Consider the following 86,347-nt stretch of genomic DNA (forward strand, 5'->3'; position numbering starts at 1 on the left):
GGCGGTTCAGGTACCCGCGGGCGAGACCCGGGCCGGCGAGGTAGAGCTCGCCGGGGACGCCGTCGGGCACCGGCGTGAGCCCGGCGTCGAGGATCCGGACCGCGAGGTTCGCGACGGCGCCGGCCCGGCGGTGGACCGTGTCGGCGGTGCGGATCGCGCTGCGGCCCCACGCGTCGACCGTGCACTCGGTCGGGCCGTACAGGTCGTGGACCGCGACCAACGGCCACGAGGTCAGCTCGCCCCACAGGTCCGGTGGCGTCGCCTCGCCCCCGACGACGAGGACCGCCGGCGGCACGCCGTCCGCGCCGAGGCCCGCGCGCATCAGCTCGCGCAGGAACGTCGGCGTCAGGTCGAGGTAGTCGATGCGCTCGGCGCCCAGGTACGCGACGACCGCGGCCGGGTCGAGCGCACTCTCGTCGTCGAGGACGTGCAGCTCGTGCCCGGCGACCAGCCAGAGCAGCGGGTCCCACGACGCGTCGAAGGAGAACGAGGTCACGCAGCTCGCGCGCAGGACCTCCCGGCCGAGCGCCTGGGCAGCCGGGTCCATCACGGTGGCCCGCTGGGCGGCGAGGAGGTTCGTCAGCCCGCGGTGAGTGCCGACCACACCCTTCGGCGTGCCCGTCGACCCGGACGTGAAGATGACGTAGGCCGCGGCGGCCGGCGGCGGTGGCACCGGGGCGAACGACCCCACCGGCGCGTCCGCCGGGAGCACGACCGTCCGCACGCCCGCGGGCAGCCGGTTCGCCAGCTCCGCGGTCGTCAGCACGACCACCGGGGCGGCGTCGGCAAACATCTGCTCCAGCCGCGCCGGCGGCTGGTTCGGATCCACCGGCACGTACGCCGCGCCCGCGGCGAGGACGCCGAAGATCGCCGGCACCGTCGCCGTGCGCGGCAGCGCGAGGCCGACGAGGTCACCCGGTCGCACGCCGTGCTCGGTCAGCAGGGCGGCGACACCGCCCGCGCGGCCGGTGAGCTCGGCGAAGGTGAGCCGCTCCGCGCCGGCCACCAGCGCGAGCCGGTCGGGCGTGCACTGCGCCTGGACGGCCAGAGCCTGAGCCACCGTCAGCTCGGGGACCGCGAGCTCCGGACCGACACCGGCCGCGAGCAGGGAGGCGGGTTCTCCGGGAGCGAGCAGGTCGAGCCGGCTCAGCGGCCGGGTCGGGTCCGCGGTTGCCGCGGCGAGCAGTCGCAACATCCGGTCGGCGAGCTCGGCGACGGTCGCGGGGTCGAAGAGATCACGGCTGTACTCGAACTTCAGCAGCAGCGCCTCGCCCGTGTCCGCGCCCGGGTCGACGACGTCGACCGCGAGGTCGAACTGGGCGGTGCCCAGTTCCGGGTCGAGCCACCGCGTCGGCAGGCCGAGCAGGTCGGCGTCGTCGCTGCTGCGGGCGTGGTAGCCGATCAGGACCTGGAAGAGCGGGTTACGGCCCGGCACCCGCGGCGGGTTGACGGCCTCGACCACGCGTTCGAACGGGACGTCCGCCGCGTCGAAGGCGGCGAGGCCGGTCTCGCGGACCCGGCCGAGCAGGTCGGCGAACGACGGATCCCCCGACGTGTCGGTGCGGAGCACCACGGTGTTGACGAAGAACCCGACGAGGTCGTCGAGCGCCCCGTCGGCGCGGCCCGCGACCGGCACGCCGATCGGGAGGTCCTCCCCCGCTCCGAGGCGGGTCAACAGCGCGGCGAACGCCGCGTGCAGGGTCATGAACATGCTGGCGCCACTCGCCGCGGCGAGGTGACGGAGGCCGGCGGCGGTCTCGGCCGGCACCTCGGCGCGGACCAGGCCGCCGGTGACGGAGGGCTCGGCCGGTCGGGGTCGGTCGGTGGGCAGCCGGAGCTCGACCGGCGACCCGGCGAGCGTCGCGGTCCAGTAGTCGAGCTGACGCGCCATCAGCGAATCGGGGTCCGGCGCGTCGCCGAGCAGGCGCTCCTGCCACAGCGTGTAGTCCGCGTACTGGACCGGCAGCGCAGCCAAGCGCGGGTCGAGCCCGGCGACACGGGCGCGGTAGGCCGTGTCGAGGTCGGCAAGGAACGGCCGGTCCGACCACTCGTCGGTGGTGACGTGGTGCAGGACGATCACGACGACCGCGTCGTCCGGTGCGACGGTCAGGACCGACGCCCGGACCGGGAGCTCCGCCCCGAGGCGGAACGGCGTCCGCACACGCTGGGCCACGACGTCCGTGATCGCCTCCTCGGCGACCGGGACGACCTCGAAGGCCGAGCGGGTGAACTCGTCCGCCGCGACCGCCGGGTCGAGCACGTCCTGGTACGGCTCGCCCCCGGCCTCGGCGAACAGCGTCCGCAGCGATTCGTGACGGGTCATCACGTCGATGACCGCGGCACGCAGCGCGTCGGTGTCGAGCGCGCCGGTCAGGCGGAACACCAGCGGAAAGTTGTAGGCCGCGGACGGGCCGGAGAGGCGGTCCACGAGCCAGAGGCGGCGTTGGGCGGCCGAGAGCGGGACCCGCTCCGGCCGCGGGCCGGGCACGAGCGCCGCCCGGGCCGGGCCGCGGGTGGCCTCGACCCGCCGGGCGAGCTCCTCCGCGGTCGGAGCCTCGAACAGGTCGCGGATCGCAAGGTCGGTGCCGAGTTCGCTGCGGGCTCGGCTGATCAGCCGCGTGGCGAGGAGCGAGTGGCCACCCGCCGCGAAGAAGTCGTCGGTGGCGCCGACGCGCTCGAGTCCGAGCACCTCCGCGAAGAGCGCGCACAGCGTCTCCTCCACCGGGGTCGCCGGCGCGCGGCCGGCCGTCGTCGCGACCGGCTCCGGCGCCGGCAGGGCGCGGCGGTCGAGCTTGCCGTTGACGGTCAGCGGCAGCGCCGGCAGCGGCACGAGGGCGGACGGCACCATGTAGTCGGGCAGCGACTCCTTCAGGAATCCCCGCAGGCGCACGAGCAGGTCCGCCGCCGCGCGGGCCGCGGCCGGCGCGTTGGCGAGCTCGCCGACTGGCCGGGCGCGGCAGGTCCCGGTCAGCCGAACGGGAGCGTCGGCCGGCAGCAGCACCGCCTCGTACCGGTCCGGCTCGCTGCCCGGGACGCAGACGGCGCGGTACCCCGCGCGGACGACGTCGTCGGGTTCGGTGCCCACCGGGGCGGTCCGCAGCGCGGCGCGCGCGGCCACCACCCCGGACACGGAACCGGACGCCAGCACCTCGAGGGCCGCGAGTTCTCCCGACAGACGTGGGTTCTCCAGGTCGGGAATCCGCACCGCCCCGGGCACCGTGTCGACGGCCACCGGTTCGGGTCCACCGGCCGCGTGCAGCAGGACGTCGTAACGGTGCCGGGTGAGTTCGTTGTGGGCTCGGCCCGCCTTCAGCCGGATGTCGGCCCCGGCCAGCGTCGGTGTGCGCTCCGCCAGGTCGGTGAACCACGCGGGGTGGAGCACCAGCTCCTTCTCCAGCGCGACCCGTCTGTCGATCTGCGCGGCCAACTGGGCGGGCCCGACACCGGGGTCCGCCTGCTCCAACGCGATCGCGGCGTGGAACGCACGCAGCGAGCGCAGGTCGCGGACGTCGCCGACGAACAGCGTGCCGCCGGGGGCGAGCAGCTCGGCCAGCCCGGTCAGCACGCCGGCGAGGTGCTCGGCGCTCGGGAAGTACTGCACGACCGAGTTGACGACGATCGTGTCGAAGTGACCCCGCGGCAGGCCGTCGGTGTGCTCGGCGGGCCGGCACTCCAGGCGCACCCGCGCGGCCAGCTCCGGGTCGGAAGCGACGTCCGCGGTCAGCTTCGCGATCACGGGCGCCGAGAAGTCGGTGGCCCAGTACTCGTCGACGTCGCGGGCGAGCCCGGACAGCAGGAGGCCGCTGCCGACACCGACCTCGAGAACGCGGCGGGCACCGAGGGAGCGGATCCGTGCGAGCGTCGCGTCGCGCCACTCGCTCATCTCGTCGAACGGGATCGGGGCGCCGGTGTAGCTGGAGTCCCAACCGGCGAAGTCGGTGGTGAAGACCGCCGTCGGGATCTCGGTGTACTCGGCGTCGTAGATCTGCTGCCACTGCTCGACGTGCGCGGACTCGGCGGCGTCGCGCGAGTCACCCGCCGCCGGCGCGGGCACGACGTACCCGACGAGCCGGGACGAGCCGGTGCCGTCTCCGGCCGGGACGGCGATCACCGCCGCGTCGACGACCTCGGGGTGCGCGGCGACCGCCGCGGCGACCTCGCCGGGTTCGACGCGGTAGCCGCGGATCTTCACCTGGTCGTCGGCGCGGCCGACGAAGTCGAGCAGACCGTCGGACCGCCACCGGACGAGGTCACCCGTGCGGTACATGCGCGCACCCGGCTCGCCGAACGGGTCGGCGACGAACCGCTCCGCCGTCAGGCCGGCGCGCTGAAGGTAGCCACGGGCCAGACCGACGCCGGTGATGTAGAGCTCCCCGGCGACACCGGGCGGCACGGGGCGCAACCGGGAGTCCAGGACGTAGGCGACCGTGTTGCGGATCGGGCGGCCGACCGTCGGCGTCGTGCTGTCGTCGGTCCCGCCGCCGAGGGTGTTGATCGTGTACTCGGTCGGGCCGTAGAGGTTGTAGCCGGTGACACCGGGCGTCGTGAGCAGCCGCGACCACACGTGCTCGGGCACCGCCTCGCCGCCGAGCAGGACGAGCGGCGGGACGTGCGGGCCGTCGAGCAGCCCGTGCTCGAACAGCTGCGCGGCGTAGGTCGGCGTCACGTTGACCACGTCGACGGCGTGCGCGGCGCAGTACGCCACCAGCGCCTCCGGGTCGCGGCGCAGATCCTCGTCGCAGACGTGGACCTCGTGCCCCTCGACGAGCCAGAGCAACTCCTCCCACGACATGTCGAAGGAGAACGAGACCGTGTGCGCGATCCGCAGTCGCCGCCCGCCCGCCTGCGCCACCACCGGGTCGAAGATGTGCTGACGGTGATTCAGCTGCATGTTCGTCAGACCGCGATAGGGCGTGACAACGCCCTTGGGCAGGCCGGTCGAGCCGGAGGTGTAGATGACGTAGGCCGGGTGCTCCAGCCGGTGCGGCACCCCGGGGGCGAAACCGGGCCGCTCGGCGTCGGCCAGCGGCTCCGCGGAGAGCGCCGTCAGCGCGGCGGCCGTCGCCGGGTCGTCGAGCCGGACCTGCTCCGGGCCGCCGACGGGCAGCTGCCCGTCGCGGGCAGCGGTGGTCAGGACGCAGACGGGCTCGGCGTCGGCGAGCACGAACGCGACGCGGTCGGCCGGGGTGTCGGCGTCGATCGGCAGGTAGGCCGCGCCGGTGCGCAGCACGGCGAACAGCGCGGCCACCATGTCGGCGGCACGCGGGAGCGCGAGCGCGACGACGCGTTCGGGCCCGGCGCCGCGGGCCAGCAGGGCCCGCGCGATGCGGTTGACCCGCGCCTCTAGCTCGGCGTAGGTCCAGGAACCGTCGGCGGTGACGAGCGCGACCGCGTCGGGGCAGAGCGCGGCGCGCTCGGCGAGCAGTTCGGAGATCGACTCGATGCCCGAGTCGGCGGCGGTGTCGTTCCACTCGACGAGCACCTGCTGCCGCTCGGCCGCGGTCAGGGTGTCGAGCTCGCCGACGCGGACGCCGGGATCCGCGACGAGAACCTCGAGCACCGCCGCGAACCGGTCGAGAACGGCCTGCGCCGCGGCATCGGTCACGACGTCGGGCCGGTGGTACAGCCCGAGCACCAGCTCTGTCGTCGGGGTGACGACGAGGGTGAGCGGGTAGTGCGTGGCGTCCGCGTAGCCGACGTCGGTGATCCGGTGCCGGCGCCGGAACGCCTCCTCCTCCTCGGCGTCGTCGCCGAGGAAGTTCTGCATCACCGAGAGCGTGTCGAACAGCTGCGGGTGCCCGGACTCGCGCTGGATGCGCGCGAGCCCCAGCCAGTCGTGGCCGAGCACGGCGGAACGCTCGCGGTGCAGGCGACCGAGGAGTTCGGTGACGGTCTCGGCCGGGTCGATCCGCACGCGCGCGGGCACGGTGTTGAGGAACAACCCGATGACCGTCTCGACGTCGGGCACCGCCGGTGGGCGGCCCGACACCGTCGTGCCGAACACGACGTCACCGGAGCCGGTCAGCCCCGAGAGCACCAGGCCCCAGGCCGCGCTGACGAGCGTGTTCAGCGTGACTCCGGCGGCGCGCGCGGCGGCGCGGATCGCGTCCGACGCAGCTTCGTCGAGCGTGATGCGGCGGATGCCCGGCGGCACCGGCTCCGCCTCACCGAGCCCGGGGTGGACAAGCGTCGGGGAGTCGAGCTCGGCGAGCGCGTCGCGCCACACCGCGGCCGAGACCTCGGCGTCCTGCTCCCCCAACCAGTTCAGGTAGTCGCGGTACGAGCCGCGGCGCGGCAGCCCGGTCGCGTCGCCGCCGGAGGCGTAAAGCTCGAAAAGGTCCGCGAACAGCAGCGCGGCCGACCAGCCGTCCCAGAGCAGCAGGTGGTGGCTGAGCACGATGCGGCTGCGGTTGCCGTCGCGCAGCACGACCGTCACCGCGAGCAGTGGCGGCGACGTGACGTCGAAGCGCCGGGCGCGGTCCGCGGCCATCACGGCAGCGAGGCGGTCGGCCTCGACGCCCGGCTCCAGGCCGCGAAGGTCCACGACGTCGAGCGGCGGCTCGACGGCGGACGCGAGGAACTGCACGGGCGCGGCCAGCCCGTCGTTGGTGAAGCCCGCGCGCAGGACCGGGGTGCGGGCGAGCAACGCCGCCAGTGCCGTGCGCAGGCGCTCGACGTCGACGGTCGTGTCGAGGTCGAAGTGGTCCTGGACGGTGTAGATGTCCCGGCGACCGGCGTCGAAGGACGCCAGGAAGAACAGGCCCTCCTGCAGCGGCGAGAGCGGCCAGATGTCCGTCACGGCCCCGCCGGGGGTCCGCGCACGATGAAAGGCGCAGACGCGGTCGATCTCCTCCTGACGGAGCGTCACGGCGGGTAGGTCGGCGGGCGTGAGCCCGGTGTTCCCGGCGGCGGCCCACGCACGCAGCTCCGCCACGGCAGCGGCGAAGTAGGTGCTCAGGGCGTCGACGTCCGCAGCGCTCAGGGCGTCGGGCACGAAGGTCCACGTCACCGCGAGCTCGGGCCCGTCCGGGCCGTCCTCGGTCAGCGCGTCGAGGGTCAGGACGTACGGGACCGGCTGCTCCGGGTCGGCCGCGGCGCCGAGCACGCCCGCCTCCGGTGCGGGCGTCCACGGGGTGGCCGTTCCGTCGGCCGCCGGCATCCGCCCGAGGTAGTTGAACAGCACCTGCGCGCGCTCGCCGGCCGCGAGCAGTGGCGCCGACTGCGGGTTGACGTACCGCAGCAGACCGTGGCCGAGCCCGGCGGCGGGCACGGCGCGGACGGTCTCCTTCACCCGGCGCACCGCGCCCTCGAGGGAGTCGCCCCCGGTGTCGAGGCGCAGCGGGTGCACGGTCGTCAGCCACCCGACGGTGCGCGAGAGGTCGAGCTCCGCCGCGCCCAGCGCGGAGGCGTCGCGGCCGTGGCCTTCGACGTCGACGAGCACCGGACCGGTGGCGCGACCGGCGTCGGCGCGCCAGCGGTCGACGGCCCGCCCGAAGGCGACGAGCAGGACGTCCTGCACCCCCGCCCGGGCGGCTGCGGGAACGGCACCGAGCACAGCGACCGTGTCCGCAACCGGCAACCGGGTGACGGTCCGTGCGGTGTCCGCCTGTGTCCAGGTCGCCGCCGCGGCCGGGACCTCCGCCGCGACGAGACGTGCGCCCGGTGCGGTGGTGGCCGTCCAGTGCTCGAGTTCGCCCAACCGCGCGGGGCTCGCCGCCTCGTCGGCCAGGCGCCGTGCCCACGTACGGAGGGTGGTGGGCACGGCGTCCAGCGGTTCCCCGGCCCACGCCGCGGCGAGGTCGGGGAGCAGGATCCGCCACGAGACGCCGTCGACGGCGAGGTGGTGGACCACGAGCAGGAGTCGGCCCGCCTCGGCCCCGCGGTCGAACCAGACCGCGGCGACCATCTCGCCGGCCTCCGGGTCGAGCCGGTCGGCGGCCGCGGAGGTCTCGGCGGCGATGGCGGCCCGGAGGGCGTCGGCGCCGAGAGCGCGGGCGTCGACGCGGCGGAGCACGTCGGCGGCGCGGACGCGGCCGGTCGGCTCCACCGCCAGCGACCACAGCTGCGGGACCGGCCGGGTCAGCCGCAGGCGGAGCGCGTCGTGCCGGTCGAGCAGGGCCTGCAGGGCCGTCTCGAGCCGGATCGCGTCGGCACCGGCCGGCGTGTGCACGAGCACCGACTGGCTGAAGCGGCCGATCGGCCCGCCCCGTTCGCGCAGCCAGTGGACGACCGGCACCAACGGCACGTTCCCGACGCCGTCGGGGTCGCCGGCCGGCAGCGCTCCGGGGGCGCCGTCGGCCGTACCGTCGGTCGCGGTCTCGGCCGGCACGGTCTCGGCCGGCACGGTCTCGGCCGGCGCGATCGCCGCCAGCGCGGCCGGGGTGCGGAGCTCGAAGATCTGGCGGGGCGTCAGGTCGATGCCGCGGCGGCGGGCCTGCGCGACCAGCGAGATCGAGATGATGCTGTCGCCGCCGAGGAAGAAGAAGTCGTCGTCGACCCCGACCTCGTCGAGGCGCAGCACGGCGGCGAACACCTCGCACAGGGTCTGCTCGGCCGCCGTTCGTGGTTCGCGCTGCTCACCCCGCGCACGTTCGGGCGCCGGCAGCGCGGCCCGGTCCAGCTTGCCGTTCCCGGTCACCGGCAGAGCGTCGAGGACGACGACCGCGCCGGGCACGAGCCCGGCGGGGAGCGTGGCCGTCAGCTCGGCGGTGACCGCGTCCGGGTCGAGCTCCGCCCCGGTCGCCGGGACGACGTAGGCGCACAGGTACGTCCCGCCCGGCCCGTCCGTGCGCGGCACGGCAACCGCGGCGGCGACGTCGGGGCGCGCGAGGAGCGCGGCCTCGAGCTCACCGGGCTCGACCCGCTGACCGCGGATCTTCACCTGGTGGTCGGTGCGGCCGAGGTAGGTCAACGCGCCGTCGTGCCGCCAGGCGACCAGGTCACCGGTGCGGTACAGCCGCTCCCCCGGCGCCCCGTACGGGTCGGCGACGAAGCGTTCGGACGTCAGGCCCGGCCGGCCCGCGTAGCCGCGCGCCAGCTGCACGCCCGCGAGGTAGAGCTCGCCCGGGACCCCGACCGGCGCCGGCCGCAGCCAGGCGTCGAGCACGCGGACCTGCGTGTTCCACACCGGCCGGCCGATCGGCACGCCGGGCACGGACGGGAGCTCGGCGCCCGGCCGGCACGCCCATGCGGTCACGTCGACCGCGGCCTCGGTCGGACCGTAGAGGTTGTGCAGCTCGACCCCGGTGCGGTCGAGCCAGCGCTGCGCGAGCTCGGTGGAGAGCGCCTCGCCGCTGCAGACACAGCGCCGGAGCGTCGCCGGCCAGTCCGGGCCCGCTGCCGCCGCACCGCCGTCGGAGGCCAGGAACGCCGCCAGCATCGACGGGACGAAGTGCAGGGTCGTGACGCCCTCGGCGGCGATCAGCTCTCGCAGGTACGCGGGGTCGGCGTGACCGCCGGGCCGCGCGAACACCACCGCGGCGCCCTCGCAGAGCGCCCAGAAGAACTCCCACACCGAGACGTCGAAGCCCGCCGGGGTCTTCTGCAGGACGCGGTCGTCGGCGGTCAGCGGCATCGCCGACTGCATCCAGTCCAGCCGGTTCACGATCGCGCGGTGCGAGACCGCGACGCCCTTCGGCCGGCCGGTCGATCCGGAGGTGTAGATCAGGTACGCCGCGCCGTCGGGGTGCGGCTCGCGCGGGGCGGCGACGGGACACCTCGCGAGCTCCGCGGCGGTCGTGGGGTCGTCGAGCACGATCCAGCCGAGATCGCCGAGGGCCGCAGGCTCGTCCAGACCCGCACGGACGGTGATGCCGACGACCGGCCGGGCGTCGGCCACGAGGTCCCGACGCCGGGCGGCGGGCAGGTCGACCTCGACGGGCAGGTACGCGGCGCCCGCGAGCTCCACCGCGAGCAGGGCGACCATCAGCTCCGCGGATCGCGGCACCGAGACGGCGACGACGGACTCCGGGCCGACGCCGCGTTCGGCCAGCAACCCCGCCAGGCGGCCGGCCTCGTCGTGCAGCTGACGGTAGGTCAGGTGGCGGTTTTCAGCGACGACGGCCAGCGCGTCCGGAGTCCGCGCGGCCTGGGCGGCGAGCCGGCCGGTCAGCGTGGCGTCCGGATCGGCCGGCGCGACAGCGGTGTCGTTCCAGTCGGTCAGCACCCGCGTGCGCTCGGCCGCGGCGAGCAGGTCGAGGCCGGCCGGCGTGCGGTCCGGTGCCGTGGCGAGCGACCGCAGGGCCGCGACCAGCCGGTCGGCGACGCGCTCGGCGGTCCCGGCGTCGACGAGGTCGAGCCGGTGGTGGACGCGCAGTTCGAGCTCGCGCTCGGGCCGGGCGACGAGGTAGAGCGGGTAGTGGGTGGCGTCGCGGCAGGTCATGCCGGTCAGGCGAACGCCACCGACCTCGGTTACCGGCGCGGTCTCCGGCCAGTTCTCGACGACGGTCATGGTGTCGAAGAGCTCACCGGTGCCGGCCGCCCGCGCGATCTCGGGCAGGCCGAGGTGCTGATGGTCGAGCAGCGCGGTCTGCGTCCGCTGCAGCGCCGTCAGGTTCTCGCCCAGCGATGCCGCCGGATCGAGTGAGACCCGCACCGGAACGGTGTTGATGCACAGGCCGAGGATCCGTTCGACGCCCTCGACCTCCGGCGAACGGCCGGCGACCGTGGTGCCGAACACGACGTCGGTGCGCCCGGTCAGCGTCGCGACCGTGAGCCCCCACGCCAGCTGGATCACCGTGCTGACGGTCGCCCCGTACTCACGGGCGACCGCGGTCAGGCGCGCGGTCGTCGCCGCGTCGAGGCGGCGGGTGACGGTGAGCGGCGACCGGTCGGCCGGCCGCCCCCGGCCCTCGGGGCGCACCAGCGTCGGCCCCGGGACGCCGGCCAGGACCGTCCGCCACTCCTCCACCGCAGCGGTGCGGTCCTGACCGGCGAGCCATTCGAGATGGGCGCGGAAGGGCACGGGCGCCGGGAGGGCGCCGGCGTCCCCACCGGCCGCGTAGAGGTCGCAGAGCTCCTGCACGAGGAGCGGCATCGACCAGCCGTCGAGCAGGATGTGATGGTGCGTCAGTACGAGCGTGTGACGATCGGCGTCGAGGCGCACGAGCGCGAAGCGCACCAGCGGCGGGACGCCCGGGTCGAACGGCGCGCCCTGCTCCTCGTCCGCGAAGCGCGCCAGTTCGTGCTCGCGCTTGTCGGGGTCGTCGCCCGAGAGGTCGAGTTCGCGCCAGGGCAGCTCGACGGAGCGCGGGATGAGGGCGACCGGGGCGCCGTCCTTGCGCTGGCGGAACGCGGCCCGCAGGTTCGGGTGCCGGTCGAGCAGGGCCTGGCCCGCAGCCCGTAGCCGCTCCGCCCGCAGCGGGCCTGCGAGATCGAGCGTCAGCTGGCTCGTGTACAGGTCGAGCCCGCCCGCGTCCGCGAGCCGGTGGAAGAACAGGCCCTCCTGCAGCGGGGTCAGCGGCAGGATGTCCGCGAGTCCGGAACCTTGGGTACCTGTCACAGCCCCTGTCACAGCCCCTGTCACAGCCCCTGTCACAGCCATTCCGCCTCGAACTCCTCGATCTCTTCCTGACTCAGCGACACCAGCGACAGGTCCGAGGGCGTGTGCCCGCCCGCGCCGGGTCCGTCGGCATGGCGCACCAGGCCCCGCAGGGCCGTGAACCAGCCCTCGGCGAGGACCCGCACGTCGGCCGGGTCGAACAACGCGGTGGGGAACGTCCAGCTGACGCCGAGTTCCGGTCCCGTCGCGGTGTCCGCCGTGAACGCGTTGACCTCGAGCGCGTAGGGCACGACGGGCATCGCCTCGTCGGCGCCGCCGGCGAGCATGCCCGCGCCCGCGACCGGGGCCCACGGCTCCCGGTCCCGCCCGACGGCGAACCGCCCGAGATAGTTGAAGCTGATCTGCGGTGCGGCGTAGCGCGCGAGCACCGTCTCCGTCTCGGGGTTGAGGTGACGCAGCAGCCCGTAGCCGATGCCGGCGTCCGGGATCGCGCGCAGCTGCTCCTTCACCCGCTTCACCGCCGCTCCCGCGGCCGGACCGCCGGCGAGCGCGTCCGCGCGGTCGACGTCGCCGGGGTCGAGCCGCACCGGGAACACGGTCGTGAACCACCCCGCGGTGCGGGAGAGGTCGACGGTCGTCCCGGTGCCCTCGGCGACCTGCTCCTCACGCCCGTGGCCCTCCAGCGCGATGAGCACGTCGGAGACGTCCGCCGTCCCGCGCCCGGCGCGCCAGTCGGCGACGGCGAGCGCGAACGCCGTGAGCAGGACGTCGTTGACGCCGCCGTGGAAGACCGCGGGCACCGACGACAGGAGCGGCTCGGTGACGTCCGCCGGCAGGGTCAGCGTCAGGCGAGTGACGGTGTCGAGGTCGCCCAGCCGGTCGAGCGCCCGGGCTCCGAGTTGCGGGTCGGCGGCGTCGAGGACGGCGGTCCACCGCTCGAGTTCGGCCACCCGCTCGGGCCGGAGGGCCTCGGCGTGGAGCACCTCCGCCCAGCGCCCGAAGGGCGTCGTCGGCTCCGGGGCCGGTTCACCCGCCGCGGCCGCGGCCAGTTCGGGCAGCAGGACGCGCCAGGTGACCCCGTCCGTGACCCAGTGCTGAACCGCGAGCAGGAGGCGGCCCGGCCCGTCGGCGCCGGCGTCGAACCAGGTCGCGGCGAGCATCACCCCGGCCGCGGGGTCGAGCCGGCGCGCGGCCGCCGCGCCCTCGGCCCCGGCGAGTTCGTCGAGCGCCACCGCTGAGAGCGCTCCGCACTGACGAACCGTCAGCAAGGAGGTGGCGTCCACCGAGCCGCGCGGCGGCACGACGAACGACCGCTCCCCGGCCGCTTCGGAACGAACGATCCGCGCCCGCAGGACGTCGTGCCGGTCGAGCAGCGCCTGCAGGGCGTCGGTGAGCCGTTCGCGACTGAGTCCGGCCGGGGTCGCGACGACCATCGTCTGGCTGAAGCCGTCGACGTCCGCGCCGAGCGCAGCGCACTCGTCCAGCCAGCGCATGATCGGCGTCAGGCCGAAGGTGCCGATCCCGGCGTCGGGGTCGATCGGACCAGCCGCGGCGACCGGGGTCGCGGCCCGCGCGAGCGCGGCGACCGTGCGGTGCTCGAAGACCGTGCGCGGGGTGAGCCGCAGCCCGGCCGCACGGGCGCGGATGACCAACTGGATCGCCACGATGCTGTCGCCACCGAGCGCGAAGAAGTCGTCGTCGGCGCCGACGCGCGGCAGACGGAGCACCTCGGCGACGACGCCGCAGAGGATCCGCTCCGCAGCCGTCGCCGGGGGACGATCGCCCGCCACCGCGGCGAAGTCCGGCAGGGGCAGCGCATGGCGGTCGAGCTTGCCGCTCGGGAGCAGCGGCAGGCGATCGAGGGCGACGAACGCCGACGGGACCATGTAGTCCGGCAGCCGCTCGGCGGCGTAGGTGCGCAGCGCGCCCATCAGGGCGTGCGGGTCGCGGTGACGCGCGGGCCGGTTCGCGTACGCGCCCGGCTCGGCGCCGGTCCGCCCCGGTCGGTAGTCCCCCACCGACTCGGTGTCCCGGGTGAGCAGGGCGTCCAGTTCCCCGGCGCGGCCGGTCGCCGACCAGGTGAGGGCGACGGCGTACCCGCGGGCGCGCGCGGCCGCCGCGATCTCGCCCGGCACGGCGTCGGGAGCTGCCGCCTCCCCGCCGTCCACGGTGGCCAGCGCAGCCAGGTCGAGGGCGAGCCGCCCGTTCGGGACGCCCGTGACACGCAGCCCACGCGGGGCCCGCTCCAGACGGTCCGTCAGATCCGCGAGCCCCGCCCAGGGCACCTCGGGCAGCCCGGGCGCCTGGTCGACCGCGCCGGTGCGCAGCACGACGTCGTAGCGGTACCGGCTCAGCTCGTTGGGGTGGTCGGCGTCCTTGACCCGCAGGTCGACGGCGGTGACGGCGGGCAGCGCCCGCGCCAGGGCCGGGAAGAAGTCCGGGTCGAGCAGCAGCTCGCCCTCCCACGCCACCGCGGCGTCGACCGCGCGGCGCAGATCCTCGACGCCGTCGACGGAGTCCCGGCGTGCCACCTCGATCCCGGCCCGCAGGGTCCGGAGCAGCCGAAGGTTCCGCACGTCCCCGACGAACACCGCCCCGCCGGGAGCCAGGAGATCCAGCGCGCCGCGCAGGACGTCGAGCAGGTAGTCCGCGCTCGGGAAGTACTGGACGACGGAGTTGAGCACGACGGTGTCGAAGAACCCGCCCGGCAGGCCGGTCAGGTCGTCGGCGGGCTGGGCGCGCAGCTGGACGCGCTCGGCCGACGCCGGATCGGCGGCGACCCGGCCGCGCAGGCTCTCGACCGCTTCGGGCGAGAGGTCGGTACCCCAGTACGCCTCGCACTCCGGGGCCAACTCGGTCAGCAGCAGCCCGCTGCCGACGCCGAGCTCCAGCACCCGTCGCGGCCGCAGCGCGCGGATGCGCGCGACGGTCTCGGCGCGCCAGGCGCGCATCTCGGGCAGCGGGATCGGGGTCCCGTCGTAGCTGGAGTTCCAGCCGGCGAAGCCCTCGTCGAGGGCCTCGGGGCCGGCGGCCGTGTAGAGCAGCCGGTGCACGTCCTGCCAGGCCTGCACCTGCGCGCTCTCGGCCTCGACGTCCCGGCCGGAGCTCCGTCCGCCGGTCGCGGGGACGACGTAGGCGACGAGCCGGCGCGCGCTCGCGCCGTCGGGTCCCGGCACGTCCCGGGCCAGCACGGCCGCGGTCTCGACGGCCTCGTGCGCGACGAGGACGGACTCGACCTCCCCGGGCTCGATGCGGTACCCGCGGATCTTCACCTGGTCGTCGGTGCGGCCGAGGAACTCCAGCGCGCCGTCCTCGTTGACCCGCACCAGGTCGCCGGTCCGGTAGAGCCGCTCACCGGGCGCACCGAACGGGTCGGCGACGAAGCGGCCCGCAGTCAGGCCGGGGCGGTTGAGGTAGCCCCGGGCGAGGCCCGGCCCGCCGAGGTAGAGCTCGCCGGGTTCCCCGTCGGCCACGGGCACGAGCCGGTCGTCGAGGACGCGCGCGGTCGTCTGCGGGTCCGGGATCCCGATCGGGACGATCGGGCCGGTGATGCGGTCCGGGTGCGACTCCCCCAGCGTCGAGTTCACGGTCGCCTCGGTGGGCCCGTAGGCGTTGAACATGCGCTGGTGCGGCCCGTAGCGCGCCACGAGTTCGGGCGAGACGCGTTCGGTGCCGGCGAGCAGGGTCGCGCCCGGCGGCAGCGAACAGTCCGGCGGGAGGACGGCGAGCAGCGCCGGGGGCAGGATCAGAAAGGTCGCGCCGTGCTTCGCGGCGTACTCGGTCAGTTCGGGGCCGGCCACGCGCCGCTCGGACGGGACGACGATCAGCCGCCCGCCGGAGAGGAGCCCGAGGCACAGGTCCCAGAACGCGACGTCGAAACTCGGCGACGCGAACTGCAGGATGCGATCGTCCGGGCCGATGCCGAACCGCTCAACCTGAGTGGCAATCAGTTTGTCGACGCCCCGGTGCGAGAGGACGACGCCCTTCGGTCGGCCCGTCGACCCCGACGTGTAGATCACGTACGCCGCGGAGTCGAGCAGCAGTGGTCCCCCGCGCTCGGCCGGCGTCGGTCGGTGCGGAGGCGCCGCCGCGAGAGCCGCCACGGTCGCCGGGTCGTCCAGCACCACGCGCGGCACTCCCGTGTCCGGGATCTCCGGCGCGAGGTCGGTCGTCGTCACCACGGCGACCGGGGCCGCGTCGGTGAGCATGTACTCCAGTCGCTCCGCGGGGTGATCGGCGTCGAGCGGCAGGTAGGCCGCCCCGGTGGCGAGCACCGCGACGTGCGCGACCACGAGATCGACCGTGCGCGGCAGTGCCAGCGCGACGATCCGCTCCGGACCCGCCCCCACCGCGAGCAGCCGGTGCGCGAGCCGGTTCGCGGCGGCGTCGAGCTCGGCGTAGGTGAGCGAGACGTCCTCGACGACGACGGCGACGGCGTCCGGGGCCTCCGTCACGCGGGTGGCGAAGATCGCGGGCCAGGTGCGGTCGGAATCCGGGGTGGACACGCGCAGGGTTCTCCCTCGGCGAGATCGGGTGGGGATCGGGCGGGGCACGGGCACGGTCGGCGGGGCGTCGCCGACCGGTGGCTCAGCCCACGAGCGAGCGGGTGCGCCGGGAGACCGAGTCGAGGATCTCGCCGGCGCGGATGGCGATGTTCGACAGCAGGGACGAGGTCAGCCCGTGCGAGTGCTCCGTGCCGCCCTGGAGGTAGATCCCGGCCTGCAGTTCCGGCGAGGTCTCCAGCCGGTAGTCCCGCTGCACGCGGTACCGGCCGTCGAGGTCACGCCGGCAGTGGCCGACGAGGTTCCCGAGGAGCGTCGCCGGGTCCACCGGGTCGTAGCCCGTGCAGAAGACGATCGCGTCCGCCGTCAGCTGAGTCTTCTGACCCGTCGTCATGGAGATGATGTCGACGCTCAGGCCGTCGGGCCCCTCGACCACGTCGGCGACCCGCGACACGTTGAAGCACCGCAGTCGTTGCCGTCCGAGCACCTTCTCCCGGTACTCCCGGTGGTACAGGTCCTGGATCAGCTCCAGGTCCACGACCGAGTAGTTCGTGTTGCCGTGGTAGTCGAGGATCATCCGCTTGACGTCCGCCGGCGCGGCGTAGAACTCCTCCACGGCCTCGGGGTCGAAGACCCGGTTGGCGTAGGGGCTGTCGTCGGCCGGGCTGTAGCCGAAGCGTGCGAAGACCGCGCACACCTCGGTGTCCGGGTAGCGGTCGTGCAGGTACGCCGTGACCTCGGCCGCGCTCTGCCCGGCACCCACGACGACGAAGCGCTCCGGCGCCACGGGGTCGAGGTCGGAGAGCCGGGTGAGCATGTGCGCGTTGTGCCAGATCCGGCCCGAGGTGCTGACGCCGTCCGGCAGCCGCGGGACCAGCCCGGTGCCGACGACGAGGTTGCGCGTGCGCGCCGAGACCGTGGTGCCGTCGCCGCGGCGGGCGAGGACCTCGAGCTCGGCGATTCGGCTGCCGTCCCGGCCCGACCGCACCGGCCGGACCGCGAGCACCTCGTGGTCGTAGCGGATCTGGTCGGCCACCCGGGCCGCGACCCAGGTGAGGTAGTCGTGAAACTCCTCGCGGAGCGGGAACAGCGTCTTGTGGTTGATGAAGTCCACGAGCCGGGCCCGGGCGTGCAGGTACGACAGGAAGCTGAAGTCGCTGGTCGGGTTCCGCAGCGTCACGAGGTCCTTGAGGAACGAGACCTGCATCGTCGTGTCGTCGAGCAGCATGTCGCGGTGCCACCCGAACCGCACCGAGCGCTCGAGGAACAGCGCGCGGCTCTCGGCCCGCTCCGCCACCGCGATCGCGAGCGCGAGGTTCGACGGACCGGCTCCCACCCCGATCAGGTCGAACGTTCCGTCCTCCAAAGCCGGAACGTTCGGGCGGGTGGTCCGGAGCGGGTCCCCGCGACCGGGTGACGGTGGTCCTAGGGTCGGAGCGCCGGGTCTGGGCGTCCCGGGTCTGGGGACGCCGGGTCTCGCGATGGGATCCGGCACGGGCATCGCGCCTCCTCGTTCGGCTTGGTGGGTTTCCGCGGCGGCCGCCCCGGTAAAGCCCGCTACGTTGACGCTGGTTTGGTAAGCCTTGCCTTACTTTCATGCGGCCCGCAAGCTCATGACCAAGGACGCGCCCGCGCAAACCAGCGATTTTTGATTTCTGCGCAGGAGTGACGTTCCTCACGATCCGTCGAAGGGCCGCAAGGGTGGAGAACCAGGACGACGCCGTCGGAAACGACAGCCGATCGGTGCTGCGGGGTGCGCTGGGTCGCCAGCGGCGCTGGGTGGGGGCGGCGGGCGCGCTGTTCATCTGCCACCAGGCGGGCGAGGCGCTGGTCCCCGTGCTGATCGGCGTGATCATCGACGAGGCCGTCGCCACCGGCGACGGGTCGCGGCTGCTCGCCTGGCTCGGGGCCTTGGCCGCGGTGTTCGCGTTCCTCTCGTTCGGCTACCGCCTCGGGGCGCGGTGCGCGGAGCGGGCATCCGAGCAGGCCGCGCACGACCTGCGGCTCCGCCTGGCGGAGCGGGTGCTCGACGACCGTGGCGGCGCCGAGGCGGGACGACTCCCCGGCGCCCTCGCCGGCCTCGCGACCTCGGACACCGCCAAGGTCGGGATCCTGGCCTTCGCCCTCCCCAGCGGTATCGCCGCGCTGGCCGGTCTGCTGGTCGGCGGGGCGGCCCTGCTGCGACTGTCGGTGCCGCTCGGACTGGTCGTCCTCCTCGGCGCTCCCCCGATGCTCTGGCTGGTCAACCTGCTGGGCAAGCCCCTCGAGGCCCGGAGCGCCGAGCAGCAGGAGCGCGCCGCGGCCTCGTTCGGCGTCGCCGCCGACCTCGTCGCCGGCCTGCGCGTCCTCAAGGGTGTCGGCGCCGAGCCGGCCGCGGTCGCGCGGTACCGGAGGGTCAGCCAGGACTCGCTGCAGGCGACGCTGCGCGCCGCCCGCGCCGACGCCGCCTACGAGGCCGCGATGATCGCCATGACCGGGCTCTTCCTCGCCGGCGTCGCCCTCCTCGGCGGCTACCTCGCGACGCAGGACCACATCACTGTCGGCGAGCTGGTCGCCGCCGTCGGCCTCGCGCAGTTCCTGATCGGCCCGATGCAGGCGATGGCGTGGGTCGGGTCCGAGCTCGCGGCGGCCCGGGCCTCCTCCCGCCGGATCGCCGAGGTGCTCAGCTCGCCGCCGGCGATCGCGGGCGGGACGGCCGTCCCCGTCCGGCCCGTGCGCGGCGACGTCGAGCTGCGAGGCGTCCGCAGCGGATCGCTCGCCGGGCTGGACCTGACGGTCAGCTCCGGCGAGTTCGTCGGCGTCGCGGCCGACCCCGCCGACGCCCGGGCCCTGCTGCGCTGCCTGGCGCGCGAGACCGACCCCGACGGCGGCGCCGTCCTGCTCGACGGCCGGCCACTGACCGAGCTCGACCCCGGTCCGCTGCGCCGGACCCTGCTGGTCGCCGCCCACGACGCTCACCTGTTCGAGGGCAGCCTGCTCGACAACGTCCTCGACGGGCGCGGGGACGACGCACCCCGGGAGCCGGCAGCCGTCCGGGCGGCGTTGACCGCCGGCGGCGCCGACGAGGTCGCCGCGGCGCTCCCGGAAGGTGTGGCGACGACGGTCGGCGAGCGCGGACGCGGCCTGTCGGGTGGACAGCGCCAACGCGTCGCCCTGGCCCGAGCGCTCGCGGCCGACTCCCCGGTGCTCGTCCTGCACGACCCGACGACCGCCGTCGACGCGGCCACCGAGGCCCGGCTCGCCGCCGGGATCCGCGACCTGCGGCAGGGCCGGACGACGGTCCTGCTCACGACGAGCCCGGCCCTGCTCGCGGTCACCGACCGCGTCGCGCTGGTGCGCGCGGGCCGGGTGGACGAGGTCGGCACCCACGCCGACCTCGTCGCCCGCTCCGCCGGCTACCGGGAGCTGGTGCTCCGATGACCGCGACGGATCGGCGACTCCCCGTCGCCCCCGGCCGGCGGACCTGGGCCGCGCTGCGCACCCTCGCGCGGCCGCATCGGACGCTGGCGACGGCCGCCCTGCTGACGGCGGTCGCCGCGACCGCCGTGTTCCTGCTGACGGCGCCCGTCCTCGGCAACATCGTCGACCGGGTGATCGACGACCGGCCGGCCTCGGCGCTGACCGGCCCGATCACGCTGCTCGTCGCCATTGCGGTGGTGTACGCGGTCCTCGCGATGGTGAGCATCGTCCTGATCGCCCGCCTCGGCGAGCAGATCCTCGCCGGCCTGCGTGAGCAGTTCGTCGAGCGCGCGCTCGCGCTGCCGCTGGAACAGGTCGAGGCCGCGGGCTCCGGCGACCTGACCTCCCGCGTCACCAACGACGTCTCGGTCATCAGCCAGGGCATCCGGCAGGCACTGCCCGAGTTCACGCGGGCGGCGCTCACGATCGCCCTCACCGTCGTCGGCCTGGCGGTGCTCGACTGGCGCTTCGCGCTCGCCGCCCTCTGCGCGGCGCCGATCCAGGTGATCACCGTCCGCTGGTACCTGCGCCACGCTCCGCCGCTGTACGCCGAGCAGCGGGCGGCGGTCGGTGACCTGCAGCAGGAGCTGCTCGACTCGATCTCCGGCGCCCCGACGGTCCGTGCGTTCGGGCTCCGGCACTCGCACCTGGCGAAGGTGACCACCCGCTCCCAGCACTCGGTCGACCTGACGCTCGCGGCCGTCCGGCTCCAGACGCGGTTCTTCGCGCGGCTGAACCTGGCCGAGCTCGTCGGGCTGTCCGCGGTGCTCGCGACCGGCTACGTGCTGGTCGAGAACGGTGACGTCACCGTCGGCGCCGCGAGCGCTGCCGCGCTCTACTTCGCGAACCTGTTCAACCCGATCAACGTCGCCCTCGCCTCCCTCGACGAGGCGCAGTCGGCCGCGGCGAGCCTGGCCCGGCTCGTCGGCGTCCTCGACCTCCCGCCCGAGCCCGAGCCGGCGAACCCGGCCGCGCCGCCGTCCGACCCGGCCCGCGTCGACGTTCAGGGCGTGGGGCACGCCTACGTCGCCGGGCACGACGTGCTCGACGGCATCGAGCTGACGGTGGCGGCGGGCGAGCGGGTCGCCGTGGTCGGCACGAGCGGCGCCGGCAAGACGACGCTGGCCAAGCTCGTCGCCGGCGTCCACACCCCGGCGCGGGGCCGGATCCGGCTCGACGGCGTCGACGCCGCCGACCTGGGTCCCGCCGGCGTGCGCCGGACGGTCGCCCTGGTGACCCAGGAGGTGCACGTGTTCGCCGGGCCGCTGGCCGACGACCTGCGCCTGGTCCGCCCGGACGCGTCCGACGAGGCCCTGCGCGGCGCCCTGACCGCCGTCGGTGCGGCCGCGTGGGTGGACCTGCTCCCCGAGGGTCTCGCGACCGAGGTCGGCGAGGGCGGGCACCAGCTCACCGTGGCGCAGGCGCAGCAGCTCGCGCTGGCGCGGTTGCTGCTGGTGGACCCACCGGTGGCGATCCTCGACGAGGCCACCGCCGAGGCCGGCAGCGCGGGTGCCCGGGCGCTGGAGGCCGCCGCGACCGAGGCCATCACCGGCCGTACGGCGCTGGTCGTGGCCCATCGGCTGACGCAGGCCGCCACGGCCGACCGCGTGGTCGTCCTGGACGCCGGCCGCGTGGTCGAGGTGGGCACCCACGACGACCTGGTCGCGGCCGGGGGCACCTACGCCCGGCTGTGGTCGGCGTGGTCCGCCGAACGACCGGATTCGCCGTGACCCCTGGCGCCCGGCCCATCGCAGGCTAGCCTTGCCTAACCTGGTCGGGTTCCGCACGCTCGATCCGGTTCGCCGAGGATGGGTTCCGACCGCATGACCGTGACGCACGACCGCCCGAACGCTTCGGCGTCGGCCCGGCCGTCGGCATCCGGCTCCTCGGCGCGGCCACGGCGGCGCCGCCCGCTGATCGTCCTCGGCCTGACCGGGGTGGTCCTGCTCTGCATCGTCCTGTCGATCGCGATCGGGGCCAAGCCGATCCCGATCGGCGACGTCTGGGCCGGGCTGGTGAGCCCGGAGAACAGCGAGAACGACGTCATCATCCGATCGCTGCGGGTGCCCCGGACGGTCCTCGGCCTGCTGGTCGGAGCAGCGCTCGGCATCGCCGGGGCCCTCATGCAGGGCCACACGCGGAACCCGCTCGCCGACCCGGGGCTGCTCGGCGTCGAGGCCGGCGCTGCGTTCGCCGTGGTCCTCGCGATCTACTCCTTCGGCGTCACCGACACCCTCGGCTTCGTCTGGTTCGCGTTCGCGGGGGCGCTGGTCGCCTCCTTGGTCGTGTTCGCGCTCGGGTCGCTCGGGCAGGGCGCCGCGACCCCGGTGACGCTCGCCCTCGCGGGGGCGGCCGTCTCCGCCCTGCTCGGGTCCTTCACGTCCGCGCTGATCCTGATGGATCGTCAGACCCTCGACGTGTTCCGGTTCTGGCAGGTCGGCGCGCTGACCGGCCGGCCGACCCGCGTGATCTGGGAGGTGCTGCCCTTCCTGATCGTCGGGCTGCTCCTCGCGCTCTACAACGCGCCCGCGCTGAACCTGCTCTCCCTCGGCGAGGACGTCGCGCGCAGCCTGGGCCAGTCGGTGTTCACCACCCGCGCGATCGGCATCGCGTCGATCACCCTGCTGACGGGCGCAGCCGTCGCCGCCGCCGGCCCGATCGGCTTCGTCGGGCTGGTGGTGCCGCACGTCGCGCGCATCTTCACCGGTCCCGACTACCGCTGGCTGCTGCCGTGCTCGGCCCTGCTCGGCGGCTCGCTGGTGCTGCTCACCGACACGATCGGCCGCGTCGTCGTGCGGCCCGGGGAGATGCAGGTCGGCATCATCATGGCCCTCGTCGGCGCACCGTTCTTCATCTGGCTCGTCCGCCGTCGCCGGTTGGCGGCGCTGTGAGCGACACCGTGAGCGACACCGTGAGCGCCACCGCGACGACGAGGGACCCCGCCGTCCCCGGCCGGCCGCCGTTCCGCCTCGGCCCGGCGATCTCGGGCGTCTGGCGGCCGCGGTTCCTGGTCGTGGCGCTGATCGGCGCCGTGCTGGCACTGCTCGCGCTCGCCGCCGACGTCGGCCGCGGCGACTACCCGATCTCGATCGTCGACGTCCTGCGCGTGCTCGCCGGCGGCGGGACCGACGCCCAGCGGTTCATCGTCATCGACCTCCGCCTGCCCCGCGCGCTCACCGGGGTTCTCGTGGGTGCGGCGCTCGGCCTGTCCGGGGCGATCACGGCCTCGATCGCGCGCAACGCCCTCGCGACGCCCGACATCCTCGGCATCACGCAGGGCGCCAGCGCGGCCGCCGTCGCCGTGATCCTGCTCGGCGGGTCCGGCGGCGTCATCGGCACGGTCGGCACCCAACTCGGCCTGCCGCTCGCGGCGCTGGCCGGGGGCGTCGCCACCGCGACCCTGATCTATCTGCTCGCCTATCGACGAGGCATCGACGGGTACCGCTTGGTGCTCGTCGGCATCGGCGTGAACGCGGTGCTCGCGTCGGTGGTCAGCTACCTGCTGGTCAAGGCCCGTGTCGAGGACGCCGCGCGCGCCCAGGTCTGGATGACCGGCAGCCTCAACGGCCGCGGCTGGGAGCACGTGCGCCCGGTGGCGGTCGCGCTGGCGATCCTCGTCCCGATCTCGCTGATCCTCGTCTTCGTCCTCGGTGCGCTGCAGTACAGCGACGACACCGTGCGGGGTCTGGGCATCCGCCTGAACGCCGCGCGGACCGGGCTGCTGCTCTGCGCCGTCGCCCTCGCCGCCGTCGCCACCGCGTGCGCCGGCCCGATCGGCTTCGTCGCGTTCGTCGCCCCGCAGGCGGCGATCCGCGTCACCGGCGGTTCGCGACCACCGTTGCTCGCGTCCGCCACGTTCGGGGCCGCGCTCGTGGTCGCGTCCGACGTCGTCGCCCGCACGATGCTCGGCGACCTTGAGCTCCCCGTCGGGATCGTGACCTCTGCCGTCGGGGCGCCGTTCCTGCTCTACCTGCTCGCCGTCAACACGCGGAAGGTGCGCCTGTGACCTCGACGCTCCCCGTGGGTCCGCTGCCCACCGCCCCGCCGCCCGGAGCTGCCTATCCGGCGCCCTCGACGCCGGCTGCCACCGCGTCGAACGGCACCGCCCCGAACGGCACCGCGCGGGCGATCGGGGGCCCGTCGCGTCTGCGCGCCGAGGGGATCCGCCTCGGCTACGGCGAGCAGGTGATCGTCGAGCACCTCGACCTCGACCTGATGGCCGGTGCGGTCACCGCGGTGATCGGCCCCAACGGGTGCGGCAAGTCCACCGTGCTCCGGGCGCTGGCGCGGCTGATGCCGACCCGGGCGGGCCACGTGGTCCTCGACGGCAAGCGGATCGACAAGGTGCCGACCAAGGAGGTCGCGCGCACCCTCGGCGTCCTCCCCCAGGCGCCGACGGCGCCCGAGGGCCTCACGGTCGCCGACCTCGTCGCGCGCGGCCGGCACCCCCACCAGGCCTGGTACCGGCAGTGGTCCTCCGACGACGAGGAGTCCGTCGCCGCCGCGCTGCAGTGGACCGGGATCGCCGACCTCGCCGAGCGCACCGTCGACACGCTCTCCGGCGGTCAGCGCCAGCGCGCGTGGATCTCGATGGCGCTCGCGCAGGGCACCGACCTGCTCCTGCTCGACGAGCCGACGACCTTCCTCGACCTGGCTCACCAGGTCGACGTCCTCGACCTCGTCGAGCGCCTGAACCGCGAGGCCGGCCGGACCGTGCTGATGGTCCTGCACGACCTCAACCTCGCGGCCCGCTACTCCGACCACCTGATCGCGATGAAGGCCGGCCGGATCGTCGCCGCCGGTCCCCCGCGCGAGGTGCTCACCGAGCAACTGCTCGCCGAGGTGTTCGGCCTCGAGGCCCGCGTCATCCCGGACCCGGTCTCCGGAAGCCCGCTCGTCGTCCCGATCGGCAGTCGGCACCGCTACGTCGCCGACGGCCCGGCCCTCGAGGACCTCGACGCCGAGGGCCTGCACGCCGGGAACCCGCCGGCCGAGCTCGACGACCCGTTCCCGCCGGACCCGGTCTACGGACCCTGACGCCCCGTCCCGTCAGCAACCTCGCCCTGTCAAAAAAGGGTGTCACCCTTGTCAGGCAGCATTAAGGGTCTTCAGCCAGTTGCGGAGCAGGGCGGCGCCGGCGTCCCCGGACTTCTCCGGGTGGAACTGGGTCGCGGACAGCGCCTCGTTCTCGACGGCGGCGACGAAGGGCTCGCCGTGCTCGGCCCACGTCACCTGCGGGGGCTTGAACGGGCCGGTGGCCTCGAGCGTCCAGGCCCGCGCCGCGTAGGAGTGGACGAAGTAGAACCGCTCGTTCTCGATCCCCGCGAACAGGCGCGAGCCCTCGGCCGCGGTGACGGTGTTCCAGCCCATGTGGGGCAGCACCGGCGCGTGCAGGCGCTCGACGGTGCCGGGCCACTCCGCGCAGCCTCGCGTCGTCACGCCGTGCTCGACGCCGTACTCGAACAGGATCTGCATACCGACGCAGATGCCGAGCACCGGGCGGCCGCCGGCGAGGCGGCGGCCGATGATCTCGGGCCCGAAGACCTGCTCGAGGCCCTTCATGCACGCCTCGAACGCCCCGACGCCGGGGACGACGAGGCCGTCGGCCTCCTGCGCCGCCCGCCGGTCGGCGGTGACGGTGACGTCCGCCCCGGCGCGCTCCAGGGCACGCTCGGCGGAGCGGAGGTTGCCCGACCCGTAGTCGAGGACGACGACGCGGGGGCTCACGAGGAACGGGTGTCGGCGGACAGGGTGCCCTTGGTGGAGGGCACGCCGGTCTCGCGCGGGTCGAACGCGACGGCGTCTCGCAGGGCCCGGGCCACGCCCTTGAACTGGCACTCGGCGACGTGGTGCGCGTTGCGGCCGCGCAGCACGTCGATGTGCAGGCAGATCTGGGCGGAGTTCACGAACGACTCCCAGATGTGCCGGGTCAGCGCAGTCTCGTACTCGCCGATCATCGGCGCGAGATTCTCGGGCTCGGTGTGCACGAGGTACGCCCGGCCGGCGAGGTCGACGGCCACGCGCGCGAGCGCCTCGTCCAGCGGCACCAGCGAGTTCGCGAACCGGCGCACGCCCTTCGCGTCGCCGAGCGCCTGCCGGAACGCGGCGCCGAGCGCGATCGAGGTGTCCTCGACGGTGTGGTGCGGGTCGATGTGCAGGTCGCCCTCGGTCTTCACGGTCAGGTCGAACAGACCGTGGCGGCCGAGCTGGGACAGCATGTGGTCGTAGAACCCGACGCCGGTCGAGACCTCGGTGCGCCCGGAGCCGTCCAGGTCGATCTCGACGAGGACGTTGGACTCCTTGGTGACGCGCTCGACGCGTCCCGTCCGACTCATGTCTGACTCTCCCTCAGCAGTTGCTCTCTCAGCACGTCGGCCAGCGCGGCCAGGAACGCGTCGTTCTCCTCCGGTGTACCCGCGGTGACGCGCAGCCAGCCGGTCAGCCCGACGTCGCGGATGAGCACCCCGCGGTCGAGCAGGCCCTGCCAGGTCACGGTCTGGTCGCCGAGCCCGCCGAACAGCACGAAGTTCGCGTCCGACGGCACGACCCGGCAACCGAGCGCGGTGATCTCGGAGACCAGACGGTCGCGCTCCGCGCGCAGGGTGCCGACGGTGTTCAGCAGCTCCGGCGCGTGCTTGAGCGCGACGCGCGCGGCGGCCTGGGTGAGCTCGGAGAGGTGGTACGGCAGTCGGACCAGCAGCAGGCAGTCGACGAGCTCGGGGTCGGCGGCGAGGTAACCCACGCGCAGGCCGGCCATCGAGAACGCCTTGCTCATCGTCCGCGTGACGACCAGTCGGGGCCGGCCCGGCAGCAGCGTCAGCGCGCTCGGCACGCCGTCGCGCGCGAACTCGGCGTACGCCTCGTCGACGACGACGATTCCCGTCGCCGCCTCGTAGACCGCCTCGATCACCGAGAGGTCGAGCGCGGTGCCGGTCGGATTGTTCGGCGAGGTCAGGAAGACGACGTCGGGCTGGGCGGCCGAGACCTCGGCCACGACCCGCTCCGGGTCGAGGGTGAAGTCGTTTTCGCGGTAGCCCTCCACCCAGTCGGTCTGCGTCGCCAGCGAGATCAGCCGGTGCATCGAGTACGAGGGCTCGAAGCCCATCGCCGTGCGCCCGGCGCCACCGAAGGCCATCAGCAGCTGCTGCAGGATCTCGTTCGACCCGTTGGCCGCCCAGATCTGATTCGGAGTCAGGTTGTGGCCGAGGTAGGCGGCGAGGTCGGCACGCAGCGCCGTCGCGTCCCGGTCCGGGTAGCGGTTGAGCTCGGACGCGGCGAGCGCCACGGCGGCGGCGAGGTCGGCGGCCAGCGCCGGCGAGGGCCCGTACGGGTTCTCGTTGGTGTTGAGCCGGACCGGCACGTCCAGTTGCGGCGCACCGTAGGCCGACCGGCCGCGCAGGTCGTCGCGCAGCGGGAGAAAGGTGTCCATCAGTTCTGGTCTTCCCGCGGGCTCTGGTCCTTCGGCACCCGGACCCGGACCGCGTTGACGTGGGCGAGCAGGTTCTCCGCCCCGCCGAGCGCGTCGATGTGCCCGGCGACCTCGGCGAGCGCCGCGCGGTCGTACTCGACGACGTGGACGCTGCGCAGGAACGAGTGGACGCTCAGCCCGCCGGTGTGGCGGGCGGTGCCGCCGGTCGGCAGGACGTGGTTTGACCCGGCGAGGTAGTCGCCGAGGCTGACCGGCGCGTAGGGGCCGACGAAGATCGCGCCCGCGTTCCGGACCCGGCGCGCCAGGGCCGACGCGTCCGCGGTGAGGATCTCCAGGTGCTCGGCGGCCCACTCGTCGACGACGGTCAGGCCGGCCGCCAGGTCGTCCACGAGCACGATCGCCGACTGGTTGGCCAGCGCCGCGTCGACCTGCTTCTGGTTCAGCGAGACGCCGCGCTGGCGCTCGACCTCGGCCTGGACCTGCTCGACCAGCGCCGGGGCGTCGGTGACGAGCAGGCAGGAGGCGTTCTCGTCGTGCTCGGCCTGGGAGATCAGGTCCGCCGCGACGTGCGCCGGGTCGGCGGTGGCGTCGGCGAGGATGCCGATCTCCGTGGGGCCGGCCTCGGCGTCGATGCCGATGATGCCCTTGAGGAGTCGCTTGGCGGCGGCGACGTAGACGTTGCCCGGCCCGGTGACCAGGTCGGCCGGGGCGCAGTCCTCGGTGCCGTGGGCGAACATCGCGATCGCCTGGGCGCCGCCGACCGCGTAGACCTCGTCGACGCCGAGCAGGGCGCACGCCGCGAGCACGACCGGGTGCGGCCACCCGTCGTTGTCGCGCTGCGGCGGGGACGTGACCGCGATCGAGGAGACGCCGGCCACCTGCGCGGGAACGACGTTCATCACGACGCTCGACGGGTACGCGACGACGCCGCCGGGCACGTACAGGCCGACGCGCCGGACCGGGATCCAGCGCTCGGTGACCGTGCCGCCGGGGCTGACCTCCACGACCGCGTCGGGGTGTTTCTGCGCCGCGTGCACGAGGCGTGCGCGCCGGGCGGCCTCCTCCAGCGCGGCCCGGACCGCCGGGTCCAGGTCGATGAGGGCCTTGTCCAGCACCTCGGCCGGGACCCGGATCGACGCCGGGCGGACGCCGTCGAAGCGCTCGGCGAAGTCGAGCAGGGCCGCGCTCCCCCGGTCCCGGACCTCGTCGCAGATCGGGCGCACCGTCTCCAGCGTCGCCGCGACGTCGGCCGCGGCGCGCGGCAGCACGCTGCGCAACGCCGCCGGCGTCAGCGCAGATCCACGCAGGTCAAGGACGGAAAGCACCCCCTGAGTCTAGTCGCCGGGGAACTAGGCTCGACCCGTGACGGCTCCCCGGACGGCTCGGCTGCCGCTGTTCCCGCTGGGGACGGTGCTCTACCCGGGTCTGCTGCTGCCGCTGCACATCTTCGAGGAGCGCTACCGGGCGCTGGTCACGACGCTGACCGGGGGCGGGGACGGCGAGCTGCCCGAGGCCGGCGCGCCGGAGTTCGGCGTGATCGCGATCCGGCAGGGTCGGGAGGTCGGGGCGGACGGCGTCGCCGAGCTCCACGAGATCGGCTGCGTGGCCCAGATCCGGCGCGTCGACGCCCTCGCCGACGGGCGCTTCGACCTCGTGACGACCGGCACGCGCCGGTTCCGGCTGCTCAAGGTGGACGAGCACGCGGCGCCGTACCTGACCGGGGAGGTCGAGTACCTCGCCGAGGAGGCCGGCGACGAGGCCGCCGAGGTGCTGGCCCGCTCCGTCGCGGTGCACTACGCGGCGTACCGGGACCAGTTGCTCACGCTGCAGGGCCAGCCGCCGCGCGTGCGCGGGCCGCTGCCGCCCGACCCGATCGTGCTGTCCTACCTGGTGGCCGCGGCGATGGTGCTCGACCGCTCGGACAAGCAGGCCCTGCTGGAGGCCCCGGACGCCGCCGCCCGGCTACGAGCCGAGGTCGCGCTGCTCCGCCGGGAGCGGGTCATGCTCACCCATCTGCCGTCGCTGCCCGGCGCCGACCTCGCCCGCGAGGCTCCGAGCCCCAACTGAGGCCTCGGCCAGCTCGTCGGTGTCGGCGTCGCTCCTCGTGGGAGGCGCGTCGAGCTCGTCCTCGGTCTGGCCACGCTCCAGCCCGACGATCAGCGAGAGGTACACCAGCAGGATCCCGACGCCCCAGGCGAACAGGATTCCGTCGGAGGCGAGCTCCAGGGAGCCGGAGATGGTCTGCCCGTCGGCGAGGGTGAGCGCGGTCTGCTGGATCGGGGGCGGCCCGAAGGCCTCCCCGACCTCGCGGGCGATCAACGACGCCAGGATCGAGGACCCGGTCAGCGCGACGATCACCGTCAGGTCGCCGCGGCGCCGCCAGTAGCCGATCGCGCCGGTGCCGATGCCGAGCAGGAGCCCGAGGATCAGGAACCAGCCGTCGGCGGCGATGAACTCCGAGGTGTCCTGGTTGTTGAGGTACACCTCGCCGCTGAGGTTCACGTAGGTCGGCTTCGGGGCGATCCACTCCCAGACGATGCCGATGTAGGGAGCGGCCAGCAGCGGGGCGAGGAACGCCAGCGCGGCCGGCCGGAACTGAGCGAGCAGGCGCGGCCCGGCGCCCTCCTCCGGGCGCGGTGACGGCTTCGCCCGGGTCCCCACCCGCTCAGTATCTCGCAGCCGGGGTTCCGGTTCGCGATTCCCCCGCGCCCGTTCGGGCGCAGAACGCGTGTCCGGACGCCCTGTACCGGCCCTTTGCCGAACGCCTGTGCGGCAGTTGTGGAGGGTTTGTGAGACGCCGTGCTACAGATTTCCGCAGCCCACGACGAGGTGGGTCCCCACGGCGAGGAGGCCGAGAGCGGCCATGGCGATCACCGCGGACCCCGGGCCGCCCTCCACTGCGCCCGCGCCCCCGGCCCCGGCACCTCCCCGCGAGGCACTCCGGACCTGGGGCCGGTTCGTGGCCCGGCGGCCGCGGCGCGTGCTCACGGCGGCCCTCGTCGCGGTGGTGGCCTTCGCCGCGCTGACGCCCGTGTTCCTGGCCCGCGTCCTCGGCATCGGCTACGACACCCCGGGCTCGGAGTCCGCGCGGGCGACGGCAGCGGTCGAGCAGGCGCTCGGCGCGCAGGAGGCCGTGCTCCTGGTGCTGTCCTCGACGGAGCGCACGTCCACCGACCCGACCTTCACCCGGGCGATGGACGCCGCGCTGGCCGTGGTCCGGGCGAACGACGGCGTGGTCGACGTGCCGCCGGCCGACCTCGCCGGCCGTGTCTCGCCGGACGGCCGGGTCGAGTACCGCACGGTGCTGCTGTCCGGCGACGCCGGCGACCGGCAGAAGACCGCGAAGGAGCTCAAGCACGACCTGGAGGAGCTGGACGCCTCCCCGCTCGGCGGACCCGACATCGAGATCGGGCTGTCCGGGGAGAGCCCGTTCTTCGTCGACCTGCTCCACTCCGAGGAGGAGGGGCTGGCGATGGCCGAGGCGATCGGCCTGCCGCTGGCGATGCTGATCCTGTTCCTGACGCTCGGCTCGATCCTCGCTGCCGGACTGCCGGTGCTGACCGGGCTCGCCGGGGCGGTGGTCGCCCTCGGCGTCCTCGGCGCGGCGAGCTTCTGGACCGAGTTCGACATCTTCGCCGAGAACGGTGTCGTGATGCTCGGCATCGCCGTCGGCATCGACTACGCGCTGCTCATCGTCCGCCGCTACCGCGAGGAACGCACCCGCGCCGGCGCGGAGATCGCGCTCGCGACGACGATGGCCACGGCGGGCCGGACGGTGGTGTTCTCCGGGCTCACCGTCATGGTCGCGCTGCTCCCGATGGCCCTGCTCGACGTCCCGACGTTGAGCAAGTACGCCCTCGCCGGTCTGCTCGGCGTCGCCGGGTCGGTCGCGATGGCGCTGATCCTGCTGCCCGCGCTGCTGGCGGTGATGGGCGACCGCGCCCTGACGGTCCGTCTGAAGCGGATGCGCGAGCGCGGCTTCGAGGCCGGCGGCGCCTCCGACCGCTGGGACCGTCTCGCGCGCTGGGTGATGAAGTGGCCGGCGGCCGTCCTGACCGTCGGCACCTGCGTGCTGATCTGTGCCGCGGCGCCGCTGATCGACGTCAAACAGGGCATCGATCTGAACGTGCGGGCCTACGAGGACGAGCCGTCGGTGCGGACCCTGACCACGCTCTCGTCCGCGTTCCCGGGCATCACGCTCGGCCGGGTCGAGGTGGCCGTGGCCGGGGACCGCGACGCGGCGGCGACCGCCGAGCGGATCCTCGCCGAGGACTCGCGGCTCACCGGCGTCGCCGTCCAGGAGCTCGACGCGGAGTCGTTCCTCGTCACCGGCAACCTCACCGTCCCGGACGACTCGAAGGCCGCCGAGGACGTCGTGAAGACCGCGCGCACCCGCCTCGACGCCGAGCTGGGCTCAGCCGCCGACGCCGACGTCGGCGGCACGACCGCGCGCAGCATCGACTACGCGGACAAGGTCCTCGACAAGACCCCGCCGATCGTCATCGCGACCCTCGCGCTGTGCTTCCTGCTGCTGCTCGTCATGCTCCGCAGCCCGGTGCTCGCGCTCAAGGCCGTGATCATGAACCTGCTCTCGATCGCCGCCGCGATGGGCCTGACGGTCTGGGTCTTCCAGGAGGGCAACGGCGAGAGCCTGCTCGACTTCTCCTCCCCCGGCTATCTCCAGGCCTGGCTGCCACTCACGCTGTTCGTGATCCTGTTCGGCCTGTCCATGGACTACGAGGTCTTCCTCGTCACCCGCATCCGCGAGGAGTACCTCCGCACCGGCAGCAACACCGAGGCCATCGCCGCGGGCCTCGCCAAGACCGGCGGTGTCATCACCTCCGCCGCGCTGATCATGATCGCCATCTTCGGCGCGTTCATGATCTGCCCCGCCCCCGAGATCAAGCAGCTCGGCTTCGGCCTCGCCGCCGCGGTTCTCATCGACGCCACGATCATGCGCGCGTGCCTCGTCCCCGCGTTCATGAAGCTCGCGGGCGGGGCGAACTGGTGGTGCCCCCGCTGGCTAGACCGCATCCTGCCGCGGCTGGAGCACGGCGAAGCGCCGACCTCCCCTGCACTGGAGATGTCATCTCCACTGCAGGCGGGACGTCAGCGGGATCGGGCGCTATGACGCGCGATCTCGCTGACGTTGCGGGGAATCAGCCGGCGAGGTGGGCCCAGTCGGGGGCGAGGGTGTCCCAGGTCCCGATGGCGACGACGGTGCCGGCGTCCAGGACGACGACCACGTCCGCCTGCGCCAGGGCCGCGGCTTTCGAGGTCGCGGCGACGACGGTCGACCCGCGCATCCGGAGCGCACGCCAGAGCTCGAGCTCGGTCCGGGCGTCGAGGGCGCTGGAGACGTCGTCGGCGACGACGAGTTCGGCGTTGGCGGCGAGTGCCCGGGCGAAGGCGACGCGCTGGGCCTGACCGCCGGAGAGCCGGACGCCGCGGTGCCCCACCCGCGCCTGCAGTCCCCCGGCGGCGGAGACGTCGAGCGCGAGCCGGGAGTCCTCCACCGCGGACTCGACGCTGTGGCCCGGGTGGTCGAGCCGGACGTTGTCGGCGAACGTCCCCGACAGCACCCGCGGAACCTGGGCCACGTAGGAAACCTGACTCGGCCTCAGAAACAGTTCGGGGTCGGAGACCACCACCCCGTTCCACCGCACCCGGCCCTGGTGGTGCGCCAGCCCCGCGAGCGCTGCGAGCAGGCTGGACTTCCCCGAGCCCACCGATCCGACCACGAGCACGAGCTGCCCCCGCGCGACGCTCAGGTTCACGTGCGCGACCCCGACGGTCCCGTCCGGGTGGACGACGGTGAGGTCGTCGAGGTCGAGCCGCGACAACGGAACCCGCGACGGCGCGTCCGGGGCGGGCGCCTTCCCGTGGACGAGGTCGACGCCGTCCGGCTGCGTCATCAGGTCGGCGCCGGCGGCGAGGCGGCAGGTCGCGTCCTTCCACGCCCGCACGCCCGGCGCCTCGGTCACCACCGCGGCCGTGACCCGGCCGAAGAAGTCGAAGCCCTCGAGCGCCGTCGTCACCAGCAGCGCCGTCGCGAGACCCCAGCCGCCGGTCAGGTAGATCAGCCAGCACAGGACCATCCCGCACTGCACGAGCAGCGGTGGCACGGAATCCAGCACCGCGCGCACCCGGTGCTCGCGGATCGCCGCCCCCACGCGCGGGGAGTCGACGCCGAGCAGATGCCGGTGCAGCTGCGGCGTCGCGGCCGCGAGCTTCACGGTCCGCGCGGCGTCGAGCGTCGACACCAGCGACCGGCCGAACCGCGCGCGGGTCTCCGACGCCCGCGCGGCCGACCGGCCCGCGATCGGGGCACCCACCAGCGCCGTGAGCGCGGTCAGGACCGTCACCGCCAGCAGCAGCCCACCCGCCAGCAGGCTCTGCGCGAGCAGCACCGTCAGCAGCACGACGAGCACGCCGTTGACGAAGTCCACCCACCGGTCGGCGTACTGAACGAAGCGGTCGGCGTCCATCGCCCGCGCGACGACCTCGCCCGGGGGCGTGGGCGGCAACCGCCGCGGCAACGTCTGCCCGCGGAGGACGGCCAGCCGGACCCGCAGGTGCACGGCCCACCACCAGCGCATGTACAGCGGCATCGCGGCGAACACGAGCACCGGGCCGGCGATCAGGCTCCCCGCGAAGGCGAGCGTCGTCACCCCGACCTCGCCGCCCGCGGCGAGGCTCGCGACGACCTTCCCCCACACCAGACCGGTGACGACGCCGTACGGCCCGACGACGGAGGAGAGCAGGAACAGCACCGCCCCCGCGATCCCCCAGCGCGGGTGGATGCGTAAGGCGCTGACGATCGACCGCGCGAGACTCGGCCCGGTCCCGGGGTCCCACTCCGGCGGGGCCTCCGCCGTCCGGCGCGGGCCGGGGATCGTCCCCCGCGCGGTTCGGGCCGACGCCAACCGCTGCGGAGGCACCGCGAACCGGGGCACCGGGCCGCGCACCGTGGCCTCGGCGTCGTCCCCCGCCGCACGCAGCAGGTCACGGTACGGCCCCGGGTTGCGGGCGAGCTCGACGCGCGGGCCCTGCGCGAGGACACGGCCACCGTCGAGCACGGCGACGGTGTCGGCGCGCGTGGTCGTCGACATCCGGTGGGCGACGAGGATGCCCGTCCGCCCGGCCAGCAACCGCGCGGTGGCGGCGACGACCCGGGCCTCGGTGTGGCGGTCCATGCGCGCGGTGGCCTCGTCGAGCACGACGACGCGCACGTCCCGGACCAGCAGCCGCGCGAACGCGACCAGCTGCTCCTCCCCCGCGGACAACGTCGTGCCGTCGGGGCCGAGCTGGGTGTCGAGGCCGTCGGGCAGCCCGGCGACCCAGGCGGTCAGCCCGAGCTCGTCGACCGCGCGCTCGATGACCGGGCGCGGGACGTCGGCGAACAGCGCGATGTTCTCGGCCAGCGTCCCGACCAGGATCTCCGTGCGCTGCCCGGCGACGCCCACGGTCCGCCGCAGGTCGTCGAGGTCCAGGTCCCGCACGTCGACGCCGCCGAGGAACACCGACCCCGGCGGCGGGTCGATCGCGCGCGACAGCAGCGCAACGAGCGTCGACTTGCCCGATCCCGTGCGTCCGACGAGCGCGAGCGTCCGGCCCGCCGGGATCGTCAGGCTGACGTCGGAGAGCGCGAACGGCCCCTGCGGGTAGGCGAAGTGCAGCCGCTCGATCCGGACGTCCAGCGGACCGGCCGGCACCGGCGCCCCGCCGGTGGGCTCACTGTCGGCCTCCAGCAGGGTCCGGATCCGGCGCAGCGCCCCCAGACCCGCCTGCAGGTCGGGCAGGTAGCGGCAGATGACGTCGACCTGCCCGACGAAGGAGATGCTGACCAGGTACAGCGTCACGAGCGCGGCGGTCGAGAGCCGACCCGCCGCGACGAGCAGGATGCCGCTGACCGCGATGCCCGCGAGCACCAGGTGCAGCACGACCCCCGCCCGTCGGCCGAGCCGCGACGCCAGGCGCACCGTCGTGCGGACCCGCCGGTGCACGACCGCGGACGCCTCGGCGCAGCGCCGCAGCACGAACGCCTGGCCCCGGCTCGCGCGCAGGTCGTCCCGCGCCGCGACGGCCTCCTCGAGCACCGCGGCGTGGTCGGTCCAGGCGATCTCCTCCGCCACCTTGGCGCGCGTGACGGCCTCGGTCAGCGGCCGGACCACGGCCGCGGCGAGCAGTCCGACGACCGGGAACAGGATCCACGCCGGCCACCACGTCAGGCCGGCGACCACCCACATCGGGATCGCCGCGAGCAGCGTCCGGCCGGTCTCCCAGCCGACCTCGCGCAGCAGTTCACCGAGCTGGTGCGTGTCGTCGTCGACGCGGTCCAGGACCTCCCCGACCGCCTGCTCCGAGAGCGCCGGCAGCGGCTGGTGCAGCGCGGCCGCGAGCAGATCGGCCCGCAGTCGGCCCTCCGCGCGGTCGACGACCGTCGACCACACCGCGCGCCCCACCATGTCGAGCACGCCCGCCCCGATCAGGCAGACGGCCAGCAGGACGATCAGCCCACCCGAGGGACGCTCGGCGAGGCGGCCGGCCGTCCAGGCGCCGACGGCGAAGCCGACCGAGGCGAGCAGGGCGCCGGCGAGACACCACCAGGTCGCCGGGCCGCGAAGCCTGCTCGCGGTCACGGTCCGGCTGGTCACCGAGGGACGTTACCTCGCCACCCTGAGTGAACTCATCCGGGTCATCCCAGGCACGACGGCCCGAGCAGGGCCTTCAGGTCGCCGAACAGCGCCGGGGACGGGGCCACGAACGGGCCCCGCTCCAGCCGCATGACGATCGTCCGCGCCCGGGAGTCGAGTTGCAGGTGGACCTCGCTCTGGCCCGGGTGGTCGGCCAGGACCGACTTCAGCCGCTCGACCAGCGGCGGCGTGCACCGCATCGCCGGCAGCCGGACCACGACCGGTCCGCTGGAGGACTTCGTCGTGTCGAGGATCTGCAGGTCTGAGGCCATCAACGAGATCTCGTCCTCGTTGCGGCGCAGGCGGCCCTTGACCGCGACGACGGTGTCCGTCGCGAGCACCGTGCCGAACTGCTGGTACGAGCCCGGGAAGAACATGCACTCGATGGCGCCGCCGAGGTCCTCGACGGTCGCGATCGCCCAGGTGTCGCCCTTCTTCGTGACCTTGCGCGCCAGGCCGGTGATCAGGCCGGCGATCGTGACGATCGACCCGTCGGCGCGGTCCTCGCTCGAGGTCAGCGTCGTGATCGCGCAGTCGGCCGCCGCGGCGAGGACGTTCTCGATGCCGAGCAACGGGTGGTCCGAGACGTAGAGACCGAGCATCTCGCGCTCGTACGCGAGCAGCGCCGGCTTGTCCCACTCCCCCGTCGGGATCTCGATGTCGAAGGACGTGTCGGTGGCGTCGCCGTCGTCGTCGAACGCGCCGAACAGCGAGTCCTGGCCGATGGCCTCGTTGCGCTTGATGTCGATGATCGCGTCGATCGCGCGCTCGTGCGCGTGGATCAGGCCACGGCGGGTGTGCCCGAGCGAGTCGAACGCGCCGCCCTTGATCAGCGACTCCACGGTCTTCTTGTTGCAGACCTGCGCCGGCACCTTGCGCAGGAAGTCGGCGAAGTCGGTGAACGCGCCCTGCTCGGTCCGCGCCTCGACGATCCCGGTCACGACGTTCGCGCCGACGTTGCGGATCGCGGTCAGGCCGAAGCGGATGTCCTCGCCGCGCGGGGTGAAGTTCGCGTCCGAGGCGTTGACGTCCGGCGGCAGCACCTTGATGCCCATGCGCCGGCACTCGTTGAGGTACAGGGCCGACTTGTCCTTGTCGTCCTTGACCGAGGTGAGCAGCGCCGCCATGTACTCCTGCGGGTAGTTCGCCTTGAGGTAGGCGGTCCAGTAGGAGACGAGGCCGTAGCCGGCGGTGTGGGCCTTGTTGAACGCGTAGTCCGAGAACGGGACGAGGATGTCCCAGAGGGTCTTGATCGCCGCCTCGGAGTACCCGTTCTTCTTCATCCCTTCCGAGAACGGGATGTACTCCTTGTCGAGGATCTCCTTCTTCTTCTTGCCCATCGCGCGACGGAGCAGGTCGGCGGCGCCGAGCGAGTAGCCCGCGAGCTTCTGCGCGATCGCCATGACCTGCTCCTGGTAGACGATCAACCCGTAGGTGTCGCCCAGGATGTCGGCCAGCGGCTCTTCGAGCTCGGGGTGGATCGGCACCACCGGCTTGCGGCCGTTCTTGCGGTCCGCGTAGTCGTTGTGCGCGTTCGCGCCCATCGGACCCGGCCGGTACAGCGCGAGGACGGCGGAGATGTCCTCGAAGTTGTCGGGGACCATCGAGCGCAGCAGCGCACGCATCGGCCCGCCGTCGAGCTGGAAGACGCCGAGGGTGTCGCCCCGGGCCAGCAGCTCGTACGCCTTACGGTCCGTCAGTTCGAGTTCCTCGAGGACGATCTTCTCGCCCCGGTTGGACTCGATGTTGATCAGGCAGTCGTCGAGGACCGTGAGGTTGCGCAACCCCAGGAAGTCCATCTTCAGCAGCCCGAGCGACTCGCAGGCGCCCATGTCGAACTGCGTGATGATCGCGCCGTCCTGCTCGCGGCGCTGGATCGGGATGACGTCGAGCAGCGGCTCGCTCGAGAGGATGACGCCCGCGGCGTGCACGCCCCACTGCCGCTTCAGGCCCTCGAGACCCTTGGCCGTGTCGACGACCTTCTTCACGTCCGGGTCGGACTCGTAGAGCGCCCGGAACTCGCCGGCCTCGGCGTAGCGCTTGTGGTCGGGGTCGAAGATCCCGGACAGCGGGATGTCCTTGCCCATGACGGCCGGCGGCATCGCCTTGGTGATGCGGTCGCCCATCGCGAACGGGTAGCCGAGGACGCGGGAGGCGTCCTTGATCGCCGCCTTCGCCTTGATGGTGCCGTAGGTGATGATCTGCGCGACCCGCTCCTCGCCGTACTTCTCGGTGGCGTAGCGGATCATGTCGGCGCGACGACGTTCGTCGAAGTCCATGTCGATGTCGGGCATCGACACACGCTCGGGGTTGAGGAACCGCTCGAAGATCAGGCCGTGCGCGAGCGGGTCGAGCTCGGTGATGCCCAGCGCGTAGGCGATCAGCGCACCGGCCGCGGACCCACGACCGGGACCGACGCGGATCCCGTTCTCCTTCGCGTACCGCACGAGGTCGGCGGTGACGAGGAAGTAGCCGGGGAACCCCATCTTGATGATCATGTCGACCTCGTAGGCCGCCTGATCCCGGTGCGTCTGGGGCACGTTGCCGTGGAAGCGCTCGTTCAGGCCGCGGTCGACCTCCTTGCGCAGCCAGGTCTCCTCGGTCTCCCCCTCGGGCACCGGGAATCGCGGCATGAGGTTGCGCGCGGAGAACGACATCTGGCAGCGCTCGGCGATGAGCAGCGTGTTGTCGCAGGCCTCCCGCAGGCCGTAGCGGCCCTGCCAGAGCTCGCGCATCTCGGCCGGGCTCTTGAGGTAGAAGTCGGTCGCGTCGAACTTGAAGCGGTTCGGGTCCGCGAGGGTCTTGCCGGACTGCACGCAGAGCAGCACCTCGTGCGCGGACGCGTCCTCGGCCGCGGCGTAGTGCAGGTCGTTGGTCGCGACCAGCGGCAGGTTGAGGTCCTTGGCCAGGCGCATCAGCCCGTCGTGCGCGCGCTTCTCGATGCCGATGCCGTGGTCCATCAGCTCGCAGAAGAAGTTCTCCTTGCCGAAGATGTCCTGGAACTCTCCGGCCGACGCGCGCGCCTTCTCGTAGTCGCCGATGCGCAGCCAGGTCTGGATCTCGCCCGACGGACAGCCCGTCGTCGCGATCAGGCCCTTGCCGTAGCGGTGCAGCAGCTCGCGGTCCGCGCGGGGCTTGTAGAAGAAGCCTTCGAGGCTCGCCAGCGACGAGATGCGGAACAGGTTGTGCATCGAGTCGTTGTCGGTCGCCAGCAGCGTCATGTGCGTGTACGAGCCGGAACCGGAGACGTCGTCCTCGCCGCCGTCCGCCCACCGCACGCGGGTGCGGTCGGAGCGGTGGGTGCCCGGCGCGAGGTACGCCTCCATGCCGACGATCGGCTTGATGCCGGCCTCGTTCGCCTTCTTCACGAAGTCGTACGCGCCGAACACGTTGCCGTGGTCGGTCATCGCGAGGGCCGGCATGCCCATCTCGTTGCAGCCGCGGAAGAGGTCGTCCAGGCGCGCCGCGCCGTCGAGCATCGAGTACTCGGTGTGGACGTGCAGGTGGACGAACGAGTCGTTCATGCCTGCCGAACTCACCGCTGCGCCTCCCCGGAATCGGGCCTCACTCTAAGGCGCCCCACTGACAACTCGAGCGCCCGTCTCAGTGTGTGGTCAGCCCTCCGAGACAACCTGCAGGGCGCGCGCAAGGTCGTCCGGATAGTCGCTGGAAAACTCGACCCAATCGCCGGAATCCGGGTGCTCGAACCCCAGCGACACCGCGTGCAACCACTGTCGCTCCAGACCCAGGCGCTCGGCCAGGGTCGGGTCCGCGCCGTAGGTCAGGTCGCCCGCGCACGGATGCCGCAGCGCCGACATGTGCACCCGGATCTGGTGGGTGCGGCCGGTCTCGAGCTTGATCGTCAGCAGGCTCGCGGCGCGGAACGCCTCGAGCGTGTCGTAGTGCGTGACGCTCGCCTTGCCGCCGGCGTCCTCGGCGATCACGGCCCACTTCCAGTCGTGCACCGGGTGCCGCCCGATCGGCGCGTCCACGGTGCCGCGCGACGGGTCGGGATGACCCTGCACGAGCGCGTGGTAGATCTTCTCGACCGTCCGCTCCTTGAACGCGCGCTTGAGCAGCGTGTACGCCCGCTCGGACTTCGCGACGACCATCAACCCGCTGGTGCCGACGTCGAGCCGGTGGACGACACCGGCTCGCTCGGCCGCGCCCGAGGTCGAGATCCGGAAGCCGGCGGCGGCCAGGCCCCCGATGACGGTCGGGCCGGTCCAGCCCGGGCTCGGGTGCGCCGCCACGCCCACCGGCTTGTCGACGACGACCAGATGCTCGTCGTCGTGGACGACCTTCATGCCGGGCACCGGCTCGGCCACGATCTCCACGCCGGCCGGCTCGACGGCCGGGAGCTCGACCTCCAGCCACGCCCCGGCGACGAGGCGGTCGCTCTTGCCCGCGGCCGCGCCGTCCATCCGGACGCACCCCGCGGCCGCGAGTTCGGCCACGCGGGTCCGGGAGAGCCCGAACAACCGGGCGAGCCCGGCGTCCACCCGCTCCCCCGCGAGCCCGTCGGGCACCGGCAGCGCACGCAGGTCGGAACTCACGCCGCTCAGTGTGGTCTATCGCCCAGGCCGGTCTTCGACCCGGTGGCGGCGACGGACCGGCGCGCTCAGTACCGGCGACAGCGACGGCCGTCGAGCGGGACGTTGCGGCACGCCAGCGCCACCATCAGGCCGCCGGCGACGCAGATCGAGAGGTCCGCGACGTTGAAGATCGGCCAGCCGGGGATCTCGACGAAGTCGACGACGTGCCCGGACAGGAACCCCGGCGACCGTGCGAGCCGGTCCGTGAGGTTGCCCAACGCGCCGCCGAGCAGCAGCCCCAGGGTGAGGGCCCACGGGCGGCTGCCGAGCCGCCGGGAACTGGTCAGCACCGCCCCGACGACGCAGACGGTGATGACCGTGAACACCGCGGTGACGTCGACCCCGACCCCGAACGCGGCGCCCGGGTTGCGGATCAGCCGCAGCGAGACGCCGGTGCCGCCGATCTCCACCGGGTCGTCCTCGGTGAGGAACGCGACGATCGCGATCTTCGTGGCGAGGTCGACCAGGTAGACCGCCGCGGCGACCCCGCCGAAGAGCGCGAGCCGGCTGCGTCGGATCGCGGCGGGTGGGAGGTAGACCGGGGCCGCGTGCCGGGCCCGGGTCGGCGCCGCCGGTTCGGTGACTCTCGGTGACGGCGCCAGCAGGTCCCGGACCGGGCCGGGATCAAGCGCCGTCTCGGACATCGCAGCAGAGTCTCACGCGGACCACCCGGCCCGAAATGTCCCAATTCTCACGTTTCGGTAAGGCGACGCTAAGCCCGCCGAAGACTCCGCGTGGGCCCACCCGGGCCGTTCATGATCACGAAGAGCGACGAATCGGTGATCAGTACCGGCGCTCGGCCCGCTGCTTGCAGGCGACGCAGAGCGTGGCCCGCGGGAACGCCTGGAGCCGGGCCTTCCCGATCGGGTCGCCGCACGACTCGCACTGGCCGTAGGTGCCGTCCTCGAGGCGCGCGAGCGCCCGCTCGTCCTGCTGGAGCATGTCGAGGGCGTTGTTGACCAGCGACATCTCCTGCTCGCGCTCGAGCGTCTTGGTGCCGGCATCCGCCTGGTCTTCCCCGGAGCCGTCGCCGTAGTCGCGCAGCAGCGCCTCCCGGTCGGCCTGGGCGACCGCGATCTCGGCCCGGAGCCGGTCGACGTCCTTGCCGAGCTCGGCCCGGACCTCCTTGAGCTCCTCGTTCGTCCAGGCCGTCTCCCCCTCCCGGACCGCGAGCTTGCCGGTCGGCTTCGCGGCCGGCTTCGCGGCCGGAGCCGTGGCGGGAGCCTTTGCCGCGGTCTTGGTCGGGGCCTTCGCCGGCACCGGGGCCGGCGCCTCCGGGGCGGGTTTCGCGGCGGGAGCGGCCACCTGCCGGGCGATCGCGGCGGCCTTGCGCGCGGGAGCCGTCGCCCGCCGCGCGAGCGTCGCCGCCCGGGCCAACGTCCCGGTCTTCTTCGCGGGTGCTGCCTTCTTCGCGGGTGCTGCCTTCTTCGCCGCCGGGGCCTTCTTCGCGGGCGCCGTCTTCTTCGCCGCCGGGGCGTTCTTGGCCGGGGCCTTCTTGGCCGGCGCGGACTTCTTCACCGCCGCCGGCTTGGCGGGCGCAGCCTTTTCCGCCGGCGCGGTCTTTTTCGCCGGGGCCTTCTTCACCGCCGCCTTCTTCACCCCCGCCTTCTTGGCGGGCGCGGCTTTTCTCGCCGGCGCGGATTTCGTGGCGACGGCCTTCTTCGCGACCGGGCTCGCCTTTTTCGCCGAAGCCTTCTTCGCGGCCGCCTTCGTGGCCGGGGCCGCTTTTGTGGCCGCGGCCTTCTTCACCGGGGCGGCCTTCTTGACCGCGGCCTTCTTCGCCGGGGCGGCCTTCTTCACCGGGGCGGACTGCTTCGCCGGCGCAGCCTTCCTCGCGGCCGGGGCCTTCTTCGCCGGGGCGGCCTTCTTCACCGGGGCGGACTGCTTCGCCGGCGCAGCCTTCCTCGCGGCCGGGGCCTTCTTCGCCGGCGCGGCTCGCTTCGCCGAGGCCGCCTTCGTTGCCGGCCCTCCGCTCCTCACCATTGCGGACCCTTCTCGTCCGTCACCAGGCCGTGAACACGATCCGTAGCCAGACGATCACCGACCGTTGGCTGACGGTTCGTCACGGTGCGGGGCCCACCGTACCCACCCGACACGCCGGAAGTCCGAACCCCTGCTCCGAAGATCAGGGCGCGTCGCGCAGGCGCTCCAGGGCGGCGGTGAGGACCTGCTCGTCCCCCTCGACGGCGACCACCTTGTCGCGGCTCGTCGCGCCTCTGACCAGGCGAATCTCGCGCCGCGGGACCCCGAGCGCCTTGGCCAGAGCCGTCAGCGCGGCCTCGGTCGCCCGGCCGTCCACGGCCCGCTCGCTGACCTTCACCACTAGCGCGCCGGCGTGCGTCCCCCCGACGCCGGCCCGGGAGGACCCCGGCCGGACGCGGATCGCCACCCGTAGCTCGGTCACGCCCGGCAGTCTGCCCCGCCCGCCCGCGGCGTCCGCGGGTAGGCTGAGCGCCCTGCACGAGGCGTCGATGGGGACAGCGCCGCCCGTACGCAGCCGATGAGCGATCCGGGGACGGTGCGAGCCCGGACGGTGTGCGCGGGCGTGAGATCACCCCGGAGTTGCCGGAAGAAACGGCGTTCCTGTCCGCGGAGCGCCGCGTAGACCCGGTGGTGCAGGTCCACGAGAGGGTCGCGCTCGTCTCCTTCGGGAGGCAGCCGCGGCCAAGGAGGGTGGTACCGCGGGTCCCCGGCGTCCGGGGGTGCTCGTCCCTCCGGCGTCGCTTCGTCAACGTCCGGAGGAAGTTCCCGGTGAGCCAGTACCGCGCCGTGCCGCCCCAGGTGGACCTGCCCGCCCTCGAACGCGAGGTCCTCGCGTTCTGGACCGACGCCAAGGTCTTCGAGCGCACCATCGACGCCACGGCCGACGGCCCGCTGTGGGTCTTCTACGAAGGCCCGCCGACGGCCAACGGCATGCCCGGCACCCACCACGTCGAGGCGCGCGTCTTCAAGGACGTCTTCCCGCGCTTCAAGACGATGAAGGGCTACCACGTCCCCCGCAAGGCGGGCTGGGACTGCCACGGCCTGCCGGTCGAGCTCGCGGTCGAGAAGGAACTCGGGTTCTCCGGCAAGGGCGACATCGAGGCCTACGGGGTCGCGGAGTTCAACGCGCGCTGCCGCGAGTCCGTGCACCGCCACGTCGACGCCTTCGCGCAGATGACCGAGCGCATGGGCTACTGGGTGGACCTGTCCTCGGCGTACTGGACGATGGACCGCGCCTACGTCGAGAGCGTCTGGTGGAGCCTGGCGAAGATCTTCGACGACGGCCGGCTGGTCCAGGATCACCGCGTCGCGCCGTACTGCCCGCGCTGCGGCACCGGTCTGTCCGACCACGAGCTGGCCCAGGGCTACGAGACGGTCGTCGACCCGTCGGTCTACGTGCGTTTCCCGTTGACCAGCGGTCCGCACGCCGGGGCCGCCGACCTCCTGGTCTGGACGACGACTCCCTGGACGCTGGTCTCCAACACGGCGGTCGCCGCCCGGGCGGACGTCACCTACGTGCTCGCGCAGCCGGCCGACGGGAGCACGCCCGTCGTCGTCGCGGAACCGCTCGTGGCGTACGCGCTCGGCGAGGGCGCGCAGGTGCTCGCGTCCTTCCCCGGCGCCGAGATGGAGCGCTGGCACTACGCGCGCCCGTTCGAGTTGATCGCGTTCCCCGACGGCGCGGACACCCACTTCGTCGTGCTCGACGACTACGTCACCACCGAGGACGGCACCGGTCTGGTCCACCAGGCCCCGGCCTTCGGTGCCGACGACCTTCGGGTCTGCAAGGCCTACGGGCTGCCGGTGGTCAACCCGATCACCTCGGACGGGCACTTCGCCCACGACGTCCCACTCGTCGGCGGGCAGTTCTTCAAGAAGGCCGACGAGGCCCTGGTGGCGGACCTGCAGAGCCGCGGCGTGCTGTTCAAGCACGTCGCGTACGAGCACGCGTACCCGCACTGCTGGCGCTGCCACACGGCGCTCATCTACTACGCGCAGCCGTCCTGGTACATCCGCACGACCGAGGTGAAGGACGAACTACTCCGCGAGAACGAGCGGACGACCTGGTACCCCGACACCATCAAGCACGGCCGCTACGGCGACTGGCTGAACAACAACATCGACTGGGCCCTGTCCCGCAACCGCTACTGGGGCACGCCGCTGCCGATCTGGCGGTGCGAGGAGGGCCACCTGCGCGCCGTCGCGTCGATGGCGCAGCTCGGCGAGCTCGCCGGTCGCGACCTGTCGGACGTCGACCCGCACCGCCCGTACATCGACGACGTCACCTTCGCCTGCGAGACCTGTGGCCACCAGGCCCGCCGCGTCCCCGAGGTGATCGACGCCTGGTACGACTCGGGCTCGATGCCGTTCGCCCAGTGGGGCTACCCGCATCAGGGCGTCGCGGAGTTCGAGAAGGCCTACCCGGCGCAGTTCATCTGCGAGGCGATCGACCAGACCCGCGGCTGGTTCTACACGCTGATGGCGGTCGGGACGCTGGTCTTCGACCGGTCCTCGTACGAGAACGTCCTCTGCCTCGGGCACATCCTCGCCGAGGACGGCCGCAAGATGTCCAAGCACCTCGGCAACATCCTCGAGCCGATGCCCTTGATGGACCAGCACGGCGCCGACGCCCTGCGCTGGTTCATGGCCTGCTCGGGCTCGCCCTGGTCGGCCCGGCGCGTGGGCCACAACGTCCTGCAGGAGATCGTCCGCAAGTCGCTGCTGACGTACTGGAACACCGTCGCCTTCCAGTCGCTCTACGCCCGCACCGCGGGCTTCGAGCCGGGCGTGACCGCCGCTCCCCCGGTCGCCGAGCGGCCGGCGCTGGACCGGTGGGCGATCTCCGAGGCCCACCGCCTCGCGCAGGGCGTCGACGCGGCGTTGGAGGACTTCGACACCCAGAAGGCCGGGCGGCTGCTCGCGGCCTACGTCGACGACCTGTCGAACTGGTACGTGCGCCGCAACCGCCGCCGGTTCTGGGCGGGCGACCCGGCCGCGCTCGCGACCCTGCACGAGTGCCTGTACGTCGTCACGCTGCTGATGGCCCCGATCACCCCGTTCATCACCGAGCGGGTCTGGCAGGACCTGTTCCGGCCGACCAGCCCGGAGCTGCCGGACTCGGTGCATCTCGCGGCGTGGCCGGCGGTCGACGGCGCGCTGATCGACGACGACCTCGCGGCCCAGGTGGCCCTCGCACGGCGCCTGGTCGAGCTGGGGCGCGCGGCGCGGGCCGACAGCGGGGTGAAGACCCGTCAGCCGCTCTCGCGGGCCCTCGTGGGCGCGCACGGCTGGTCCACGCTCTCCGAGGATCTCCGCACGCAGATCGCCGAGGAGCTGAACGTCACCCGGTTGGAGTCGCTCGCGGAGGCCGGCGGCGACCTCGTCGACTACTCGGCGAAGGCCAACTTCCGCGCGCTCGGCAAGCGCTTCGGCAAGGGCACCCAGCCGGTCGCGGCCGCGATCGCGGCGGCGGACCCGGTGGCGCTGGCGGCCGAGCTGCGCGCCGGCCGCCCGGCGACGATCGTCGTCGACGGGCAGGAGATCACCGTCGACGCGGACGAGGTCGTCATCACCGAGACGCCCCGCGAGGGCTGGTCGGTGGCTCGCGAGGGCGAGACCGTCGCCCTCGACCTGACGATCACGCCGGAGCTCCGCCGGGCCGGTCTGGCCCGCGAGGCCGTCCGCGTCATCCAGGAGGCCCGCAAGACCTCCGGCCTGGAGGTCGCCGACCGGATCACCCTGGAGTGGCACGCGGCCGGTGAGGAGGCCGTCGCGGCGCTCCGCGAGCACGCGGACCTGGTCGCCGGCGAGGTCCTCGCGACCTCCGTCGCCGAGCTGGCCGAGGCCCCGTCCGGTGACGGGGTCACCAGCACCGACGCCGAGCTCGGCATGACCTTCCGGATCACCAAGGCCTGACCCGCATCGCCACGGCCTGGCCCCGCGGGATGACGTCCCGCACGGGGTGCCTGTCAGCCCTCGTGCGGGCTGACACCCCCCTGCTCAGGGATGACGTCCCGCACGGGGTGCCTGTCAGCCCTCGTGCGGGCTGACACCCCGGGCGCCCGGGACGTCATCCCGCAGTGGGAGCGGGGCCGCAGAGCTGCTGCAGACGCGAAGGAGCCCGGCCTCGTCGGGCCGGGCTCCTTCGACGTCGACTAGCGAGGTCGTACGGGGGTGATCAGCCCTCGTCCTCGTCGATCAGGAAGCCGCGCATCGGCTGACGCGGCGTCGTCGCCGCGGGCCGAGCGGCCGCCGACCGCGGACCGTTCGAGAGGTTCTCGCCCTCGGCGCTGTTCTCCAGCTGCCGGAGCTGCCCCTCGAGGAAGCTCTTGAGGCGGCTGCGGTACTCACGCTCGAACTGACGGAGCTGGTCGAGCTGGGTCTCCAGCGCGGTGCGCTGGGTCTCCAGGACACCGATGATCGAGCGGTGCTTGTCCTGGGCGTCCCGCTCGAGGGCGTCGGCCTTGGAGCGCGCCTCGCGCTCGATGGCCTCCGCGCGCTGCCGCGCGTCGCCAACGATCTTGTTCGCCTCCGTGCGGGCCTCGGCGATGGCCTGGTCAGCGGTCTGCTGAGCCAGCGCCAGCACGCGGGCCGCGCTGTCGGACGAGCTCGCCTCGACCGCGGCCGGCGCCGGGGGCGCGGGAGCGGGCTTGGGGGGCTCGGGCGCGGGAGGCGGCTCCGGCGCCTTGACGACGGGCTGGGGCGCGGTCGTGGAAGCAGCCGGTGCCGCCGACGCGGCCCGGGTGGCGGCGGCGAGCTTGGCTCGCAGCTCGTCGTTCTCCCGGATCAAGCGCCGAAGCTCGGTCTCGACCTCGTCGAGGAAGGCGTCAACCTCATCCTCGTCGTAGCCCTCGCGCAGACGGACGGTCGTGAACTGCTTGTTCCGCACGTCCTCGGGGGTCAGCGGCATCCTGTCACCTCAGAGTGATCGTCGACGTTCGGGATAGACCGTACCGCGTCACGCTTGCTGCACGAGTGACAGCCCGATGGTGACGATGACAAATAACACAAGGAAGGATAGGTCAAGTGACACCCCTCCCAAACGTAATGGCGGAATGAACCGCCTCAAGAACTTGAGCGGCGGATCGGTCACGGAGTAAATCACTTCGAGCACGACCACCACGGCACCCTTCGGCTCGTACGACCTGGCGAAGAGGAAGACGTACTCCATCACCAGGCGTGCGACCAGCAGGATGAGAAAAGCAAACAGGACGAAGTACACGACCTGCGCCACTGGACTCACCGCAGGTCACCGCCCCTTCGAAGATTCTTACGCAGAGTAACGAGGGCGACCTTATCGGACGCCACTCAGCTCTGGTTGAAGAAGCCACCCGAAGCGATGCGGGCCTTGTCCTCGGCACTCACATCGACGTTCGCGGGCGAGAGCAGAAACACTTTCTGCGTCACCCGTTCGATGGCTCCGTGGCATCCGAACACGAGTCCCGCGGCGAAGTCCACGAGCCGCTTCGCGTCCGTGTCGTCCATCTCCGTGAGATTCATGATGACCGGAACGCCTTGACGAAACTCCTCGCCGATCTGGCGGGCCTCGTTGTAGGTCCGGGGGTGCAGCGTGATGATGCGGTACGGGTCCGCGACGACCGGCGACGGTGCCGGAGTCGGCGCGGCGGCAGGGGCCGGGATCCGGCGCTGCGGAACCCGCACATCCGTGCGCGCGACCGGCTCCATCGGCTGTCGCGTTGCCGGCTGCGGGCGCTCGTAGCGGCGCTCCTCCTCGACGTGGTCGTCGTAGTAGTCGTCGCGCTCGTCGTCCTCGACCAGCCCGAGATAGACGCCCATCTTGCGCATCGCGCCGGCCATTGAAGCCTGCCTTCCGGAGTGCGTCTGCACAGCCACTAGAGAAGCAATTCCCCTTACTCAAAGAGGTTAGGGGCGCAAGGGCCGGTTACCGAGCAACCCGGACCCGACACGCACATGTGTCGCGCCTGCACCTACCGCCACTTCCAGATCGCCACTCATCCCCGCGGAGATCCAGCGGGCCTCGGGATGGGCGCCGCGCAGGTCCGCCGCGACCGCGGCGAGACGGTCGAATGCCGGTCCGGGCGGAGCCCCGAGTGGCGCCACCGCCATCACCCCGCGCAGGCGCAGACCGGGGGCGGCGGCCACCGCGTCGGCGAGGGCCACCACCTCGGCCGGGGCGGCGCCGCCGCGGCCGCCCGGCGCACCCTCCTTCGGGCCCGCCTGCGGACCCTCGGCGGCGGGCGAGAGGTCCACCTGGATCAGGGCGTCGAGTTCGCGCCCGGCCTCGGTCGCCGCCGTCGACAGGGCCCGGACCAGACGCAGCCGGTCGACCGAATGCACCACATCGGCGTAACGAGCCACCGACCGCGCCTTGTTCGTCTGCACCTGGCCGACGAAGTGCCAGCGCAGGTCGGTCACCCCGGCGGCGGACAGGGCCGCGGCCTTCTCGGCGGCCTCGCCGTCGCGGTTCTCCCCCAGGTCGCGGACGCCGAGCGCCGCGAGGTGTTCGACGTCGGAGGCCGGCCAGGTCTTCGTGACCGCGATCAACGTCACGTCCGCCGGGTCCCGGCCGGCGGCCCCGCACGCCGCGGCGATCCGCTCCCGGACCGCGGCGAGGTTGGCGGCCAGCTCCTCCCGACGCCCCATCAGGAGTCCTCGGACTCCCGCCAGATCAGTCCGGCGAAGCGACCGGTCACGCCGTCGCGGCGGTAGGAGAAGAAGTCGGGGTCGTCGTTGGTGCAGCCGCCGGTGAGGCCGACGTCGTGGACGCCGAGGGCCGCGAACTGCTCGGCCAGCCCCGGCCGCAGGTCGAGCGACGGCGTACCCGCCCGCGTCCGGCCGGTCCCCGCGACTGCGCCGGGCGCCGCGGCCGCCACCTCCCGCTGCATCGACTCCGGCACCTCATAGCAGCAGCCGTTGATCGAGGGCCCGAGCTGGACGCGGACCCGGCCGGGCTGGGCGCCGAGGTCCTGCATGGCGGCGAGGGCCCGCGCGACGACTCCCAGCTCGACCCCCTTGCGCCCGGCGTGCGCCGCGGCGACCACCCCGGCGTACGGGTCGGCCATCAGGACCGGCACGCAGTCGGCCACCAGCACGACCAACGCGAGCGCGGGGGTCGTGGTCACCAGGGCGTCGGCGACCGGCGGAACGGGCGTCGGCCCCGCCACGACCGCGACGTCGTTGCCGTGCACCTGCTCCATGAAGACGAGGCGCTCCGGGGGCAGGCCGACGGCCGCGGCGACCAGAGCGCGGTTGGCCGCGACGGTGCGGGCGTCGTCCCCGACGTGCGTCGCGAGGTTGAGCTCCGCGTAGGGCGGGATCGACTGGCCCCCGGCCCGGGTGGTGAACACACCGCGCACCCCGGGCGGCCACGACGGCATCAGCAACGGGATCACGTGACCAGTGTCCTTCTCTTCTCCACGTCCCTCACCCCGGACACCCGAGAGCGCACCCCTGCAGCCGCTTGCGCGGGTGTCGCCTGCAGGGATGCGCTCCGGGTTTCGGTCCTTCTCGGGCCGCCGGGGGGTTGGCCCGAGAATCCGTGGCCTACTTCATGAAGTCCGGGACGTCGAGGTCGTCGAGCGAGTCGCCCGCGGGCCGCGCGACCGGGGCCGGCACCGGGGCACCGCCCTGGCGCGGGACCTCGCCGAGGGTGCCGATGCGCTCCGGCTCGGCCTCGGCGGGGCTCTCCTCGGACGTCGCCGCAGGGGCGGCGCCCTCGGCGGGCGCGGTCTCCGGACGCTTGGTGGGCTCGCGGTACTTCTGCGGCTCACCGCCGTCGAAGCCGGCCGCGATGACGGTGACGCGGGCCTCGTCGCCGAGGGCGTCGTCGATGACCGCACCGAAGATGATGTTCGCCTCGGGGTGCGCGGCCTCCGCGACGAGCTGGGCGGCGTGGTTGATCTCGAACAGGCCGAGGTCGCTGCCACCGGAGATCGAGAGCAGGACGCCGCGGGCGCCGTCGATCGACGCCTCCAGCAGCGGCGAGGAGATCGCCGCCTCGGCGGCCGCGATCGCGCGGTCCTCGCCGCGGGCCGAGCCGATGCCCATGAGGGCGGACCCGGCGCCGCTCATGACCGACTTCACGTCGGCGAAGTCGAGGTTGATCAGACCCGGCGTCGTGATCAGGTCGGTGATGCCCTGGACACCGGAGAGCAGGACCTGGTCGGCCGACTTGAACGCGTCGAGCACCGAGACCTGGCGGTCGCTGATCGAGAGCAGCCGGTCGTTCGGGATGACGATGAGGGTGTCGACCTCTTCGCGCAGCCGCGAGATGCCGTCCTCGGCCTGCGTGCTGCGGCGGCGGCCCTCGAAGTTGAACGGGCGGGTGACCACACCGATCGTCAGAGCGCCGAGCGAACGCGCGATGTTCGCGACGACCGGGGCACCACCGGTGCCGGTGCCGCCACCTTCGCCGGCGGTCACGAAGACCATGTCGGCGCCGCGGAGCACCTCCTCGATCTCGTCGCGGTGGTCCTCGGCGGCCTTGCGCCCGACCTCGGGGTTCGCGCCGGCGCCGAGGCCCCGGGTGAGCTCGCGACCGACGTCGAGCTTGACGTCGGCGTCGCTCATCAACAGGGCCTGAGCGTCGGTGTTGATCGCGATGAACTCGACGCCCTTGAGGCCGACCTCGATCATGCGGTTGATGGCGTTGACGCCACCGCCCCCGATGCCGACCACCTTGATCACTGCGAGGTAGTTCTGCGGAGCTGCCACGGTCGGTGCCTCTCGCGTCGGAAATTTCTGATCGTGCGCTGGGTGGTGCTGGGTGGTGCTGATGTCTCGGTCCGCAGGCCCTCCCTCAACCCTCCACCTCAACTAGAGGTTTAGAGTTATGTCAACCTGCGATGGACATGAAGGTAGGGCGGGCGCACATCCGCACCTAGGACATCCGTGGCGTGTCGCGTCGCTTAAAACTGACGCTGCATCAGAACTGGTGACGGCCGTCACCCACCCGTCCCCGGGCCGCGCGGGTCAGCGCTTGACGGTGGGGGCCTCGGGGACGCTGACGTCGTAGCGCTTCGCGCCGCGGGTGGACTTCTCCCGCCACAGGACGTCGAGCACGCGGACCTTGAACTCGGTCTGGTCGGGAGCGCCCCAGACGATCTCCCGGCCGCCGTCGAGGCTGACGGTGAGGTCCGCCGTCGTGTCGGCCTGCACGGACTCGACCTTCTCGCGGATGGTCTCCGGGAGCGCGGCGACGACGGCCTGGATCGCCTTCAGGTCCGCGGGCGTCAGCGCCGAGTTCGAGCTCTTCACCAGCAGGAACCGCTTCGCCGCGTCCCCGGCCGGCGCGAACGCCACGCCCTCGGCGTCGACCAGCCGCCGGCCCTCGGGGGTGTCGAGCACCGCCACCGGCGTGCGCTCGGTCACCGAGATCTTCACCGTGCTGGGGAACTTGCGGGAGACGTCGACGTCCGCGACCTGCGGGAGCGTCCGTACGCGCGCCGCGATCGCCGCCGTGTCGAGCCGGGCCAGCGGCTCCCCCTCCGGCACCTGCGCCACACGTTCGACCTGTCCGACGCTGAGGCGCTTGACCCCGGCGATCTGGACCGACCGGACCGCGAGCACGTCCGAGAAGAGCACGACCCACCCGGCGGCGAGCACCACGGCCGCGACCAGCACGCCGATGCCCGTGCGGATCCAGCGCGTCCGGCGGCGTTGCCGGGCCCGCTCGGCGAAGCGAGCAGCCTCGGCCGCCGCGGCCGCCGGGGTGGACGGTCGCGGGATCGTGCGTCCGCCGGCGGGACGCGAGACCGGCGGGCGGGACGAGGGCGGGCGGGCGGCGGGGGTCACGCGGGCCCCAGCAACTCCAGGACCTCCGGCCCGATCATCGTGACGTCACCGGCCCCGAGCGTGAGCACGAGATCCCCGACACCGGCGCGCTCGGCGAGCCGGGCCGCGACCTGCGTCCAGGACGCCTCGAAGACGACGTCGCCGGCGGGCAGGGGCACCGCGGCCGCGACGGCCGCGCCACTGACGCCGGGGATCGGGTCCTCCCCCGCCGCGTAGACGTCCATCACGACCACGGAGTCCGCGAGGCCGAGCGCCGTGCCGAACTCCTTGGTGAACGCCGCGGTGCGCGAGTAACGATGCGGCTGGAAGGCGACGACGAGCCGGCCACCGAGCGCCACCTCGCGCGCCGCCTTGAGGACGGCCTCGAGCTCGGTCGGGTGGTGGGCGTAGTCGTCGTAGACGCGGACGCCGGCCCGCGTGCCCTTGAGCTCGAAGCGCCGGCGGGTGCCGGTGAAACCGCTCAGGCCCTCGCGCAGGTCGGCGGCCGAGTACCCCAGCCCGATGCCGACCGAGAGCGCGGCCGCGGCGTTCAGCGCGTTGTGCGCGCCCGGCACCTGGAGCTCGATCGCCCCGAGGCGGCGGCCCTTGGCGACGGAGTCGAACGCGTACCCGCCCCCGGAGGTCACGGTCAGGCCCTCGAGGCGCACGTCGGCGTCCTCGGCCAGACCGTAGGTGCGCACGTCGACGCCGTTCGCGGCCGCGGCGAGCCCGAGCGCACGGGAGCCGGGGTCGTCGGCGCACACGACGAGGAAGCCGTCGGGCGCAATGCGGCCGCTGAACTTCACGAAGGCGTCCTCGACGGCCTCGGCGGTGCCGTAGTGGTCGAGGTGGTCGGCCTCGACGTTGGTGACGATCGCCGCGTCCGGCCGGTAGAGCAGGAACGAGCCGTCGGACTCGTCGGCCTCGGCGACGAACACGTCGCCGCTGCCGTCGTGGGCGTTCGCGCCGGACTCGTTCAGGCTGCCGCCGATCGCGAACGACGGGTCGGCCCCGCAGTGCTGCAGGGCGACGGTGAGCATCGAGGTCGTCGTGGTCTTGCCGTGCGTCCCGGCGACGGCGACCGCGCGGCGGCCCGACATCACCGAGGCGAGCGCGGCGGCCCGGGGCAGGACGAGCTTGCCCGCGGCGCGGGCCGCGGCGAGTTCGGGGTTGGACTCCCGGATCGCGGTCGAGACGACGACGGTGTCGGCCGCCCCGATCTGCTCGGCCCCGTGACCGACGTACACGGTGGCGCCGAGGGCCCGCAGCGCCGCGAGCGCCGTCGAGTCCTTCGCGTCGCTGCCGGAGACGGACACGCCGCGGGCGAGCAGGATCCGGGCGATGCCGGACATGCCGGCGCCGCCGATGCCGACGAAGTGGACCTTGCCGAGCTCCTCGGCGGCCGGGATCCGGTCCGGGATGTCGATCACTTCTCCCCCACGCTGCGGTCATCGGCACTGCGGTGGTCGGCGCCGGCCGGCCGGGAGGCGACGGCCTCCAGGACGAGGTCGACGAGGGCTTCGTCGGCGTCGCGGCGACCGTGCGCGGCGGCCGCCGCTCCCATGGCCGTGACGCGCGCCGGGTCACCGAGCAGCGGCACGACGTTCTCGGCGATCCAGGCGGCGCTCACGGTGGAATCCTCCACCACGATGCCGCCGCCCGCCTCGACGACGGGCAGGGCGTTCAGCCGTTGTTCACCGTTGCCGATCGGCAGCGGGACGTAGACGGCGGGCAGGCCGACCGCCGCGAGCTCCGCACACGTCATCGCGCCGGCTCGGCACAGGGCCACGTCGGCGGCGGCGTAGGCGAGGTCCATCCGCTCCAGGTAGGGCACGACCACGTACGGCGCCTGCCCGGGCTCGGCCGGGACCGAGATCGACTCGGCGTGCTCGCGGCCGACCGAGTGCAGGACCTGGATGCCGGCCGCGCGCAGGGCCGCGGCGGCGCCGGTCGCCGCCTCGTTCAGCCGCCGCGCCCCCAGCGAACCGCCGAAGACCAGCAGCGTCGGCCGGTCCTCCTCGAGTCCGAAGTGCCGGCGCGCCTCGGCGCGGGTGGCCCCCCGGTCGAGCGTGGAGATCGTGCGGCGCAGCGGGATCCCGATGAGGCGGGCGCCGCGCAGGTCGTCGGCGCGGGCGGTGACCGCGACGAACGGGGTCAGTCGCGCCCCCAGGCGGTTGGCGACGCCGGGCCGGGCGTTCGCCTCGTGCACGACGATCGGCAGCTTGCGCCTGCGCGCTGCGAGGTAGGCCGGGACGGAGACGTAGCCGCCGAACCCCACGACGACGTCGGCGCCGACGTCGTCGAGCACCTGGCCCGCGGCCCGGACCGCCCCGCGCAGGGTGGCGGGGAGCCGGACCAGGTCGAGGTTCGGCCGGCGCGGCAGCGGGACCCGCGGGACGTGGCGCAGCTCGTACCCGCGGGCGGGCACGAGGGTGTTCTCCATGCCGGTCGGCGTGCCGAGCGCGGTGACGGTGATGTCCGGGTGCCGGCGGCGCAGCGCGTCGGCCAGGTTCATCGCCGGCTCGATGTGCCCGGCCGTGCCGCCACCGGCGACGACGACCGACACCTCAGCGGGGTCCTTGGGCGGCAATCCGATCCCCTCAGGTGCGGGGCGAGCGCCCGAAACCCAGCCACGCCATGGCCCGGCGCAGCGGGCCCGGACCGCGCGCGGCGAGCGCGGCCTGAGCCCCGGGTTCCTGTCTCGCGAACGACAGCAGCATGCCCAGCGCCGCCATCACGGGGAGCAGGGCGGAGCCACCGTACGACACCAACGGCAGCGGGATCCCGGTGATCGGGAGGACTCCCAGCACCGCGCCCATGTTCACCAGCGCCTGCACCGCGATCCACGCCGTGATCGCGGACGCGGCGAGCGTGACGAACATGTCGCGGCTGCGCGCCGCGATCCGGAAACCGGCGACCACGAGCGCGGCGAACAGGGCCAGGACGGCGAGGGCGCCGATCAGCCCGAGCTCCTCGCCGATGATCGCGTAGATGAAGTCGGTGTGGGCCTCCGGCAGGTAGCCCCACTTCTCACGGCTCGCCCCGAGTCCGACGCCGGTGAGCCCGCCCGAGGCGAGCGCGAAGATGCTCTGCGCGCCCTGCCACCCGCTGTCGTGGTAGGACGCGAACGGGTCCAGAAACGAGGTGACCCGGCGCATCCGGTACGGCTCGGTCCAGATCAGCAGGAGCACCAGCGCGCCGGCGAAGGCGCCGAAGAACCCGAAGAACCGCATCGGCGTCCCGGCGAAGAACAGCAGCGCGAGCAGGATCGCGAGCAGGACGACCGTCGTCCCGAGGTCGCCGCCGAGCATGACGAGGAAGATGACCCCGGCCGCCATCGGCACCAGCGGGATCATCAGGTGGCTCCACCGGTCCAGCAGCCGCTGCTTGCGGGCCAGGACGGTGGCACCGAACAGGACGAGGGCGAGCTTCGCCGCCTCGGAGGGCTGCAGCTGGAACGGCCCGCCGAAGTGGATCCAGTTCCGGTTGCCGTTCACCTCGTGGCCGACGCCGGGCAGCAGCACGGCGGCCAGACCGAGGAGCGAGATCGCCATCCCCGGGAACGCGAGGCGGCGGAAGGTGGCCACCGACATCCGGGAGGTCACCCACATCAGCGGCAGGCCGATCGACACCCAGATCGCCTGCTTCTGCACGACCGAGAACACCGAGCCCGACGTCCGGTACGACTCGACGCTCGAGGCCGAGAGCACCATCACCAGGCCGAGCGCGACCAGCAGCAGGGTCGAGGTGAGCACGAGGTAGTACGAGGTCAGCGGACGGTCGAGCGCCCGCAGCCGGGCGGCCACGCCGACGCCGGACAGGCCGCGGGAGGAACCGGTCGAATCGACCGTGACGGCCATCGCCCCTCCCCCGGAAGCTCGTGCTGCCTATCCCGGACGGTCCGCCAGCTCCAGCACGGCGGCCGCGAAGCGGTCCCCGCGCTCGCCGTAGTTGGCGAACATGTCCATCGACGCGCACGCCGGGGCGAGCAGGACGGTGTCCCCTGCCTCGGCGAGTGACGCCGCGGCCGCGACCACCGCGGCCATCGCTCCAGTGTCGGTCGCCGCGACCTCGTGGACGGGCACATCCGGGGCGTGTCGCGCGAGTGCGGCGGCGATCTCACCCCGATCGGCGCCCATCAGCACGACGCCCCGCAGCCGCGCGGCGGCACCCGCGACGAGCTCGTCAAACGTGGCGCCCTTGGCCAGGCCCCCCGCAATCCAGACGATTCGGTCGTAGGACCCCAGCGACGCCGCGGCGGCGTGCGGGTTGGTGGCCTTGGAGTCGTCGACGTAGCGGACGCCGTCGACCGTCGCGACGTCCGCGATGCGGTGCGCGTCCGGCCGGAAGGAGCGCAGTCCCTCGCGGATCGCGGCCGGCTCGACGCCGAACGCGCGGGCGAGCGCCGCGGCCGCGAGGGCGTTCGCGACGTTGTGCGGCGCGTTCGGGACGACGTCCGCGACGTTCGCGAGCTCGAGCGCGGCGGTCCGGCGGTCGTCGGTGAAGGCGCGGTCGACGAGCAGGTCGTCGACGACACCCAGCATCGACAGGCCGGGGGCGCCGAGCGTGAAGCCGATCGCGCGGGCGCCCTCGGCGACCTCGGCGTCCTCGACGAGGCGCTCGGTCACCGGGTCGGCGACGTTGTAGACGCAGGCGACCTGAACGCCCGTGTAGATCTTGCCCTTGGCCCTCGCGTACTCGTCGAGGTCGCCGTGCCAGTCGACGTGGTCGGGGGCGACGTTGAGGACCACCGCGGAGTGGCAGCGCAGCGAGGACGACCAGTGCAGCTGGAAGCTGGAGAGCTCCACCGCGAGGACGTCGTAGCGCTGCTGGCCCGCGGTCTGCTCGGCCATGACGACCTCGAGCAGCGGGGTGCCCACGTTGCCCGCGGCCACGGCACGGAAGCCGCCGGCGTTCAGCATCGAGGTGAGCATCCGCACGGTCGTGGTCTTGCCGTTGGTGCCGGTGATCGCGAGCCAGGGCGCGGCGCCGGTCGTCGGCCGCAGCCGCCAGGCGAGCTCGACCTCGCCCCACACCTCGAGCCCGGCGGCCTGCGCGGCGACCAGCAACGGCGACGACGGCTTCCAGCCCGGCGAGGTGACGACGACGTGCGCCCCGGCCGGGAGGGTGTCCGCCTCGCCCAGCCGCACGGTGGCGCCGAGGGCCTCGAGGACGCCGGCGCGTTCCCGCGCGACGTCATCGGCCTTGCCGTCGACCACCGTGACCGTCGCGCCGAGGCCGAGGAGGGCGTCGGCGGCGGCGAAGCCCGAGACGCCGATCCCGGCGACCACGACGTGGACGCCGGACCAGTCGGCGTCGCGGTTCAGGCCGGCGACGCGGTCACCGGACATCAGACGCCCGCAACCCACTCGGCGTAGAACACGCCGAGGCCGCCGGCGACGAACAGGCCGGCGATGATCCAGAAGCGGATGACGATCGTGACCTCCTGCCAGCCCACGAGTTCGAAGTGGTGCTGCAGGGGTGCCATCCGGAAGACGCGGCGCTTGGTGAGCTTGAAGAAGCCGACCTGGACGATCACCGAGACCGTGATGAGGACGAACAGGCCGCCGAGCAGGATCAGCAGCAGCTCGGTGCGGGTCGTGATCGCGAGACCGGCGATGACGCCACCGAGGGCGAGCGAGCCGGTGTCACCCATGAAGATCTTCGCCGGGGACGCGTTCCACCACAGGAAGCCGAAGCACGCGCCCATCACCGCGGCTGCGACGATCGCCAGGTCGAGCGGAGCCGGGGTCTCGTAGCACTGCGGTTGCGGGACGGCGGGGTTCGGCAGGCAGGAGTTGCCCGACTGCCAGATCCCGATCAGCACGAAGGCACCGGCCACCATCGCCGAGGCGCCGGTCGCCAGGCCGTCGAGGCCGTCGGTCAGGTTCACGCCGTTCGAGGTCGCGGCGATCATCAGGTACGCGAAGACGATGAACCCGATCGTGCCGAGCTGGAAGCCGGTGTCGCGGATGAACGAGATCTCGGTCGAGGCCGGGCTGAAGCCGCGGTAGTCCTCGAACCGGAGCGCGCCGATCGCGAAGACCAGCGCCACGACCGACTGGCCCGCGAGTTTGGCCTTGCTGCGCAGGCCGAGGCTGCGCTGCTTGGAGACCTTGATGTAGTCGTCGAGGAACCCGACGAGCCCGAGGCCGGTCATCAGGAACAGCACGAGCAGCGCCGGTGCCGTCGGGGACTTGTCCCGCAGCACCAGGTGCGCGGCCAGGTAGCCGCACAGGACGGCGATGATGATGACCGCGCCGCCCATGGTCGGCGTGCCGCGCTTGGTCTGGTGCGTGGTCGGGCCGTCGTCCCGGATGAGCTGGCCGTAGCCCTGCCGCACCAGGATCCGGATCGCGATCGGGGTTCCGAGCAGGGTGATGATCAGCGAGACGGCGGCCGCCGCGAGGACGCCTCTCATGCGGTGCCCGCCGGGGTGCCCGCCGGGTCGCCGTGCGCACCGGCCAGCAGCGCCTCGGCCACCTGCTCCAGTCCCGCGGCTCGGGAGGCCTTGACCAGGACGACGTCCGCGGGCGCGAGCTCGCGGGCCAGCAGGGCCGTGGCGGCCACGGTGTCCGGGACGAAGACCGGCTCCTGCGCCCACGCACGCGCGCCGAGCGCGCCGTCGTGGGCGGCCCGGGCGCCGTCGCCGACGACGACCAGCCGGGAGATGTTCATGTCGGCGACCAGCCTGCCCACCGCGGCGTGCTCCGCGGCGGACGACTCGCCGAGTTCGCGCATCTCACCCAGCACGGCCCAGCTGCGCCGCTCCCCCGCGATGGCCACCAGCGCCTCCAGCGCGGCCCGCATCGAGTCCGGGTTCGCGTTGTAGGCGTCGTTGACGACCGTGACCCCGTCCGGACGGGTGGTGACCTCCATGCGCCACCGGCTGCGGGGCGTGGCCGCGGTCAGCGCGGCGGCGATCGCGGCCGGCGTCAGCCCGAGCTCGAGGGCGACCGCGGCCGCCGCGAGCGAGTTCGGCACGTGGTGGGCGCCGTGCAGTCCGAGCGCGACCTCGGCGCTGCCCGCCGGCGTGACGAGGGTGTAGCGGGCCCGGCCGTCGACGAGCGTGACGCCCTCGGCGCGCACGTCGGCGGCATCCCCCGGGCCGTCCCCCAGCCCGTACGTCACGACCCGGGCCGTCGTCCGGCTCGCCATCGCGGCGACCAGGGGGTCGTCGGCGTTGAGCACGGCGACCCCGTCCGCGGGCAGGGCCTCGACCAGCTCACCCTTCGCCTGCGCGATCGCCTCCCGGCTGCCGAACTCGCCGACGTGCGCGACGCCGACGTTGAGCACGACGCCGATGCGCGGCGGGGCGATGTCGCACAGGTAGCGCACGTGGCCGATGCCGCGGGCGCCCATCTCCATGACGAGGAAGCGCGTGCCGGGGTCCGCCCGCAGCGCGGTCAGCGGCAGGCCGATCTCGTTGTTGAACGACCCCGGCGGGGCGATCGTCGCGCCGGCCGTCTCCAGGACGGAGGCGATCAGGTCCTTGGTGCTGGTCTTGCCCTGGGAGCCGGTGACGCCGACGACCGCGAGCCCGTCCGGCGTCGCGAGGCGGCGCACGACCAGCCCGGCGAGCTTGCCGAGGGCGGTCACGGTGTCGTCGACGACGACCGCCGGCACGCCGACCGGGCGGGTGGCGAGCACGGCCCGCGCGCCCTGCTCGACCGCGGCGGCCGCGAAGTCGTGACCGTCCACGCGTTCCCCGGGCACCGCGACGAACAGGGCGCCGCGAGCGACCTCGCGGGAGTCCACGACGACGGGTCCGTCGACCGGCCGCCCGGGGTCCGCCCCCTCACCGTCGATGCGGCCGCCCGTCGCCGCCGCGATCTCGGCGAGCGACAGCGGGATCACTGGCCCTTGCCTTCCAGCGCCTCGAGCAACGCCTCGCCGAGGACCTCCCGGTCGTCGAACGGCTTCACCACGCGCTTGCCCTGCTTGTCCACGGACTCCTGGCCCTGCTCGTGACCCTTGCCGGCGACGACGACCGCGTCCCCGGCCTGCGCCCGTCCGACCGCGAGGGCGATCGCCTTGGCGCGGTCGTGCTCGACGAGGATCTCGGCCCGCTCGTCGGCGGCGACGGACTCCGCGCCGGCGCGGACCGCGGCCAGGATCTCCTTCGGGTCCTCCGAGCGCGGGTTGTCGTCGGTGAGGACGACGACGTCGCCCAGCCGGGCGGCGACCTCCCCCATCAGCGGCCGCTTGCTCTTGTCCCGGTCGCCACCGGCGCCGAGGACGACGATCAGACGCCCGGTCGCGACCGGGCGCAGGGCGGTGAGGACGGTCTCGACCGCGTCGGGGGTGTGCGCGTAGTCGACGACCGCGAGGAAGTCCTGGCCGGCGTCGACCTTCTCCATGCGGCCGGGGACGCCCGGGCACTCCGCCACGCCGCGGACGGCGTCCTCCAGCGGGACGCCCGCGGTCACGAGCGCGACGATCGCGCCGAGCGCGTTGGCGACGTTGAACGCACCGGGCAGCGAGACCGAGGCCGTCGTGCCGACGCCCTTCGGGCCCTGAATCGTGAACGTCGAGGACGCCGGGCCGAGCTCGACGGCCACGGCACGCCAGTCGGCGTCCGGGTCGCCGGTCGCCGAGTACGTGGTGATCGGGATCTGCCGGTTCGCGGCCAGGCGCTTGCCGTACGGGTCGTCGACGTTGACCACGCCGGCCTTCGCGTGCGCCGGGGTGAACAGCGCGGCCTTCGCCTGGAAGTAGGCCTCCATCGTGAAGTGCCAGTCCAGGTGGTCCTGCGACAGGTTGGTGAACAGCGCCGCGTCGTACACGATCCCGTCGACGCGGTGCATGTCGAGCGCGTGGCTGGAGACCTCCATGGCCACCGCGTCGACCTTGCGCTCCTTCATCACGGCGAGCAGCGCGTGCAGGTCGGGTGCCTCGGGGGTCGTCCGGGCGCTGGGCAGCGCCTCGTCCCCGATCCGGGTGGCGACCGTGCCGAACAGGCCGGTGCTGCGCCCGGCGGCCCGCAGTCCGGCCTCGAGCAGGAACGCGGTCGTCGTCTTGCCGTTGGTCCCGGTGACGCCGAGGGTGAGCATCGCCGCCGCCGGGTCGCCGTAGATCGCGGCGGCCAGCGCCCCGAGCGACGCGCGGGCGTCGGAGACGACCAGCACCGGCAGGTCGGCGACGCGCGACCGCTCGCGGCCGAGCGGGTCGGTGAGGATCGCGACCGCCCCGGCCTCGGCGGCCTGGCGCACGAACTCGGCGCCGTGGACGTTCTCGCCGATCATCGCGGCGTACAGATCACCCGGTTGGACCTGCCGGGAGTCGTGCGTGAGGCCGGTGACCTGCACGGTCCGCTGCGCCGGATCGGGCAGCTCGGCGCCGACCAGCGTGCCCAGTTCGGCCACGGTCCGCGGGACCGACTTCTGCGGGCGCAGAGGCGGCGTCGAGGAGGAGGGGGGCACGGCGAGTCAGGGTAGTCAGGCGGCGACCGCCCGCCGTCACCAGGTCAGCGGCAGACGAGCCGGTTTGGTGCCGGTCGGGCGGATGCCCATCGTCCGCAGCGTGAACGTCATGACGTCGAGGAACACCGGACCGCCGAGCATGCCGCCGTAGTGACCGCGGACGGGCTTCTGCAGCGTCACCGAGACGACGATGCGCGGGTCGTCCGCCGGCGCGAACCCGGCGAAGGACGCGGTGTAGCCGCGGTAGCACTTGCACTCGGAGTCGGCGAACTGCGCGGTGCCGGTCTTGCCCGCGATCCGGTAGCCGTCGATCTTCACGTGCGGCGCGGTCCCGCCCGGGGCGGTGACCTGCTCGAGCATCTTCGCCACCGTCGACGCGGTGGCCGCGCTGACGACCGGGCGGGCCTCCGGCGGCTGCGGCGTGTGGGTGACGCCGTCGGCGTCGGTCCAGGAGCGCACCAGCGTCGGCGCGATCCGGACGCCGCCGTTGGCGATGGTCTGGTAGACCGACGCCGCCTGGACGGTGTTCATCGAGAAGCCCTGGCCGAACGGGATCGTGTAGCGGGTCGTGCCGACCCACTTCTCCGCCTTCGGGAGCAGACCGCGGCTCTCGCCGGGGAACTGCAGCCCGGTGGGCTCGGCGACGCCGAACGCCTTGAAGTAGTCGTGGAGGATCTGGGCGTCGAGCTTGTCGGCCGCCAGCACCGTGCCGATGTTGGAGGACTTCGCGAGGATGCCCGCGAGCGTCCAGCGTTCGGTGCCGTGCGGGTCGGAGTCGTGCAGCACGTGGCCGGCGCGGCGCAGCTCGCCGGGGACCGTGAACTTGTCGGTCGGTTTGACGACGCCCTGCTCGATGAGGGCCGCCATCGTCAGCGCCTTCATGATCGAACCGGGCTCGTAGATCTGGGACAGCGCGCGGTTGCCGCGGTTGTCGTCGGAGCCCTTGCCCGGGTTGTTCGGGTTGAACGTCGGCGCGGTCGCCATGGCGAGAATCTCGCCGGTCTTCACGTCCTGGACGATCACCGTGCCGCTCTGGGCACGCGTCTCCCGCACCTTGGCGGCGATGGCCTGCTGGGCGGCGTACTGGATGTCGCGGTCGATCGTGAGCTGCAGGTCCTGGCCGGAGACGGGCTCGCGGTTGCGGATGCCCGCGGTCGCGATCTTCCCGCCGTTGCTGCTGCGCTCGTAGGTCTGTTCGCCGTCGACACCGGAGAGCAGGGCGTCGAACTCGCGCTCGATGCCGCCGCCGGCCTGACCGGAGGCGTTGAGGAAGCCGAGAATGTTCGCGGCCAGGGTGTCCGCCGGGTAGACGCGCTTGCTGGTGACCTCGGCGAAGATCCCCATCACGGGCTTGCCGGTGCCGGGGTCGAGGGTCGCGGCGATGTCCCGCCACCGGTCCGGGTCGATGTTGCGGGCCAGCACGACGTAGCGGCGCGGGCGGTCGCCGAGCCGGCCCGCGAGCCACTCCTCGTCGACACCGAGCTTGGGCGCGAGCACGTGTGCGTAGGCGCGGGGGTCGGGGATCAGCGTCGGGTCGGCGGTGACCGTCCGGGCCTCCACCGAGCGCGCGAGCACGTCGCCGTCACGGTCGAAGATCACACCCCGGGTCGCGGGGATGGCGACCGTCCGCAGGCGCTCGTTCTGTGCCACCGCGGCGTAGCTGCTCGCCTCGAACCCCTGGACCTGGAGCAGTCGGCCGATCAGCAGCGCGACCACGAGCGACAGGCACAGCAGCGCGGCCTGCAGCCGACGGCCGGGGTTGCCCAGCTTGGTCCCGCGGCGCGGGGGCCGCCGCGGACCACGCGGCGGCTTGCGGGCGGGCTTGCTCGCGGACGGCGTGCGGGGTGCGGGTCTGCGCGCGGGCTGACGGGCGGCGGGCTTGCGCGCCGGTGCGCCTCGACGGGCCGGAGGTTCCCGACGGCCAGTCACGTGCACTCCTGTCCCACGAGCACCATCGTGCAGTTCAGAGCTTTGATCGGGCGTTCGCCACGCCGAACCGGCCGAACTGATTCCCCGTCAGTTCCCAGCCTCGGTTCTGCGGGTCAGTTGGACCAGGAGCCCGAGGGGGGTTCGACGACCTGCTCGCCGCCGGCTCGCGAGCCGCCCTTCTCCTGCTCGGCGAGCTTGCGCTTCCACTCCTTCTCGGCCTTCTCCTGCGCGGCCTTCTGCGCGGCGGCGGCCTGCTCGGCCGCGATGCGCGCCCGTTCGGCCTCGGCCGCCGCGGCGGCGCGCTCCTTGCGGGCCTGAACCCGCGCGGCCCGGGCGGCGGCCTGCTCGGCCTCGAGCTGCTGCCGGGCCTCGAGCTCGGCCCGCTCCTCCGGCGTCAGCGGCTTCGGGGCCGCCGGCGCCGGGACCGCGCCGTCGGTGACCGTGCCGTCGGCGAGGGAGACGAAGGAGACACCGGGCGCCGGGACCATGCCGATCTCCCGGGCGGCCTTCGCCAGCCGGTCGGGGGCGGCCGCCCGAGCGAGCGCCTCCTCCAGGTTCTGGCTGCGGTCCTCGAGGGCCGTGGCCTCCTTCTGGAGCTTGCTCGCCGTGAACGAGCCCTGCGCGAGCGCGGTGTTGAACCCGAGCAGCGCGGCGAGCCCGCCCGAGAGAACGAGCAGGAGCAGCATCACGAACGAGGCGCGCCCGGCCCGCGGCACGCGGTCGGGGACCACGGCCAGGGACGGGACGGCGCTCCCCGCCCGGGTGGTGCGCGGCGGCACGGGCCGCGGGGACTGCAGCACGGAGCTCACGCCGCCGCCTCCCGCACCTTCTCCGCCGCCCGCACCCGCGCCGACCCGGCGCGGGGGTTGGCGGCGATCTCGGCCTCGTCCGGTGCGTCGCCCTTGGCGAGCAGGCGTAGGACGGGGGCCGTGCCGGGCAGCTCGACCGGGAGGTCGAGCGGGCCGCCGGCGGTGGCTCCGGCGACGAGGACGCGCTTGACGATGCGGTCCTCCAACGAGTGGTACGTGAGGACGACGATGCGCCCGGAGACCGCGAGCGCGGCGACCGCGGCCGGCATCGCCCGCTCCAGGGCCGCGAGCTCGCCGTTGACCTCGATGCGCAGGGCCTGGAAGGTCCGCTTGGCGGGATTGCCCCCGGTCCGGCGGGCCGGCGCCGGGATCGCCGCACGGATCAGGTCGACGAGGCGGGCGGAGGTCGAGAAGGGCTCCCGGGCCCGCTCGCGCACCACGGCGTCGGCGATGCGCTTCGCGAACTTCTCCTCCCCGTAGGCCCGCAGGATCCGGGCGAGATCCCTCGCGTCGTAAGTGTTGAGCACGTCCGCGGCCGTGGGGCCCGTCGTCGGATTCATCCGCATGTCGAGCGGGGCGTCCTGCGCGTAGGCGAAGCCGCGGTCGGCCTCGTCGAGCTGCATCGAGGAGACGCCGAGGTCGAACAGGACCCCCTGCACGTGCGGGAGCCCGAGCCGGTCGAGCACGTCCGGCAGTTCGTCGTAGACGGCGTGGACGAGCGTGACCCGCTCGCCGAAGGGGGCCAGCCGGGTCGCGGACAGCTCCAGGGCGTGCGGGTCGCGGTCCAGGCCCACCAGGCGCAGGCCGTCGAACCGGCGCAGCATCGCCTCGCTGTGGCCGCCGAGCCCGAGGGTGGCGTCGACCACGACCGCGCCGGGGGTCTCCAGCGCCGGCGCGAGCAGGGCGAGCACGCGGTCCAGCAGCACCGGCACGTGCCGGTCGGCAGGCCCACTACTGGTCACGGTGCGCGTCCTTCGTGCTCGGGTCGTGCTCGGGTCGTGCGGGAAGTTGCTGGTCCGTCGGTGGCGCTGGGACGTGGGGCCAGGTCCCCGCCCGCTCGGTCTCCGGCACCGGGGAAGGTGAGCCGGAGTCCTGGAGCGGGGGGAGACCTCACGCCACGTCGGCGTTCGGGGTCGTGCTCGGGTGGTGCTCGGGGGTGCAGATGGGGGTGCAGATCAGGGCCGTCACATCAGACCGGGGAACACCTCCTCCGACAGGTCGGCGAAGGCCTGCTCCTGGGCGGCGAGGTAGCGGTCCCAGGCGGCGGAGTCCCAGACCTCGACCCGGGCGTTCGCGCCGATGACCACGCACTCGCGCTCCAGCCCGGCGTAGGACCGCAGCTGGGGCGGGATCGTGATCCGGCCCTGCTTGTCGGGCACCTCGTCGGAGGCGCCGGCGTACAGGACACGCATGAAGTCGCGGGGCCCCTTGGACGTCACCGGCGCGGTGCGGAGCTGCTCGGCGATCCGGGCGAACTCGGCGACGGGCCAGATGTAGAGGCAGCGCTCCTGGCCCTTCGTGATCACGAGCCCCTCCGCCAGTTCGTCCCGGAATTTCGCCGGGAGGATCAGCCGCCCTTTGTCGTCCAGCCGCGGTGTGTGGGTGCCGAGGAACACCTCTCCACCCCTCCAACCGCCCGTGGAGCCCATTTTCCTCCACTGGACTCCACCGTACTCCACTTCACTCCACGGTCAACGCCAAACCAGGGGTTTTGTGGCCCGACTCGCGCCCGCCGGGCCGGGACCGGGAGGGTTGCGGGCCGATTCGTGGTGGGAAGCCCGATATGGCGCCGAAATCCGGGGTGCGCGAGCGGGGGTGAACTCACCCGGTCGGCGCTGTCTCCGATGAACCCCTGCCACAGATCGCGGCGGCGGGTGGAGAATGACTGCCCACGACCGACGCACGGCCTGGAGGATTTGTGACCGCTCCGCACGGCGACCCGCCAGGCGGGATCTCCTACTCGATGCCGGTCGGTGCGGGAGGGCTGGGCTCGGGGCTGAGCGTCCCGGAGGTCGCCGGCCGCATCCGGGGGACCGTCGAACGGGTGATCGTCGGCAAACCCGAATCGGTCCGGCTCGCACTGGTGGTCCTCCTCGCGGAGGGCCATCTGCTCGTCGAGGACGTGCCGGGCGTCGGCAAGACGATGCTGTCGAAGGCGCTGGCCCGCTCGGTCGACTGCTCGGTGCGCCGGATCCAGTTCACGCCGGACCTGCTGCCCTCGGACATCACCGGCGTCTCGATCTACAACCAGGAACGCCGCGACTTCGAGTTCAAGCCGGGCGCGATCTTCGCCAACGTCGTGATCGGCGACGAGATCAACCGCGCCTCCCCCAAGACGCAGTCCGCGCTGCTGGAGTGCATGGAGGAGGGCCAGGTCACCGTCGACGGCGTGACCTACCAGCTGGCCGCGCCGTTCATGGTCGTGGCGACGCAGAACCCGGTCGAGATGGAGGGCACCTACCCGCTGCCCGAGGCCCAGCGTGACCGGTTCATGGCCCGGATCTCCATGGGCTACCCGCACGGGACCGCCGAGCTCGACATGATCGACAACCACGGCGCCGCGTCGCCGCTGGACTACCTCGAGCCGGCCACCGACGGGCAGACCGTCGTCAAGCTGATCGAGATCGTCCGGTCCGTCCACGTCTCGCCGGCCGTGAAGCAGTACACGGTCGACCTGGTCGGTGCGACCCGCTCCTCCCCCGAGCTCCGGCTCGGCGCGTCACCGCGCGCGACGCTGCACCTGGTCCGGGCCGCCCGGGCCGCGGCGGCGCTCGACGGGCGCGACTTCGTGCTCCCCGACGACATCCAGGCCCTGGCGATGCCGGTGCTCGCGCACCGGCTCATCACCACGGCCGAGGCCCAGATCGCCCGCCGCACCGCGGCGGCGATCGTCCGCGACATCGTTCGCAGCGTCCCGCTTCCGGGACGCTGAGAGCCGTCGCGGCCGACCCCCGCCGACCTCGACGGCAGGTACTTTCGCAACCGTGCGGATATTTTCCGGGCTGACGCTCCGCGGCCGCTGCTTCCTGGTCGCCGGAGTCGCCGCGTTGGGCTGCGCCCTCGTCCTCGGCCAGCAGGACGTCCTGCGCGTCGCGATCCTGCTGATCAGCCTGCCGCTGGTGTGCGCGGCGGTCGTGTTCCGCACCCAGCACAAGCTCTCCACGTCGCGCGTCATCGAGCCGATGCGGGTGCCGGCCGGTGAGGAGGCCCGGGTCTCCCTGCGCGTCGACAACACCTCGCTGGCCCCGAGCGGCCTGCTGCTCGCGGAGGACAGCCTGCCGCGCGGCATGAGCGCGCGGCCGCGGTTCGTCATCGACCGCCTCGAACCGCGCGGCAAGCGCGAGGTCTTCTACCGGGTGCGCAGCCAGGTCCGCGGCAAGTTCCCGATCGGGCCGCTGCGGCTGCGCCTCGCCGACCCGTTCGGCATGTGCGAGATCTCCCGCTCCTACGCCGGCACCGACGACCTGATCGTGATCCCGGTGGTCGAGCCGGTGCCGTTCGTGGTGCTCGGCGGCGAGTGGACCGGCGGCAGCGAGAGCCACCCGAGCTCGATCCCCTCCGCCGGCGAGGACGACATCGGCACGCGCGAGTACCGCTACGGCGACGCGCTGCACCGCGTCCACTGGCGCTCGACGGCCCGCCGCGGCGAGCTGATGGTCCGCCGCGAGGAGCACCCCCGGCAGAGCCAGGCGACCCTGCTCGTCGACGTCCGCGCCGAGGCGCACGCCGGTGAGGGCCTGCACTCCTCGCTGGAGTGGGCGGTCTCCGCCGCCGCGTCGCTGTCCATCCACCTGATCCGGCGCGGGTTCTCCCTGCGCCTGCTGACCGAGACCGGGCAGCCGCTGGCGGGGATGGCCGCGGACGTCGTCTCCCCCTCCCCCGACGTCGAGGGCCTGCTGCTCGACGCGCTCGCCATGCTGGCGCCCTCGCACACCCCGACGCTCAACGACGCCCTGCGCGGCCTGCACCGGGCCGGCAGCGACAGCCTGGTGATCGCGCTCCTCGGTGACCTCAGCGAGGCCGACGCGGCCGCCCTGGGCCGGCGCCGCCAGGGCACGCAGACCGCGATCGCCCTGATGCTGCGCCCACTGAGCTGGACCCCCGGCGGCGCCGAGGCACGGACCGAGGAGCAGCGCCGGTTCGAGCACAACATCGCGCTGCTGCGCAACGGCGGCTGGCGCGCGGTCCCGGTCTCGGCCGGCGACCGTCTGCCCGACGTCTGGCTCGGGGTCGCCCGCGGCGGCCCCGTCACCGGCATCCGGCCGGCGGGGGTCGCGTGAAGACCGACCTGCGGACCGCGCTCAAGCTGACGTTCGCCGGCTTCGTCGCGTGCGTGCTCACGACGTCGCTGCTGTACTCCGTCTTCGACGGCGACGAGTGGTTCGCCCGCAGCATCGGCGGCATCGTCCTGGTCTTCGGGATCGGCGCCCTCGCGCGCGCCGGCCGCTTCCCCGGCTTCTCGGTGCCGCTCCTGCAGGTCGCCGGTGTGCTGGTCTACCTGACCTCCACCTACGCCCCGGACGACGCCAAGGGTGGCTGGCTGCCCGGCGAGGCGACGCTGCGGACGCTCGGGGACCTCGCCGACGCCGCGTTCACCGAGATCGACACCGTCACCCCGCCGCTGACCCCGTCGGAGTCGCTGACGTTCCTCGTCGTCGCCGGGGTCGCGGCGATGGCCGTCGTGGTCGACCTGCTCGCCGCCGGACTGCGCCAGACCGCCCTGGCCGGGATCCCGCTGCTGGTGCTGTACATCATCCCGGCGGCGGTGCTGCCCGACGGAGTGCACGGCGCGCTGTTCCTGCTGCCCGCGCTGGGATACCTGCTGCTGCTCATCACCGACAGCCGCGAACGGCTGCTGCGCTGGGGCGTCGCGGTCTCCGGCCGGGCCGACGGGGCCCGCACCCGCGCGTCCGGCGAGCTCGGCCAGATGACGCGCCGGATCGGCGTCACCGTCCTCTCGCTCTCGATCGTGATCCCCGCGCTCGCACCACGCCTGTCCGACGGCGCCTTCGGGTCCGGCGGCCTCGGCAACGACCCCGACGGCGGCGGCACCATCTCCACGCTGAACCCGCTCGTGAGCATGCGCCGCGACCTCGTCCGGCCGCAGGACGTCGACCTCATGCGGGTGCGGACCGACTCGGTCAACGCCGACGAGCTCTACCTGCGCGCCGTCACCCTCGACACCTTCGACGGCGAGGAGTGGCGGGCCGGGCGCCGGGAGGTCCGCCGCTTCGACACCGGCCTGCCCAAGCCGATCGGTCTGCCCGACGCGCTGGCCACCGCGACGGTCACCACGACGGTCGAGGCGCTGGACGCGCTGGAGTCCGACTACGTCCCGATGCCGTTCCCCGCCACGCGGCTGGAGATCGAGGGCGGCTGGCGGGTCGACCCGTTGACCAGCAACGTCGTCAGCCACGACGGCCCCAAGCAGATCTCCGGCTCGAGCTACACGGTGCGCAGCTACGACGTCAGCCCGCAGCCGACCGACGTGCTGCCCGCGATCCAGATCGAGCCCTACCTGGAGCCGTACCTGCGGCTCCCGGCCGACCTGCCGAACCGGGTGAAGCAGCTCGCGGAGCGCGTCACCCGCGGCGCGGACACGGTCCTCGGCCGCGCGATCGCCCTGCAGCAGTGGTTCCGCGACCCGAACGAGTTCGCCTACGACCTGCGTCAGCGGCCGGGCACCGGCAAGGACGCGATCCTCGCCTTCCTCAACGACCGCCGCGGCTACTGCGAGCAGTTCGCGTCCACGATGGCCGTGATGGCACGGCACCTGGGCATCCCCGCCCGCGTGAACGTCGGGTTCACCCCCGGCGCCCCGGCCGCCGACGGCAGCCGCATCATCAGCGCCCACGACGCCCACGCCTGGCCCGAGCTGTACCTGCCCGGCGTCGGCTGGACGCGCTTCGAACCGACCCCGGGCAGCGCCCAGTCGAACCCGGACGTGCCGAACTGGCTCGCTCCGCAGCCGGAGACCGAGACCCCCGGCGGCGACGAGGGCCCGGTCGAGGAGGCCACCCCGGACCCGCAGCCGACCGACGCGCCCGGAGCCACCGCCCCGCCGGACCCGGCGGCCGCACCCACCTCCACCGCGTGCCCGCCCGACCCCGACGTGCCCTGCACCGAGCTCCCGCCGCCCCCGGACGACACCGACCTCACCTCGAGCTCCGGCGGCGGCTGGGGCTGGCTGAAGTGGGTCCTGCCGGTCCTGCTGGGTCTCGTCCTCCTGCTCGTGCCCTGGGCCGCCCGCGAGGCCGTCCGGCGCCGGCGCTGGGCCCTGGCCGGCACCGCTGCGGCCGGTGGGGCCGCCGCCGAGTGGGCGTGGGCCGAACTGCGCGACAGCACCGTCGACCTCGGCTACACCTGGCCCGAGGCCCGGACCCCCCGGCAGACCTCGGCGGAGCTCGTCGGCGACGGCAAGCTCGGCCCCCGTGCCGCCGACGCGCTGGCGATGATCACCCAGTACGTCGAGCGGGTCCGCTACGCCCCGAGCGGCACCGGCGCCCCCGCCGGTCCGAGCCGCGACGACCTCCGGACCGCCGTCGACGACGTCCGCCGCGAACTCGGCGAGACCGCCGGCCGACAGCGGCGTCTTCGGGCGACGTTCCTCCCCCGGTCGCTGGCGACCCTCCTGGGCCGCGCCGCCCTCCGGACCCGGGAGCGCGCCGTCGCGGCCCGCCGGTCCGTCCTGCGGACCCTCCGCCTCCGCCGCGCCTGACCCATCCCCCGTCCCACCCCTGCACTGGAGATGACATCTCCAGTGCACAACCCCCCACCCCCGTGGAGATGACATCTCCACTGCACAGCACGCTCCCCCTGCACTGGAGATGACATCTCCAGTGCACGGGGCGGGCGGGGACGCGCGAGAGCCCCGGCCGGTGCGGCCGGGGCTCTCGGAGATCCAGGTGGTGCGCTCGGGCGGTCAGGCCCGGGGAGGAGCGGTCAGCGACCTTCCTCGCGCCGGCGACGCCAGCGGTCCTCGAAGCGCTCGGTCATGCCGCGCTTCGGGCCCTTCGGGCGGCCCTTCGACCGGCCCTTGAGCGGGGTCACGTTGGAGCGGACCGGCTCGGCGCTGCCGGAGACCTTGCGCCAGCTGGTCACCGCGAACAGCGCGGAGGCCAGCATGAGCACGAAGCCCAGAATCCCCACGATCCAGATCGTGGAGACCACACCGGTCATCAGCAGGGCGACGCCGAGGAGGAAACCGACTGCGGACGCGAGGGCCCGGCGCCGGTAGTGCGAGCGCAGGTCAGTGCCGCGCAGCGAGGAGACGAACTTCGGGTCCTCTGCGTAGAGGGCCCGCTCCATCTGCTCGAGCAGGCGCTGCTCGTGGTCGGAGAGCGGCACGGAATCCTCCTATTGGGCAGCCACCCCACGGCTGCCGCGTACCCGCCAGGATAAGCAGCGAACCCCGCGGTTGTAACCCGACCGTGCAGATCCGCCCTCGGATGGCGCAGAGATCTTTGCCGCACCACACCGAAACGCGCCGAAATCGAGCCGAAAGCGGGGCCTCAGGGCCGGACGGCGAGGACGTGCAGCTGGGTCGCGATGGCGCGGAACGCCGGGAGCTCGGCGACGGCGGACTCCAGCGCGACCAGGTCCTCCCGGGCGGCGGCCTCGCCCTCGACGACCCCGCTGGGCACGAGGTCGGAGAACACGCGGACGCCGTGGATGGCGAGGACGCGGGCGCCGGCGGCCTCCAGCATCGCGACCAGGTCGTCCGGGGCGAAGCGGCGCGGGAGCGGGTCGGAGGCGCCCCAGCGGCCGGTGGGGTCCTCCAGCGCGTGCCGGGCCCCGACGACGTGACCGCTGATCGCCCGGGCGAACACGGCCGCGTTGCGGTTGGCGGCGAGCAGGCTGAGCGCACCCCCGGGCCGCAGGGTCGCCAGGGCCGCGGCCAGCGAGGCGGCCGGGTCGTCGGTGTGTTCGAGCGCCCCGTGGCACAGCAGCAGGTCGAACGACCCCGGCGCGGCGACGGCGGCGAGGTTGTCGGCGTCGCCCTGGACGGCCCGGACCTGCGCGGCCACGCCTGCCTCGGCGACGCGGCGCCCGAGCGAGGCCAGGGCGTCCGGGCTCGGGTCGAGAACGGTCACCCGGTGGCCCGACTGGGCCAGCGGCACCGCGAACCCGCCGGTGCCGCCACCGACGTCGAGGACCTCGAGCTCGGTGCGGCCGCCGCCCCGCGGGTCGGCCAGCAGGTCGTCCAGCGCGGGACGCAGGGCCTCCCACACCACGGCCGTGCGCACCGAGCTGCGGGCCCGGGTCAGATCGGCCATCGGTGCCTCCTCGCTGCTGCGGAACTCGCGGTGGGGCTCGTCGCCGGGCGGATCCCGGCGCGGGCCTCGTGATCACCCTAGGGTCTGCGCCATGGCTGTACTCGCGATCGACGCAGGGACGACCGGGGTCACCGCCCTGGTGGTCACCCCCGACGGCCGGGTCGCCGCGCGCGGCTACGCCGAGTTCCCCCAGCACTTCCCCTCGCCCGGTCAGGTCGAGCACGTGCCCGAGGAGATCTGGCAGGCGACGCTGCGCGCGTGTCGCGACGCCCTCGACGCCGCCGCGGCGGCCGGCGTCGACCCGGTGGTGTGCGTCGGCATCACGAACCAGCGCGAGACCGCCGTGCTGTGGGACCGCAAGCGGCTGCGCTCCCCCCGGCCGGCGATCGTCTGGCAGGACCGGCGGACGACCGCGATCTGTGACCGCCTCAAGGAGGCCGGCCACGAACCCCGCGTCGCGGAGCTGACCGGCCTGCGCCTCGACCCGTACTTCACCGGGACGAAGCTGACCTGGCTCACCGAGCACGACACCCGCACCTGGGACGGAGTCCGGGACGGCTCCCTCGCCATCGGGACCGTCGACTCCTACCTGATCGCACGCCTGACGGGTGGTCAGGTGCATGCCACGGACGCCTCGAACGCGTCCCGGACGCTGCTGTACGACATCGGCGCCGGGGCGTGGTCGGACGAGCTGTGCGAACTGCTCGGCGTCCCGCGCGGAGCGCTGCCGGAGGTCGTCCCGTCGTTCGGCGAGATCGGCCGCACCGACCCGGAGGAGTTCCTCGGCCTCGACGTCCCGATCTCGGGCATCGCGGGCGACCAGCAGGCGGCGCTGTTCGGCCAGGCCTGCTACTCCCCCGGCGACTCCAAGTGCACCTACGGCACCGGGTCGTTCCTGCTCATCAACACCGGGTCCGACCTGGTCCGCTCCGACGCCGGGCTGCTCACCACCGTCGCCTGGCAGGACCCCGACGGCTCGCTGACCTACGCGCTCGAGGGCGCCATCTTCGTCACCGGCGCCGCGGTCCAGTGGCTGCGCGACGGCCTCGGGATCATCTCCTCGGCGTCGGAGACGACGGCGGTGGCCGGCACCGTGCCGGACTCCGGCGGCGTCGTGTTCGTCCCCGCCCTCACCGGCCTCGGCGCCCCCCACTGGGACCCGGACGCCCGGGGGACGATCGTCGGCATCACCCGCGGCACCACGCGCGCCCACCTCGTCCGCGCGACGCTGGAGGCGATCACCTACGAGGTCCGCGACGTCATCGAGGTCATGACGGCGGCCGCCGGTCTCGAGGTCCCGGTGCTCACCGTCGACGGCGGGGCCGCAGCCAACGACCTGCTCTGCCAGTTGCAGTCGACCGAGCTCGGCGTGCCGGTCCAGCGTCCCGAGATCCTCGAGACCACCGGCCTGGGCGCGGCGTTCCTCGCCGGCCTCGGCGCCGGCGTGTGGTCGACCCGGGAGGAACTGGCCCGGACCTGGCGACTGGACCGCCGCTTCGAACCCGGCCCCCGGGACGACGCCGGCTACGCCCGCTGGCTCGAAGCCGTCCGCCGCGCCCGGGGCTGGGCCACCGCCACCGCCTGACTGACTCCCCCGGGATGACGTCCCGCACGGGGGCCGTGTCAGCCCTCGCGCGGGCCGACACGGCGCGCTACGGGACGTCATCCCTTCGGTAAATCGCCCCGCGGGAGGCGGTGGGCGTCCCTACCGTCTGGTCATGGAGACTCTGCCCGCCGCGACGACCGCCCTGCCGGTCGGGACCGACCTGGCCGCGGCCGCGCGGGCCGTGCTGGCGGCGAACTGGCGGGGCCGGCACACGGTGCCCTCGGCGCGGCTGTACCCGCACCAGTGGAGCTGGGACTCGGCGTTCGTCGCGATCGGGCTGGCCCACGTCGACCAGCACCGCGCCCAGCTCGAACTCGCGACGCTGTTCGGCGCGCAGTGGCGCGACGGCCGCGTGCCGCACATCGTCTTCGACCCGGACACCCCGGCCGACGCGTACTTCCCCGGCCCGCGGTTCTGGGCGCCCGGGGCGCCGGTGCTCCCGCGCCGCGCGACGTCCGGCATCGTCCAGCCGCCGGTGCACGCGCAGGCGACCTGGGAGATCTACCGGCGCGCGGGCGACCGCGCGGCCGCGGCGGACTTCCTCCGCCGGATGTACGAGCCGCTCTGCGCCTGGCACGACTACCTGCTGACCGCCCGCGACCTCGGCGGGGCCGGTCTCGCCGCGATCGTCCACCCCTGGGAGTCGGGGATGGACAACCACCCGGCCTGGGACGAGGCGGTCGCCGCGATCTGCGCCGCCGGGGCCACGGTGCCCACCGCACGCGCCGACCTGCACCACGTCCCGGCGACGCAGCGGCCGGGCGACGCCGACTACGCGGCCTACATCGACCTCGCGACCCGCTACCGGGACCGCGGCTACTCCGACGTCGACCTGCTGCCCGGCCACGGGTTCGTCGTCGAGGACCCGCTGTTCAACGCGGTGCTCGCCTGGTCCGAGGAGGCCCTCGCCCGCATCGCCGCCGTCGTCGGCGCCAACTCGTGCTGGCACACCGAGCGCGCGACCGCGCTCGGGGCGGCCCTCACCGAGCGCCTCTTCGACGACGACCTCGGCCTGTTCGTCCCCCGCGACGTCCGCACCGACCGCCGCGTCCCCGTGCCCGGGGTCGCCGGTCTCGTCCCACTCCTCGCGCCCGGGGTGCCGGCCGACGCGGCCGTCCGGACCCGCGCACACCTCGACGGCCCCGGCTTCGCGGGCGCGCTGCTGCCGACGCTCGACCGCACCAGCCCGGACTACGACCCGCAGCGTTACTGGCGGGGTCCGTCCTGGGCGAACACGACGTGGCTGGTGATCCGCGGCCTGCGCCGCCACCGCGACTACGCCCGCGCCGAGGCGCTGCGTCAGGGCCTGCTCGACGCCGTCCGCGCCGAGGGATTCCGCGAGTACTACGACGCCGACACCGGCACCGGGGCGGGGACAACGGAGTTCTCCTGGACCGCGGCTCTGGTCCTCGACCTGCTGGCCTGAAGACCCGTCAGGTCGACGGCCGCGCCTGCGCCTCCTTGGCCGCGCTCGCGTACATGTCGACGTACTCCTGGCCTGAGAGCTGCATCAGCTCGTACATCAGCTCGTCGGTGACGGACCGCAGGACGAAGCGGTCGTCCTCGAGCCCGGCGTAGCGGGAGAAGTCCAGGGGCGGTCCGATCTTCACCCCGACGCGGGCGATCTTCGGGATCACCTTCCCCGGCGGCTGGATCTTCTCGGTGTCGACCATCGCGACCGGCAGGACGGGGACGCCCGCCTTCAGCGCGAGCCGGGCGACGCCGGTCCGGCCGCGGTACAGCCGGCCGTCCGGGGAGCGGGTGCCCTCGGGGTAGATGCCGAACAGCTCGCCGCGGCGCAGGACCTCCAGGCCGGCGTTGAGGGCGGCGTCGGAGGCGGTCCCGCCGGAGCGGTTCATCGGGATCTGGCCGACCCCGCGGAAGAACCCCGCGCTGAACCGGCCCTTGAGGCCCGTCCCGGTGAAGTACTCCTCCTTGGCCACGAACGTGATCCGGCGCGGCACCACCAGCGGCAGGAAGAACGAGTCGGAGAACGAGAGGTGGTTGCTGGCGAGGATCGCCGGGCCGTCGGTGGGGATGTGCTCCAGCCCCTCCACCCACGGGCGGTAGAGCACCCGCAGCAACGGCCCGAGCGCGAGATGCTTGAGGAACCAGTACAGCAACCCGCACCCCTCCCTGAAGACCGGTCGTCGCCGCCGGAAGCCTAGGGCCGCGCCACGTACCATTCCCTCGTGCCGATTCTGCCGGGGGCGGAGCCCTATCACCACGCGGGCGGCCCCGTCGGCGCCCTGATGTGCCACGGATTCACCGGGAGCCCCCAGTCGATGCGCCCCTGGGCGGAGCATCTGGCCGCCGCCGGCCTCACCGTGGCCCTGCCGCGGCTGCCCGGCCACGGCACCCGGTGGCAGGACGCCAACATGACCACCTGGGACGACTGGTACGCCTGCATCGAGCGGGAGTTCCTCGCGCTGCGGGAGCGCTGCGAGGCGGTGTTCGTCTGCGGTCTGTCCATGGGCGGGACGCTCAGCCTGCGCCTCGCCGAGCAGCACGGCCGCGACCTGGCCGGCGTCGTCGTCGTGAACCCGTCGGTGATCGGCCTGGACCCCCGGCTCAAGGTCCTGCCGGTCCTGCAGCGGGTCCTCCCCTCGCTCGGGGGCATCGGCAGCGACATCAAGAAGCCGGGGGTCGACGAGCTGGCCTACTCCCGGGTCCCCCTGCGCGCGCTGTACTCGCTGCGCCGGGCCTGGGACGTCGTCCGCGCGGACCTGCCCAAGGTCACCCAGCCGCTGCTCCTGCTGCGCAGCGCGGAGGACCACGTCGTCGAGCCGGAGAGCTCGCGCCTGGTGCTGGCCCGGGTCTCGTCGACGGACGTCACCGAGATCGTGCTCGAGGACAGCTACCACGTCGCAACGCTCGACAACGACGCCGACCGGATCTTCGGCGAGAGCCTGGACTTCATCCGCCGCATCCGGCCCACGGTGACGTCGGGGTGAGCACCCCCCACCGGACCAACGGGCTCTCCGCGGAGCGCTGGGTGCCCCTGGTCGACCTGGAGCCCCAGCTGGCGGACGCCCTGCTGGAGGCGCTGCGGGAGGAGGGCGTGGCCGCCTACGCCTCCCCCGCCCCCGGGGTTCGAGGGCCGTACATGGACATCCAGCTCCCGAACCGCCCGACCGACCGGGTCTTTGTCGACGCCGGCGCGGCCGGCGCCGCCCGGGCCGTGCTCGACGCCCGCCGCGACGAGTTCGGCCCCGGCGACGTCCCGCCTCCCGACAGCTCCTCGCCGGCCACCGCGCCGGCCACCGCTCCGGACGCCGCCCCGCCGGACGTCGTGCCCCCGGGGAGCGCGGCGGGGACCGCGGCCGAGGAGGACGGCCAGGACTTCGACGCGGCCTGGCGGGCGATCGTGGCCGGGTACGGCCAGACCTCCACCGAGCAGCAGCCGGTCGCCCCCTGGTCCCCGGCCGAGGACGTCGAGCCCGACGCGCCCAGCGCGAGCGGCTCGTGGCGGGTGCTGCGCCGGGGCGAGGGCCGGGGAGAGGGCGAGGACGAGGACCCGGACGCCGCGTGGGGCCTGCCCGGCGGCGCGAGCACGCCCGAGGAGCCCGAGCCGGCGGAACCGGAGGAGCACTACGTGCCCCCGCCGCCTCCCCCGCTGCCGCGGATGGACCTGCAGACCAAGCTCTCGTGGCTCGGGGTCGTCGGCGGCCCGATCCTGCTGGTCCTGTTCACCTCGCTGGACTGGTACCCGATCGAGGGCGCGACGTTCCTCGCCATCGCCGCGTTCGTCGGCGGGTTCGCCTCGCTGGTCTACCGAATGAAGGACGACGGCCCGGACGACGGCGACAACGGCGCCGTCGTCTGACGCCCAGCCTGACTCTCAGCCTGACTCTCAGTCAGACACCTTCGGCAGCAGGGAGTTCCAGCTCCGCCAGCACGGGCAGGTGGTCGGTGGCAGCGGCCGGGTCGGCCGCAAGGTCGGCGGGCACCCCGGCCGACCGGACCTCGATCCCCGGCGAGACCAGCAGGGCGTCGATCCGGCGGTTCGGGCCGCGGGCGGGGAAGGTCAGCTCGCCGCCGGTCGGCGCGGTCGCCCAGGCGTCCCGCAACGACGCCGTCAGCAGCGTCCAGACGCGGCTGCCGGGGACGTCGTTGACGTCCGCCCCGAGCACCCGGTGCGGGACGTCCGCCGCCTCGAGGCGGGCGAGCACCCGGCGCGTCTGCTTCTCCCGCTCCAGCGGGTCGAGCGAGAGATGCGTACCGCCGACCAGCAACCGGGCGGCACCGTCGGGCCGGCCCACGTCGACGACCGCCGACGCGAGTGCCCGACGGTGCCGCCGCCCGGACCGGGGCAGGCGGACGCGGGACGCGGAGACCAGCCGCACCCGGGGACCGCCGAGCAGCAGGTTGCCCGCAGCGGATCGCCCGCCGGTGAGGACGGAGAGCCCCGCCGCCGCGGCGAGAGCCCGGCACCGGCGCGGCGAGAACAGGAATCGCGGCGCCTCCTGGACGCAGACCAGGTCCGGGGCCAGCCCGCGCAGGATCGCCGCCACGGCGTCGGCGTCGTCCCGGAGCGAGCGCACGTTGTAGCTCACGACGCGCACGCGCACTCCGGGGTCGGGCGAGCCGCTCAGGTGGCGGCCTCCCGGGCCAGGTCGGCCGCACCCACGAGCCCGGCGGCCGAGCCGAGCCGGGCCGGCCGGATCTCGGCCTCGGGACGGTTTCCGGTGGCCGGCAGGCGGCGGCGGAACTCCGCACGGGCGGGCTCCAGCAGCCGGTCACCGTTGCCGGCCACCCCGCCGCCGATCACGACGACGCCGGGGTCGAGGACGGCGGCCACGGCGGCGAGCCCGCGGCCGAGCCAGCGCCCGAGGTCGGCGAGCAGCTCGCCGGCGACGGGGTCACCCGCAGCCGCGGCGTCCTGCACGTGGGTTCCCTCCAGCGCCTCGGGGTCTCCCCCGCAGGCGGCGACGAGGGCTTCCGCGCCGGTCCCCGCAGCGAGGGCGGTCACGACCAGGTCGCGGGCCGCGCGCGTGAGCGCGGTGCCGCTCGCGTACTGCTCCCAGCAGCCCGACTGCCCGCACCCGCACGGCCGGCCGTCGGGCACCAGCGGCAGGTGCCCGAGCTCCCCGGCGACGCCGAAGCCGCCCCGCACCAGCCGGCCGTCGAGGACGATCCCCCCGCCGATGCCGGTGCCGACGGTCACGAGCACCATCGAGTCCGCACCCGCGCCGGCGCCGAACCGCGCCTCGGCCCAGGCGGCGGCGTTGGCATCGTTCTCCAGGATCACCGGCGTCCCGAGCCGGTCGCTCAACTGCGCGGCGAGCGGGACGTCGGTCCACTGCAGGTTCGGGGCGAACAGGACCCGCCGCCGGCCGGCGTCGACGAACCCGGCCGCCCCGATCCCGACCGGCCGGCCCCGCGCCTCGTCCCCGAGTTCGGCGACCGCATCGGCGATCGCCGCCACGACCGCGTCCGGCCCGTCGGGGGTCTCACGCCGCGTCTGGGCCCGCACCGCACCGTCGGCGGCCACCAGGCCGACCGCGATCTTCGTCCCGCCGAGGTCGACGCCGACCGCAACGTTCACGGACGCTCCTCCTCCGAACCTGACGACAGCGGTGTCATAGCTGACGGGAGATCAGTTCGTTCACCGGCCGGACGTTTCAGGTGATGTCGATCGTCTCGAACCCTGATCCGGTCGGCTTCCCGGCCCGGGCGCGCTCGAAACCGTCGAGCGCCGTGCGCGCGAGCGCAAGCAGCGCCTCCATCGCGTCGTCGAGGCGGTGTGCGATCTCCGGGCTGCTGGTGCGGACCAGGGCGATCAGCTGGCACAGCGGGCACACCGTGCACTCCGCGGAGCCGGTGGCGATGTGCGCGTTCAGGTACTCCGGGTCGATCGGGCCGGACGGCCGCGCAGCGGCGCGGGCCGCCAACCACTGCCCGAGCGCGTCGACGAGCCGGGCGGCCTCCTCGGCGGCGGTGCCGAAGGCGTCGCCGGTGGGACGCTCACTCATGACGGGATCTCCCGGGTGAAGGTGATCTCCAGCCGGTCCCCGGCGAGCTGCGCCCCACCGACCGAGCACCGTGCCAGCGCGCTCGGCAGCGCCAGCAACCGCCGGTGGCCGCCGACGGTGAGGACGAGCTCGTCGCCCTTGCGCCGCAGGTCCATGTCGCGCTTGTCGGCGAGCGGCAGCGCCAGCGAGAGGACGTACCGGCCCGGATCGACCGCGCGGATCGTCATCGGCTCGGTCTCCGCCAGGAGGGCGCAGGGGTCGGCGTCGGAGTCGGTCTGCGGGAGCCGGGAGGCGTACACCGCGGCGGCGAGGGCGCCGAGCTCCTCGACACCGACCGGCTCGGCGGCCCGGTAGCCCGAGCGCAGCACCGGCAGCGGGGCGAAGGAGGCCTCGATCTCGGCGAGCATCTCGGTCTGCGCCGCCACCCAGCCGGTTCGCCAGGAGTCGGCGCCCTCGGCGGGGAAGATCCGGTTCGCGATGACCGCGTCGATCCGGTACCCGTAGAGCGACAGCGAGGTCAGGGTGCGGCGGGCCTCGGCGACCACCACGAACTCCGGGGTCAGCACGAGCCGCACCGAGGTGCCCGGGTCGGTCAGCACCTCCCGCACGCCGGCGAGCTCGGCGTGCAGCCGTTCGACGGCGTCGAAGACCCCGTCGGCGGGCATGGGGATGCCGGTGACGCGGTTCAGCACGGGCCGCAGGGCCCGCACCATCCGCCGTTCCATCGGGAACACCCGGTCCATGTACCAGTTCAGCGCCTCGGGCAGCGCGAGCAGGCGCAGCGTCTCGGCGGTCGGGGCGCAGTCGACGACCACGACGTCCCACCGTCCCGAGCGGACCTGGTCGCGCACCTCGAGCAGCGCGAGGACCTCCTCGGCGCCGGGCAGGACGGTGAGCTCCTCGGCCTCGATCGGGTCGACGCCGACGGAGTCCAGGACGCCGAGCAGGTAGCGCCGGATCTCGGTCCAGGTCCGCTCGAACTTGCGCTGGGCGTCGACCTGCGCGAGGAACAGGTTCGGCGCGATCTCGGCGGGTTCGGCGCTCGGCGGGACCCCGAAGGCGTCGGCCAGCGAGTGCGCCGCGTCGGTGGACAGGACGAGCGTCTTACGCCCCCGGGCGGCGGCGAGCGTCGCCGTCCCCGCCGCGGCGGTCGTCTTGCCGACCCCACCCTTCCCGGTGAAGAGCAGGACCCTCACCGGGCGGCGCCGGGGACAGGGAGCGGCATGGGATCAGCCCTCGACGCGCTTCTTCAGCTCGCGCAGCGCGGTGTCGATGATGACCTTCTCGGCCTTGCGCTTGATCATCCCGAGCAGCGGGATCTTGACGTCGACCGACAGCGTGTAGGTCACGTTGGTGCCGCCGCCCTCCGCCGGGGCCAGGGCGTAGGAGCCGTCGAGCATCTTCAGCATCTGGCCCTCGACGAGGGTCCAGGTCAGCAGGTCCGGCACACCCGACCAGTCGTAGGTCAGCGTGTACTCGTCCTTGATCGCGCCGGCGTCGAGTTGGTAGTGCACGAGCTCGGCGCGCCCGTCCGGGCGCCACCCCAGGACCTCGGCCTTCTTCACGGCGCCGGTCCACTCGGGGTAGGCCTCGAAGTCCGCGATCACGGCCAGTACCTCGTCCGGCGAGGCGTTCACGGTGATGCTCGCCGTGGTCGAGTCGGCCATCGGTTCCGGTCCTCCCGGCAGGGTGCTGATCAGGTGACGCAGGCTATCGCGCGGCTCACCACTCGAGGACGAACGGTTCCTCGCGGCCGCGGAAGTGCCCGACGTTGACGCACTCGGTGCGCCCGATCCGCAGCCGGGGCGCCAGCGGCGAATGGACGTGGCCGAACAGGGCCAGGTCCGGCTGGTGCGCCCGGATGGCGGCGAGGGTCTGCTCGCTGCCCCGCTCGAAACGCCGGGCGACGACGTCGTAGGTGAGCTCGGGCACGGCCGGCGGGATGTGCGTGCACAGGACTTCGAGGCGCCGGCCGAGCTCGGCGGCCGCCGCGAACACGGCGTCGACCTTGGCGGCGTAGTCCTCGTCGGAGATCTCGAACGGCGTCCGGTAGGGCGAGCGCAGGCCGCCGCCGACGAAGCCGAACAGCCGGCCGCCGATCTCCACGACCTGCCCGTCCAGCACGGTGTGGGCGCCGGTGAGGAACTCCGGCCACAGTGCCGGCAGGTCGACGTTGCCGTAGGTGAGGTACGTCGGGTCGGGCATCGCCGCGAACAGCTCGGTGTACTGCGCGCGGACGGCGCGCTCGATGTACGACCACCGGTCGCCGGGCACCTCGGCCCAGAGCTCGTGCAGGTAGTCGCGCGCCTCCTCGACGCGCCCGGCGGTGCGCAGCGCGACCCAACGCGCCGCGCGCTCCGCGCCGAACAGCTCGCCGAAGATTCCGCCGGCGTGGTCGTCGTAGTCGACGAAGAGGACGAGGTCCCCGAGGCAGACGAGCGCGTCCGCACCCTCCCCGGCCGCCTTGAGCGCCGCCGCGGACCCGTGGACGTCACTGACCACGTGGACCCGCATACGCCCAGGGTAAGTGGCCTCCCGGCGCGATCAGAACCACGGCCCGGAATGTCCGGAGTTGCTGCGGAAAGCGCGGGTCCGGGTGACACTGACAGCGATGACGCCCCCGCTGCCCCCGCCGACGCCGCCCGCGACGCCGACCCCGGCGATCGCGGTCCGCGACCTGCGCGTCAGCTTCGGGCGGGCCCCCGCCGTGGACGGGGTCGACCTGTCGGTCCCGGCCGGCGCGGCCGTCGGCCTGCTCGGCCGCAACGGCGCCGGCAAGTCGACGACCCTGCGGGTCCTGGCCGGGGCCCTGCCGCCCACGGCCGGCCACGTCGAGGTCTGGGGCGTCGACGTGGGAGCCGACCCGTTCGGCGCCCGGGCCGTCGTCGGGTACTGCCCGGACGTCGGCGGTCTGATCCCGCGGGCGACCCCGTGGGAGCACCTCGAGCTCGCCGCCCGGCTGCGGCGCCTGCCGGCGGGGTGGGAGCACCGGGCCCGGGATCTTCTGGAACGGTTCGACCTCGGCGCCGACGCGGACCGGGTCACCGCCGGGTTCTCCCACGGCATGGGCCGGCGCCTGTCGGTGGTCCTCGCCGCGCTGCACGCCCCGCGGGTGCTCCTGCTGGACGAGCCGTTCGACGGCGTCGACCCGGTCGGGGTCGAGGCCACCCTCGACCTGATCTCCGAGCTCCGCGTCGGCGGGACCGCCGTGCTGGTCTCCTCGCACCTGCTGCCGCTGGTCGTGCGCGCCACCACCCAGGCCGTCGTGCTGCGGGCCGGTCGGATCGTGGGCGCCGCCCCCAGCGCCGAGCTCGACGGCGAGACCGGCGCCGAGCGCTACCGCGGCCTGCTCGGCGGGGTCCGGGGATGAGCCTGACGCTACGTCAGGTTGCTGCGCTGGCGCGCTTGCGGTGGCAGATGGTCCGCTCCGACCGGGTGCGCGCCGCCCTCGTGCTGGGCGCCGCCGCGGTCCCGCTGGTCCTCGCCGCCGCCGTCGCCACCGGTGCCACCCTCGCCGACGCGGCACCGGCGGGCACCGACGCCGGCCCGTTCGCCCCCGCGCTCTTCGCGGCCCTGGCAGTGATCTCGGTGCTCGCGCCGCTCTCCGCCGGGGGCGGGTACCCGCTGGTGCCCGAGGAGTCCCTGGTGGCGCACCCGGTGCGGCCGGCGACGATCGCGGTCGGGTCGCTGCTGCTCTCCCCGCTGAACATCACCTGGCTGGCCCACGTCCTCGGGGTCGCGACGGCGACCGGGTACCTCACCGGCAGCGGGCCGCGCCTGGCGCCGGCGGTGCTGACGACGCTCGCCTACGTCGCGCTGACCACGACGGCGGGCGCCGCGCTGGCGTGGACGGCCGTCGGGATCCGCGCCCGGCGCGGTGGGCGCCTCGCCCTCGCCGTGGCCGGGGTCGCCGGCGCGGTGGGCGTCGGAGCGGTCGTGGCGGCGGGCTCCGGTCGCGCCGCCCTGGACGCCCTCCCGACCAGCGCGATGCTCCCGCTGCTCGACGAGGCCTGGGCCGGCTCGCTCTCGGTCTGGGCCGCCGGGTTCGCGGGGCTCCTGCTCGGCACGGGGGTTGCGTTCGCCCTCGCCGTCCGGGCCTGCGGCTGGGCGCTGACCCGCCGCGCGGACCGGTCCGCCGCCGGGCTCGCCGTGCCGGTGCGCCGGCGCGGTCCACGGCGGACGGCGTTCGCCGAACTCGTCGCGGTCGACCGGGCGAGCGTCTGGCGCGCCCCGGCGCTGCGCCGCGGGGTGGTGCTGCTGACCCTGGTGCCCGGCGCGGTCGCGCTCGTCGCCGACGTCGAGTGGTCCTCGATCGTCCTGCTGCCGCCGATCGTCGCGGCCGGGACCGGCCTGCTGTTCGGCATCAACGTCTTCTGTCTCGACGCGGGCGGCGCGGCCTGGCTCGCAACGCTGCCCCACGACCCGCGCACGGCCTATCTCGCGAAGGCCCGGGTCCTCACGGAGCTGTGCCTGCTCACCTCCGGCGCGACGGTGCTGCTCTCCCTCGGCCGCGCCCCCGCCCCGACCGGGGCCGAGGCGGCGGCGGTCGTCGGCGCCCTCGTCGTGGGCACCGCGACGGTCGTGGCCACCTGTCTGACGATCTCGGTGCGCCGGCCTCACCGGGCCGATCTGCGCGGCCCTCGGGACACCCCCGCCCCGCCCGGTGCCCTGTTCGCGGACACGCTGCTGCTCTCGATCGGCGCCACGATCACCGGGTCGGCGTTCGCCGTCCTCACCCTCGCCCCAGCGGCCTGGATCCCGCTCGCCGTGGCGGCGGCGCTGACCCTTCCGGCCGTCGGCTGGGTCCTGCGCGGCGCCCACCGGTGGCGCGAACCCGCCCGCCGGGCCCGGGTGGTCGCCGCCGTCGCCGCGGGCTGAGTGCCGCCGAAAAGTGACGGGACGAAACCGACATCTGTGGCGAGCCGTCCCCCGGCGCGGGCCCGCGTGCCCAAATCCGCCTGAACACGGGTGACCAGAACGGCGGAACCCGCCCGTCGTGATCTTGATTCGCCGTATCGTCGACGTGCGCCCACGCCTACGAGCGCTGGGCCGCATCGGGGTTGGAGGACACACTGCGCGACGTACTCGTCGTCTCCCGCAACGCGGCAATCGCGGCTGCGTTGACGGCCGACGACCTCAACGTGATCCCCATCGACCCGGACGAGACTCCGGGCTGGGTCCAGTTCGCCTCGGCCGCGCACCTGCTGGTGCTCGAGCTCGGCGACCCCGACCTCATGGTCGACGTGGTCCGGGCCCTGCGCCGCGACGACATCGACACCTCGGTGCTGATCATCGCCGAGTCGGTCTCCGACAGCCCGCGCCTGATCGCCCTCCGCCTCGCCGACGACAACGTCAAGACGCTCTCGCTGCCGCTGACGCAGAACCGTCTGCTGCGCGCCGTCTCCCGCGCCCTGCTCGCCCGCGAGGCCGCCGACGCCCGCCTCGAGGAGGCCTACCAGGCCCTCGCCGCGGGTGAGGACGACGACTCCTGGATGCCGAACGTCGGCGTCGACTGGGGTTCCGGCGGCTCCGACACCGAGAACGCCGAGCCCGTGATCCCGATCGAGCCCGGCGCGACCCCGGTCCGCTGGACCCTGCCGACCCCCGACCCGGTCTCCCCGGCCGACCCGCTCTCCCCGGCCGAGCCCGCGGCGGCGCTCCCGACCACCGAGCCGGCCGCCCCGACCTTCCCGACCGAGCCCGCGGCCCCGGCGGCGTCCGTGGCCCCGGCCGTCGACCCGGTGTCCGGCACTCCGTTCCCGGCCGAGCCGGACCCGCTCAGCGACCCGAACTGGAAGCCGGCCGCGGCCGACGACTGGATGTCGGCCTACACGTGGGACAACGTCGCCGCGCAGACCGGGCTCGACACCTGGACCCCCGAGATCCCGAGCTGGACCCCGAGCGAGCCCGCGATCGCCGACGGCCCGGCGGCTCCGCCCGCGCCGGTCACGCCGGCGGCCCCGATCGACCCCGTGGCCCCGATCGACCCCGTGGCCCCGATCGACCCGGTCGCGCCGGCGGCGTCGGCGGCCCCGGCGGCCCCGGCGGCCCCGGCGACGGAGGACGTCGACCCCCTCACGGCCCCGGTCTGGCCGCCGGCCGAGCCCGCGCCGCTGGACCCGGCGGCCTTCCTGGCCTCGATCGAGGAGAACCTCTCCTCGACTCCCGAGGTGAAGTGGCCGAGCTTCGACAAGGACTCCTTCACCGAGGTCGAGGACGACTGGCGCAGCCGCCTCAGCCCCGAGGTCCTGGCCGCTCTCGACATCGACGCGATCACCGCGCCGCCGGCCGACCCGGACGCGCCGGCGGCGGCGGAGAGCACGAAACGTCCCGCTCCGCCGACCCCGCTGTCGGAGTACCCGGCGTACCCGGGCCACGGCACCGCGGCCCCGACCGCGCCCGCGGCGGGCCCG

Annotated in this window: 58 protein-coding genes and 2 pseudogenes (1 of these 60 only partly in view); 19 read left to right on the forward strand and 41 right to left on the reverse strand. The window is 73.9% G+C overall.

Translation table 11 applies throughout. The features are described from left to right. From ABD401_RS10440 to ABD401_RS10450, 3 genes and pseudogenes are all read right to left on the reverse strand, one after another. Positions 1 to 11,500: the 5' portion of an amino acid adenylation domain-containing protein gene (locus tag ABD401_RS10440; protein ID WP_344604365.1), read on the reverse strand. The gene continues 5,252 nt to the left of window position 1, outside the view; 11,500 of the gene's 16,752 nt are visible here — the first part of the coding sequence; it begins with the start codon at positions 11,498 to 11,500; its stop codon lies beyond the left edge, outside the window. A 32-nt stretch (positions 11,501 to 11,532) separates the two neighbouring features. Next, positions 11,533 to 15,981, reverse strand: a pseudogene (locus ABD401_RS10445) (amino acid adenylation domain-containing protein); the annotation flags it as partial. A gap of 106 nt (positions 15,982 to 16,087) precedes the next feature. After that, the gene (locus ABD401_RS10450; protein ID WP_344604369.1) at positions 16,088 to 17,368 is read right to left on the reverse strand and encodes a lysine N(6)-hydroxylase/L-ornithine N(5)-oxygenase family protein; all 1,281 of its coding nucleotides are present in this window, start codon (positions 17,366 to 17,368) and stop codon (positions 16,088 to 16,090) included. 335 nt (positions 17,369 to 17,703) lie between these two features. Between ABD401_RS10450 and ABD401_RS10455 the strand changes: the two genes are divergently transcribed. From ABD401_RS10455 to ABD401_RS10475, 5 genes are all read left to right on the forward strand, one after another. After that, positions 17,704 to 19,422 carry an ABC transporter ATP-binding protein gene (locus tag ABD401_RS10455; RefSeq protein WP_344604370.1) on the forward strand — a complete coding sequence of 573 codons (1,719 nt, stop codon included), beginning with the start codon at positions 17,704 to 17,706 and terminating at the stop codon, positions 19,420 to 19,422. Beyond that, the gene (locus ABD401_RS10460; RefSeq protein WP_344604371.1) at positions 19,419 to 21,191 is read left to right on the forward strand and encodes an ABC transporter ATP-binding protein; all 1,773 of its coding nucleotides are present in this window, start codon (positions 19,419 to 19,421) and stop codon (positions 21,189 to 21,191) included. Before ABD401_RS10455 ends, ABD401_RS10460 begins: the two co-directional genes overlap by 4 nt. Positions 21,192 to 21,284: 93 nt before the next feature. Further along, complete coding sequence (locus ABD401_RS10465; protein WP_344604373.1) at positions 21,285 to 22,352, forward strand: FecCD family ABC transporter permease; 1,068 nt, start codon at positions 21,285 to 21,287, stop codon at positions 22,350 to 22,352. An 8-nt stretch (positions 22,353 to 22,360) separates the two neighbouring features. Further along, entirely contained in the window at positions 22,361 to 23,467 is a 1,107-nt protein-coding gene (locus tag ABD401_RS10470) for a FecCD family ABC transporter permease (protein ID WP_344604375.1), read from the forward strand. A gap of 122 nt (positions 23,468 to 23,589) precedes the next feature. After that, positions 23,590 to 24,498 (forward strand): ABC transporter ATP-binding protein, encoded by a 909-nt coding sequence (locus ABD401_RS10475; RefSeq protein WP_344604479.1) that lies wholly within the window; start codon positions 23,590 to 23,592, stop codon positions 24,496 to 24,498. A 51-nt stretch (positions 24,499 to 24,549) separates the two neighbouring features. On the opposite strand, the gene hisH is transcribed toward ABD401_RS10475, so the two are convergent. From hisH to hisD, 4 genes are read right to left on the reverse strand one after another with little or no spacing between them, the layout of a single operon-like run. Then, on the reverse strand, positions 24,550 to 25,188 hold the full coding sequence (gene hisH, locus ABD401_RS10480; protein WP_344604377.1) for an imidazole glycerol phosphate synthase subunit HisH: 639 nt from the start codon (positions 25,186 to 25,188) through the stop codon (positions 24,550 to 24,552). After that, a complete protein-coding gene (gene hisB / locus ABD401_RS10485) occupies positions 25,185 to 25,796 on the reverse strand; it encodes an imidazoleglycerol-phosphate dehydratase HisB (RefSeq protein WP_344604379.1) in 612 nt (203 codons plus the stop codon). Before hisB ends, hisH begins: the two co-directional genes overlap by 4 nt. Further along, positions 25,793 to 26,890, reverse strand: coding sequence for a histidinol-phosphate transaminase (locus tag ABD401_RS10490; RefSeq protein ID WP_344604381.1), 1,098 nt, complete (start codon positions 26,888 to 26,890; stop codon positions 25,793 to 25,795). The genes hisB and ABD401_RS10490 overlap by 4 nt, the downstream gene beginning before the upstream one ends. Beyond that, positions 26,890 to 28,215 (reverse strand): histidinol dehydrogenase, encoded by a 1,326-nt coding sequence (gene hisD, locus ABD401_RS10495; protein ID WP_344604383.1) that lies wholly within the window; start codon positions 28,213 to 28,215, stop codon positions 26,890 to 26,892. Before hisD ends, ABD401_RS10490 begins: the two co-directional genes overlap by 1 nt. Positions 28,216 to 28,252: 37 nt before the next feature. Here hisD and ABD401_RS10500 point away from each other — a divergent pair, with 37 nt between their 5' ends. Next, on the forward strand, positions 28,253 to 28,957 hold the full coding sequence (locus ABD401_RS10500) for an LON peptidase substrate-binding domain-containing protein (RefSeq protein WP_344604385.1): 705 nt from the start codon (positions 28,253 to 28,255) through the stop codon (positions 28,955 to 28,957). Here ABD401_RS10500 and ABD401_RS10505 read toward each other — a convergent pair. Next, on the reverse strand, positions 28,853 to 29,551 hold the full coding sequence (locus ABD401_RS10505; RefSeq protein ID WP_344604387.1) for a hypothetical protein: 699 nt from the start codon (positions 29,549 to 29,551) through the stop codon (positions 28,853 to 28,855). The two genes, ABD401_RS10500 and ABD401_RS10505, sit on opposite strands and share 105 nt — an antisense overlap. Positions 29,552 to 29,753: 202 nt before the next feature. On the opposite strand from ABD401_RS10505, the gene ABD401_RS10510 reads away from it, so the two are divergent. Next, positions 29,754 to 32,021, forward strand: coding sequence for an MMPL family transporter (locus tag ABD401_RS10510; RefSeq protein ID WP_344604389.1), 2,268 nt, complete (start codon positions 29,754 to 29,756; stop codon positions 32,019 to 32,021). A 28-nt stretch (positions 32,022 to 32,049) separates the two neighbouring features. Here the strand turns inward: ABD401_RS10510 and ABD401_RS10515 are convergent, their stop codons facing one another. From ABD401_RS10515 to ABD401_RS10535, 5 genes are all read right to left on the reverse strand, one after another. Beyond that, positions 32,050 to 35,547: an ATP-binding cassette domain-containing protein gene (locus tag ABD401_RS10515; protein ID WP_344604391.1), complete on the reverse strand. Its 3,498-nt coding sequence runs from the start codon at positions 35,545 to 35,547 to the stop codon at positions 32,050 to 32,052. Between the two features lie 41 nt (positions 35,548 to 35,588). Continuing rightward, entirely contained in the window at positions 35,589 to 39,110 is a 3,522-nt protein-coding gene (dnaE, locus tag ABD401_RS10520; protein ID WP_344604481.1) for a DNA polymerase III subunit alpha, read from the reverse strand. A gap of 90 nt (positions 39,111 to 39,200) precedes the next feature. Next, positions 39,201 to 40,142: an RluA family pseudouridine synthase gene (locus tag ABD401_RS10525; protein ID WP_344604393.1), complete on the reverse strand. Its 942-nt coding sequence runs from the start codon at positions 40,140 to 40,142 to the stop codon at positions 39,201 to 39,203. A gap of 65 nt (positions 40,143 to 40,207) precedes the next feature. After that, positions 40,208 to 40,825: a signal peptidase II gene (locus ABD401_RS10530; protein ID WP_344604395.1), complete on the reverse strand. Its 618-nt coding sequence runs from the start codon at positions 40,823 to 40,825 to the stop codon at positions 40,208 to 40,210. Between the two features lie 139 nt (positions 40,826 to 40,964). Continuing rightward, on the reverse strand, positions 40,965 to 41,699 hold the full coding sequence (locus tag ABD401_RS10535) for a TraR/DksA family transcriptional regulator (RefSeq protein ID WP_344604397.1): 735 nt from the start codon (positions 41,697 to 41,699) through the stop codon (positions 40,965 to 40,967). On the opposite strand from ABD401_RS10535, the gene ABD401_RS10540 reads away from it, so the two are divergent. After that, complete coding sequence (locus ABD401_RS10540) at positions 41,677 to 42,210, forward strand: hypothetical protein (protein WP_344604399.1); 534 nt, start codon at positions 41,677 to 41,679, stop codon at positions 42,208 to 42,210. The genes ABD401_RS10535 and ABD401_RS10540 overlap by 23 nt on opposite strands. 96 nt (positions 42,211 to 42,306) lie before the next feature. Here ABD401_RS10540 and ABD401_RS10545 read toward each other — a convergent pair whose 3' ends face one another. Continuing rightward, positions 42,307 to 42,585, reverse strand: a complete 279-nt coding sequence (locus ABD401_RS10545; protein WP_344604401.1) for a DUF167 domain-containing protein — start codon at positions 42,583 to 42,585, stop codon at positions 42,307 to 42,309. A 347-nt stretch (positions 42,586 to 42,932) separates the two neighbouring features. Here ABD401_RS10545 and ileS point away from each other — a divergent pair, with 347 nt between their 5' ends. Then, a complete protein-coding gene (gene ileS, locus ABD401_RS10550; protein WP_344604403.1) occupies positions 42,933 to 46,079 on the forward strand; it encodes an isoleucine--tRNA ligase in 3,147 nt (1,048 codons plus the stop codon). A gap of 262 nt (positions 46,080 to 46,341) precedes the next feature. On the opposite strand, the gene ABD401_RS10555 is transcribed toward ileS, so the two are convergent. The 18 genes from ABD401_RS10555 to mraZ all read right to left on the reverse strand — a co-directional run bounded on the left by ABD401_RS10555 (position 46,342) and on the right by mraZ (position 65,693). After that, positions 46,342 to 47,073, reverse strand: a complete 732-nt coding sequence (locus tag ABD401_RS10555; RefSeq protein ID WP_344604405.1) for a DivIVA domain-containing protein — start codon at positions 47,071 to 47,073, stop codon at positions 46,342 to 46,344. 48 nt (positions 47,074 to 47,121) lie between these two features. Then, on the reverse strand, positions 47,122 to 47,406 hold the full coding sequence (locus tag ABD401_RS10560; protein ID WP_028985060.1) for a YggT family protein: 285 nt from the start codon (positions 47,404 to 47,406) through the stop codon (positions 47,122 to 47,124). A 65-nt stretch (positions 47,407 to 47,471) separates the two neighbouring features. Continuing rightward, the gene (locus ABD401_RS10565; protein ID WP_344604408.1) at positions 47,472 to 47,981 is read right to left on the reverse strand and encodes a cell division protein SepF; all 510 of its coding nucleotides are present in this window, start codon (positions 47,979 to 47,981) and stop codon (positions 47,472 to 47,474) included. A 66-nt stretch (positions 47,982 to 48,047) separates the two neighbouring features. Further along, positions 48,048 to 48,788, reverse strand: a complete 741-nt coding sequence (locus tag ABD401_RS10570; RefSeq protein ID WP_344604410.1) for a YggS family pyridoxal phosphate-dependent enzyme — start codon at positions 48,786 to 48,788, stop codon at positions 48,048 to 48,050. Then, a complete protein-coding gene (gene pgeF, locus ABD401_RS10575) occupies positions 48,788 to 49,522 on the reverse strand; it encodes a peptidoglycan editing factor PgeF (protein ID WP_425566104.1) in 735 nt (244 codons plus the stop codon). The genes ABD401_RS10570 and pgeF overlap by 1 nt, the downstream gene beginning before the upstream one ends. Before the next feature lie 166 nt (positions 49,523 to 49,688). Beyond that, positions 49,689 to 50,858, reverse strand: coding sequence for a cell division protein FtsZ (gene ftsZ / locus ABD401_RS10580; RefSeq protein ID WP_344604414.1), 1,170 nt, complete (start codon positions 50,856 to 50,858; stop codon positions 49,689 to 49,691). A 258-nt stretch (positions 50,859 to 51,116) separates the two neighbouring features. After that, positions 51,117 to 51,938: a cell division protein FtsQ/DivIB gene (locus ABD401_RS10585; protein ID WP_344604416.1), complete on the reverse strand. Its 822-nt coding sequence runs from the start codon at positions 51,936 to 51,938 to the stop codon at positions 51,117 to 51,119. Then, positions 51,935 to 53,347, reverse strand: coding sequence for a UDP-N-acetylmuramate--L-alanine ligase (gene murC / locus ABD401_RS10590; protein ID WP_344604418.1), 1,413 nt, complete (start codon positions 53,345 to 53,347; stop codon positions 51,935 to 51,937). Before murC ends, ABD401_RS10585 begins: the two co-directional genes overlap by 4 nt. Then, positions 53,344 to 54,483 (reverse strand): undecaprenyldiphospho-muramoylpentapeptide beta-N-acetylglucosaminyltransferase, encoded by a 1,140-nt coding sequence (murG, locus tag ABD401_RS10595; RefSeq protein ID WP_344604420.1) that lies wholly within the window; start codon positions 54,481 to 54,483, stop codon positions 53,344 to 53,346. The genes murC and murG overlap by 4 nt, the downstream gene beginning before the upstream one ends. A 34-nt stretch (positions 54,484 to 54,517) precedes the next feature. Next, positions 54,518 to 55,777 (reverse strand): putative lipid II flippase FtsW, encoded by a 1,260-nt coding sequence (ftsW, locus tag ABD401_RS10600; protein WP_344604422.1) that lies wholly within the window; start codon positions 55,775 to 55,777, stop codon positions 54,518 to 54,520. A gap of 27 nt (positions 55,778 to 55,804) precedes the next feature. Then, positions 55,805 to 57,268, reverse strand: coding sequence for a UDP-N-acetylmuramoyl-L-alanine--D-glutamate ligase (murD, locus tag ABD401_RS10605; RefSeq protein WP_344604424.1), 1,464 nt, complete (start codon positions 57,266 to 57,268; stop codon positions 55,805 to 55,807). Next, positions 57,268 to 58,338: a phospho-N-acetylmuramoyl-pentapeptide-transferase gene (gene mraY, locus ABD401_RS10610; protein WP_344604426.1), complete on the reverse strand. Its 1,071-nt coding sequence runs from the start codon at positions 58,336 to 58,338 to the stop codon at positions 57,268 to 57,270. The genes murD and mraY overlap by 1 nt, the downstream gene beginning before the upstream one ends. After that, positions 58,335 to 59,774: a UDP-N-acetylmuramoyl-tripeptide--D-alanyl-D-alanine ligase gene (locus ABD401_RS10615; RefSeq protein WP_344604428.1), complete on the reverse strand. Its 1,440-nt coding sequence runs from the start codon at positions 59,772 to 59,774 to the stop codon at positions 58,335 to 58,337. The genes mraY and ABD401_RS10615 overlap by 4 nt, the downstream gene beginning before the upstream one ends. Then, the gene (locus tag ABD401_RS10620; RefSeq protein ID WP_344604430.1) at positions 59,771 to 61,339 is read right to left on the reverse strand and encodes a UDP-N-acetylmuramoyl-L-alanyl-D-glutamate--2,6-diaminopimelate ligase; all 1,569 of its coding nucleotides are present in this window, start codon (positions 61,337 to 61,339) and stop codon (positions 59,771 to 59,773) included. Before ABD401_RS10620 ends, ABD401_RS10615 begins: the two co-directional genes overlap by 4 nt. Positions 61,340 to 61,375: 36 nt before the next feature. Further along, complete coding sequence (locus tag ABD401_RS10625; protein ID WP_344604431.1) at positions 61,376 to 63,268, reverse strand: peptidoglycan D,D-transpeptidase FtsI family protein; 1,893 nt, start codon at positions 63,266 to 63,268, stop codon at positions 61,376 to 61,378. 113 nt (positions 63,269 to 63,381) lie between these two features. Then, complete coding sequence (ftsL, locus tag ABD401_RS10630; protein ID WP_344604433.1) at positions 63,382 to 64,077, reverse strand: cell division protein FtsL; 696 nt, start codon at positions 64,075 to 64,077, stop codon at positions 63,382 to 63,384. Further along, on the reverse strand, positions 64,074 to 65,039 hold the full coding sequence (gene rsmH / locus ABD401_RS10635; RefSeq protein WP_344604435.1) for a 16S rRNA (cytosine(1402)-N(4))-methyltransferase RsmH: 966 nt from the start codon (positions 65,037 to 65,039) through the stop codon (positions 64,074 to 64,076). Before rsmH ends, ftsL begins: the two co-directional genes overlap by 4 nt. Positions 65,040 to 65,261: 222 nt before the next feature. Continuing rightward, complete coding sequence (mraZ, locus tag ABD401_RS10640; protein WP_344604437.1) at positions 65,262 to 65,693, reverse strand: division/cell wall cluster transcriptional repressor MraZ; 432 nt, start codon at positions 65,691 to 65,693, stop codon at positions 65,262 to 65,264. 347 nt (positions 65,694 to 66,040) lie between these two features. Here mraZ and ABD401_RS10645 point away from each other — a divergent pair, with 347 nt between their 5' ends. Genes ABD401_RS10645 through ABD401_RS10655 form a run of 3 tightly spaced genes read left to right on the forward strand, consistent with a single transcriptional unit; the run spans position 66,041 to position 70,795 of the window. Then, a complete protein-coding gene (locus ABD401_RS10645; protein ID WP_344604483.1) occupies positions 66,041 to 67,009 on the forward strand; it encodes an AAA family ATPase in 969 nt (322 codons plus the stop codon). A gap of 52 nt (positions 67,010 to 67,061) precedes the next feature. Then, on the forward strand, positions 67,062 to 68,357 hold the full coding sequence (locus tag ABD401_RS10650) for a DUF58 domain-containing protein (RefSeq protein ID WP_344604439.1): 1,296 nt from the start codon (positions 67,062 to 67,064) through the stop codon (positions 68,355 to 68,357). Continuing rightward, entirely contained in the window at positions 68,354 to 70,795 is a 2,442-nt protein-coding gene (locus tag ABD401_RS10655; protein ID WP_344604441.1) for a transglutaminase TgpA family protein, read from the forward strand. The genes ABD401_RS10650 and ABD401_RS10655 overlap by 4 nt, the downstream gene beginning before the upstream one ends. Positions 70,796 to 71,019: 224 nt before the next feature. Here ABD401_RS10655 and ABD401_RS10660 read toward each other — a convergent pair whose 3' ends face one another. Next, entirely contained in the window at positions 71,020 to 71,424 is a 405-nt protein-coding gene (locus tag ABD401_RS10660; RefSeq protein ID WP_344604443.1) for a DUF3040 domain-containing protein, read from the reverse strand. 164 nt (positions 71,425 to 71,588) lie between these two features. After that, on the reverse strand, positions 71,589 to 72,353 hold the full coding sequence (locus ABD401_RS10665; RefSeq protein WP_344604445.1) for a methyltransferase domain-containing protein: 765 nt from the start codon (positions 72,351 to 72,353) through the stop codon (positions 71,589 to 71,591). Between the two features lie 91 nt (positions 72,354 to 72,444). On the opposite strand from ABD401_RS10665, the gene glpK reads away from it, so the two are divergent. Both glpK and ABD401_RS10675 read left to right on the forward strand, forming a co-directional pair. Further along, positions 72,445 to 73,938, forward strand: coding sequence for a glycerol kinase GlpK (gene glpK / locus ABD401_RS10670; protein WP_344604447.1), 1,494 nt, complete (start codon positions 72,445 to 72,447; stop codon positions 73,936 to 73,938). 133 nt (positions 73,939 to 74,071) lie between these two features. Next, positions 74,072 to 75,385, forward strand: a complete 1,314-nt coding sequence (locus ABD401_RS10675; protein ID WP_344604449.1) for an MGH1-like glycoside hydrolase domain-containing protein — start codon at positions 74,072 to 74,074, stop codon at positions 75,383 to 75,385. A 7-nt stretch (positions 75,386 to 75,392) separates the two neighbouring features. Here ABD401_RS10675 and ABD401_RS10680 read toward each other — a convergent pair whose 3' ends face one another. Then, positions 75,393 to 76,082 (reverse strand): lysophospholipid acyltransferase family protein, encoded by a 690-nt coding sequence (locus tag ABD401_RS10680; RefSeq protein ID WP_344604451.1) that lies wholly within the window; start codon positions 76,080 to 76,082, stop codon positions 75,393 to 75,395. Positions 76,083 to 76,151: 69 nt separating this feature from the next. On the opposite strand from ABD401_RS10680, the gene ABD401_RS10685 reads away from it, so the two are divergent. Together ABD401_RS10685 and ABD401_RS10690 are read left to right on the forward strand one after the other, a co-directional pair. Beyond that, positions 76,152 to 76,913: an alpha/beta hydrolase gene (locus ABD401_RS10685; RefSeq protein WP_344604453.1), complete on the forward strand. Its 762-nt coding sequence runs from the start codon at positions 76,152 to 76,154 to the stop codon at positions 76,911 to 76,913. Then, entirely contained in the window at positions 76,910 to 77,785 is an 876-nt protein-coding gene (locus tag ABD401_RS10690) for a hypothetical protein (RefSeq protein WP_344604455.1), read from the forward strand. Before ABD401_RS10685 ends, ABD401_RS10690 begins: the two co-directional genes overlap by 4 nt. A 31-nt stretch (positions 77,786 to 77,816) precedes the next feature. Here the strand turns inward: ABD401_RS10690 and ABD401_RS10695 are convergent, their stop codons facing one another. The 6 genes from ABD401_RS10695 to ABD401_RS10720 form a co-directional block, all read right to left on the reverse strand. Next, positions 77,817 to 78,524, reverse strand: coding sequence for an endonuclease/exonuclease/phosphatase family protein (locus ABD401_RS10695; protein WP_344604457.1), 708 nt, complete (start codon positions 78,522 to 78,524; stop codon positions 77,817 to 77,819). A 26-nt stretch (positions 78,525 to 78,550) separates the two neighbouring features. Continuing rightward, entirely contained in the window at positions 78,551 to 79,507 is a 957-nt protein-coding gene (locus tag ABD401_RS10700; protein ID WP_344604459.1) for an ROK family glucokinase, read from the reverse strand. Positions 79,508 to 79,583: 76 nt separating this feature from the next. Beyond that, positions 79,584 to 79,934 carry a hypothetical protein gene (locus ABD401_RS10705; protein WP_344604461.1) on the reverse strand — a complete coding sequence of 117 codons (351 nt, stop codon included), beginning with the start codon at positions 79,932 to 79,934 and terminating at the stop codon, positions 79,584 to 79,586. Then, complete coding sequence (locus ABD401_RS10710; RefSeq protein WP_344604463.1) at positions 79,931 to 81,130, reverse strand: ArsA family ATPase; 1,200 nt, start codon at positions 81,128 to 81,130, stop codon at positions 79,931 to 79,933. Before ABD401_RS10710 ends, ABD401_RS10705 begins: the two co-directional genes overlap by 4 nt. Before the next feature lie 33 nt (positions 81,131 to 81,163). After that, positions 81,164 to 81,601: an SRPBCC family protein gene (locus ABD401_RS10715; protein ID WP_344604465.1), complete on the reverse strand. Its 438-nt coding sequence runs from the start codon at positions 81,599 to 81,601 to the stop codon at positions 81,164 to 81,166. 55 nt (positions 81,602 to 81,656) lie between these two features. Further along, on the reverse strand, positions 81,657 to 82,448 hold the full coding sequence (locus ABD401_RS10720) for a metallophosphoesterase family protein (protein ID WP_344604467.1): 792 nt from the start codon (positions 82,446 to 82,448) through the stop codon (positions 81,657 to 81,659). Between the two features lie 97 nt (positions 82,449 to 82,545). On the opposite strand from ABD401_RS10720, the gene ABD401_RS10725 reads away from it, so the two are divergent. The 3 genes and pseudogenes from ABD401_RS10725 to ABD401_RS10735 form a co-directional block, all read left to right on the forward strand. Beyond that, on the forward strand, positions 82,546 to 83,304 hold the full coding sequence (locus tag ABD401_RS10725; RefSeq protein ID WP_344604469.1) for an ABC transporter ATP-binding protein: 759 nt from the start codon (positions 82,546 to 82,548) through the stop codon (positions 83,302 to 83,304). Continuing rightward, positions 83,301 to 84,812: a hypothetical protein gene (locus ABD401_RS10730; protein ID WP_344604471.1), complete on the forward strand. Its 1,512-nt coding sequence runs from the start codon at positions 83,301 to 83,303 to the stop codon at positions 84,810 to 84,812. Before ABD401_RS10725 ends, ABD401_RS10730 begins: the two co-directional genes overlap by 4 nt. Positions 84,813 to 84,994: 182 nt before the next feature. Then, positions 84,995 to 86,347, forward strand: a pseudogene (locus ABD401_RS10735) (hypothetical protein); the annotation flags it as partial.

The organism is Sporichthya brevicatena (assembly GCF_039525035.1).
GTDB lineage: Bacteria > Actinomycetota > Actinomycetes > Sporichthyales > Sporichthyaceae > Sporichthya > Sporichthya brevicatena.

Excerpts from the sequence above, each read along its gene's own strand:
- ABD401_RS10460 (WP_344604371.1), top strand. The coding sequence starts at position 19,419 with ATGACCGCGACGGATCGGCGACTCCCCGTCGCCCCCGGCCGGCGGACC.
- ABD401_RS10465 (WP_344604373.1), top strand. The coding sequence starts at position 21,285 with ATGACCGTGACGCACGACCGCCCGAACGCTTCGGCGTCGGCCCGGCCG.
- hisB (WP_344604379.1), bottom strand. The coding sequence starts at position 25,796 with ATGAGTCGGACGGGACGCGTCGAGCGCGTCACCAAGGAGTCCAACGTC.
- ABD401_RS10490 (WP_344604381.1), bottom strand. The coding sequence starts at position 26,890 with ATGGACACCTTTCTCCCGCTGCGCGACGACCTGCGCGGCCGGTCGGCC.
- ABD401_RS10510 (WP_344604389.1), top strand. The coding sequence starts at position 29,754 with ATGGCGATCACCGCGGACCCCGGGCCGCCCTCCACTGCGCCCGCGCCC.
- dnaE (WP_344604481.1), bottom strand. The coding sequence starts at position 39,110 with ATGAACGACTCGTTCGTCCACCTGCACGTCCACACCGAGTACTCGATG.
- ABD401_RS10530 (WP_344604395.1), bottom strand. The coding sequence starts at position 40,825 with ATGTCCGAGACGGCGCTTGATCCCGGCCCGGTCCGGGACCTGCTGGCG.
- ABD401_RS10555 (WP_344604405.1), bottom strand. The coding sequence starts at position 47,073 with ATGCCGCTGACCCCCGAGGACGTGCGGAACAAGCAGTTCACGACCGTC.
- ABD401_RS10565 (WP_344604408.1), bottom strand. The coding sequence starts at position 47,981 with ATGGCCGGCGCGATGCGCAAGATGGGCGTCTATCTCGGGCTGGTCGAG.
- ABD401_RS10570 (WP_344604410.1), bottom strand. The coding sequence starts at position 48,788 with ATGGGGCGTCGGGAGGAGCTGGCCGCCAACCTCGCCGCGGTCCGGGAG.
- pgeF (WP_425566104.1), bottom strand. The coding sequence starts at position 49,522 with ATGCCGTCGTGGCCGCCCGGGGTGCGCGGTGTGTTCACCACCCGGGCC.
- ftsW (WP_344604422.1), bottom strand. The coding sequence starts at position 55,777 with ATGGCCGTCACGGTCGATTCGACCGGTTCCTCCCGCGGCCTGTCCGGC.
- murD (WP_344604424.1), bottom strand. The coding sequence starts at position 57,268 with ATGTCCGGTGACCGCGTCGCCGGCCTGAACCGCGACGCCGACTGGTCC.
- mraY (WP_344604426.1), bottom strand. The coding sequence starts at position 58,338 with ATGAGAGGCGTCCTCGCGGCGGCCGCCGTCTCGCTGATCATCACCCTG.
- ABD401_RS10645 (WP_344604483.1), top strand. The coding sequence starts at position 66,041 with ATGCCGGTCGGTGCGGGAGGGCTGGGCTCGGGGCTGAGCGTCCCGGAG.
- ABD401_RS10665 (WP_344604445.1), bottom strand. The coding sequence starts at position 72,353 with ATGGCCGATCTGACCCGGGCCCGCAGCTCGGTGCGCACGGCCGTGGTG.
- glpK (WP_344604447.1), top strand. The coding sequence starts at position 72,445 with ATGGCTGTACTCGCGATCGACGCAGGGACGACCGGGGTCACCGCCCTG.
- ABD401_RS10675 (WP_344604449.1), top strand. The coding sequence starts at position 74,072 with ATGGAGACTCTGCCCGCCGCGACGACCGCCCTGCCGGTCGGGACCGAC.
- ABD401_RS10705 (WP_344604461.1), bottom strand. The coding sequence starts at position 79,934 with ATGAGTGAGCGTCCCACCGGCGACGCCTTCGGCACCGCCGCCGAGGAG.
- ABD401_RS10715 (WP_344604465.1), bottom strand. The coding sequence starts at position 81,601 with ATGGCCGACTCGACCACGGCGAGCATCACCGTGAACGCCTCGCCGGAC.
- ABD401_RS10720 (WP_344604467.1), bottom strand. The coding sequence starts at position 82,448 with ATGCGGGTCCACGTGGTCAGTGACGTCCACGGGTCCGCGGCGGCGCTC.
- ABD401_RS10725 (WP_344604469.1), top strand. The coding sequence starts at position 82,546 with ATGACGCCCCCGCTGCCCCCGCCGACGCCGCCCGCGACGCCGACCCCG.
- ABD401_RS10730 (WP_344604471.1), top strand. The coding sequence starts at position 83,301 with ATGAGCCTGACGCTACGTCAGGTTGCTGCGCTGGCGCGCTTGCGGTGG.